88 protein-coding genes and 3 pseudogenes (1 of these 91 running past the window's edge) are annotated in these 115,343 nt (G+C 56.8%); 34 read left to right on the top strand and 57 right to left on the bottom strand.

All coding sequences use genetic code 11. From position 1 onward, the window contains the following. The first annotated feature begins 727 nt into the window (after positions 1 to 727). Positions 728 to 1,273, top strand: coding sequence for a Rha family transcriptional regulator (locus AC1DQM_RS26885; RefSeq protein WP_477747093.1), 546 nt, complete (start codon positions 728 to 730; stop codon positions 1,271 to 1,273). Between the two features lie 102 nt (positions 1,274 to 1,375). Here the strand turns inward: AC1DQM_RS26885 and AC1DQM_RS26890 are convergent, their stop codons facing one another. Further along, positions 1,376 to 2,926 (bottom strand): hypothetical protein, encoded by a 1,551-nt coding sequence (locus tag AC1DQM_RS26890; RefSeq protein ID WP_477747094.1) that lies wholly within the window; start codon positions 2,924 to 2,926, stop codon positions 1,376 to 1,378. A 475-nt stretch (positions 2,927 to 3,401) separates the two neighbouring features. Between AC1DQM_RS26890 and AC1DQM_RS26895 the strand changes: the two genes are divergently transcribed. Then, positions 3,402 to 4,289 carry an FRG domain-containing protein gene (locus tag AC1DQM_RS26895; protein ID WP_477747095.1) on the top strand — a complete coding sequence of 296 codons (888 nt, stop codon included), beginning with the start codon at positions 3,402 to 3,404 and terminating at the stop codon, positions 4,287 to 4,289. Positions 4,290 to 4,617: 328 nt separating this feature from the next. On the opposite strand, the gene AC1DQM_RS26900 is transcribed toward AC1DQM_RS26895, so the two are convergent. Next, positions 4,618 to 5,223, bottom strand: coding sequence for an arylesterase (locus AC1DQM_RS26900; RefSeq protein WP_477747096.1), 606 nt, complete (start codon positions 5,221 to 5,223; stop codon positions 4,618 to 4,620). A gap of 10 nt (positions 5,224 to 5,233) precedes the next feature. Here AC1DQM_RS26900 and AC1DQM_RS26905 point away from each other — a divergent pair, with 10 nt between their 5' ends. Genes AC1DQM_RS26905 through greB form a run of 3 tightly spaced genes read left to right on the top strand, consistent with a single transcriptional unit; the run spans position 5,234 to position 8,978 of the window. Then, positions 5,234 to 5,917, top strand: a complete 684-nt coding sequence (locus AC1DQM_RS26905; protein WP_007939984.1) for an ABC transporter ATP-binding protein — start codon at positions 5,234 to 5,236, stop codon at positions 5,915 to 5,917. Further along, positions 5,917 to 8,421: an ABC transporter permease gene (locus AC1DQM_RS26910; protein WP_230139267.1), complete on the top strand. Its 2,505-nt coding sequence runs from the start codon at positions 5,917 to 5,919 to the stop codon at positions 8,419 to 8,421. Before AC1DQM_RS26905 ends, AC1DQM_RS26910 begins: the two co-directional genes overlap by 1 nt. Before the next feature lie 59 nt (positions 8,422 to 8,480). Further along, positions 8,481 to 8,978, top strand: a complete 498-nt coding sequence (gene greB / locus AC1DQM_RS26915) for a transcription elongation factor GreB (protein ID WP_018929803.1) — start codon at positions 8,481 to 8,483, stop codon at positions 8,976 to 8,978. Between the two features lie 33 nt (positions 8,979 to 9,011). Here the strand turns inward: greB and AC1DQM_RS26920 are convergent, their stop codons facing one another. From AC1DQM_RS26920 to AC1DQM_RS26930, 3 genes are all read right to left on the bottom strand, one after another. Then, positions 9,012 to 9,320, bottom strand: coding sequence for a hypothetical protein (locus AC1DQM_RS26920; protein WP_007939981.1), 309 nt, complete (start codon positions 9,318 to 9,320; stop codon positions 9,012 to 9,014). A 261-nt stretch (positions 9,321 to 9,581) separates the two neighbouring features. Continuing rightward, positions 9,582 to 10,016 carry a DoxX family protein gene (locus AC1DQM_RS26925; protein WP_018929804.1) on the bottom strand — a complete coding sequence of 145 codons (435 nt, stop codon included), beginning with the start codon at positions 10,014 to 10,016 and terminating at the stop codon, positions 9,582 to 9,584. A 103-nt stretch (positions 10,017 to 10,119) separates the two neighbouring features. Further along, complete coding sequence (locus AC1DQM_RS26930; protein ID WP_018929805.1) at positions 10,120 to 11,541, bottom strand: MltF family protein; 1,422 nt, start codon at positions 11,539 to 11,541, stop codon at positions 10,120 to 10,122. A gap of 237 nt (positions 11,542 to 11,778) precedes the next feature. Here AC1DQM_RS26930 and AC1DQM_RS26935 point away from each other — a divergent pair, with 237 nt between their 5' ends. The 3 genes from AC1DQM_RS26935 (at position 11,779) to AC1DQM_RS26945 (ending at position 14,681) form a co-directional block, all read left to right on the top strand. After that, positions 11,779 to 12,588: a TatD family hydrolase gene (locus tag AC1DQM_RS26935; RefSeq protein ID WP_018929806.1), complete on the top strand. Its 810-nt coding sequence runs from the start codon at positions 11,779 to 11,781 to the stop codon at positions 12,586 to 12,588. Between the two features lie 110 nt (positions 12,589 to 12,698). Then, entirely contained in the window at positions 12,699 to 14,180 is a 1,482-nt protein-coding gene (locus AC1DQM_RS26940; protein ID WP_477747097.1) for a methyl-accepting chemotaxis protein, read from the top strand. A gap of 132 nt (positions 14,181 to 14,312) precedes the next feature. Continuing rightward, the gene (locus AC1DQM_RS26945) at positions 14,313 to 14,681 is read left to right on the top strand and encodes a terminase (protein WP_477747098.1); all 369 of its coding nucleotides are present in this window, start codon (positions 14,313 to 14,315) and stop codon (positions 14,679 to 14,681) included. Here the strand turns inward: AC1DQM_RS26945 and AC1DQM_RS26950 are convergent, their stop codons facing one another. From AC1DQM_RS26950 to AC1DQM_RS26960, 3 genes are all read right to left on the bottom strand, one after another. After that, entirely contained in the window at positions 14,682 to 15,479 is a 798-nt protein-coding gene (locus AC1DQM_RS26950; RefSeq protein ID WP_019582555.1) for an acyl-CoA thioesterase, read from the bottom strand. Between the two features lie 144 nt (positions 15,480 to 15,623). Further along, the gene (locus tag AC1DQM_RS26955; protein ID WP_064616708.1) at positions 15,624 to 16,391 is read right to left on the bottom strand and encodes a CHAD domain-containing protein; all 768 of its coding nucleotides are present in this window, start codon (positions 16,389 to 16,391) and stop codon (positions 15,624 to 15,626) included. A 46-nt stretch (positions 16,392 to 16,437) separates the two neighbouring features. After that, the gene (locus tag AC1DQM_RS26960; RefSeq protein ID WP_111454876.1) at positions 16,438 to 16,716 is read right to left on the bottom strand and encodes a hypothetical protein; all 279 of its coding nucleotides are present in this window, start codon (positions 16,714 to 16,716) and stop codon (positions 16,438 to 16,440) included. A 219-nt stretch (positions 16,717 to 16,935) separates the two neighbouring features. Between AC1DQM_RS26960 and AC1DQM_RS26965 the strand changes: the two genes are divergently transcribed. Then, positions 16,936 to 17,985 carry a patatin-like phospholipase family protein gene (locus tag AC1DQM_RS26965; RefSeq protein ID WP_018929812.1) on the top strand — a complete coding sequence of 350 codons (1,050 nt, stop codon included), beginning with the start codon at positions 16,936 to 16,938 and terminating at the stop codon, positions 17,983 to 17,985. A 49-nt stretch (positions 17,986 to 18,034) separates the two neighbouring features. Here the strand turns inward: AC1DQM_RS26965 and AC1DQM_RS26970 are convergent, their stop codons facing one another. The 6 genes from AC1DQM_RS26970 to kdpF form a co-directional block, all read right to left on the bottom strand. Beyond that, positions 18,035 to 18,733, bottom strand: a complete 699-nt coding sequence (locus AC1DQM_RS26970; protein ID WP_086944657.1) for a response regulator — start codon at positions 18,731 to 18,733, stop codon at positions 18,035 to 18,037. 48 nt (positions 18,734 to 18,781) lie between these two features. Next, the gene (locus tag AC1DQM_RS26975; protein ID WP_477747099.1) at positions 18,782 to 21,433 is read right to left on the bottom strand and encodes a DUF4118 domain-containing protein; all 2,652 of its coding nucleotides are present in this window, start codon (positions 21,431 to 21,433) and stop codon (positions 18,782 to 18,784) included. A gap of 153 nt (positions 21,434 to 21,586) precedes the next feature. Further along, a complete protein-coding gene (gene kdpC, locus AC1DQM_RS26980) occupies positions 21,587 to 22,132 on the bottom strand; it encodes a potassium-transporting ATPase subunit KdpC (RefSeq protein WP_064616700.1) in 546 nt (181 codons plus the stop codon). A 240-nt stretch (positions 22,133 to 22,372) separates the two neighbouring features. Then, the gene (gene kdpB / locus AC1DQM_RS26985; protein WP_477747100.1) at positions 22,373 to 24,430 is read right to left on the bottom strand and encodes a potassium-transporting ATPase subunit KdpB; all 2,058 of its coding nucleotides are present in this window, start codon (positions 24,428 to 24,430) and stop codon (positions 22,373 to 22,375) included. A gap of 10 nt (positions 24,431 to 24,440) precedes the next feature. Further along, entirely contained in the window at positions 24,441 to 26,135 is a 1,695-nt protein-coding gene (kdpA, locus tag AC1DQM_RS26990; protein WP_477747101.1) for a potassium-transporting ATPase subunit KdpA, read from the bottom strand. 8 nt (positions 26,136 to 26,143) lie between these two features. Then, positions 26,144 to 26,233, bottom strand: coding sequence for a K(+)-transporting ATPase subunit F (gene kdpF, locus AC1DQM_RS26995; protein ID WP_007899818.1), 90 nt, complete (start codon positions 26,231 to 26,233; stop codon positions 26,144 to 26,146). Between the two features lie 326 nt (positions 26,234 to 26,559). On the opposite strand from kdpF, the gene eat reads away from it, so the two are divergent. Together eat and AC1DQM_RS27005 are read left to right on the top strand one after the other, a co-directional pair. Further along, the gene (gene eat, locus AC1DQM_RS27000) at positions 26,560 to 27,924 is read left to right on the top strand and encodes an ethanolamine permease (protein WP_413694714.1); all 1,365 of its coding nucleotides are present in this window, start codon (positions 26,560 to 26,562) and stop codon (positions 27,922 to 27,924) included. Positions 27,925 to 28,052: 128 nt separating this feature from the next. After that, complete coding sequence (locus tag AC1DQM_RS27005) at positions 28,053 to 28,220, top strand: DUF2897 family protein (RefSeq protein WP_008006000.1); 168 nt, start codon at positions 28,053 to 28,055, stop codon at positions 28,218 to 28,220. A gap of 45 nt (positions 28,221 to 28,265) precedes the next feature. On the opposite strand, the gene AC1DQM_RS27010 is transcribed toward AC1DQM_RS27005, so the two are convergent. From AC1DQM_RS27010 to tnpB, 7 genes and pseudogenes are all read right to left on the bottom strand, one after another. Then, positions 28,266 to 29,117 carry an urea carboxylase-associated family protein gene (locus tag AC1DQM_RS27010; protein WP_064616696.1) on the bottom strand — a complete coding sequence of 284 codons (852 nt, stop codon included), beginning with the start codon at positions 29,115 to 29,117 and terminating at the stop codon, positions 28,266 to 28,268. Positions 29,118 to 29,133: 16 nt separating this feature from the next. Then, positions 29,134 to 29,787, bottom strand: coding sequence for a GntR family transcriptional regulator (locus AC1DQM_RS27015; RefSeq protein ID WP_018929820.1), 654 nt, complete (start codon positions 29,785 to 29,787; stop codon positions 29,134 to 29,136). Between the two features lie 78 nt (positions 29,788 to 29,865). After that, positions 29,866 to 31,140 (bottom strand): beta-ketoacyl-ACP synthase II, encoded by a 1,275-nt coding sequence (gene fabF / locus AC1DQM_RS27020; RefSeq protein ID WP_477747102.1) that lies wholly within the window; start codon positions 31,138 to 31,140, stop codon positions 29,866 to 29,868. Positions 31,141 to 31,171: 31 nt separating this feature from the next. Beyond that, complete coding sequence (locus AC1DQM_RS27025) at positions 31,172 to 31,966, bottom strand: SDR family NAD(P)-dependent oxidoreductase (RefSeq protein ID WP_477747103.1); 795 nt, start codon at positions 31,964 to 31,966, stop codon at positions 31,172 to 31,174. Between the two features lie 193 nt (positions 31,967 to 32,159). Then, positions 32,160 to 32,495, bottom strand: coding sequence for a ComEA family DNA-binding protein (locus AC1DQM_RS27030; RefSeq protein WP_192350957.1), 336 nt, complete (start codon positions 32,493 to 32,495; stop codon positions 32,160 to 32,162). A 231-nt stretch (positions 32,496 to 32,726) separates the two neighbouring features. After that, positions 32,727 to 33,815, bottom strand: a complete 1,089-nt coding sequence (locus tag AC1DQM_RS27035; protein WP_477747104.1) for an acyltransferase family protein — start codon at positions 33,813 to 33,815, stop codon at positions 32,727 to 32,729. Between the two features lie 603 nt (positions 33,816 to 34,418). Then, positions 34,419 to 34,589: pseudogene (gene tnpB / locus AC1DQM_RS27040) on the bottom strand (IS66 family insertion sequence element accessory protein TnpB); the annotation flags it as partial. A 604-nt stretch (positions 34,590 to 35,193) separates the two neighbouring features. Between tnpB and AC1DQM_RS27045 the strand changes: the two are divergent. The 7 genes from AC1DQM_RS27045 to AC1DQM_RS27075 all read left to right on the top strand — a co-directional run bounded on the left by AC1DQM_RS27045 (position 35,194) and on the right by AC1DQM_RS27075 (position 43,433). Beyond that, positions 35,194 to 36,636 (top strand): UbiA family prenyltransferase, encoded by a 1,443-nt coding sequence (locus AC1DQM_RS27045; RefSeq protein WP_477747105.1) that lies wholly within the window; start codon positions 35,194 to 35,196, stop codon positions 36,634 to 36,636. Beyond that, positions 36,633 to 37,946: an FAD-binding oxidoreductase gene (locus AC1DQM_RS27050; RefSeq protein WP_310397275.1), complete on the top strand. Its 1,314-nt coding sequence runs from the start codon at positions 36,633 to 36,635 to the stop codon at positions 37,944 to 37,946. Before AC1DQM_RS27045 ends, AC1DQM_RS27050 begins: the two co-directional genes overlap by 4 nt. Continuing rightward, the gene (locus tag AC1DQM_RS27055) at positions 37,943 to 38,683 is read left to right on the top strand and encodes an SDR family oxidoreductase (RefSeq protein WP_477747106.1); all 741 of its coding nucleotides are present in this window, start codon (positions 37,943 to 37,945) and stop codon (positions 38,681 to 38,683) included. The genes AC1DQM_RS27050 and AC1DQM_RS27055 overlap by 4 nt, the downstream gene beginning before the upstream one ends. A 187-nt stretch (positions 38,684 to 38,870) precedes the next feature. Further along, positions 38,871 to 40,802, top strand: a complete 1,932-nt coding sequence (locus AC1DQM_RS27060) for an ArnT family glycosyltransferase (protein ID WP_477747107.1) — start codon at positions 38,871 to 38,873, stop codon at positions 40,800 to 40,802. Further along, a complete protein-coding gene (locus AC1DQM_RS27065; protein WP_436275210.1) occupies positions 40,799 to 41,749 on the top strand; it encodes an NAD-dependent epimerase/dehydratase family protein in 951 nt (316 codons plus the stop codon). The genes AC1DQM_RS27060 and AC1DQM_RS27065 overlap by 4 nt, the downstream gene beginning before the upstream one ends. A 2-nt stretch (positions 41,750 to 41,751) precedes the next feature. Further along, complete coding sequence (locus tag AC1DQM_RS27070) at positions 41,752 to 43,038, top strand: NAD(P)/FAD-dependent oxidoreductase (protein ID WP_477747108.1); 1,287 nt, start codon at positions 41,752 to 41,754, stop codon at positions 43,036 to 43,038. Continuing rightward, positions 43,035 to 43,433 (top strand): GtrA family protein, encoded by a 399-nt coding sequence (locus tag AC1DQM_RS27075; RefSeq protein WP_111454885.1) that lies wholly within the window; start codon positions 43,035 to 43,037, stop codon positions 43,431 to 43,433. Before AC1DQM_RS27070 ends, AC1DQM_RS27075 begins: the two co-directional genes overlap by 4 nt. Before the next feature lie 168 nt (positions 43,434 to 43,601). On the opposite strand, the pseudogene AC1DQM_RS27080 reads toward AC1DQM_RS27075, so the two are convergent. Together AC1DQM_RS27080 and AC1DQM_RS27085 are read right to left on the bottom strand one after the other, a co-directional pair. Next, positions 43,602 to 43,700: pseudogene (locus AC1DQM_RS27080) on the bottom strand (IS5/IS1182 family transposase); the annotation flags it as partial. A 73-nt stretch (positions 43,701 to 43,773) separates the two neighbouring features. Beyond that, positions 43,774 to 44,011, bottom strand: a pseudogene (locus tag AC1DQM_RS27085) (transposase); the annotation flags it as partial. Positions 44,012 to 44,398: 387 nt separating this feature from the next. Between AC1DQM_RS27085 and AC1DQM_RS27090 the strand changes: the two are divergent. Further along, positions 44,399 to 44,851 carry a hypothetical protein gene (locus AC1DQM_RS27090; RefSeq protein ID WP_477743456.1) on the top strand — a complete coding sequence of 151 codons (453 nt, stop codon included), beginning with the start codon at positions 44,399 to 44,401 and terminating at the stop codon, positions 44,849 to 44,851. Next, complete coding sequence (locus AC1DQM_RS27095) at positions 44,848 to 47,670, top strand: glycosyltransferase (protein ID WP_477747109.1); 2,823 nt, start codon at positions 44,848 to 44,850, stop codon at positions 47,668 to 47,670. Before AC1DQM_RS27090 ends, AC1DQM_RS27095 begins: the two co-directional genes overlap by 4 nt. 362 nt (positions 47,671 to 48,032) lie before the next feature. Here the strand turns inward: AC1DQM_RS27095 and AC1DQM_RS27100 are convergent, their stop codons facing one another. The 4 genes from AC1DQM_RS27100 to AC1DQM_RS27115 form a co-directional block, all read right to left on the bottom strand. Continuing rightward, positions 48,033 to 49,178 carry an acyltransferase family protein gene (locus AC1DQM_RS27100; RefSeq protein ID WP_477745512.1) on the bottom strand — a complete coding sequence of 382 codons (1,146 nt, stop codon included), beginning with the start codon at positions 49,176 to 49,178 and terminating at the stop codon, positions 48,033 to 48,035. A 204-nt stretch (positions 49,179 to 49,382) separates the two neighbouring features. After that, the gene (locus tag AC1DQM_RS27105) at positions 49,383 to 50,510 is read right to left on the bottom strand and encodes a glycosyltransferase (protein ID WP_477747110.1); all 1,128 of its coding nucleotides are present in this window, start codon (positions 50,508 to 50,510) and stop codon (positions 49,383 to 49,385) included. A 1,557-nt stretch (positions 50,511 to 52,067) separates the two neighbouring features. After that, positions 52,068 to 52,361: a ComEA family DNA-binding protein gene (locus AC1DQM_RS27110; RefSeq protein ID WP_477743461.1), complete on the bottom strand. Its 294-nt coding sequence runs from the start codon at positions 52,359 to 52,361 to the stop codon at positions 52,068 to 52,070. Positions 52,362 to 52,405: 44 nt separating this feature from the next. Beyond that, entirely contained in the window at positions 52,406 to 54,400 is a 1,995-nt protein-coding gene (locus AC1DQM_RS27115; protein WP_477747111.1) for a polysaccharide biosynthesis protein, read from the bottom strand. A 670-nt stretch (positions 54,401 to 55,070) separates the two neighbouring features. Between AC1DQM_RS27115 and AC1DQM_RS27120 the strand changes: the two genes are divergently transcribed. The 3 genes from AC1DQM_RS27120 (at position 55,071) to AC1DQM_RS27130 (ending at position 58,311) form a co-directional block, all read left to right on the top strand. Then, the gene (locus AC1DQM_RS27120; RefSeq protein ID WP_064616679.1) at positions 55,071 to 55,871 is read left to right on the top strand and encodes an ABC transporter permease; all 801 of its coding nucleotides are present in this window, start codon (positions 55,071 to 55,073) and stop codon (positions 55,869 to 55,871) included. 13 nt (positions 55,872 to 55,884) lie between these two features. Next, positions 55,885 to 56,628: an ABC transporter ATP-binding protein gene (locus tag AC1DQM_RS27125; RefSeq protein WP_064616677.1), complete on the top strand. Its 744-nt coding sequence runs from the start codon at positions 55,885 to 55,887 to the stop codon at positions 56,626 to 56,628. A 462-nt stretch (positions 56,629 to 57,090) separates the two neighbouring features. Then, complete coding sequence (locus AC1DQM_RS27130; protein ID WP_477747112.1) at positions 57,091 to 58,311, top strand: acyltransferase family protein; 1,221 nt, start codon at positions 57,091 to 57,093, stop codon at positions 58,309 to 58,311. 300 nt (positions 58,312 to 58,611) lie between these two features. Here AC1DQM_RS27130 and AC1DQM_RS27135 read toward each other — a convergent pair whose 3' ends face one another. The 20 genes from AC1DQM_RS27135 to mtnA form a co-directional block, all read right to left on the bottom strand. Then, a complete protein-coding gene (locus tag AC1DQM_RS27135) occupies positions 58,612 to 59,658 on the bottom strand; it encodes an NAD-dependent epimerase/dehydratase family protein (RefSeq protein WP_225609238.1) in 1,047 nt (348 codons plus the stop codon). A gap of 197 nt (positions 59,659 to 59,855) precedes the next feature. Further along, entirely contained in the window at positions 59,856 to 64,805 is a 4,950-nt protein-coding gene (locus AC1DQM_RS27140) for a glycosyltransferase (RefSeq protein WP_477747113.1), read from the bottom strand. A gap of 709 nt (positions 64,806 to 65,514) precedes the next feature. Continuing rightward, positions 65,515 to 67,452: a glycosyltransferase family 2 protein gene (locus AC1DQM_RS27145; protein WP_477747114.1), complete on the bottom strand. Its 1,938-nt coding sequence runs from the start codon at positions 67,450 to 67,452 to the stop codon at positions 65,515 to 65,517. A gap of 136 nt (positions 67,453 to 67,588) precedes the next feature. Further along, entirely contained in the window at positions 67,589 to 68,608 is a 1,020-nt protein-coding gene (locus AC1DQM_RS27150; protein WP_477747115.1) for an MraY family glycosyltransferase, read from the bottom strand. Further along, a complete protein-coding gene (locus AC1DQM_RS27155; RefSeq protein WP_086944630.1) occupies positions 68,605 to 69,567 on the bottom strand; it encodes a UDP-glucose 4-epimerase family protein in 963 nt (320 codons plus the stop codon). Before AC1DQM_RS27155 ends, AC1DQM_RS27150 begins: the two co-directional genes overlap by 4 nt. Next, the gene (locus tag AC1DQM_RS27160) at positions 69,564 to 70,487 is read right to left on the bottom strand and encodes a glycosyltransferase (RefSeq protein ID WP_477747116.1); all 924 of its coding nucleotides are present in this window, start codon (positions 70,485 to 70,487) and stop codon (positions 69,564 to 69,566) included. Before AC1DQM_RS27160 ends, AC1DQM_RS27155 begins: the two co-directional genes overlap by 4 nt. 54 nt (positions 70,488 to 70,541) lie before the next feature. Beyond that, positions 70,542 to 71,432 (bottom strand): glucose-1-phosphate thymidylyltransferase RfbA, encoded by an 891-nt coding sequence (rfbA, locus tag AC1DQM_RS27165; RefSeq protein ID WP_064616662.1) that lies wholly within the window; start codon positions 71,430 to 71,432, stop codon positions 70,542 to 70,544. Continuing rightward, the gene (rfbD, locus tag AC1DQM_RS27170) at positions 71,429 to 72,322 is read right to left on the bottom strand and encodes a dTDP-4-dehydrorhamnose reductase (RefSeq protein WP_477747117.1); all 894 of its coding nucleotides are present in this window, start codon (positions 72,320 to 72,322) and stop codon (positions 71,429 to 71,431) included. The genes rfbA and rfbD overlap by 4 nt, the downstream gene beginning before the upstream one ends. Continuing rightward, positions 72,319 to 73,395, bottom strand: a complete 1,077-nt coding sequence (gene rfbB / locus AC1DQM_RS27175) for a dTDP-glucose 4,6-dehydratase (RefSeq protein ID WP_477747118.1) — start codon at positions 73,393 to 73,395, stop codon at positions 72,319 to 72,321. Before rfbB ends, rfbD begins: the two co-directional genes overlap by 4 nt. A 229-nt stretch (positions 73,396 to 73,624) precedes the next feature. Then, positions 73,625 to 73,864, bottom strand: a complete 240-nt coding sequence (locus tag AC1DQM_RS27180; protein WP_064616656.1) for a LapA family protein — start codon at positions 73,862 to 73,864, stop codon at positions 73,625 to 73,627. Between the two features lie 27 nt (positions 73,865 to 73,891). Beyond that, positions 73,892 to 74,188, bottom strand: a complete 297-nt coding sequence (gene ihfB / locus AC1DQM_RS27185; protein ID WP_003369729.1) for an integration host factor subunit beta — start codon at positions 74,186 to 74,188, stop codon at positions 73,892 to 73,894. A gap of 150 nt (positions 74,189 to 74,338) precedes the next feature. Further along, positions 74,339 to 74,617: a hypothetical protein gene (locus AC1DQM_RS27190; protein ID WP_019650498.1), complete on the bottom strand. Its 279-nt coding sequence runs from the start codon at positions 74,615 to 74,617 to the stop codon at positions 74,339 to 74,341. Positions 74,618 to 74,834: 217 nt separating this feature from the next. Continuing rightward, a complete protein-coding gene (gene rpsA, locus AC1DQM_RS27195) occupies positions 74,835 to 76,526 on the bottom strand; it encodes a 30S ribosomal protein S1 (protein ID WP_018929851.1) in 1,692 nt (563 codons plus the stop codon). 119 nt (positions 76,527 to 76,645) lie between these two features. After that, positions 76,646 to 77,335 carry a (d)CMP kinase gene (gene cmk / locus AC1DQM_RS27200; protein ID WP_007939921.1) on the bottom strand — a complete coding sequence of 230 codons (690 nt, stop codon included), beginning with the start codon at positions 77,333 to 77,335 and terminating at the stop codon, positions 76,646 to 76,648. After that, positions 77,332 to 79,539 (bottom strand): bifunctional prephenate dehydrogenase/3-phosphoshikimate 1-carboxyvinyltransferase, encoded by a 2,208-nt coding sequence (locus AC1DQM_RS27205; RefSeq protein ID WP_018929852.1) that lies wholly within the window; start codon positions 79,537 to 79,539, stop codon positions 77,332 to 77,334. The genes cmk and AC1DQM_RS27205 overlap by 4 nt, the downstream gene beginning before the upstream one ends. A gap of 28 nt (positions 79,540 to 79,567) precedes the next feature. Then, entirely contained in the window at positions 79,568 to 80,680 is a 1,113-nt protein-coding gene (hisC, locus tag AC1DQM_RS27210; RefSeq protein WP_477747119.1) for a histidinol-phosphate transaminase, read from the bottom strand. Between the two features lie 12 nt (positions 80,681 to 80,692). Further along, entirely contained in the window at positions 80,693 to 81,787 is a 1,095-nt protein-coding gene (gene pheA, locus AC1DQM_RS27215; protein ID WP_007899727.1) for a prephenate dehydratase, read from the bottom strand. Next, positions 81,787 to 82,872 (bottom strand): 3-phosphoserine/phosphohydroxythreonine transaminase, encoded by a 1,086-nt coding sequence (gene serC / locus AC1DQM_RS27220; protein ID WP_086944626.1) that lies wholly within the window; start codon positions 82,870 to 82,872, stop codon positions 81,787 to 81,789. Before serC ends, pheA begins: the two co-directional genes overlap by 1 nt. 219 nt (positions 82,873 to 83,091) lie before the next feature. Next, positions 83,092 to 85,761: a DNA gyrase subunit A gene (gene gyrA / locus AC1DQM_RS27225; protein WP_204124572.1), complete on the bottom strand. Its 2,670-nt coding sequence runs from the start codon at positions 85,759 to 85,761 to the stop codon at positions 83,092 to 83,094. A gap of 336 nt (positions 85,762 to 86,097) precedes the next feature. Next, the gene (gene mtnA / locus AC1DQM_RS27230) at positions 86,098 to 87,174 is read right to left on the bottom strand and encodes an S-methyl-5-thioribose-1-phosphate isomerase (protein ID WP_018929856.1); all 1,077 of its coding nucleotides are present in this window, start codon (positions 87,172 to 87,174) and stop codon (positions 86,098 to 86,100) included. A 108-nt stretch (positions 87,175 to 87,282) separates the two neighbouring features. Between mtnA and AC1DQM_RS27235 the strand changes: the two genes are divergently transcribed. From AC1DQM_RS27235 to AC1DQM_RS27255, 5 genes are all read left to right on the top strand, one after another. Further along, the gene (locus tag AC1DQM_RS27235; protein ID WP_477747120.1) at positions 87,283 to 88,617 is read left to right on the top strand and encodes a TRZ/ATZ family hydrolase; all 1,335 of its coding nucleotides are present in this window, start codon (positions 87,283 to 87,285) and stop codon (positions 88,615 to 88,617) included. 57 nt (positions 88,618 to 88,674) lie between these two features. Next, positions 88,675 to 89,373 carry a bifunctional 2-polyprenyl-6-hydroxyphenol methylase/3-demethylubiquinol 3-O-methyltransferase UbiG gene (gene ubiG, locus AC1DQM_RS27240; RefSeq protein WP_018929858.1) on the top strand — a complete coding sequence of 233 codons (699 nt, stop codon included), beginning with the start codon at positions 88,675 to 88,677 and terminating at the stop codon, positions 89,371 to 89,373. A 4-nt stretch (positions 89,374 to 89,377) separates the two neighbouring features. Continuing rightward, positions 89,378 to 90,049, top strand: coding sequence for an N-acetylmuramic acid 6-phosphate phosphatase MupP (gene mupP, locus AC1DQM_RS27245; RefSeq protein ID WP_018929859.1), 672 nt, complete (start codon positions 89,378 to 89,380; stop codon positions 90,047 to 90,049). Positions 90,050 to 90,256: 207 nt separating this feature from the next. Continuing rightward, complete coding sequence (locus tag AC1DQM_RS27250) at positions 90,257 to 90,997, top strand: YciK family oxidoreductase (RefSeq protein ID WP_007939907.1); 741 nt, start codon at positions 90,257 to 90,259, stop codon at positions 90,995 to 90,997. A 374-nt stretch (positions 90,998 to 91,371) separates the two neighbouring features. Then, positions 91,372 to 92,298 carry a GGDEF domain-containing protein gene (locus tag AC1DQM_RS27255; RefSeq protein WP_018929860.1) on the top strand — a complete coding sequence of 309 codons (927 nt, stop codon included), beginning with the start codon at positions 91,372 to 91,374 and terminating at the stop codon, positions 92,296 to 92,298. Between the two features lie 60 nt (positions 92,299 to 92,358). On the opposite strand, the gene AC1DQM_RS27260 is transcribed toward AC1DQM_RS27255, so the two are convergent. Together AC1DQM_RS27260 and AC1DQM_RS27265 are read right to left on the bottom strand one after the other, a co-directional pair. Beyond that, on the bottom strand, positions 92,359 to 93,120 hold the full coding sequence (locus AC1DQM_RS27260) for an iron-containing redox enzyme family protein (protein ID WP_218584820.1): 762 nt from the start codon (positions 93,118 to 93,120) through the stop codon (positions 92,359 to 92,361). A gap of 77 nt (positions 93,121 to 93,197) precedes the next feature. Beyond that, the gene (locus AC1DQM_RS27265; RefSeq protein ID WP_436275193.1) at positions 93,198 to 95,657 is read right to left on the bottom strand and encodes an EAL domain-containing protein; all 2,460 of its coding nucleotides are present in this window, start codon (positions 95,655 to 95,657) and stop codon (positions 93,198 to 93,200) included. Positions 95,658 to 95,875: 218 nt separating this feature from the next. Between AC1DQM_RS27265 and AC1DQM_RS27270 the strand changes: the two genes are divergently transcribed. Continuing rightward, positions 95,876 to 100,069, top strand: coding sequence for a deaminase domain-containing protein (locus AC1DQM_RS27270; protein WP_442115276.1), 4,194 nt, complete (start codon positions 95,876 to 95,878; stop codon positions 100,067 to 100,069). A 13-nt stretch (positions 100,070 to 100,082) separates the two neighbouring features. On the opposite strand, the gene AC1DQM_RS27275 is transcribed toward AC1DQM_RS27270, so the two are convergent. The 5 genes from AC1DQM_RS27275 to AC1DQM_RS27295 all read right to left on the bottom strand — a co-directional run bounded on the left by AC1DQM_RS27275 (position 100,083) and on the right by AC1DQM_RS27295 (position 104,418). Continuing rightward, the gene (locus AC1DQM_RS27275) at positions 100,083 to 101,900 is read right to left on the bottom strand and encodes an ABC transporter ATP-binding protein (protein WP_086944622.1); all 1,818 of its coding nucleotides are present in this window, start codon (positions 101,898 to 101,900) and stop codon (positions 100,083 to 100,085) included. Beyond that, positions 101,893 to 102,495 carry a DsbA family protein gene (locus tag AC1DQM_RS27280; protein WP_172901241.1) on the bottom strand — a complete coding sequence of 201 codons (603 nt, stop codon included), beginning with the start codon at positions 102,493 to 102,495 and terminating at the stop codon, positions 101,893 to 101,895. The genes AC1DQM_RS27275 and AC1DQM_RS27280 overlap by 8 nt, the downstream gene beginning before the upstream one ends. Positions 102,496 to 102,531: 36 nt before the next feature. Continuing rightward, complete coding sequence (gene trhO / locus AC1DQM_RS27285; protein WP_018929865.1) at positions 102,532 to 103,473, bottom strand: oxygen-dependent tRNA uridine(34) hydroxylase TrhO; 942 nt, start codon at positions 103,471 to 103,473, stop codon at positions 102,532 to 102,534. 102 nt (positions 103,474 to 103,575) lie between these two features. Then, positions 103,576 to 103,875 carry a BolA family protein gene (locus AC1DQM_RS27290; protein WP_007939900.1) on the bottom strand — a complete coding sequence of 100 codons (300 nt, stop codon included), beginning with the start codon at positions 103,873 to 103,875 and terminating at the stop codon, positions 103,576 to 103,578. A gap of 12 nt (positions 103,876 to 103,887) precedes the next feature. After that, positions 103,888 to 104,418, bottom strand: a complete 531-nt coding sequence (locus tag AC1DQM_RS27295) for a DUF2059 domain-containing protein (protein WP_018929867.1) — start codon at positions 104,416 to 104,418, stop codon at positions 103,888 to 103,890. A 192-nt stretch (positions 104,419 to 104,610) separates the two neighbouring features. Here AC1DQM_RS27295 and AC1DQM_RS27300 point away from each other — a divergent pair, with 192 nt between their 5' ends. Further along, positions 104,611 to 106,005, top strand: coding sequence for a class II fumarate hydratase (locus AC1DQM_RS27300; RefSeq protein ID WP_018929868.1), 1,395 nt, complete (start codon positions 104,611 to 104,613; stop codon positions 106,003 to 106,005). A gap of 131 nt (positions 106,006 to 106,136) precedes the next feature. On the opposite strand, the gene AC1DQM_RS27305 is transcribed toward AC1DQM_RS27300, so the two are convergent. Next, on the bottom strand, positions 106,137 to 107,096 hold the full coding sequence (locus tag AC1DQM_RS27305) for a DMT family transporter (protein WP_064621206.1): 960 nt from the start codon (positions 107,094 to 107,096) through the stop codon (positions 106,137 to 106,139). A 201-nt stretch (positions 107,097 to 107,297) separates the two neighbouring features. On the opposite strand from AC1DQM_RS27305, the gene AC1DQM_RS27310 reads away from it, so the two are divergent. Next, positions 107,298 to 107,501: a DUF6316 family protein gene (locus AC1DQM_RS27310; protein ID WP_111454902.1), complete on the top strand. Its 204-nt coding sequence runs from the start codon at positions 107,298 to 107,300 to the stop codon at positions 107,499 to 107,501. An 86-nt stretch (positions 107,502 to 107,587) separates the two neighbouring features. Here AC1DQM_RS27310 and AC1DQM_RS27315 read toward each other — a convergent pair whose 3' ends face one another. Both AC1DQM_RS27315 and pap read right to left on the bottom strand, forming a co-directional pair. Next, positions 107,588 to 108,772, bottom strand: a complete 1,185-nt coding sequence (locus AC1DQM_RS27315) for a thiolase family protein (RefSeq protein WP_442115277.1) — start codon at positions 108,770 to 108,772, stop codon at positions 107,588 to 107,590. Positions 108,773 to 108,877: 105 nt separating this feature from the next. Continuing rightward, positions 108,878 to 110,401: a polyphosphate:AMP phosphotransferase gene (gene pap / locus AC1DQM_RS27320; RefSeq protein ID WP_305409819.1), complete on the bottom strand. Its 1,524-nt coding sequence runs from the start codon at positions 110,399 to 110,401 to the stop codon at positions 108,878 to 108,880. Between the two features lie 320 nt (positions 110,402 to 110,721). Between pap and mnmC the strand changes: the two genes are divergently transcribed. From mnmC to ngg, 3 genes are all read left to right on the top strand, one after another. Continuing rightward, on the top strand, positions 110,722 to 112,704 hold the full coding sequence (mnmC, locus tag AC1DQM_RS27325) for a bifunctional tRNA (5-methylaminomethyl-2-thiouridine)(34)-methyltransferase MnmC2/FAD-dependent 5-carboxymethylaminomethyl-2-thiouridine(34) oxidoreductase MnmC1 (RefSeq protein ID WP_442115278.1): 1,983 nt from the start codon (positions 110,722 to 110,724) through the stop codon (positions 112,702 to 112,704). A 122-nt stretch (positions 112,705 to 112,826) separates the two neighbouring features. After that, entirely contained in the window at positions 112,827 to 114,599 is a 1,773-nt protein-coding gene (locus tag AC1DQM_RS27330) for an N-acetylglutaminylglutamine amidotransferase (protein ID WP_111454906.1), read from the top strand. 3 nt (positions 114,600 to 114,602) lie between these two features. Next, positions 114,603 to 115,343: the start of an N-acetylglutaminylglutamine synthetase gene (ngg, locus tag AC1DQM_RS27335; protein ID WP_442115279.1), read on the top strand. Its footprint extends 1,008 nt past the window's final position; the window shows 741 of its 1,749 coding nt (coding positions 1–741); it begins with the start codon at positions 114,603 to 114,605; its stop codon lies beyond the right edge, outside the window.

Consider the following 115,343-nt stretch of genomic DNA (forward strand, 5'->3'; position numbering starts at 1 on the left):
ACTTCAAAGGGGAACCCATGACCGCTCTCCTCGCCTGCCCAGCAAACTCTCAGCTCACCGAAGACGACTGCATCACCTTGTCACTGGTCCTCCCAGCACCTTCACGACCTCAACTGATTGAGCTTCGCCGTGTCATAAGCAATCGAAACACATCCTTTAGCGCTTACGGTTCTGGGGTCGTCACCTTTGACAAAGACGCCTTGCTACATGAGGTCGCCTTGAAGTGCTCCAAGAAGACTGCCAAACGGCTATTCCATCTGGTCGCCCACGGGGTCTGTCTTCAAGCCATCGCTTCGACGCCCTTGACGACTCCTTTGACTGGAACCGAGCCAATCCCACCCAGGCTTAGAGGTGTCCGTCAAGCTGTCGTTTAATTACCCTCACTATTGAGAGACACAGCGAATCCGCAATAAAAAGATTCTTGCCCAGTCGTCCCCGCTACGTCAGCAACACCCGATCGTCGCCACGGTTAGCGTTCCCGACGGTTACTAACATCACCTTCGAGGCTCCGCGAAGAAGTCTCACGCTTTGAGCCCCATAAGGCCGACCTGATGAGAGAACGGCAGGACCTTTATCCGCTTCACCTGTTCGCCCGTCGCTGGGCAATCAATCAACCAATCCAGTCTTTCTGATAGCGCCTTCCATGCCACGCCGGTTCCCTTTGTCGGGGTCTGGATGACCGGCTGTGGGTGCGACCTGAAGGGCGCTACCAAAAGGAAAAAAGACTATGAACATGACCTGCACTGATGCAACCACCTTCGAGAAAATCACCAAGGTCGGAGCGATAACCCCAACGACCCTAAACGGTTTGCCCGGTATGTCGTCCTTGGAGATTGCTGAGATCACCGGAAAGAAGCACCTCCACATCCTTCGAGACATCCGCAAGATGCTCGACGCTCTAAAGATCGATCCAAATCTGGATACATCTCCCAAGTTTGTCGAGACTCTGGCCCCCGACAGCTATGGTCGTCTTCAACCACTGACCATCCTCGACAAGGAACTGACCTTCACCTTGCTGGCCCGCTACAGCTTCGAGCTGTCAAACCTGATCGTCAAACGCTGGCTTGAACTTGAGGGCTTAGGTTTTCAACGCGTGTCCGTCCAGGCCACTGTGGTCCACCTGATCGAATGCGAAAAGGACATCCGGCGCGCTGCTTTGCACAACCTTAAGAAGGCCAGTAAAAGGGTGCCCCGGCGTCCCCTGAGTCCAGCGGAGAAAGAGATCCAGCGTCTATGCCGACTGGCCCGTAAGAACTCCCAAAGAGATCTTTGAACCGATTCATCGGAGCTGAGCCAATACTGAATTCCATATCACCAATTGGCCCGATTCATTTTTGCGACGCCGGAGCTTTCTAAAACGTCCCAGATAGAAGCTTTATTGTCGCAGGGAAATTTCGATGCTTCCTTTCCGCTGTGGCGGGAAAATGCACCGGGCGGTATAGCCGATTTCTGCCCCAAATGCGTTCTTGGCATCGAAGTCTAAGAGTACCTCAACATTCCCCAAAGTCTTCGCAGTCGAAGCACTGGTTCCAGTAAAGCTATGAAAATCGACCGAGCTTGGGATCGCAGCATTTCCTTTGACCATCTGCCGACAAGCAACGATGGCTTTGCCTTCATCCCAAGCCTTCTCATCCTGTGTGCGCACCGCTCCATCGCTCTTTAATTCAGCATCTGTCAGATAGATCCGTTTCTCGTTGGCGCAGTCTATGAAAAACTTGAGCGACCTTAGGGTGCTTTCGTCACTGAGCTGAACGTTCTCAACATAGTCGCACTTGCCGCTATCAATGGCTCGCTCAGCTGCCGTCCTCCGTAGCTTCTCGATTTCTGCAAGCCGACTGCGGTACTTGGTCACTGTTTTCGGGTACTGAGCTGAGGTGTACTTGTCGATTGCATAGGGCCGGATACGATTGACGTAATTCTCCTGACGCTCACGCTCGACCTTCTCTTCCGCGATCTTGGAGTCGTATACCGACTTTTTCGACTCGTACTCGGCTTTTAGCCCAATGAGGTCTTCATCAGAGACAGCGCTGTATTCGTCAAGAATCTTCTTCGCGTCAGCAAACCGTGCCTCATGGATAGCGAGCTTCAACTGGTCAAGGATTTCGGTTCGTTTAACCAAAAATGCATTCTTGCTCTGGGCTTCGATCTCTTTCTGTTTCCGCTCAGTTTCTATACGTTGCTGCTCTGCGATCTGCTCCTGCTCAACTTTCAGTCGTAACTCCTGCTCAGCAATGCGGGCCTGCTCTTTCTCGTGAAGATCCTGCGTGTGCTGAAAAAAAGCGAAGTTAGAAAGCACTGCGATAAGCAGCACCACCCACAGTCCGATATTGAATCGGTCAAGCCATGGGGCCTTTTGCAAGACCTTCTCGTAAGCCAGTGGATTTACCAATGCTCCGGCCATGAGTATCAGGAGGGCAGGAAGCCAGACTTGCTGGATAGCGGCGTAAACCGCTACTGCTGCGAAGGCAATAGACAGTAACCAGCGCACGGGGACCAGCAGCTTCTCCGCTTGACCAGCCGACTGGTGTCCATTCCCTAAATAATCCTCAACTGAGAACTGGCGCGGGACAACATCTTGCGCCAAAAGGTGGTGAATCATGTCGTTAGAGAAATGGTGAAAGTAGCCAAGATCAGTTGGGTTCTCAATGCGAGTCCTGAGGTTCGGACGCACGATCATGGCAATGAATTTCGCGACCTCTTCCTTCCATCTTGAGTCATCGACAACCCCATAGCCTTTGTCCTCCGTGAGGAAGACTTGCTTGTCTTTCAGCTCGACAAAATGATTTCCAACCGCAGCCAGCACGGCATTACCATATTCGAGGCCTTTCTTTCGATTCTTCCAAGCACCCAGTTGTTCGCGCGTCAGCCAGAAAAGAAAAGCACCAAGTGCAAACGTAATGAGGACGAGAAAAGCCTTGGGACTCATACAATCTCCTTTTATAGACCCATGGAATATTTTTGGTGCGTGGGGAAGACCATCATACCAATCTGCGGCTATTGAATCGCCTTGTCACCGGTTCTCATGCCTAAGGTGCGTACCGACCAACGCATCTTCAGCTACCCAAGATGTTCACCAGCCTGAGCTATGGTGAGCGTGCCAACGGCGACGTATGGAAGATCGAAGCGACCCGCAACCCGAACGCCTAAGGCTGGGACATTGAGATCATGACTGTCGTGGAATCTCGGCTAACGGCAAGGTCCATGTGAAGCTGATCGCTGATGGTCTTCAGACCGAGGCTGTGGCCTTCCCGATGATTACTCGCATCACCTTGAGCTGATCATAAAGAGCCCCGTAAGGCCGAACCGAGAGGAATCGGCAGGGGCGACTCAGGAGATGGTGGTAGACAAACCTGAACCCATACCTCGAAGATCCCAGACTTAACATAGTTAGGATGACTGTGATGAGTGTCGATAATTTTGAGGTCAAACCGTTTCAAACTGCTGAGAGCTTTTGGGAAGCTTTGTCGCCGACCAGACCTCTCGTTGAAGGGCCACATCGGTTCATCTTTCGTGGACAGGCTGACGCGACTTGGAAGCTTGTTCCTTCTCTACTCCGCCCATATCAGAATCAATGCGTAAATTCGACTGAGCAGTTCTGCCCTAAAGATCTTTCCTTTTTGGAGCATCGCTGGCTGGAAAAATTTATGGAGCAACTGGACCGCGTAGGTCTGACTATTCCGAATGATAGCGCCGAATTTCGTGACCTCATCGTCAATCCTTCTTCCGCCATAAATCGGCTGAAAAGGAACAAGCCAATCCCAGAAAACAGCCTACTGAATTTGATGGCAAAGGCTCAGCACCACGGCGTGCCTACTCGGCTTCTTGACTGGACCACTCAGAGTTTCACTGCCTGTTACTTCGCTGCAAGTTCAGCCCTTGCGTGCCACAAACACTGGAACGAAACATCTCAGTTAGCAGTTTGGGCGCTGAACGTTGAGCACAGCGGTCTGTACGATGATTTGATCCTCCATACCTCACCGGGATCAACAAGCCCTCACCTTGCGGCACAGGCAGGACTATTTACTGTCCATCCAAACAGCCTGTTCCCCACACAAAGCCTCTCGCCTCAAGGATTGGAAGCTATTTTTTCTAAGCAAACATCCCCCCTGATCAAGCTTACCCTTCCCGTATTTGAGGCGTCCCAGCTTCTTGAATACTGTGAAAGATCGGGCTTCAGCGCTGCAAACATCTACCCCTCTGCCGATGGTGCCGGAAAATCCACGCTTGATTTGATCAACATTGAAAATGCCAAGACAGCGTGGAATACCGATGAAGTAAAAATCCGATAGACATTCAATCTCTATAGGAGAACCCAATGGACACCCTACAGGCTGCCTATGTGGTCTGTGCGGCTGTCCATTTGGTCTTCTGGCTATACGGACGCTTCAAGGGCCCTTAGCGAAAAATACAGAAAATCTCCGAGCCCCCATCTCATTGAGCATCACCGCCAAGGTTCCCCCGTGTGCCCCTCGCGCAGGCGATAAGGACCCCTTGCAGGTGCGCCATAAGGCCCCCAGAGACTGGGACAAAGGTGGGCCAAAGTTGTCACAAACGCGCTGGACAGCTTCAACGACTGCTCCCTACAATCGGGTCTTCCTGATCCTCTCAGGGATTACTTCAAAGCAACGGCTTCAGCATCGGCCACACGTTATCCAGTAGCCGTGACTGAGCTTCAGCAGTAGGGTGAATTCCATCACTCTGAACCATGGAAGGCACGCCACCTATGCCCTCCAGCAAGAAAGGCACCAAGGGAATGTCATTCTCTTTGGCTACTTGAGGGAACACTTCAGCGAAAGCAGTCGTGTAGCGAACACCGTAATTTGGCGGTAAGCGCATACCCAAAAGCAGCACCTTGGCCCCAGCCTTCTTCGACTGCTGAATCATGCCTGCAAGGTTTTGTTGCAATTGTGTTGGCAGCATTCCGCGCAGTCCGTCATTGCCCCCCAACTCGAGGATAACCAGCTCAGGCTTATGCTCTGCAAGCAGCGCCGGCAGGCGCGCCCGGCCTCCCGCACTGGTGTCGCCACTGATGGATGCATTGACCACCTTATCGTCGAAACCTTCGTGCTTGAGCCGTTGCTCGAGCAATGACACCCACCCCAACCGGGTATCCAGGCCGAAACCGGCGCTGATACTATCGCCAACGATCAGGACTGTACCCGCCGCTGCGTTCTGGGCCATGCACATCAAGGCCAGGCCAGCACTCAAAAACCACACACGCATCGGATTCTCCATGGGCGCAAGCATTCTCACCGCGAAGAACCTCAGCAAAGTGGTTCCCAGCGCGGAAGGTGAACTGACTATCCTGCACGAACTCAGCCTGGAACTGAACAAGGGCGATAGCCTGGCCATTGTCGGCGCCTCCGGTTCCGGCAAATCCACCCTCCTCGGCCTGCTTGCCGGCCTCGACCTGCCGAGCAGCGGCGAAGTCACTCTCGCCGGCCAAGGCCTGAGCAATCTCGACGAAGACCAGCGCGCACGCATTCGCGCCGAGCACGTGGGGTTTGTCTTCCAATCCTTTCAACTGCTCGACAGCCTCAACGCCCTGGAAAACGTCATGCTGCCACTGGAACTCGATGGCCGCAAAGACGCCCGTGAGCGCGCCACCGAGCTGTTGCAACGGGTCGGCCTGGGTCAACGCCTGACCCACTCGCCGCGCCAGCTCTCCGGTGGCGAACAGCAGCGTGTGGCGATTGCCCGTGCCTTCGCCGCCGAGCCCGATGTGTTGTTCGCCGATGAGCCCACCGGCAACCTCGACAGCCACACTGGCGAGCGCATCAGCGATTTGCTATTCGAACTCAACAAGGAACGCGGCACCACCCTGGTGCTGGTAACTCATGACGAACGCCTGGCACATCGCTGCCGGCGCCTGATCCGCCTTGAAGCCGGCCTGCTGGTCGCCCCTCTGGAGCCTTGATGGCACGCCTGCCGCTGTTGCGCCTGTTCAGTCTCGCCATTCGCCAACTGCTGCGCGATGCCCGCGCCGGTGAGTTGCGCGTGTTGTTCTTCGCCTTGCTGGTGGCCGTGGCGGCGAGTACCGCCATCGGTTACTTCGGTGCCCGCCTGAACGGTGCCATGATGCTGCGCGCCACCGAGTTTCTCGGCGCTGACTTGTTGCTGGAAGGCAGTTCGCCGGCGCGGCCGGAACAGATCAACAGTGGCATCGAGCTGGGCCTTGAACATGCTCAGGTGGTGGAATTTTCCAGTGTCATTGCCACCGACAACGGTATTCAGCTGTCCAGCATCAAAGCCGCCGATGACGTCTACCCGTTGCGCGGCGAACTGAAAAGCGCCCCCGCGCCGTTCGCGCAAGAAGCACCCGGTGGCGGTCCGAAACCCGGCGAAGCCTGGGTTGAAGCGCGACTGCTGACTGCGCTGGACTTGAAGATCGGCGACAGCATCGATGTCGGCATGAAAACCCTGAAACTGGCGCGGGTGCTGACCTACGAACCGGATCGCGCCGGTAACTTCTACAGCCTGACGCCACGGGTGCTGATCAATCTCAGCGACCTCGAGGCGACCGGCGTGGTGCAACCCGGCAGCCGGGTCAGTTACCGCGAACTCTGGCGCGGCAACGCCCAGGCGCTGGAAACCTATCGTCAATTGATCAAGCCAGGCCTGGCCGCCAACCAGCGCATCCAGGATGCCCGCGATGGCAATCGGCAGATCGGCGGTGCCTTGGGCAAGGCCGAACGTTACTTGAACATGGCCAGCCTGGTAGCGGTGCTGCTGTCCGGCGTGGCGGTGGCGTTGTCGGCGACACGCTTCGCCACCCGCCGATTCGATGCCAGTGCATTGCTGCGCTGTCTGGGCCTGTCCCGCCGGGAAACCATGGTGCTGTTCAGTCTGCAACTGACGGTTCTCGGACTGCTCGCCAGTATCAGCGGCGCCCTGCTTGGGTGGCTGGCGCAGCTCGGGCTGTTTGCGCTGCTGCATGATTTACTGCCGACTGACGTTCCACCGGGAAGCCTGTTGCCGGCCATTGCGGGGATCGGCACCGGGCTGGTCGCGCTGGCCGGTTTCGCCCTGCCGCCGTTGGCCGCTTTGGGGCGAGTCCCACCGCTACGGGTATTGCGCCGGGACTTGCTACCGATTCCCTCCAGCACCTGGATGGTCTATGGCGCGGCGTTGGGCGCCCTCGGCCTGATCATGTGGCGTTTGAGCCTGGACCTGGTGCTGACTTTCGCCCTGCTCGGCGGCGGCGTGATCGCAGCACTGGTGCTTGGCGGTTTGCTCTTGCTGCTGCTCAAGAGCCTGCGCCGGATGCTGGCCCGCGCCTCATTGCCATGGCGTCTGGGGTTGGGCCAACTGTTGCGCCATCCACTGGCGGCGGCGGGTCAATCCCTGGCCTTCGGCTTGATTCTGCTGTCGATGGCGTTGATCGCTTTGCTGCGTGGCGAGCTGCTCGACACCTGGCAAAACCAGTTGCCGAAAAATGCCCCGAACTATTTCGCCCTGAACATTCTGCCAGCGGACAAACAAGCCTTCAGCGATCGGTTGATGGAGCTGTCGGCGCAATCGGCACCGCTGTACCCGGTGGTGCCGGGACGGCTGATCAGCATCAATGGCAAACCGGTGCAGGAAATCGTCAGCAAGGACTCGGCCGGTGACCGGGCCATTCAACGCGACCTGAGCCTGACCTGGGCAGCGGACCTGCCGGCGGGCAACAAGCTCACCGCCGGCAACTGGTGGGATCAGCAACCGGCGGATGAACTACCCGGTGTTTCGGTGGAAGGCAAAGTTGCCGAAAGCCTCAAGCTCAAGCTCGGCGATCACATGGTGTTTAGCGTTGGCGGGGTCAATCGGGAGGCGAAAGTCACCAGCCTGCGGGAGATCAACTGGGACAACTTCCAGCCGAACTTTTTCATGATCTTCCAACCCGGCACCTTGAAGGATTTGCCGGCGACCTACCTGACCAGTTTCTATCTGGCACCCGGTCACGACCAGCAGATCGTCGACCTGTCCCGCAGTTTTCCAGCGGTGACCATCCTGCAAGTCGAAGCGTTGCTGGAGCAGTTACGCAGCATTCTCGCGCAAGTGACCCTGGCAGTGGAGTACGTGCTGTTGTTCGTGTTGGCGGCGGGGATGGCGGTATTGTTCTCCGGCTTGCAGGCCACCCTCGATGAACGTATTCGCCAAGGCGCATTGCTGCGAGCGCTGGGCGCCGAACGGCAGTTGCTGGTCAGGGCGCGGCGGATCGAGTTCGGTTTGCTCGGCGCGGTCAGCGGGCTGTTGGCGGCATTGGGCTCGGAACTGGTGAGCCTGGTGCTCTACCGCTACGCCTTCGATCTGCCCTGGCATCCGCATCCATGGCTGCTGGTCATGCCGCTGATCGGCGCGGCGCTGATCGGCGGTGCCGGTGTGTTCGGCACGCGCCGCGCCTTGAACGCCAGCCCGCTAACAGTCTTGCGCGAGGGTTGATAAACTCAAGTACGCTTGTTTAAAAACCCGATTCAAGAACTCAACCACAAGAAGTCGCCATGAGCCGTTATCGCCCTCCCCGCACCGCCGGCACCGCGCTGATCACCCCCGAAGGTGAAGCGCGGATGCGCGCCGAGTTTCATGAGCTCTGGCATGTGCGCCGACCGCAAGTGACGCAATCGGTCAGCGAGGCGGCGGCCCAGGGCGATCGCTCGGAAAACGCCGAATACACCTACGGCAAAAAGATGCTGCGCGAGATCGATAGCCGTGTGCGCTTTCTCACCAAACGGTTGGAAGCGCTCAAGGTGGTCAGTGAAAAGCCCAGCGATCCGAACAAGGTCTACTTTGGCGCCTGGGTCACGATCGAAGACGAGGACGGCAAAGAGTCGCGCTATCGCATCGTCGGCCCGGATGAGCTGGACTTGAAGCTAGGCCTGATCAGCATCGACTCACCGCTGGCCCGCGCCTTGATCGGCAAGGCACTGGACGCCGAAGTGCGAGTGCAGACACCAACCGGTGAGCAGTGCGTGTATATCGTGGCAATCGACTATTTTTGAGCCACGGTGCTCTAAGCCGTAGAGCCCTGAGCCTCAGCAGCGGGCAATCAGCCCTTGGCGCGCGACGCGGGTCAGTTGCCTGATCACTTCAGGCGCGTCCTCGGCGCTGGGTGCCTGAATCACCGCCAGATCGAAACTGTCAGTCGCGAAGCGCTCCAGCGACTCGCCATCTTCGACAAACTGGATCAGGAATGCTGCCGGACCGCCGGTGCGACGTGGCCAGCCATCGAGGTAACGCAACAGCGTCGGCTGATGTTTACCGCCAAGCAGGATTTTTGGATTGCGCTGGGTGAGATGTGCCGTAATCGGCGCGGGGCGTACAACGGGGTTCAATGCATTCATTGTGTCGTGTCTCTGCCTCAAAAGTCTGCATGGCAGGTGAGAGGCAACACCGAACCAGCGCTTTAGCGGTATTTCGAAGCCTGTTTCAAGCTTCTATCGGCAACTGAATGAGTCACCTGGCGCCCCGCAAGTAGCTGTTTAAATCGGCGCATGAGCAGCATCCTAGAGAAGCTGACCGGACAGTGTCAAGAATCGCCAGCAACAAAAAAAGGCCCGCACAGTGCATCACACTGCGCGGGCCTTTTTGTCGAGTCAGAGCGGTCAGTCGGCGATGGCGCGGTCGACCGAGAGCTTGCCTGCGCCTTCGATCAGCACTGCGAGGCTGCCACCGAGCAAGGCCAGGGCGAATTCATAACCGTTGTTGGCCATGAACAGACCGTTGCTGATGTGCACCGAGAAAATCGCAACCAGCGAGAGGAAGGTCAGCCCCAACGCCGCCGGACGTGCCAGCAGGCCGATGATCAGCGCCAGACCGCCGAAGAATTCAGTACCACCAGCCAGGATTGCCATCAGGTGACCGGGCGCCAATCCAATGCTTTCCATGTACTGCGCGGTGCCGGCAATGCCGTAGCCGCCGAATGCCCCGAAGAGTTTCTGTGAGCCGTGGGCCGCGAAGATGATGCCGACGAAAATCCGCAGAATCGTCAGGCCGTAGCCAGCGCGGGTAGACAGTACCTTGTTGATCAGTGTGCTCATGCTGTGTCATCCATTGTGAGAGTGTGTTGGTTGGTCGCCATATTAATCGGTTTATCTCATGTTAAAAGCGCAAAAAACGCACCATAACAATCAGATTAGTCGATCATTTACGTAAGGCAACTTTCTGCCCCTGAGGCTCCAACGATTCCCGCTCCCGATCGAACGCCAGGTAATACTTGTTCACGCTATTAACATAGCTGACAGCCCCCATTCCCACCTGCTCCATGGCGATGCGCTCAACCTGGAAAAACCACTGATTAGGATTCAGGCCGCGCCGCCGAGCCTCGGCCCGCATGCCCTGGACCCGCTCCGGTCCCATGTTGTAGGCCGCCAGCACGAACGCCATCCGTTCACGCTCGTTGAGTTTGGGGCTGGCAAAGAATTTGCGGCGGATCATCGCCAGGTACTTGGCGCTGGCCTGCACATTGGCATCGAGATTCTGAATGTCACTGACGCCAACCCGTTGGGCGGCCGAAGGTGTTATTTGCATCAGGCCGGTGGGGCCACCGCCATTTCTGGCGGAGGGTTGCAACGCCGATTCCTTGAAGGCCAGCGCTGCCAGGTTCAGCCAGTCCATGTCCTGGGCTTGAGCGTGTTTTTGCAGCACCGGTCGAAGTTTTTCCAGGCGCTGACGATCGGCCTTGGCCAAGGGATAGTGCACTTGATACAGGCGCCGGTAGATCCGCAGGAACGCCGCATCCTGGTCCGACGGTTGTTTGTAGGTGGTCAAGAAACGGTCGATGCTCGCCCGCAGCATCGAGGCGTCGCGGCGTACGAACCAGTATTCCTCGCCCGGCTCACGGATGAGGACCTGTCGATCGAAGCGCAACTTGGGCAGGATCTTGCCCCAGCGCTCGGCGATCGGTTGCTCGACGATGGTCAGATGGAAGATCCCGCCCTGGACCATTTCCAGTACGTCCTCGACGGCCAGGCTTGGGTCGACCCACTCGATCTTCACCGGGGGCAGTTTGTGCAGCGCGAGCTTCTGATTGATCTGGCTGACCGCATCCCCGGCAGCACTACCGGTGGGCAGCGCGAGGGTTTTACCCGAGAGTTGTTCAAGGTGGGTGTAACGCCGTTCGCCTTTGATCCCCACCAGCAGTAACGGCACGTCGCTGGCAATCGGCTCACTGGTGCTGACCGCGTGCCCCGATTGCGGATCAAGCAATTCCCCCGGCGCGACCAGATCGCCCTCCCCGCGCTGCAACGCTCCGAGCAGTTGATCCTTGGCTTTGGGAATGATCTTGAGGGTGATTTCCTGGCCGTCACGGGCGTGGCCATTAAGGTATTGCTCGAAAGCCCGCAGGCGGTGGTATTCAACGCCGATGGCCTGGCCCTGGACTTCGCCGGAGCTGTTGCGGCTCTGGTTGACCAGCACCCGCAGCACACGGCTACTGCGAATCTCCGCCAGGTCGCGGACCTTGGCTGCCGGTACGGCTTGCAACGGCCCGGCCAGACGCGCAACCGCCGGCATCGGCAGCAGCAACGAACAACACAGCAGTAACAAAACCGAGGGACGTGTCATCCACTCTCCGGAAAGAATACTGGCCAACCTCATGAGTGATTTCATGACATCGGGCAACAGAAACAGAGCGCTTGAAGCGCTGATAAAGTGCGAGAGAGTGGCACAGTGATGGCAAGTCTACCAACCCCGACCTGCCTCGCGGCCTCAACAGACAGCTTTAACTCGTTGTAGTTCTTGGTTTTTCTTATAAATCTACAGCTCTGATATGCTTTCCGGCCTTTGGTCCGAGGTAGCACCATGCAACTCATCGATATCGGCGTCAACCTGACCAACCCCAGTTTTGCCGACAAACACCAGGCTGTACTCGACCGTGCCTACGCTGCCGGGGTCTGCCAACTGGTGCTTACCGGGACCAGCGTCGAGGGCAGCGAACAGGCGCTGGAACTGTGCCGGCAACTGGACGAAAGCGCTCAACGACTGTTCGCTACCGCCGGCATTCACCCGCATTCAGCCAGCGACTGGAACGCCGACAGCGCCCAGCGTCTGCGCAGTTTGCTCAAGGAGCCGAACGTAGTGGCCGTGGGTGAATGCGGCCTCGATTTCAATCGTGATTTCTCGCCCCGCCCGCAACAGGAAAAAGTCCTAGAAGAACATCTGGCAATGGCGGTCGAACTGCAACTGCCGGTGTTCCTGCACGAGCGCGACGCCAGTCAACGACTGCTGGAGATCCTGCACGATTACCGCGATCAATTGCCGGCTGCCGTGGTGCACTGCTTCACCGGAGAAAAGAAGGCGCTGTTCAGCTATCTCGATCTGGACTTGCACATCGGCATCACTGGCTGGATCTGCGACGAACGCCGGGGCACGCACCTGCATCCGTTGGTCAAGGAGATTAAACGCGGGCGCTTGATGCTGGAGAGCGACGCGCCGTATCTGCTGCCCCGCAGCTTGCGCCCCAAGCCGAAGAACGGTCGCAACGAGCCGGCGTATCTGACTGAAGTGTTGCGTGAAGTGGCGTTGCATCGCGGGGAAAGCATGGAAGATCTCGCCGCCCACAGCACCGCCAGCGCCCGGGCGTTTTTCGGGTTGCCCTCGATCCCCCAGTAACCACTTGAGAACCGTGGCGGTCATTGACCCATATCAAGATTCGACGCACTGAGTAGCGGCACAATAATGGCACCTTGCCAAAACTGTTTCCGCTATCAGAGAAGACCTCCATGGGTGCCTGGCTTAGCAATATCTCGCTGAAATACAAATTCTGGGCAGTCAACGCCGTCGCCTTTGTCACCACCCTGTTGCTGGTGCTGTACGCCGTGCAGCTCGAACAACAGGCCCGCAGTCACGCCGCGCAAGTATCGGCCCAGGCCCAGGCACGATTGCTCAGTGCCTGGCCTGTCGGGCAGCCGCTGCCCAAGGCCGACAACCTGCTGACCTTCAATCGTGGGCAGGCGCCTTTACTGAACGGGCAACCGCTTCTGGAACTGACCGATACCCTCGGCTGGGTCCAGATCAATGCCATGCCGCTGTTCGGGGAAAATCCGTTGATGGGTGCCGAGGTGTTCGCTCGTCCCGACGGTCAACAGGTCGCGGTCGTTGCCTACAGCCCGAGCCTGAGCCAGGTGTTCGGCGAGCGCTTCACTCACTACGCGGTAGCGGTGTTCATCCTGATGCTGGCGATGCTCGCTGCGTCGCAACTGTTGATCCGCTTCCTGCTCAGCCAGCTCAACACCTTGAAAGACGTGATGCTCCACGTCGAGAAAACCGGTGACCTGTCGGCCCGTGTGCCCCTGGCCTGCAAGGACGAAGTCGGGCAGATGGCCAACGCCTTCAATGCCATGCAGGCCGGCTACCAGCGGGTGGTCAACACTGTCGCCAGCACCGCCCGGCAACTGGACGTCGGCGCCGCGCGACTGGCCGCGAGCATGAATGAAGTGCGTCACGGCATGCTCGGCCAGCAAAGCGAAACCGATCAGGCCGCCACGGCGATCAACGAAATGACCGCCACGGTCCATCACATTGCCCAACATGCCGGCGCCACCCGCGACCTCTCGCAAACCGCCGACACCCTGGCTGGCAGCGGTCAGGAAGTGGTGACTCGGGTGCAAAAATCGATTGGCGGATTGTCCACCGGCGTGCAGCAAACCGCCGAGATGATTCAGCGCCTGGCCGAGGACAGCCAGAAGATCAACGGCGTGGTCAACGTGATTCACAGCATCGCTGAACAAACCAACCTGCTGGCCCTGAACGCGGCCATCGAAGCGGCCCGGGCCGGTGAAATGGGCCGAGGGTTTGCGGTAGTCGCCGATGAAGTGCGCAACCTGGCCAAACGGGTCCAGACGTCCACCGACGAGATCACCACCATGGTTTCAGCGCTGCAGGCCGGGACTCGGGACGCGGTGGATTTCATGCAGGAAAGTTCGTACAAGGCGGACGACTGCATGCAACAGGCCCAGGAAGCCAGTGTGGCCCTGGCTGAAATCACCGGTGCGGTGGCGCAAATGCGTGAAAGCAATACGCAGATCGCGGTGGCGGCCGAGCAGCAGAGTCATGTGGCGGAGGAGATGAATCGGGCCGTGGTGAGCATTCGCGACGTGACCGAGAACACCGTGAAGCAGACCGTGAACTCGGCGATTACCAGCAATGAATTGGCGATGTTGGCCGGGGAATTGAGCAAGGCCATCGGGCAGCTCAAGCTTTAAGGGCCCGCGAAGGCAGTCAACATGAATATCGACCATGACCCCTATCGCGCCGATAGCCAGCCTTGATTCGCCGACGTCTTTCGCCCGACCTATTCTTTGTTCATGAGCCTCAACGAACCAAGGATAAGCATCATGGGTAAACGTCATCCCAACCTTCCCGCCTGGCAATGGCGCCTGTACCCGCACAATCACCAGCACCCGATCAATCTGGTGTTGCACCTGATTGCCGTGCCGCTGTTCATCGTGGCGTTTTTGCTGATGGTCTCGGGGGTGTTCAGCCTGGATCTGGCGAGCTTCGCAATTGGCGTCATCGGCCTGATTGCCGCCCTGGGCCTGCAGCGTCACGGTCATAGCCTGGAGGCGCAAGCCTCCGAGCCGTTCAGTGATCGCAAAGACGCAGTATCACGCTTGCTGGTCGAGCAGTTCCTGACCTTCCCCCGGTTTTTCTTCAGTGGCGGCTGGTGGCGCGCCTGGCGCGAACGCCACCGTCGCCATCGCTGATCAGGCGAAAATCGTGACGGTCTGCCGACTCATGGCGATCAACTGACCGTCTTCGCTCCAAAGATTGGCGGCGGCGTGCCCGTAGCCGTCAGCGGCATGTTCGATGTCCACCAGGTACTTGCACCAGTCCAGCGTACTCAGCGCCAGCAACGGCTGGACGAATTCGATGGTCCAGGTGAGCGTGCTGCCTGCCGCCGGTTTCTTCAGATGCGACAACAAGGACGGCGGCCAGGCGTCGACCAGCGCCAGGATATGGGCTTCGCTGACCGACTCGCCCTCCCCATCCCCGCGCAAGCGTACCCAACCACCCATGTCCCGCGATTTGTTACCGGTAAACGGCATGCCACCGACACTCCAGCGCATGGCCAGGTAACGCATGAATTCCGGGGTCACGCCTTTGATGTACGGCAGTTCCTGACAGTCGTCCCAATGCTTCATCTCAGGAGCCGGGTTGGCCGCGACCACCACTTCGGAGGTTCGCGAAGCGCCGAAGCTGCCCTGGACCAGCGTCACCACCTGCCCCTTCTGCATCGCCCGGCCCAGCACCTGGCTGACGGCTTTGCCTTCGCGCAATACGTCAACTTCAAAACTGACCGGTACATCGGGCTCGACCGGGCCAACAAAGGTGATTGCCAGCGAGCGCACCGGACGATCCGCCGGGACTTTTGCGCGCATGGCTTCGTATTGCAAGGCGGCGATCAGACCACCAAAACTCGCCCGCCCCTGGCCCCACTCAGGTGGAATAGACACTTCCTGCGGCTGGCTGCGAACAGCGTCGAGCAGATCGGAAAAGCGCATGGAAACCTCAGAGACTGGGAAATGGATGGAGCGATCTTAACCAGCCCGCAAGGCCGGCACAGCGCTTATTCCGGCCAAAATTACTGACAGATGAGCCGTGCTCGGCTGGAACCCACATTGGATTCGTGGGGATTCGTGGTGGTTTCAGGATTTGAAACAGGCTCTGCTGAGTTTGTCGAGAACACGGTCGGCGCGCTCTTCGGCTTGGGCCATGGTGGTTTTCCAGACTTCGACACATGGCTGCAAATCAGGCTCTTCCTTGGCGCGGGCCAGCCATTGCCAGCTGTCGTGCCAATCCCCCAAGGCAGCCTGAGCCGACTTCAGCCTGGGCATGGCCGCTTCCGGCAAACGATCCAGTTCGGGATAAGCTTCGATGCCATAACGCGCACGCTTGATCAGCAGGCGCAGACGATGGCGGTCATGGGCGGGATCGTGCAGGGCCTGGTCGAGTTTCTTCCATTGTTTGGCCAGGCGTTTTTCGATGCGCTGGCGCAAGCCCTTGAGCAAACCCTGGCGTTGGGAGGCCCGCAGGAACCGCGGAAAGGCGTCGAGGATCATCAACAACTGGGTCAGCTCCGGGCTCATCGCCACGGCGGGATAAGCCTCAGCCATCCGCGCCATGCGCCGATGCGCGGCCTCGGGTTGATTGTGCTGGAGCAAGTACGCTGCCAGCACTTCACGATCACGCAACGGTGTGGTCAGTTGGCCGACCCGGGACGACGCTGCTTCCAGTTGTTCTACCCCGGGCAAACCGCGCAAGGGTCGCAGCAGACTGCGCAATCTGCGCACGGTGGTGCGCAGATCGTGCAGCGCTTCGGGATCGGTGCGGGCACTCAAGCGAGCCTGACAGGCCAGCAAACGGACTTCCAGGCCCAATACTTGAGCCACCAACCGATCAACCACGGCAGACATCGCGTACTCCCTGAATCGAATTACCCTGAGTACGCTCCATCATGCCTCAACGGCCGGCGCGGGACTCACGAATGTAGAAGCGGGCCTTCTCGGCCTTCCTGGTACAACCTTCGTACGCTTCGAATTGTTGCTGGGTCTTGGCACCGGTCAGCAACGACAGCGCCTTGGAGTAGCTGACAGTCCCGGCGAAACCCTCGGCCTTGGCCAGATCCAGTTCGTGCCAGGCAGCGTCGATCTGGCTACCGCAGCTGTCACGGTAAGCGGTTTTACCGGCACAACCGGCAAGCGCCAACGCAATCAAAGGCACACAAATCCAGGCTTTCATCACTCACACCTCAAAGATAGTAGACAGTCGTGCAGGTAAGACCGCTCTGGCGCGCGAAAAGTGCCTTGGACCCGCAGTGGAAACTATAGCGCTCGCGAGGATACCGACTCGCCTTCGTTGAGTGTCAAAAAACGACGCCAGCTCCCGTCGAACGACCATAGCGATTGAAGCGAGCCCCTCGTTGGGTGCATTGTTGAACCTTGTCAAAGAGGTCGATTCATGAAAAAGCGTGTCGCACTGGTGTTGGGCTCGGGCGGTGCCCGGGGCTACGCCCATATCGGCGTCATTGAAGAGATCGAACGGCGTGGCTACGACATTGCCTGCATCGCCGGTTGCTCCATGGGCGCGGTGGTCGGCGGGATCTATGCCGCCGGCAAACTCGATGATTATCGCGACTGGATCGAGAGCCTGGATTACCTCGACGTGTTGCGTCTGGTGGATGTCAGCTTCCGCCTGGGCGCGATTCGCGGGGAGAAGGTCTTCGGGCAGATCCGCAAGATCGTCGGCGAGATCAATATCGAAGACCTTCGCATCCCCTACACAGCCGTGGCCACGGACCTCACAAACCAGCAGGAAATCTGGTTCCAGGAAGGTTGTCTGCACCAGGCCATGCGTGCGTCGGCGGCGATCCCCAGCCTGTTCACCCCCGTGATGCAGGGCAATCGAATGCTGGTGGACGGCGGCATCCTCAACCCGTTGCCGATCGTGCCGGTGGTGTCGAGCCATTGCGACCTGATCATCGCGGTCAACCTCAACTCCACCAACCAGCGTCACTATCAACTGCCGGTGATCCAGCGCCCGGCGGCATTCAAGACTCGCTTCGACAGCCTGATCAGCTCGCTGGGCTCGAAATTGCCTTTCCGCCGCAAACAGGCAGAGCAATTGCTGCTTCTCGAAAAGGAAGCGCTGATGGCAGAAGCGGCCGAGATCAACCCGTGGATCGAATCCGCCCAGCCCGAAGCCCAGCAACCGGCCGCAGCCCCGGAAAGCGACGGCGCACCGAAATCCGCCACCGGGTCGTTCATCATCGACAACGTCGGGCCAGCGTCTTTGCTGGACCTGATCAACCAGAGTTTCGAGGTGATGCAGACGTCATTGGCGCAGTACAAGATTGCCGGGTATCCACCGGATATCCTGATCAACGTGCCCAAGCGGGTGTGCCGTTTTTTCGAGTTCTACAAGGCGCCGGAGCTGATCGCGCTGGGGCGGGAGATTGCCCGGGATACGCTGGATCGGTATGAGAGTGAGCGCAATGAAGATTGGCGGTAAAGCGTACTGACGATCGTTCCCACCCAGAGCGTGGGAACGATCAACAGAACTAAAGGCTGACTTCACTCAACAACCGATACCCCACCCCCGCCTCGGTGACAATGAACCGCGGCTGAGTCGGATCATCCGCCAGTTTCTGCCGCAAATGCCCGACTACGATCCGCAGATAGTGACTGTCTTCGGTGTGGGTCGGCCCCCAGATATCCTTGAGCAATTGCTGCTGGGTGATCACCCGCCCCGGATGCCGCGCCAATTGCGCCAGCACGGCGTATTCCTTGCGCGTCAGTGCCACTTCGGCGCCGTCCAATAGCACCCGGCGATAAGCCAGGTCGACAGTGAGCGGACCGAAATTGAGCGCTGCTTCCTGGGCCTCACCCGTTGGCGCCTGACGCAGCAAGGCGCGCACCCTGGCGAGAAACTCCTGGATGCCGAACGGCTTGGTCACGTAGTCGTTGGCGCCGCCATCCAGCGCCTGGACTTTCTGCCCTTCACTAGCGCGCACCGAGAGCACCAGTACCGGCACCGTCGACCACTCGCGAAACTCGCGCAATACCTGCTGGCCGTCCATGTCCGGCAGGCCGAGGTCGAGCACCAGCAGGTCGGGTTTGTTCAATGCGGCCTGGGCCAGGCCTTCCGAGCCGGTGCCGGCCTCCAGCACTTTGTAGCCTTGGGAGGCGAGGCTGATGCGCAGGAATTTACGGATCTGCGGTTCGTCGTCAATGACCAAAATGGTCGCGGTCTGGCTCATGAATTCACATCAACACAAAGAGGTGGCAAGAGAGTAGCGCAGGCGGGATCAGGCTTCACTGTCCAATCCCGGCTGAGTCTGCAACGGCAAGTGCAGCGTGATGCAGGTGCCGCGCCCTTCGATGCCGTCGGCGACGCTGATCCGCCCGCCATGGGCACCGACCATACCCTGACAGATCGCCAGCCCCAACCCCGTACCCTGCCCGCCACGATCGCCACGAGCAGCGGTGTAGAACATGTCGAAAACCTTCGCCCGTTCCTCTTCCGGAATCCCCGGCCCCTCATCGCTCACCGAAAAAAACAGCTCGCTGTCAGTGGCGCCGGCGCGTAATTCAAGACGTCCGAGGGGTGGTGAGAAACGCGCGGCGTTTTCCAGCACATTGACCAGTGCTTGCTCGATCAACGCGGCATGCACATAGAGCAGCGGCAGTTCGGCCGGCACTTCGGTCACGACGTGCAACGACGCCAGCACCGCGCGCAGACGATTAAGTGCACTGCCGACGATGTCTGCCGGCGATACCCAGTCCCGCGCCAGCTTCAGGGCGCCGTGACCGAGGCGAGTCATGTCCAGCAGGTTTTGGATGTAGCGATCCAGCCGTTCGGCTTCATCGCGGGTGCCTTCGAGCAGTTCGCGGCGGTCCGCAAGCGGAATCGCCTCGCCCAGCGCCAACAGGCTGTCGATGCTGCCGCGCATGGAGGTCAACGGCGTGCGCAAATCGTGGGACACCGACGCCAGCAGCGCGCTGCGCAACTGTTCGGTTTCGCCATGCAAGCGCGCGGCCTCAAGATCATCGGCCAGTTGCGCCCGGGCCAACGCCTGGGCCAACGGTTGGCTCAGCGCGGTCAGCAAGCGCCGACGCTGGCCACTCAGGGTCTGGCCTTCTTTGGCACACACGCCGAGCAATGCCAGCGGCCCGTCGTCCACCGACAATGGCCACCACCACCAACGTCCGAACGGTAAGGTGCCGGTGCCCGCGCCTGCCGGTTGATCGTGTTGCCAGGCCCAATCGGCGGCGGCGCGCTCGGCCTCGGAAAACTCCAGCGGCCCACCGGTTTCGACTTTCCAGCCGCTCTGGCCATCGCGATTAAGCAGGCACAGTTTCAGGTCGCTCCAGCCGTTGAGATGCTGGGCCGCGGCGCTGACCACGGCCTGACGGTCGGTGGCGGCGGTGAGTTTGCGCGACAGGTCGAGCAGTTCGCTGGTCTCTTCCTGAGTATCGCGCAAGGCTTCCAGTTGCCGCCGTTGCCGCGCTGCAAGGTTACCGGTCAGTGCCGCCATCAACAGGAAGAACAGCAAGGTCAGCACGTCTTCTTCGCGCTGGATGGCAAATGAGAATTTCGGTGGAATGAACAGAAAGTCATAAGTCAGAAACGACAGCGCCGCACAGGCCAGCGCCGGGCCAAGACTGCTGCGCACCGCCACCAGCAACACCGCCGCAAGGAACACCAACGAAATGTTGGGCAGCGGCAAGACGCTCGACACCGCCCAGGCCAGGGCACTGGCGAGCACCGTCGCCACCAGCGCCAAGGCGTAATCGAACCACACCAGCGACTGCACCGAACGCTGACGTGGCTGATGCTGTTCGTGATCGCTGTCGAGCACGTTGATTTCCAGCCCGCGAGCATCGCGCAGCAAGCGCGACGCCAGACCGCCGCCGAACAACCGTCGACGCAAACGCTGGCGTGACTGGCCCACCAGCACCAGGCTGGCGCGACGTTCGGCGGCGTGCTGGATCAGGGTTTTCGCCACCTCACCGGCGCGCAGCAACACCACTTCGCCACCGAGGCGTTCGGCCAGTTGCTGGGCACTTTGCAGGCGCAGGCGCGACTGTTCATCACGCACCCGGCCGTTGTCCACATGCACCAGGCTCCATGGCAGATGCCGCCGCTGGGCGACGCGACTGGCGTGACGCACCAGACGCTCGGCCTGCGCATCGCCATCGACGCCCACCAGCAAGCGACCACGCACCGCTGGCGCCGCTTGCCCCAACTGGCGATACCCCTGCGCCAAATCGTTATCGACCTGAGCGGCGGCGGTTTGCATCGCCAGTTCGCGCAGGGCGGTGAGGTTGGTCTGGGTGAAGAACGCATCGATGGCCGCCCGCGCCTGCTCCGGCACGTAGACTTTGCCGTCGCGCAGACGCTCCAGCAACTCGCGCGGCGGCAGGTCGATCAGCAGCAGTTCGTAGGCTTCTTGCAACACCCAGTCTGGCAGGGTTTCACGCACCTGTACGCCGGTGATACCGCGCACCTGATCGTTGAGGCTTTCCAGATGCTGGACGTTGACCGTGGTGAACACGTCAATGCCGGCAGCCAGCAATTCCTGGATGTCTTGCCAGCGTTTGGTGTGACGGCTGCCGGGGGCATTGGTGTGGGCCAGTTCGTCGACCAGCACCAGTTTCGGTTTGGCGGCGAGCAAGCCATCGAGGTCCATTTCTTCGAGCATTACGCCACGGTACTCCGAGCGCACCAACGGCTGCTGCGGTAAACCGGCGAGGAGTGCTTCGGTTTCGGCGCGGCCATGGGTTTCGACCACCCCGGCCAGGACTTTCACGCCCTGGCGCAGTTGAGTGTGGGCGGCCTGGAGCATGGCGTAGGTCTTGCCGACCCCCGGAGCGGCGCCCAGGAACACCTTGAGCCGGCCGCGGCCATCGCGGGGCAGGTCTGCTAACAGCGCGTCGGCGCGGCCGGAGTCACTCATCTGTCATTGCCTTGTTCACTTTGTTGATCGTTCCCATGCTCTGCGTGGGAATGCAGCCAGGGACGCTCCGCGTCCCAGTCGAAGCGGACGCAGAGCGTCCATAGATGCATTCCCACGCAGAGCGAGGGAACGATCCTTCCAACCTTCCAACCTTTACAACTTTTCCAGCGCCGCATTCAACTCAAACACATTCACCACCGGCGGCCCCACCAACGGCCGCTCGATGTGCGCATCCAGCAGTTGTTCAAGCGTAGACACCGGCAGATTGCGCGCTGCCGCGACACGCGCCAGTTGATAGGTAATCGACTCTGGTGGCAAGTGCGGATCGAGGCCGCTGCCGGAGGTGGTCAGCATGGCCAACGGCACCGGTCCCTGCCCGGCCACCTGCAGCTTATTGGCCTCCTCGATCACCCGAGTGGCCAGCGCCGGATTACTCGGCGAAAGGTTGCTGGCGCTGCTCGACACAGTGGCAAAGGCACCGGCCGATGGCCGTGGGTGGAACCAGGCGTCGCCGACAAAATCCTGGGCAATCAGCGACGAGCCACGGACCTTGCCGTCGGCGTCGCGCACCAGGCTGCCATTGGCCTGGTCCGGGAAGGCAACCTGGGCAACGCCGGTCACCACCAAGGGGTAAGCGACGCCGGTGATCAGGGTCATCAGCACCAGCAGGCTCAGGGCCGGACGTATCAGTGTGGACATTTCAAAATCCTCGATTCGATAAAAAACTCAGGTCTGGATGCTACTGCTCAGGCAATAGTGCTTCTTGTGGTGAGGGGGCTTGCCCCCGTTGGGTTGCGCAGCAGCCCCAATACGGCAACCGCGAGCTGTCTGGCCCAACGAGTTGGCTGGTTTCAGGACTGCTACGCAGTCCAACGGGGGCAAGCCCCCTCACCACAAAAGCTCCCTCGCCACAAAAGCCCCTGCCTCAAACAACAACCGCTAAACCAGATGCAACGCCGTCAACAGCATGTCGATCGCCTTGATGCCCACGAACGGCACCAGAATCCCGCCCAGTCCATAGATCAGCAGATTGCGTCGCAACAACGCCGCCGCACTCGCCGCCTGCACTCGCACACCGCGCAGCGCCAGTGGAATCAGCACCACAATGATCAGGGCGTTGAACACGATCGCCGACAGAATCGCGCTCTGCGGACTGCGCAGGTGCATGACGTTGAGCACACCCAATTGCGGGTAGATCGAGGCGAACAGCGCCGGCAGGATCGCGAAGTATTTGGCCACGTCGTTGGCGATGGAAAAGGTGGTCAGCGCACCACGGGTCACCAACAATTCCTTGCCGATCTGCACCACGTCCAACAGCTTGGTCGGGTCGCTGTCGAGGTCGACCATGTTCGCCGCTTCCCGCGCAGCTTGCGTGCCGTCGTTCATCGCCATGCCCACGTCCGCCTGAGCCAGGGCCGGGGCGTCGTTGGCGCCGTCGCCGCACATGGCAACCAGCCGACCGTCGTTCTGCTCATGGCGAATGCGCGCCAGTTTCTTCTCCGGCGTGGCTTCGGCCAGTACGTCATCCACGCCCGCTTCGGCAGCAATCGCGGCGGCGGTCAGCGGGTTGTCGCCGGTAACCATGACCGTGCGAATCCCCAGCTTGCGCAGTTCGGCGAAACGTTCGCGGATGCCGGGTTTGACCACGTCCTTCAGATGAATCACACCGAGCAATTTGCCGTCGGCGCACACCAGCAGAGGCGTACCACCGCTCTGGGCGATCTTGTCGATTTCCCGGGACAGGGCGGGAGCCAGATCAGCGCGTTTCAGACCGACGAAATTCAGCAGCGAATCCACCGCGCCCTTGCGATAGACCCGGCCCTGATAGTCGACACCGGACAGGCGGGTTTCAGCGCTGAACGGCACGGCGGTCAGTACTTCGGGGGACGGTTCGGGGTGCGAGTGAAGACCGCGCAGGTACTCGACGATGGATTTGCCTTCAGCGGTGTCATCGGCCAGAGAGGCGAACAACGCGCCTTCGGCCAGTTCCTTGGCGCTGACGCCTGGTGCGGCATAAACCGCGCTGCAGCGACGGTTGCCGAAGGTGATGGTGCCGGTCTTGTCCAGCAGCAGGACGTGCACGTCCCCCGCCGCTTCCACGGCGCGACCGGATTTGGCGATCACGTTCAGGCGCACCAGACGGTCCATCCCGGCGATACCGATGGCCGACAGCAAGCCACCAATGGTGGTCGGAATCAGCGTGACCAACAGCGCCACCAGGAACACCAGCGGCAGGTTGCCGTTGGCGAAGTGGGCGAACGGTTGCAGGGTCACCACCACCAGCAGGAAGATCAGGGTCAGGCCGATCAGCAGGATATCCAGCGCGACTTCGTTCGGGGTTTTCTGGCGTTTGGCGCCCTCGACCAGCGCGATCATGCGGTCGAGGGTCGACTCGCCGGGGTTGGCGGTGATGCGCACCAGCAGCCAGTCCGACACCAGTCGAGTGTTGCCGGTGACGGCCGAACGGTCGCCGCCGGACTCGCGAATCACGGGCGCCGATTCACCGGTAATCGCCGCTTCGTTGACCGCCGCGATGCCTTCGATCACCTCGCCGTCACCGGGAATCATCTCCCCCGCTTCGACGCGCACCACATCGCCCTTGCGCAGGCTGACGGCGGGCACTACCTGAAAGCTGCCATTGGCACTTTTGCGCCGGGCGCTCAAGCCAACACTGCCGGCCTTGAGACTGTCGGCGCGGGCCTTGCCGCGACCTTCGGCCAACGCTTCGGCGAAGTTGGCGAACAGTACGGTGAACCACAACCACAACGCGATTTGCGCGGCGACGAAGGTCGGCACGGCGCTGTCGGGAATGAAGCACAACACGGTGGTGAGGATGGCGGTCAGTTCCACCACCAGCATCACCGGCGCACGCTGCAATTGCCGTGGGTCGAGCTTGACGAACGCTTGCACCAGCGCCGGGCGCCAGAGGGCCGAGATCGCAGTTTTCGGTTGTTCCGGCGCTTTGGCGGCGACGGTTTTGGTAACGGGCATATTCATCATTAGATCCTCAGAAGCCCATGCTCAAGTGTTCAGCGATAGGACCCAGCGCCAGTGTCGGCAAGAAGGTCAAACCACCCACCAGCAAAATGGTCACGGTCAGCAAGGTCACGAACAGCGGGCCATGGGTGGGGAAGCTGTTCTGGCCAATCGGCGCGGTTTTCTTCATCGCCAGGCTGCCGGCCAGGGCCAACACCGGAAGGATGTAACCGAAGCGCCCGATCAACATGCCCAGCCCCAGCATCAGGTTGTGGAACGCAGTGTTGGCACCGAAGCCGCCGAAGGCAGAGCCGTTGTTGGCACTGGCCGAGGTGTAGGCGTAAAGCAACTGACTGAAACCATGAGCACCGGGGTTGCTCACCGCCGCCACCGGCCCTGGCAGGCTGGCGGCAATCGCGCCGAGCACCAGCACGCCCACCGGCATCACCAGCAAGGTCACCACCAGCAGCTGAACTTCCCGGGCTTGCAGTTTCTTGCCGAGGTATTCCGGCGTGCGACCGATCATCAGCCCGGCGAGGAACACCGCGATCAACACGTTGAGCAACATGCCGTAGAGCCCGGCACCGACACCGCCGAAGATCACCTCGCCGACCATCATGTTGACCATCGCGACCATGCCACTCAGCGGGCTGAGGCTGTCGTGCATGCCGTTGACCGAACCGTTGGACGCTGCGGTAGTGGTCACCGACCACAGCACGGTGGCGGTGGTGCCGAAACGTGCTTCCTTGCCTTCCAGCGGCGCGGTCTGTTCGACGGCGACGTTGGCCAGGGTCGGATTGGGTTGGTATTCAGCCCACAGCGAAGTCGCGCCGCCGATCAAAAACAGCGCCAGCATGCAGGCGATGATCGCGCGGCTCTGACGCAGGTCTTTGACGTAATGGCCGAAGGTGAACACCAGCGCCACCGGGATCAGAATGATCGAGGCGACTTCGAACAGGTTGCTCCACGCCGTCGGATTCTCGAACGGATGTGCCGAGTTGACGCCGAAGAAGCCACCGCCGTTGGTGCCCAGTTGCTTGATCGCAATCTGGCTGGCGGCCGGGCCGAGCGGGATCACCTGATCGACGCCTTGCATCGTCACGGCATTCACATACTGCGCGAAGGTTTGCGGCACGCCCTGCCACACCAGATACAGCGCCAGCAGCAAGCACAGAGGCAGCAGGCCGTAGAGGGTGGCGCGGGTCATGTCGACCCAGAAGTTGCCCAAGGTCTTGGTCGACTTGCGACCGATGCCGCGACACAGTGCAACCAGAACCGCCAGGCCGGTGGCGGCGCTGACGAAGTTCTGCACGGTGAGACCAACCATCTGGCTCAAGTAGCTCAGGGATGCTTCGCCACTGTAGGACTGCCAATTGGTATTGGTCATGAAGCTGACAGCGGTATTGAACGCCAGCGTCCACTCCTGGCCAGGCAGGTTTTGCGGGTTCAGTGGCAAGTGATCCTGGAACATCAGGATCGCGAACAACAGTAAAAAGCCCGCGAGGTTGAAGGCGAGCAAGGCCAGGGTGTATTTCTGCCAACTCTGTTCGGCCTGCGGATCGACGCCGGCCACCCGATAGCAGCCACGCTCCACCGGGCCGAGAATCGGCGAAAGCCAGGTACGCTGCCCTTCCATCACCTTGTAGTAGAAGCGCCCCAGAAACGGTGCCGGAATCAGCACCACGGCGAAGAAGGCGAGGATCAGCCAATAGTCATAACTGTGCATAGCCGCTCCTAGTTCCGGTCCGCGCGCAACAGCGCAACCAACAGATAAATGAACAGCCCCACTGCCAATAGCAGTGACACTCCGTCCAGAACGCTCATGGAAGTTCTCCGTGTTACGGCGTATTGCCGCGTGTGGAGTGATTGTCGGCAGGGAGGCTGTAAAGGAGCGAGATCGAGGGGTGTGGCGGGACATAAAGAATGTGTAAAGAGTGGGTTTATGCCGGGGTTGCTGTGGTGCCCGGGCTTGCTCGCGAAGGCGGCAGCACTGACGACACTGCCCCCAACTAGCGCACAAAAAGCGGCTAATCCGCCGCGAACATCCCCGATACGACACCTTTTCGCGCTTTACGACTGCCATCACAACACTGGCACGTCCGCTGCACACGCCCTCCCCCGAGCTTTCCAAACCGTTCAGGGGGTAACATATGAACACACAACTCAAACCCACGCTGGGCACGCTGCACCTGTGGGGAATCGCGGTCGGGCTGGTGATTTCCGGTGAGTACTTCGGCTGGAGTTACGGCTGGGGCGTGGCCGGTACGCTGGGCTTTCTGGTGACCTCATTCATGGTCGCCACGATGTACACCTGCTTCATCTTCAGTTTTACCGAGCTAACCACCGCGATTCCCCATGCTGGCGGTCCCTTTGCCTACAGCCGCCGAGCCTTTGGCGAGAAAGGTGGGTTGATTGCCGGGTTGGCGACGCTGATCGAATTCGTCTTCGCGCCACCGGCGATTGCCTTGGCGATCGGCGCCTATCTGAACGTGCAGTTTCCCGCTCTCGACCCGAAACACGCAGCGGTCGGGGCGTACATCGTGTTCATGGGCCTGAACATTCTCGGCGTGAAACTGGCCGCCACCTTCGAACTGGTGGTCTGCGTATTGGCAGTCGCCGAACTGCTGGTGTTCATGGGCGTGGTCGCCCCGGCGTTCAGTTTCAGCAACTTCGCCCTCAACGGCTGGGCCGGCTCTGATGTGTTCGGTGCGCCGGCGATTGCCGGGATGTTCGCGGCGATCCCGTTCGCCATCTGGTTCTTCCTGGCCATCGAAGGCGCGGCCATGGCCGCCGAAGAAGCCAAGGACCCGAAACGCACGATTCCCAAGGCCTACATCAGCGGCATCCTGACCCTGGTGCTGCTGGCGATGGGCGTGATGTTCTTTGCCGGGGGTGTCGGCGACTGGCGCACCCTGTCGAACATCAACGATCCGCTGCCGCAAGCGATGAAAGCCGTGGTTGGCGAAAGCTCCAGCTGGTTGCACATGCTGGTGTGGATCGGCCTGTTCGGCCTGGTGGCGAGTTTCCACGGGATCATCCTCGGCTACTCGCGGCAGTTCTTCGCCCTCGCCCGGGCCGGTTACTTGCCGGCATCGCTGGCCAAACTGTCGCGTTTCCAGACCCCGCACCGGGCAATCATCGCCGGTGGCGTGATCGGCATCGCGGCGATCTACAGTGACGGCTTGATCAACCTCGGCGGCATGACGCTGACGGCGGCAATGATCACCATGGCGGTATTCGGTGCGATCGTGATGTACATCATGAGCATGCTCAGCCTGTTCAAACTGCGCAAAACCGAACCGAACCTGGAACGCACTTTCCGCGCGCCTTGCTACCCGTTGCTGCCATTCATTGCGCTGGTGTTGGCGGTGGTTTGCCTGGTGGCGATGGCCTGGTTCAACACCTTGATCGGGTTGATCTTCCTCGGCTTCATGGCAGTGGGTTTCGTGTACTTCATGCTGACCGCGCAACTGCGTGCCGATGCGCCGGCGGATGCGATGTTGACCGGGCTCTAAACAGCCGCAGTGCTGCTGTCGGATCAGGCATAGAATGGAACCACTGCGAAATTCCATCGCTCAAAAGTGGTATGCACGATCGGTTGGCGAAACCCTTGTCCACCGGTCTGCCCTTAAGGAGAACTCCTATGCCCTGGTATGCCTGGTTGATTCTGATCGTTGCCATCGGCTCGATCGTTGGCGGTTTGATGATGCTGCGTGACACCGCCAACAAGGTCGAATTGACTGAAGAGCAACGTAAGCGCGTCGCCGAACGCAACGCGGAAGCGGATGCCAAGGATGCGCAGGACCGCTGACCGAAATTGTGGTGAGGGGGCAAGCCCCCTCGCCACAAAAACCCTTCACTTTTCCCAAGCCGCCTTGGCAATGTGCAAGCCATGCAATCCCTTGTAAGCCGCACGCTCCGGCTGGCTCCAGCCTTCAAGCAACGAATCCTCCAACCGGTAAATTTCTACTCCCAGCGGGCGACAGACGCTCAACGGATCCTGCGCATCCGGCCCCCACATGGCCAGCGACAGATCGCCACCCGGGCAGGTCGATAGCGCACACAAAAGATCAATCTCGGCAAAGAACTCCAGATAGTCGCCCTTCTGCGCCGGGCAGGCTTTCATGAAATACAGGTCGTCGTGGTTCAGGCCGGTGCACTGGAAAATGTTCAACACGTCATGCACATCGAACTCGGTCAGGCCATGGGGCAATACGGCGCGAGTCAGGTTGGAGTGGCAGTGATGATGGAAGTCTTCGCCGGTAAGCATTTTGTTCACGTAAGGATCGCAGCGCGTTCCCAGCAAATCGTGCAAACGCCCGCCGTGTTCGTCGATGCCATAACCGGCCAGGCTGTCGTCGGTAATGGTCACCAGCGGCCGTAAAAATGGCAGGTTCGACCAGAGCCGGTCATGGGTGCTGACATGGGCGCCCTGCAACTGCCGGGTCCGCGCCGCCCACAAGCGCTCGCGCGGATCGTGGGCATTCCAGACGTTGAAATCCCCGACTTGCGGGCCGACCGGGGTCGTGACCCTGAACACATGCCCGGCCGGCACATTCCAGGCGCGACCGGTGCGGATCGGCACTTCGAACTGCTCGATCAGCGTGCGCCCCTCTTTCTGGTCGCGGATCCGTTCATAGAAGGCTGTGTCCACCTGCAAGGCCGAGCCTTTGCTGACTTGATAGGCCGCCGGATAGTCTTTGTACATGGCACAAAATCCTCGATCAGTGATGGGAAGAAGGGGCAAGCATCTGCAACAGGAGGTGTTCGGAGTCGTCAAGATAACGGCTCATGGCGTCCGCAGCCGCGCGTTTGTCGCCGTCGGCCAGCAACTCATGTATCTGCCGGTCACGCGCCAGCCAGGGCGCCTGAAAACGTGATTCATCGGGAGCGGTGCAAAACACCAGGCGCAGTTGCGCGACAACGTTGGTGAAGAACTCATCGAACAACGGACTGCGCAGCAATCCGACGATGTGTTGATGAAAGGCCAGGCTGTGGGTGCCGACCGCGCGCCAGTCCTCACGCTCCCGGGCCAGTTCTGTGGCCTCCAGGGCTTCGAGCATCCGGTCGGACTGATACTCACGCAATGGCTGGCTGGCGCTGATGGCTTGCAGTTCCAGGGTGCGCCGAACCTTGAACAGATCGCGCACATCATCGACACCCAGCCTGCGCACCATCACGCCCTTGTTGCGGACATAGCGGGTCAGCCCTTCCTGCCCCAGACGGTGCAACGCCTCGCGAATGGTGTTGCGCGAGGCGTTGTAAGCCGACACCAGATCGTTTTCCACCAGCGCCATGCCGGGCAGCAAACGACCGCCGATGATGTCAGCGCGCAATTCCAATGTGATGTGGTCGGCCAGGGACAGTCCGCTGCTCATACTCAACGCCTCGTGATTGTTCAACAATCGTCTGCGAATGAGTAATCACTATTCGTGCCATCACCTGCCTGTCGTGAACTAATCCTCCCAGTATTTGAACAATACGCTGGCGTTCACACCGCCGAATCCGAAACCGTTGGACATCGCGTAGTCGATGTTCATTGGTCGCGCCTGACCGTGGACGATGTCCACGCCTTCGGTGGCCGGATCCGGGTTATCGAAGTTGAGCGTGGGCGGCACCACCTGATCTCGCAGTGCCAACAGGGTAAAGATCGCCTCGACTCCGCCTGCGGCGCCGAGCAGATGCCCGGTGGCGGACTTGGTCGACGTCACCGCGATCTTGTTGTCCGAGCCGAACAACGACTTGATGGCCGCCAGCTCTCCCAAATCGCCAACCGGTGTCGAGGTGGCGTGCGCGTTGAGATGCTGCACCTGTGCCGGCGAAATGCCCGCCTGCGCCAGCGCCAGCGACATCGCCCGACGCGCACCGCTGCCATCCTCCGGCCCCGCAGTCAGATGATAGGCATCGGCGCTGGTGCCGTAACCAACCAGCTCGGCCAATGGTTGAGCCCCGCGTGCCAAGGCATGTTCCAGGGATTCGATCACCAGCAGGCCCGAACCCTCGCCCATCACGAAGCCATCGCGCCCACTGTCGAACGGCCGCGAGGCACGCTCCGGGGTATCGTTGTAGCCGCTGGACAGGGCCCGAGCCGCCGCAAATCCGGCGAGACTGACCCGATCGATCGCCGCTTCCGCGCCGCCACACACCGCAATGTCCGCCTCACCGCAACGAATCAGCCGCGCCGCGTCACCAATCGCCTGAACCCCGGCCGCGCACGCTGTTACCGGAGCCCCCAAAGGCCCCTTGAAACCGTGCTGGATCGACACATGGCCCGCGGCGAGGTTGACCAGAAACGAAGGAATGGTAAACGGCGATAACCGTCGCGGACCACGGCTGTCGGTGGTGCGCACCGCATCGGCAATCGCGCCGAAACCACCCACGCCCGAGCCGATAATAGTGGCCGTGCGCTCCTGGGTATTGGCGTCGAGCGCCTGCCAACCAGCCTGCTCAACTGCCTGACGCGCCGCCTCCATGGCGAACACAATGAAACGGTCCATCTTCTTCTGCTCTTTGGGCGGCGTCGCCCGATCCGGGTCAAAACCCGCCTCGGCATCTTCCGCCAGAGTCGGCACCACGCCACCGACCTTGGCCGGCAGATCGGCAACCACCTCGTCCGGCAACGCCCGCACCCCGGAGCGTCCAGCCAACATACGCGCCCAGACCGCTTCGACGCCGCTCCCCAACGGACACACCAAGCCCATGCCCGTGACCACCACCCGACGATTACTCATAGCGCAAATACCTCAATCGATTCATGGCGCCTCACTTGTAACGCGCCGCTGCCATGCTTCTGGACAGATTCGGCGCCATCGCATGACGCGCCGCCATAAAAGCTTCCCACTCGGAGACATTCGGTAACGAAGGAATGGTGATCAGTTCACCCTGATCCAGACCCGACAGCGCCGCGTCGACCATCTCCCCTGCGTCCATGATCATGTCCTCCGGAATCTGGGACGCATCAATACCTGAGCGCTCCAAAATCTCGGTGCGCGTCACTCCTGGCAATACCGCTTGCACCTGAACCCCGGTGCCTTGCAGCTCAGTATTCAACGACTGAGTCAGGCTCAATACATAAGCCTTGCTCGCGCTGTACGTCGCATTGAACCGCTCAGGAAACAACGCCACCACCGACGCAATATTGATAATCGTCCCACGACCGGCCTTGGTAAAACCGGCTGCCGCCGCAGAAGCCAACCGCGTCACCGTGGTGACGTTCAACTGAATCAAGCGCTCCATCTGATCCATGTCGGCGTTGGCCAACAAACCATCCGCCGCGATACCGGCGTTGTTCAACAATAGGCTGATGCTTGAATCGCTGCGCAGACGCTGCTCAATCTTCAATACATCATCCTTTTGCGTCAGATCCGCCTTGAGCACCTCAACCTGAACACCATGCTCCGCGCGCAATTTGCTCGCGGCAGCCTCCAGCCGTTCCTGATCACGGGCGACCAGCAATAAATCAAAACCACGCGCTGCCAACCGTTGCGCGTAAACCGCACCGATGCCAGAAGATGCGCCGGTGACAAGGGCCGTACCTTGGGCCTGGACAGAATTCATGACAGTGCTCCTGGGTGGATGCTTAAGGGAAGACGAACGCTTCAGCGAACGACGGATTTATTATAGGCATAATTTTATCGCCATATGATAGCCGTAATTTTTTGCATCCCGATAAAAGGTGCCAGATAGCCCTCTGCAGCAATAAGCAAAAAAGGCCGGTCAATGACCGGCCTCCTAGTGTGGATTTATAAGCTTAGTTCACTTCCAGCTTCTCGCGATTCTTGTCCAGAATGGCTTTGCCGATACCCTTCACTTCCAGCAGTTCGTCTACCGACGAAAATGGCCCATTACTCTCACGATAAGCAACAATCGCCTTGGCCTTCGCCTCACCGATCCCGGACAACTCCCGTTGCAGAGTTGGTGCATCAGCCCCATTCAGATCGACCTTGGCGGTTTGAGGCTTGGCGGCAGCGTCCAGCACCAAGGGTGCCTTGGCAGCCTCTGGCGCAGCCGTCGGCGCAGCAATGGCCGCAATAGAGGCGCTGGTGAGCAGGGCAAAAACCAGAGAGTAGAAATAGCCAGTACGCATAAATGAAGCTCCATGACATCGATTGGAAGAAGCAGCTTTTCCGAAGCTGCCTCCCAAACTTAGGCGATGTGATGGAGCTGTCAAAAGTGTGTCCGTTACAGGATGTGAAACAATCGAAAGCGCTCCATGAACCCTTGGGGAGTTCAGGATCGTCAGGCATCTGCACGGCAGACCCTGTAGCGCTTCATAGGTGACCTGCGTGACTGTTACATTATAAATACATACACTTGCTCAAGCCCCTGAATTGAGCTTCTCACCCACAACAGGATTGAACGCCGAATCGGCATCAGCACCATTCGATACAGACCTGACTTTATTTTTTGGCTTGAATTTGAGAACCCTTTTCTCTATCAAATGCCAAGAGGCGTATCCTAAAACCAGCGTAATGACCACTGTAACAACAAGGTAAGTTGAATAGGCCATATCAGGGAATTTTAGCAAAACAAACTGCTGAACCGGAAAAGCATAGATATAAACACCGTAAGAGCAGTCACCCACTTTATTAACCAAGCTCCCCAACCAACTTCTGGAAAGTCCATATGCCAAGACGACATACGGTAACGTAAGCCATAGCAGGGACTTCGAAAACGATAAATACGGCGCCAGAAAAAGGGTAATCATCACCATGACAGCTACGCCGGAGAGACTGAACCACCGTTCGAGCCCCCACTTCGCATAACATGCCCCAATCATGAAATAGATGCCTATCAACGGAATGTTTCTTACATCAGTACCGTGAACCACCAGCAAAGGCGCATCTCGCCAGCACCAAAAAACTACAATCAGCGCAAACAATGCTGCGGTAATTGTGTATACCAGACGACCGCCATTGAATAGAAGCCCAAGTGCCACCACTACCAAATACATGAAAAACTCAATAGGCAAACTCCATAGAGGACCATTGATCACATTGGCAACTCTGGAGTGCTCCAGCACGCCCGGCAAATAAAATACCGGACTTAAAATTATATTCTTCAAGTACATAACAAATGCCAGATCCGAAAAATACTGCTTGACTGTCAACGTCGAAAAAACGGGACCAAGCAGAAACGAAGTTAGCACCACAACAACAATCAGGGCTGGAAATATTCGCAGCGATCGCTTAACTAAAAAGCTAATGACCGAAGGATCAAAACTCCAACTTTTTGAAATCAAATAACCACTAATGATAAAAAATATCGCGATCCCGAGCCCGCCATAGGAATCAATACCAATAAAAATCTCCGGGGTATTACCGTAAATATCGAATGAATGAGCATATAGAACCATCAGCGCGGCAACCAACCGTAACAAGTTCAAGTTATTATCCTTGTGCAGCATGCATTTCCGCCTGATATTAATTACAGATGATAAGAAATTTCTATTCTTGCAGGAGCTCATTGGCCGCGTAGGGCAATAGCCCGGCGCTTCGTCAGGCCTGGGCAAATGTCTTCGCTGGAAGACTGGATCACACGTATTCCCGTGCCATCATTGATGACGCGGTGAGGATGATACAACGCCACTTGGTCTTCTTGCAGCTCAATCAGCCTTTGCACCGTCCAACTGCGAACTGGAGCGCGCTGCTTTTGAAGGCGCTTGTGCTGCTGCTCTGCCATGACGTCGTTGCGATAAAGCGTGTCAGGGAGGTCAGGAGCGTAGGAGTTCCTGAGCCTTGGATCGCTCGTCGCCTGTCGCTTCGGATCCGGCAGGTCTCGGTATTGCGAGCTTCGAGGAGCTCACACTATCGTGGCACAGGTCGCGCCCGGCGCTGCTGAGAGACGCCGTCGTTTATACGTATGCAATCCACGAAGTACACCTACCGCCAGATGTGCTTCCCGTTTACCGTGACAAAGACTTCGAAGCCTTGCTGCCGCGGAACTACACGCCGAAAATTCCAAGATAGCCATAGATCCCAACCTTTAAAATATGGGGTTAATGGAGCGCTTACGATACGTTCAGCTCTTGTACGGTCAGCACGATCACCTCATCCGTGATGTCGGGCGAGGTTTTGAACCATTCAGACTCCAGGCGCTTAAGCCAAAGGCAAAACCCGTTGCGCTCCCAATAAAGGATTTTCACTAGATTACGAGGGCGATTCAGAAAGACGAAAAGTACGGGGTCAAATACCTGTCAAAAATGTGTCCGTTACAGGATGTGAAACAATCAGGGCTCGAGTCGAAGTTGCTGGTAGATTCAGTCAACGATATCGCCATCGGGGGATGTAGCCACTGACGGCTTCGCGTAGGACCTGTCGAGCGCGGGTGTAATCGTCCAACCGCGCCGAGCGTTCGCCTTCCTGTCGTAAACCGGAGTTGCGAGCGAATGCCACTGACCTTGCGCGGCGGGGCGGAAAGATCAAATTCAGCAATTGCGAGAAGCGGATCGGTGCCCGGAATCGACTCCAAGGCGAGCGGAGTGATCTACGGAGAGAACGGTGAAAATGGATGATTCTCGGGGGTTACTGACGCACCTCACTCTTTGTGAGGGAATCCAATCAGGTTGACCAGTGAGGTATGGGCTGCATTACGACTTTGCGATCACCCGGATCACTATGCCCTGTCAGACAATTTAGTAGCCACTTCCCGTGAAACCATGTGCCAGCCGTGGTATTCTTTCGCGTAAATTAGAGCCTGATAGCCTTTTAGTAGCCTTTGCTAAGATCTCCGTTGTTTTCCTGATCTTATTTTGTTTGAGTCGCCAATATTCAGGAAGAGCTCTTGTGACTGTCCAAATTACATCTCCCACTATTCCGCTTATTGTCGATCTCGACGGTACCCTGCTGCGCTCCGATCTGCTGCTGGAAACAGGTATGGCTTTTGTTCGGCATAAGCCATTGAGCCTGTTTAAACCCTTTATTTGGTTGACCAAAGGCAAGGTGGCTTTAAAGGAAGGCCTCGCCCATGCCACCCATATTGACGTCAGTGTCCTGCCTTTCGATCCTGCAGTCATTGAACTAATTGAAGTCGAGCGGCGTACCGGTCGGACCGTAGTGCTGGCGACAGCCAGCCATTACAGCCTGGCCGAACGCATTGCTGAACATCTTCAATTGTTTGACCTGGTGCTAGCCTCTGACAGCAAGCGAAACCTGTCGGCCCATCGTAAACGCGATCTGTTGGTCGAGCACTATAGTGAGCAGGGCTTTGATTACGTGGGTAACTCTCATGACGACGTCCCAGTTTGGGCGGTTGCCCGGAAGGCTTATGTGGTCAATCCGGAATCCGGTGTTGAGCGTGGCGCTCGGGCACAGGGCAATGTCGAACAGGTGATTCACTCCAATCCTTCCAGGGCGAAGGACTGGTTGAAGGCGTTGCGGCTGCACCAGTGGATGAAGAATGCGCTGATTTTCGTGCCTCTAATAGCGGCGCATCAACTGACCAACCCCATGCTCCTATGGCAGGGAGTATTGGCCTTTCTGTTTTTTGGACTATGCGCCTCTAGCGTCTATCTACTTAATGACTTGTTGGATCTCGCCGATGACCGGCATCATCACTCCAAACGACATCGTCCATTTGCCGCTGGACGATTGTCGATCAAGTCCGGGCTACAGCTCTTTCCCGTATTATTGGTTGGCGCTTTTTCCGGGGCTGCATGGCTTCTGCCTTGGGAGTTTTCCGGAACCCTCATTGCATACTACATATTAACTCTCGCCTATTCGCTGTCATTGAAACGACAGATGGCTATCGATGTGATCGCCCTGGCTGCGCTTTATACCCTGCGCATCATAGCTGGCGCGGCAGCATTCGGCTTGGAACTGACATTCTGGATTTTGGCGTTTTCGATGTTCATGTTCCTGAGCCTCGCACTAGTTAAGCGCTACGCGGAACTGCGCGAAGCAAGGCGCAAGGGCGATACCGGGAAAACCCGTGGGCGAGGCTACTATCCCGCCGACCTGGAAATGATTTCCTCGCTGGGCGCGTCTTCCGGTTATCTAGCCGTAATGGTCTTGGCTCTATACATCCATGATCAGGCTACAACCGGGCTTTATGCCCACCCACAGGTGATCTGGCTAGCCTGCCCGCTGCTCTTGTTCTGGATCACTCGAGTGTGGATGCTCACTCATCGCGGGCAAATGCATGATGACCCTGTAGTGTTCGCCATCCGCGACCGCAGCAGTCTGGTCGTTGGCGCTTTGTTTGGGCTGGTGTTCTGGGTAGCAGCATGAGTCGTCCGCTGCACTCTTGGGGATGCTATCCCTATGCCCCGCAGACTGCACACGCTTGTAGCTGGCGTAGCGAAGTCGAGTCTCTGCGCGATGCGGTGGCCGCCACGCACGGGAGCACCCTGCCGTATGGCAACGGACGTAGTTATGGAGACAGCTGCCTAGCCGCGAGCGATCAAGTGTTGCACATGCGAGCTCTTAATCGCTTCATCCAGGTTGATTGGCAGCAGGGAACCGTACAAGCAGAGGCCGGTGTAACCCTCGCCGAGATCCTGGCAATTTCCATCCCGCAGGGCTGGTTCCTGTCAGTCACACCTGGCACCCAGTTTGCCACCCTCGGCGGGGCCATCGCTAACGATGTCCATGGCAAGAACCATCACCTGCGCGGCACCTTTGGCAACCATGTGCGGCGTTTGGGTTTATTGCGCCATAATGAAGGAGTGCTGACCTGCTCTCCTACCGAGCATCCCGAATTTTACACCTCTACTATTGGAGGTTTAGGTCTGACTGGGATTATCGTGTGGGCAGAAATTCAGCTTATCCCCATTCGCACCAGCCAGATCGACAGTACCGTAGTGCGTTTCGGCAATCTGGGCGAATTCTTCAGCCTGTCCGCCGAACTCGATCACCAGCATGAATACAGTGTCGCCTGGATCGACTGCCTGGCAAAAGGCACTCAGACCGGGCGGGGCGTATTCATCGTAGGTGACCACGCACGTTATGGTTCACTGGAAGTGGACGAGCGAGCGAAATTGAGCATGCCGCTGACACCGCCCGTGTCTCTAATCAACAACCTGTCATTGCAAGCTTTCAATAATATGTATTGGAGGGTGCATCCTGCCCAGAGCACACGCAAACGCGGTGACTACGAGCCCTTCTTTTATCCGCTGGATCGCATACTGCATTGGAACCGTATCTACGGGCGCCGAGGTTTCCAGCAATACCAGTGCGTGATACCCGACGCAGTGGCCGAGGTAGTCATGCACGAGTTGCTAGAAGCCATTGCAGACTCTGGCCAAGGCTCGTTTCTCGCCGTGCTCAAACGCTGTGGCAACATCGCCTCGCCAGGCCTGCTGTCCTTCCCTCTCCCCGGCACCTCTCTAGCCTTGGACTTTCCGCAGAAGGCTGACTTGGTGCGGCTGTTTGCAAGGCTGGATGCCATCGTTCGCGAGAGTGGTGGTCGCCTGTATCCGGCCAAGGATGCCCACATGACCGGCGGCGATTTCCGCAAAGCATACCCCGCATGGGAACGACTGGAAGCACTGCGCGATCCCTCTCTGAATTCCCACTTCTGGAAACGAGTTACTGCATGAAACGAATTCTAATTATTGGTGCAACATCGGCCATTGCCGCTGCCTGTGCACGTCTATGGGCCGAACAAGGCAGCGAATTTTTTCTCGTGGCCCGTAACCTCGAAAAACTAGAACAAACCGCAGCCGACCTGAAAGGTCGAGGCGCCAAATCAGTAACACTTCACTGCATGGATGCCACCGACTTTGTAGCACACGGCGCAATGCTCGACAGTTGCCTAGCGACCTTACAGCAAATCGATATTGCGCTCATTGCGCACGGCACATTGCCCAATCAAAAAGTCTGCGAGCAGGACGTCGGCGTAGCGCTCCAGGAATTTGCCAACAATGGTACGTCGGTGATCGCCCTGCTAACGCTGCTGGCCAACCAATTTGAAACCCAGCGTTGTGGCACCTTGGCTGTGATTTCCTCGGTAGCTGGCGACCGCGGTCGTCCGTCCAACTACTTATACGGTACCGCCAAGGCTGCGGTTTCCACCTTTTGCGAAGGTCTACGAGCACGGCTGTACAAAGTCGGTGTACATGTCATCGACATCAGGCCCGGGCTTGTCGATACACCGATGACTCAAGGTCTATCATTACCTGCTGCACTGCTGGCCAAGCCTGAGCAGGTGGCCCAACGCATTGTAAAAGGTACCGACCGAAAAGTTGACGTCCTCTACGCCCCGGGATTCTGGGTATTAATCATGATGATAATTAAGTTAATTCCTGGCGCACTCTTCAAAAAAATGAATATGTGAAATCACTCACTTCCAGACGGGTGGGCAGTGCGAATGTTGTAGTTATGCTACAGGCGCAAATTGTTGCGCAATAACAATGTACCGCGCTTCTGGTCATTGATCATGATGGTCATCCGGAAGTTGCCGCAATTCATATTCAAAAAAAAAATTCTGATATTCAAACTTTTAGACGGGCTGGGGTGGATCCTTGAAGCTATTCAAGTTGGCAGATAATGAGCTGCTGATCGAGCGCAGTATCAAATGCATTGCCGTATTGACGGTGCTTTACGCGACCTATTTGGCGTTTCGCTTTTCGGGGCAGCCATTGCTCGAATTGTTCGGCTTTCGCCAGACCCAAACAGCGCTGACCTCCTTCTGGTTCATCAAGGAGGGTTTCAAGTTCGCCTACGAAACACCCGTCTCCGGCGCCCCCTGGTCAATCCCGTTTGAATTCCCGCTCTATCAGGCGCTGGTGGCGCTGATCAGCAAGTTCACGGGCATCGATCTGGGCAAGGTCGGCAGGATCGTTTCTTTCGTGTTCTTGGTGCTATGCCTGCTGCCGGCTCGCTCCATTTGCCTGTCGTTGAAGCTAGCCCCGCGCAGCTTCTATATTTTCGCCGGTCTGCTGTTCTCCAGCCCTCTTTACCTGTTCTGGGGTCGCACCTTCATGATCGAGACGGTGGCGGTGTTCTTCGCCGTTGCCGCGATTAAGTATTTCCTCGATTTCCTGGCCGCAGGTCGCCACCGGGACGCGATTTATTTCACCACTCTGATTTCGCTTTCGATCCTGCAAAAAGCCACCACCGGCCTGCCGGTGCTGGCGGTAATGGCACTGGTATTCCTGGTCCACGAAATCCAGCGCAATGGGGGCCTGCTCAAGGCCATCAGTGCACGCAACATCACGTTGGGCATTCTGCTGTTCGCACTGCCCATAGTGTTCGGGGTTGCCTGGACCCACTACACTGACGTGCTCAAGAACCAGAATGAATTCGGCAGCGCCCTGACGTCCAGCGCACTCTCGACATGGAACTGGGGTACTTTGCCTCAACGCTTTTCCAAGCTGTTGTATGGCGAGGTCATCTGGTCACGCATCGTCAAGGGCAACCTGTCGGGCGTCTTCGGTATCGCAATCATCCTTTGCGCCCTGTTGATGGCTCGCGACACCAGAACTCGCCTAGTGGTGCTGATGAGCTGCGTCCTGGCATTGTTGCCCCTGTTCCTATTCACCAATCTTCATCTAGTCCATAGCTACTACCAGTCGGCCAGCGTCATTTTCATCATCTTCGCACTGGCTGTGGCGCTGTCCGAAGGCCTCGCTCATCCGCAGTCTCGCCTGTGGATATTGGGGCTGTTCGTAGCCTTGCTGGCCAACAACTACAGCACCTTCGCACAAGGGTACGGCGAAAACCTGCGGCAGAAGATTGACCTGAGCAACTCCAGAGACCTGCTGGTGGCTGACACGCTGAAGCACAACATGAAGGAAGGCGAGGCATTTACCCTGTACGGCAACGACTGGAGTTCGTCGATCGTCTACTACGCACAACACAAGTCATTCACCATTGCCAACAGCTTCAAGGATCTGGACAAGACCATCGAATCCCCCGAGACCTTCCTGGGTGGCGCGCCCCTGGGCGCGGTAGTCGCGTGCCCGCCGGTTGAGAAGCCCAGCCTTGGCCAATTGGTTAACCAGCAACACAAAGACGGTCAGTGGAAGGTCGCCGAAGTATCAGGCTGCTACATCAGCCTGCCACAGACGAACGTGGGCCTGGACCTACCGAAGGCCCCAGCGCAATGCATTGGTAGCCTTGACTTCGCGAACCCGACCACGCAGAAGCTCGCAGGCGCCATTGAAGCCAAGGGCTGGACCGTCGTGGATGCGGCCCGCAACCAGCTGCCGTCACAGGTCTACATCACCCTCACCGATGCCCACCAGAACGTGCGTTACTATGATGCGACCCAGTACGCACGCCCTGATGTAAACGACTTCTTCAAAAAATCCGACCTCGGCAACGCCGGCTTCGGCCGCGTTATAGACACCCGCGACCTCAAGGGCAGCTATGCCGTTGGCGTGGCCCGCGTGGTAGGCAAGGAACTGCAGTTGTGCCAATTTCGCAAAGACATCCAGGTTGACCCGCAATGACCGCTATTAATCTTGATGAACGTATCATCCTGCCCGGCGGTGCCGGGCTGGTCGGACAGAATCTGGTAGCTCGCCTCAAGGCCAAGGGCTACAGCAATATCGTGGTCATCGACAAGCACCGCGAAAACCTGGAGATCCTCAAGCGCGTACAGCCTGACGTGACCACCATTTTTGGTGACCTGTCCATGCCCGGCGAATGGCAACAGGCCTTCGCCGGTGCCAATGTGGTCGTCATGCTGCAGGCACAGATCGGTGGTATTGACTATCAGGAATTCGTCAAAAACAACGTTGATGCCACCCGCCTGATTCTTGAACAGATCAAACTGCACAGCATCGACTATCTGGTGCACATCAGCTCTTCGGTGGTCGAATCGGTGGCCGACGACTTCTACACAAAAAGCAAAATAGACCAGGAAAAGATGGTGCTGGAAAGTGGCATCCCCTGCCCGGTGCTGCGCCCGACGCTCATGTTTGGCTGGTTTGACCGCAAACACCTGGGCTGGCTGTCGCGCTTCATGAAGAAGGTTCCGGTCTTCCCTATTCCTGGTCATGGCCGCTACATGCGCCAGCCGTTGTACGTGGGCGATTTTTGCAATGTCATCATCAGCTGCATACAAAACCGTGTGCGCGACGGCATCTATAACGTATCGGGGCACGAAAAAGTCGACTACATCGATATCATTCGCGAAATCAAGCGTGCCACCGGCGCCAAGGCCGTGATCGCTTGCATTCCCTACGGCCTGTTCTACAGCCTGATCTGGACATGGAGCCTGTTCGACAAGAACCCACCCTTCACCACCCAACAGCTGGCTGCACTCAGCGCCAAGGACGAATTCGAGGTCAATGACTGGCCCGGCACCTTCGGCGTGACCTACACGCCGTTTGCCAAGGCGATACAGGAAACCTTCAACGACCCCACTTACAGCAAAGTGGTTCTGGAGTTTTGACGATGGGACAAAGAGTTGCCGTGCTGGGCGCTGGCCCCATGGGCCTGGCAGTGGCCTACCAGTTGGCCAGGGACGGGCATAAACCGGTGGTATTCGAGGCGGATGACCGTGTGGGCGGAATGACCGCGGCGTTCGATTTCTCGGGCACCACCATCGAGCGCTACTACCACTTCCATTGCATTTCTGACCACGCCTTCCTGAAGGTACTGGACGAGTTGGGCTTGGCCTCGAAAATGCGCTGGGTCGAAACCAAAATGGGCTATTGGTATCAAAACCGCTTGCAACCTTGGGGTAACCCCATTGCTCTGCTCAAGTTCAAGGGCCTAAGTCTGACAGCCAAAGTCCGTTATGGCCTACACGCATTCCTGTCCACCAAGAGAAATGACTGGAAGCCTCTGGACAACGTCGAAGCCACGGGCTGGATCAAGCGCTGGGTCGGGGCCGAGGCCTGGGAAGTGCTATGGAAGCGCCTGTTCGACTACAAGTTTTACCATTACACCGATAACCTGTCTGCTGCCTGGATCTGGAGCCGCATCCGCCGCATCGGCCGCTCGCGCTATAGCCTGTTCCGCGAAAAACTCGGCTACCTGGATGGCGGTTCTGACACCCTGCTGCAAGCGCTGAAGGTCGACATCGAAAAACACGGCGGGATCATTTGCCTGAAGTCGCCGGTCAACCGCGTGATCATCGAACACGGCAAGGTTCAGGGTGTGGTCTGCGGGGAAGAAATCCAGCGCTTCGACAAGGTCATCAGCACCGTGCCCCTGCCCTATGTGCCCTCCCTGATGCCGGACCTGCCACAGGATATTCTCGCGCGCTTCGCAGCCCTCAAGAACGTTGCGGTGGTCTGCGTGATCGCCAAGCTGCGCAAGCCTCTGACCGAGAACTTCTGGCTCAATACCAACGACCCCGAGATGGATATCCCCGGACTTGTCGAATACACCAACCTGCGCCCAATGAACGAACACATTGTCTATGTGCCGTTCTACATGCCTGGTGAACATCCTAAGTTCGCCGAACCGGACCAGGCTTTCCTCGACAAGGTGCGTCGCTACTTAAAGAAGATCAACCCGACGCTGAACGATGAGGACTTCATCGATATCCGCGCCAGCCGCTATCGGCATGCGCAGCCCATTTGCGACCCGGGCTATCTGGACCGGCTGCCGCCGGTTTCGCTGCCAGTGCTAGGCTTGTGGGTAGCCGATACCTCCTACTACTATCCCGAGGATCGCGGTATTTCCGAGAGCATCGATTTCGGTAGAAACATGGCAAGGGATGCAGTTAAGTGAAACAGCTGCTTAATCGACAGTTCCTTGCCTTTCTGGTGACGGGGGGTAGTGCAGCTGCTGTCAACTTCTTCTCGAGGATTCTTTATAACCAATGGCTGAGCTTTTCAGTCTCGATCGGGCTCGCCTACCTGACCGGCATGATCACCGCCTTTGTACTGGCACGAATGTTTGTCTTTACCGAAAGCCAACAGCCCATCCATCACTCGGCAATGTTCTTTGTACTGGTCAACCTGGTTGCGGTCGTACAGACATGGATCATCAGTATTGGCCTGGCATCGTACATCCTGCCTGCAATGGGCATGGAGTCCTTCAAGCATGAAATAGCGCACGCAGTCGGCGTGGCTGTGCCGGTGTTTACCAGCTACTTCGGCCACAAGCGCTGGTCATTTCGCTGAAATCGCACGTAGAGGAGCCCGGACCACACGGCCCGGGCTCCGGGATTGGCCGCCTTGGTCGCCGCCCACAGCACCTTCAACAAAGCATGCGCATAAGCGGGCAATTTCAACGTGAATTGGTCTATGGGGCGTTAGAGGTACCGCTTGACGCCCCACGATATCGCGCAGCTCGCTGATCGAGCACCTGTTCTGCAACAGATGAATGGGCAGCATGGTCTCCAACGGATAGGGTTTGCGACTACCGCCTGCCTTCGGGTAATACGGTTCGTATCAACCTCTTCAGACCGCTTGCAACCCCTGCACTGTGCTGGTGGGCTTTGAAATAGCTGCCATCGATTTAAACCCACTCCATATCAGGATCAGTCACAAGCGCTTGAACCACATTGAGCCGCTTGTTTGTAGACCTTGCTCCAGCCACCGAATGCTTCGGGCAAGTCACTCCAGGGACAGCCTGTGCGCATGCAATACAACATGCTTTCGACCGTTATCCGTAGATCACGCTTGTTGTTGATGGTCTTGTGCAGCAGAATTTCCCGCCACTTCGACCGGTGCTCATCGCTGAGCATCAATCGGGGCATTGCAAGCTCGCACTGTCCGAGAGCTATTACAATGCAATTTTACATTTATAATTCAATTAGTTAGGACGAGAAGAAGATAGGCCTTAGGCTTTCCATGTATCGCAAAAGTCGATGGTGGTATCAACGCTCTAATCCTCCAGTACCGACCCAAAGGCACGCACTTGTCGGTTCGCAACCGGGAGACACGAACGACATTGCCTAGCAATGAACGAGGGGGCCACTAAAAAGCTTCGACTTCAAATGCCCACTCAGGTCATGGGTGAGGTGATGCAAGGCGTCATGCCATGCAGCATAATGCCGCCTACATCCATTCAATGACCGTGTTGCACTCAGTTCCTGCATTCACCCTGTTTACCAGCGCTGAATTTTTCCAAGGACGATAGCCATTTGACTGCCAAGAAAACAACCATGGTTCTGAGCATGCATCGCAGCGGAAACATCGCACTTGCGCGTGCACTCAATACCATGGGCGTTGAGCTTGGTGCCCCCCTCCATCCGATGGATATGGACCATACGGCCAGTTTTTGGAAAGACAGAGACGTCACTGCTGTCAATAACAAGCTGTTAAGCCGGCTAGATTCTGCCTCGGCGCTTGACCTGCCAGCGCCGACCGAAGATGAGATATCGAAATACATCAATGAGTATCCAGACCCTGGCTCCCGTCACGCTCAGCACCTCGAAAGCGTACGGCTCAACAGCCAGACTGAACCAAAAATACTCGCCAATGCCAACCTGGAAAGCATTTCTTTAAAAACGCAGATCAAAGCGCTAAATACCGAGAATGTAGTGGCACACGGCGCCACAACATCCACAGCAACTTACCGTCGAAGACGACCATGATAAATAACGAACAAGTAGATCAAGAACAATCCACCATCATTAAACTTTCCGATGAAAACGCCCGTCTCAAATCTGAACTGGCGGATCTAAGCGCCCAGCACAAAAAACTGGAAATAAATCTGGAAAAATGGAAAGCCTCTGAAGCGGGGCTGAAGCAAGAGTATATTCAAACACTGTCCAACTCGTGGGAGCGCTTATTTAACTCACGACTCTGGCGCCTGATCAGTTTAACGGACATAAAAAAAAGGCTTCCGTCGATAATTCTTCCCAATGGAGAAGCTTTTGACGAAAACTACTACCTCGAAACTTATCCCGATGTTAAAGCGACCGGCATTCCCGCAGTCGTACACTATCTGTGCCACGGCATCCAGGAAGGCCGCCTAGGTGTTCCAAAGCCGATATCGCCGGCTTCTCGCGACTATGCAGGCGAAAAGCAGGTTCTCGCTGGCGGACTGCTCCATGAACCGACAGAGCCATTCAACGCCGACTTCTATCGAGCCATGTATCCAGTTCTCGCCTCGCTCGATGATCCGGAACGGCACTTCCTGGATCACGGGCGGGCCGAAGGCCTGCTTGGCCGTATTCCGCTTATCGCTTTGAGTCGACCCATCGAGTCGCTGCCTATAGATAAGCCCACCATTCTGCTGGTCAGTCATGAAGCTTCGAGAACCGGCGCCCCAATTCTTAGCCTGAATATCGTCCAGCAACTTACCTCGCAATTCAATGTAGTGACACTGCTGCTTCGTGGCGGCCCGTTGGAAGAGTCTTTTATCGAGGCTGGAGCGATAGTTGCCGGCCCTGTGGATTTTTACCACAAAGAGACTTTCGCCAATTGGGTATTAGGCAAGTTCCTTGATACCTACTCATTTCAATTTGCGATTGTGAACAGTATGGAATCCCATATAGTACTCAAACCCTTGGCTGATCGCTATATTCCGACAATCAGCTTGATCCACGAGTTCGCTGTATATATTCGCCCCCGCACGCGAATCCAAAATGCATTGCTATGGGCAAGTCAAACCGTTTTCTCTGCCGACATTACACTCGACAGTGCAACACAGATACTGCCAGAACTGACTTCGTGTCAACTTCCTGTGTTGGCGCAAGGCAAAAGCATTATCCCTGGTGAGGTACATGGTCCAGCTCATATCGAAGCAGAGAAGGCGATGCTGCAAAAAATTATGCGCCCTGGCGGACCTGAAGATGACACGATCGTTATATTAGGTGCCGGCTGGGTACAAATCCGCAAAGGTGTAGACTTGTTTATTGAGTGCGCGACCCGCGTAATCAATTCACCTATAGGTCATAAGTGCCGTTTTGTCTGGATCGGTAATAATTACAATCCAGAGAAAGATAATCATTACTCTGTTTACCTTCAAGATCAGATCCAGCGCGCCGGAATCTCGGAGCAATTCAAGATTATTTCCGAAACAGCCGCCATTGAGTATGTCTACGCCCTGAGCGACATGATGCTGTTGACCTCCCGTTTGGACCCATTGCCCAACGTTGCCATTGACGCAATGGTCCTGGGCCTGCCGGTTCTATGTTTCGACAAGACAACGGGTATTGCAGAAATTCTTAAGCGCAACGGCCTCCAGGAAGAGTGCGTCGCGCCTTATCTAGACCCCCACAGCATGGCCAACAAACTCGTTCGACTGGCCTCGTCGCAAGAAGCTCGGGACAAGGTCGGAGAGCAGGTCCGATCTCTGGCTGCACGCGAATTCAATATGTCTCGTTATGTCGAACAATTACTCGCCCTTACAGAGGGTAATGCAGCCCTGTCCCGTCAGGAGCAGGTTGACGCAGCCACGATACAACAGGCCGAGGTTGTTGATTTAGACTACTACCCACCGGCAGGTGTCCAGCTATCAGGGGCTACTGAAGCTATTCGCCGATACGTACGCTCGTGGACGCGCGGCGTGTTGCGACGCAAGTTATTCCCGGGCTTTGATCCCCTCGTTTACCAGGATATGAATGCCTCGGCGGTCGGAGCTCAGGATCCATTGGCGCACTTTCTAAGTGCCGGCCGCCCCGAGGGGCCATGGAACTCGCAGAACCTTTCCTGGAAAGATCACTCTTCCACATCCACCGATAGAAAATCGCTGATATTTATCAGCCTGCGCTCTGCCGACTCTATCGAGCAAATCGTCAAGCTTCTCGTGAAAAAGTCAGCCCAGATTGATGTTGTCATTCTTGTTCCGGACGAACTGGCCGCTCTTACCATCAAGCAATGTCTTCAGAAAGAGCGATATTCAGTACTGAGCATACTGGTGAGTGAAGATCAGCCATTACTTGCGATCCTCAAACACCTGGCGAGCGTTCCTTACCTGGATTACCCAGCGATCGCGCATATCAACCTGAGCACCGACCCGATCGACATCGATTTCAGCGACTGGGAAACCTATCAGCAGTACCTGATCGAAAACATGATAGGCGGCAAGTACGATGCATTGGGAGTCATCGCGAGTCACCTGAGCAGCGATTCATCCGATACCGCTTTGGGGCTGGTTTTCCCGGAAGACCCTAACATTCATGACGCTACCGCAGACTCGGTCATCATCTCAAGCCTTTGTCAGTCTCTTGGATTCGACGCGCCCGCCTCACACCACCTTCCGTACCCAGTGAATGGATCATTCTGGGGAGCACCAACAATTTTGAGCAGGTTGCTCGCCGATGCTGACTGTTGGAAGTCGACGTTAAAGAGCCTAAAGCTTACTGCCGCGGAGCAGGAACGGATCCTTGCCCGTCTGTTGGCTGAAGCCTGCCGCAACCATGGCAAACACATCGTCACCACCGTAGTTCCGGGCATTACCTATTAACACACGTGCAGGGAACCGCTAAAAACAAAGTAAACGCTCCATAAATCCCACCTTCCAAGAAGCAGGGTTTATGGAGCGGCTGCTCTCCGAGGAGCGGGCACTGGGAAGGCTGAACCGCCCCGGACTTCCTTGATCCCCCCAAGCTCGTTGCGTAATACTTTTCAAGTTCTACCGATGACATCTGATTGTTGTGCACTTACTGGCAATGTTTAACTTGCTTATGGCGGTGTTTAGGGCAGGAACAAAAGCGCAGAAAACTACCCACCACTCAGGAGAATCTGCAGCAACTGCCGCTGAGTGACGGGCGCACTTTTCTCCAGGCAAAAAAAACCCGCCGGAGCGGGCTTTGGGGAATTATTTGATCAGGTTAACGCGGTTGAACTTCGACTTTCTTGCTTGCGGCCCAGCTTAGAAAACATATTCTTTAGTTGGGCTTGAGCTGGCAACTCAACAAATCGCCAGATGCCATATGCAAATACAAAGGTAGCAACCACAAGCAAAGGAAATATCGCATCCTTTGGCAGAGACTCAAACATATTTTTGTGCGACATGTAGAACCTGAAAACAATCTGGTGAATCAGATACATAGCAAAGCTTATTTCACCAAGAACCACAAACAATCGTTGCTTTAGAATTTTTGATATCAAGCCTCTGTTTATGGCAAAACACACCACCACCAAACCAAAAAACAGGCTTATAGCAAAGTGCGTCCAGAACTCACCTGACGCATTATTCCCAGGTCCAACGAGCGAATATGAAGCCGCTACAATGCCCTGCGTCAAAAACACAACACTAGCTACGCACAAAACCTCAAGGGCGGTGCACAGAGCAAATCCGAACCCCCTCCACCCTTTAATGTAGTCAAACACCTTAAATAGCAGCATCCCCATGAAAAACTCTTGAACCCTGAATAGCGGACTAATATATGCCAGACCGTACCCTGAAAATTCTGTCCATTTATCCGGAGAATAATAGTCACGACCGCTCAAATCAAAAATAAAAGCAGACACCCCACCCAGCAAAAGCAAAACCGCTAGTTTGAAGTACCAATTTTTATTCAGACCTGACAACAGGAACGGAAATACCGCATAGAAAAATAGCTCCGCAGAGATACTCCAAGAGACCATATTGAATGAAAAATAGTACGCAGGAACAGGAACAGTAGATTGAAGAAGAAACACATTAAGCAATGCAACAAGCCAGCCATCCTTGGCACCAAACACCCACACATATGAAGGAAGAAAGGCTACAACCAAGAGCAATGTAAAAATATGCGAAGGCCATACTTTTGAAAACCTAGAAGTATAAAACCTATAAAGACCAACAGACTCCATTCTCCCAGAATATACATAACTAAGTATAAACCCTGATAACACGAAGAAAAAACTGACACCAAAAACAAGCGGCACCCCACTCATGAATTCGCTAGAAAAAACTGAGCCCCTTGCGTGATGCAATAAGATTGCGAAGGCTGCAAAAAAACGGAGCGAAGTCAGACTGTCAATCATGCCCTTATTGTCCATGAAGGCTAATATCCTGGCGATAGCTTATGGGGGCCGGAATGATACCTTAGCTTCACTTGCTCCGTAAGGGTTTAAAGGTATTCAGGGAGCGCACACAAACGCCGGCTCGCTCCGGCGCCTTGTTTGGCGCGGGTCGAGCAAACCATCCATCCGCAGCCGCTGACGCAACTGCGGAGAAGCACGTAGATATTACACAGATCTCAGCTTGCGAATTACCTTGCCTGCAAAACCACGCAACCCGCCTGATGCTACAGGTTGGACGGTAAAAGGTTCAGATTCAGATGCAGATGCAGGTGCAGGTGCAGGTGCAGGTGCAGGTGCAGGTGCAGGTGCAGGTGCGACTGCGGTAGGGCTGAAAAAATCCTCCTTACCGGTGAGCGAGATGAAATCAAGATAATTGAAGCCGTGAATCGATTCGATATGCTCCTGCTCTTTGGGGCAGGTCATTAACTGGTACAGCAACTCGATACCAAACAGTCGAGTACCAGGGCAATTACCTGTGTTGATGGCAACCATTGCAAGCAGGTACTTACTGTTAGCCCCTTGAGCCGTCACCCATTGCTCAGACTCCGGAAAGGCCTCAAGAATATCGGCGAGTGGCAAGTCGACATAATGCTGCTTCTGCAGGTGCCACTCCAGCTTCAACCGGGTTCGTCTGTCCGGCCGATCACCACTGGCATTGGACTGATCGGAGAAAATCCGATGCAAGGTCAATTTTTCCTGAACCACATGGATGTCGCTTACCTTCAATAGGCGCGTCCACAGTTCCGCATCATCGATCTGGGCATGTGCACACTTATACAAACCGCTCTGCTCGTAAGCGTTTCGTCTGACCAATGCACTAGGATGGCACAGACGATTTTCATTGAAGAAGAGACCCCGCAGCCAGGCTGCTCGGGATTTATTTGGCTGATTGAACCAATCGATCGTTAACGGGCGGTTGTTTTCATCAATACATTGCACATGGGAAAACACTGCGCCTATTTGCGGACTCGCCTCAAGTATAGCGACCTGCTTCTCCAGTTTATCCAGCGCCCAGGCATCGTCCGAGTGATGGATGGCAATGTACTCGCCAGTTGACTGGGTTTCGATAGCACGGTTGATGTTGTAAATATAACGACGCGTCCGATCATTCCGAATCTTGATGATTCTTGGGTCATTGTAGGTCTGGATCAGCTCCCAAGAAGCATCTGTCGATACATCATCAACGATGATCAGCTCCCAATCACTGAAGGACTGATTGACAACAGTATCGATCGCCTGCCTGATGTATTTATCATGATTGAAAGATGTAAGCACAATCGACACTTTTGCCACTTTACTCTCCTTTGCGCTACTTCATGAACCGCACAATTCTGCGCAAGTACTAATTCCGCTTTCAAAAAACTATACACTGAATCCCCCCGGATTTTCCAGACGCTCCCAGGCTCATCACGTAATGCTTTTCGAACTCTACCGATACCAACAGATTATTGAAATCATGAAGGCGTTGCGGGTTACAGATCATCTCGATGCGATCGAACAGATCTGCTGCGCGGGAGCGATCCAAGGCCCCCACCTGCCATCACTACCCCCCCCCTGATTGTCATACCCCTTAGCGATGCTCCATCGGTTAGAACGTGAGCCCGCAGAACCACTGCGAGTAGCGGGTCCAAGCACTGAAAGCGCAACTCCGTGGTGTGGACAAGGAGTGAGATGGGCGCAGTGCAATAATAGAGTGCTGGTCGATCTCGAGAATAAAAGGAAAAGACAGATCCATGTCGAAGAATGTTCATATGCCTGACACCCGGACTGAACGGGTGTTCGGGCTGGATGTCTTGTGCGCGATCGCTGTACTGTCCGTGCTTGTCGGACACTCGCTCACCCATGGCACGTCGCCGGACAGGCTGCTCGCCTACATTGCCCCCAAGCAGTCACCGGCGTCGAGATTTTCTATGTATTGAGCGGTTTCCTGATTGGCCATATCTTGTTACGTTCGGGGTCGCCGATCTCAAGCAAATCTGGTCGTCCTTCCTGTTCATGCTGAATTTTGCATGGCCGACGCTCCCTTTTTTTCTCGTGGAGCCTCGCGGTCGAGGAATGGTTTTATCTCCTGCTGCCAGTCACATTCGTGGTGCTGCGCACGCTGCTGAAGACCGACTGTCGCGCGATAGTTCGTCTGTGTGCCGCTTGCCTGCCGGAACGCGTTCGGACTCCACTTGTCCGACTGGGCAGGGTTCGATATATAGCGCGGCCCTTCGTCGTGCGCCGCCTCCATTCGCTGTTCATTGGCGTGCTGTGTGCTTATGTCCGGCTGAATCATCCGTCGGCATTCACGCGAACGGCTCGATATTAGCCTGTCGCATTTGTGACCTTCCTCATCCTGAGCGGCTTGCTGTCGGTCAATTCTGCAGTTATCTCCGGATATTCAGTCGCGCGTGCTGTCTATTTCCCTCAGCTGTCGCTCAGTATTGCGTGCCCGCGCCATTCTCTACTACGCGTTCGCGAACCTGACCTACGTATTTGTCAAGCGGCCTTACATGCGGTTGCGCGACGTAAAGCTTGGGCACACCGACGTGCGCAGTGGCAACGTCGCGATATCAGAGGCGGTGGAGTTGCGGACGACAAAAGTCGCCAAGCGTCGGCCGGTGTGGGGCAACCGGGCTGAGTTCGCTCATGAAAGACTTCTTACCCTGCAGCGAGGTTCGCAGCCAGCCGAGACACCCTTGCCCCTGGCTAACACGCCCCCTGCCCGGCCTGAAGAGGTCTTTCACCTCCAAGTCACCAATGAGGCCACCACAGCCAGGCTGGTTGCGCTAACGCGCAACACGCTATGCTTGGCGCACAAATAAAAAAGCCGGTCAATGACCGGCCTCTGGCACTCGCGCCCACGAATCAGTTCACCTCAAGCTTGTCGCGATTCTTGCCCAGAATCACCTTGCCAATGGCCTTGACCTCCAACAACTCATCTACCGACGCAAATGGCCCATTACTCTCGCGATACGCAACAATTGCCCTGGCCTTGGCCTCGCCGACTCCTGAGAGTTCACGCTGCAAGGTAGTCGCGCCCGCCCCGCTCAGATCAACTTTTACAGACTCCACCGAGGGTGTAGTTTGCACCATCGGCGCGGTAACGTTATCAGGGTTGACCACAGGTGCAGCAATGGCTGCAATAGAAGCACTGGTCATGGGACAATTCTGTCAAAAATGTGTCCGTTACAGAGTTGTAACAATCAAGGTTCGAGGCGACGCTGCTGGTAAATCAAGTCCACGATTTCACCGTCCGGCGCGTAACCACTGACAGTGTCACGCAGAAGTTCGCGAACCCGCGAATAATCATCCCGCTCAACGGCAGACAGCAACTCCATCAAGTTGCGCTTGAGCACTTCCCAAGGCAAATGATCCTCTTTGGCGCTCATGATCATCGGATGCCGGGTAGCAGACACGTTGTCGCCGATCAGCAACTCTTCGTAAAGCTTTTCCCCGGGACGCAGTCCAGTGAACTCGATGGCAATATCGCCTTGCGGATTTTTCTCCGAGCGAATGCTCAAGCCAGACAGGTGAATCATCTTCTCCGCCAACTCAATGATCTTGACCGGCTCGCCCATGTCCAGCACAAACACATCACCCCCCTGCCCCATTGAGCCGGCCTGAATTACCAGCTGTGCCGCCTCGGGAATGGTCATGAAGTAACGGGTAATCTTCGGATGGGTAACCGTCAAAGGCCCACCCGACTTGATCTGGCTGTGAAAAAGCGGAATAACCGATCCCGATGAGCCCAGCACATTACCGAACCGCACCATGGTGAAACGGGTCTTGTTGACCCGGGACACATTGGACTTGTCCCCGAACAACACCGGTGCCAACTCACGACTGAGGGCCTGCAAGGTCAACTCGGCCAGCCGTTTGGTGCTACCCATGACATTGGTCGGGCGTACAGCCTTATCGGTCGAGATCAGCACAAAGTTTGCAACACCAGCCTCCAATGCAGCCTGAGCGGTATTGAGCGTCCCGATCACATTGTTGAGCACGCCTTCGGCAATATTGTGCTCAACCATCGGCACGTGCTTATAGGCCGCCGCGTGATAAACCGTGTCCACGCTCCAGGTCTTCATTACATCCAAAAGTTTATGTGGATGACGAATCGACCCCAGTATCGGCAACAATCGGACAGACAACGACTCACGAGCAATGCGATGCTCGAGCTCAGACAAAATACTGTAGAGATTGAATTCGCTATGATCGAACAACAGCAGCGTGGTTGGCCCCAGGGAGAAAATCTGACGGCAGAGTTCGGAACCGATCGAACCGCCCGCCCCCGTCACCAAAACCGTCTTGCCCTTGACGCATCGAGCCAACAAATCAGGCTGCGCCGGCACCGAATCCCGCCCCAACAGGTCAGCAATGTCGACTTCCTGAATGTCATCCACCTTGACCCGACCACTGGCCAGATCAGTGAAATTCGGAACACTGCGCACATGAAGCGGGAAGTCCTCCAGAAAATTGAGAATCTCCCTACGCCGCGCACGAGTCGAAGACGGCAACGCCAGAAGGATTTCCTGAGCACCAGTCACGTCGATCATCTGCTGAATATGCTTGGGCTTAAAGACCTGCAACCCAGCAATCGAACGATCCGCGATAGAGGAGTCGTCATCGATAAACGCCACAGGACGCATCACGCGCCCCATGCGCAACGCTGCAACCAACTGGTTGCCCGCGACGCCAGCACCGTAAATGGCGACCTTGGTCAAACCATCGTCTCGATTGACAAACGGTACATGCTGCGCAGCGGTGAACCAATCGCCCATGAAATACTGACGCATGCACAGACGCAGGCCGCCAATGATTACCAGGCTTAGCCACCAATAATTGAAGATGATGGAGCGCGGCACCACGACTTCGTGATTGCTGTACCAGTAGACGACCACGGCGAGGATCAGCGAGGACAGACTGACTGCCTTGACAATGGCAATCAGCGCGTCATTGCCGAAGTAGCGCATGACGGCGCGGTACATGCCAAAGCGTACGAAAAGGGGAATGGCAATAATCGAGGCACTGACGAACAGCCAGAAATGCGACTTTAGCGGATTGTACATGTCGTCGATGCCGAGGCGGACGATAAAGGCCAGCCACAAAGCGACCCACACCAAAACCACATCGGTGGCGACCTGTATCAGTCTTTTTTGCCTACGAGGCAAACCCAGCAAAACTCTCCGTACTTTATCCATTCAAACTTTCGAGCACGCAGCCCCCCTCCTTTTTACGCGGTCGTTGGTCAGCATTGTAACCTCAATGAGGACGAGATCGCCCAATACTTGCACATGGCAGGGTCCAGGAAGGAGCATTTAACTGAAAGCGCCGCTATAATTCACCCCTCTGACCGGCCTGCCCGACAGACAGCGCACGGAGGCGAAACTCGCTTGAAAACCACGAAACGTTGCTGCCGCGAAACTGCTCGTCGGCAACCATTGGCTAATCGCTCCGCCCGCTTCCGAGCAGGCGATTTATTGGAGCCTGACGATCAGACGCCGTGACTTAAACCCAAAATGCGTTTCTGGGGTGAGGGAAATTTCTTGGGAGTTCACCTCTGACCGTGGGATGATAGAAAAAGTGCGAATCATCTGACAGAGACTTTATTTATGATCGCTAGCACACCTAGCCCGCTCGACACAAGCGCTTATTTTTTAACGAATAGCCCAAGCTTGGCATGATAGCGAGCGCGCGCCATACGAAATAGCTGCAGACTTTATGCTCCCTCCTTGCAACAGAGGGAGGCACTCTACGTGGAGCACATCCCGCGATCGCAAAAAACTGGAAACCAGACGGGATGGAAAAAGTGACACTCCCCCCTCCTACAAGATTACAATCATTGACTGTTTTGACAACCCGGTGTTTCGAATGCTAAACAACTCAATTACCGCCGCCATGGCAGATATAGCGACAGCTGTAAAGCGCTATTCTCTGGTAGGCATGCTCGGATGGCAGGATGTACGTCAACGGTATAGGCGCTCTGCTGTCGGACCGTTTTGGCTAACCATCAGCATGGGCGTTATGATTGGTACCATTGGCCTCGTATTTGGCCAAATATTTAACTCCCCCATGAAAGACTTTCTGCCATTTCTTGCAGCAGGCATGATTCTCTGGAGTTTTATTTCTACCTGCGTGTTAGAGGGCTGCACCAGCCTCATCGCCGCAGAAAGTATTATCAAACAACTCCCCATCCCATTATTCGTGCATATTCTACGCACAATATGGCGCAATACTTTGATCCTCGCGCACAACATCGTCATTTTCCCGCTTGTACTGCTGGCTGTTCAGAAGCCATTGGGTCTTGGAGCGCTGTTGAGTGTCCCGGGCTTTGCACTGCTTGTTCTCAATCTGGCATGGATCTGCTTGATATTGAGCCTTTTATGCGCTCGATATCGCGATCTCCCGCAGATCATTGCGAGCGCCTTGCAAATTGCCTTTTACTTGACGCCAATCATGTGGCTTCCAAGCCTGCTACCAGGACGAGCCGGCACTTATTTACTGGATTTGAACCCCATCTATCACCTCATACAAATCGTCAGGGCCCCCTTGCTCGGACAGGATGTGAGCACTGTTAGCTGGTGCGTGGCCGGGGGCATGGCTCTGTTTGGCTGGTGCATAGCGATCATCATCTATGGCCTCTATAAACGTCGCATTGCTTATTGGCTCTAAGAAGAAAACTATTATGGCTTGTATTGAATTTCATAACGCATGCGTTGATTTCCCTATCTACAACGCAAGTTCTCGCTCTCTGAAAAAGCAACTGATTCAAGTCGCTACAGGCGGCAAACTCAGTGCCAACGACCAAGGTCGAGTGATCGTCAGAGCACTGGAGGACCTTACTTTCTCCCTCAATGACGGAGACCGGGTTGGATTGCTCGGTCATAACGGCGCTGGCAAAAGCACATTACTCAGACTGCTGAGCGGTGTATACGCCCCCTCCGCTGGCACCGCCAGTATCAGCGGCGAAGTCGCTTCCCTCATTGATATTTCATTAGGGATAGACCCGGAGGCATCCGGCAGGGAAAACATCTTCATGCGCGGCATCCTGCTTGGGATGACAAAAAGCGATATTGCAGAAAAACTCGACGAAATCATTGAGTTTTCAGAACTGGGTGACTTCATTGACCTGCCGGTACGCACGTACTCTTCCGGCATGCACTTGCGCCTGGCCTTTGCGGTATCGACGACCATCAGACCTGAAATATTGATCATGGACGAATGGCTGTCCGTAGGGGACGAAGGCTTCAAGCACAAAGCAGAAGCCCGGATGAACGAACTGGTCCAAGCCACCAGCATTTTGGTGATAGCCAGCCACTCCCGTGACCTGGTGCTGCATACATGCAATCGGGTCATTTGGCTGGAGCACGGCAAAATAAAAATGGACTCGGATCCCGAAACAGTTACCCGAGCTTATTTTGGACACTAATATTTTCGTTCGCGCCTGCAACCCTCAATAAGCTAATAAACCGGTGAACTCATAAAAAACCACTTTATCAAGTTAGGATGAACATTGGTTTTTTATGAAAGTAGCCGCTTAGCCATTGCAGCGTAGAAGCCAAAGCAACAACACCTCTTGCCAGCTACACCTCATGATGTAACCCGACGCAACAGCCGAAAATGTTTATCTGCATCCAATCCCCCCCAAAAAAACTATCGATAGCCTCGCAACTCCGATTGAACGGGTCATTATGGTGACGTTATTCACCTACCTGCGCTGACGTGCTCGTCAACAAATTCGGCGACCGTGTGAAAACTCCCCCAGCGCGGAGAGAGACGACGCCACCGCTGGGCAACTCCCCCAAAGCTATTGGCCAAGGCTAGCCAAAACAAATAAATATGCCTATTATCCCGCACTCATAGATCAAACGATAAATGTTCAAGGCCTGACATGTCAGCAAAACTGGAAACTGGAAGCAATAGACTATTCCCCCTAGAAGCCTATAGGGGAATAGCTGCATTTATTGTGCTTGTTCACCATTTTTTTTTAGGGTTTTCCCCATATACAACTGGATTATTAGGGGACGCACGAAACAAAGACAGTTTAATAGGGCAGCCATATTTTGCTCTTTTTAACGGCACAGCAGCTGTCGGCTTTTTCTTCACCCTTTCCGGGTTTGTTTTATGCTGGTCCTATTTTAATCATGAAAACCCACAAAAACTGCTTCTGGCATTCCTTAAAAGATTTCCGAGACTAGCCGCCACAGTAACGATTACCACTGTCGCAAGTTACTGCTTATTCAAGCTTGGTTTTTACTATTTCCACGACGCTTCACAACTTAGCTTGAGCCCATGGCTTGCGACATTTGCTTACGGATGGACGCCAGGGTTTGAACCGAGCTTCTGGGGAGCTCTAACACAAGGAATGACAACTTTTTTCACAGGAGTAGCTAGCTACAATACAAACCTTTGGACTATGAAACCCGAATTTTACGGCAGCATGATTGTCTTTATGCTTGCATGCTTTATTTCAGTAATACTCGAATACCGCTACCTTACTTATGCCTTCATAATCATTTCAATATCAGCACTGTTCTATAACGACTTCATATTCCCCTTTGTTGCCGGTACATTTCTTTCTGTTTATCTGACCAAAAACAAAAATGAAATCCCCTTCCTCGCTTCCATAGCATTAATTATTTTCGGGCTATACTTGCTCGGATACATGATCCCGGAAAAATCATACGCTTGGGCTTCAGTCATCCCAGATATTATGAAAGCTCACACCCAAACCTTGCTCCACACACTTGGTTCTGCCTGCATAATATTCGCAACCATGAGCAATCAAAAGGTTTTTAAAAACCTGAACGGGAAATTTTTAAGGGGTATTGGAAAAATCAGTTTTCCACTCTATCTTGTCCATACCCTTGTGATCTGCTCACTATCAAGCTACGTATATATAAAACTTGCAAATCACGGAATCAGCAACACACAAAGCTTAATTATCGTATTTATTGTCACCGCCACCACTTCAATAGCACTAGCAGTACCACTCTCTCGCTTTGATGACTGGTGGGTTAAGCAGGTCAATTCAATCACACGAAAACTATTGAAAGAAAAACAATTAGTCCATCGACTCGACCCACAAGATGCACCTGCCGACCACCGATAAATCAGCTACAGGTGCGTAAATGGCCTTTCACGGATGAAAGGAAATACAGAAACAAGAACGCCGATTTGATTGATGATGTTCGCGGGTGCAAACATATCTAACAAATCGGCGTTCTTATACGTAATATTCTGGAAGGGCATTTCTTTCGTCACAACCCGGCCGAATGGCAACCCTTTACAGATCGATTTGACGCCTTATGCCCCCCCGCTTTTGAAGCCTTCCCAGAGATCGTAACCACCCCATAAGCTCACCTTCCAAGAAGCGGGCTTATGGAGTGTTTACATCGTTAAATCAACGTGCTTATTCCGGATTATCCAATAACCAAGCAGCAAAGCGCTCCAACCCCTCATCGAAACTCACGAAAGGGGCCCACCCCAAAGACTGTTTGGCGCGCTCGATATCCAGGACACTGACAGGCACATCAAATCCTCGACCCGACAAGTACTCACGACTGGCATTTCGCCCCGTGACCCTCTCGATCGCGTCAAGAACCTCATTGAGACTATGTCCGCGCCCTGAACCGATATTGAACACATGCTCTTCACCGGATTGCGCTGACGATGCCAACAACGCTTTCACCACATCAGAGACATGAATGTAGTCACGTACAACCGTGCCATCGCCCCAAATCTCAACCGTCTCGCCACGCAGGACTTTGCCAAGGAATACGGCTACCGCGCCTTGGCTAGCATAGGTGCGCTGCCCCTCACCAAAGGGGTTTGCAAGACGTAGAACAGTATAATCAAGGCCGTATAAGCGATGGAAAAGCGCCAAATACTTCTCGATCGCCAACTTGGCAATTCCATAGGAACAGGCCGGGTCAGTAGCATGGGTTTCTGGAATAGGTACTTGCGTAGGGTCTCCATACACCGTGCCGCCGGAGGAAATAAAAACAATCTTCCTCAGCCCGGACTTCACCGCGAGGTTTAGCAGGCGGATGGTCGCAACGACATTGCTCTCCACATCGAAGACGGGATCCGCATTTGAAGACTTGGGGAGGGTCGTAGACACCAGGTGATAGCAAACATCGCAACCTTCCAATGCCTTGGCGACTTCGGCCTCGCTGGTGAAGTCTCCTTCGCAAAGCTCGAAATTAGGATGATTGAAGTGGGATTCACCCAACGGCGCCACATTGGGACGATCGAAACAGCGCACAAAATGGCCCTGATCGAGCAATGCGTCTATTAAGTGGGTGCCTATGAAACCACGCCCCCCCAAAACCAGGGACCGCTTAACGGGATTAGGGGAAGTGTTCTCGGAATTATTCAACGTTGCCCTCCAGCGCTTGATATGGTTGAAACTGCCGCCTTGTGCAGCAGCAGACAAGGCGGGCGTGACCTGCCCCATCCTTGGCAACCATTGCAACGACCTACACTTTATTGTTTAACGGAACACACTGTGACGGCTAATGATACGTCAAGAGAGGCGGCTTACCAAATTGCCGGAGACGCCCGTCTTGCTCTCAGCGCAGGCCTGGTAATCAGCCGGACCTGCCCTGTGAGCCCTCCCCTTAACGCTAGCTGTCCTGCTTACAGCAACTCCGGCTACAGGTCTTGGACAGTCAGGCCAGCGCCTTCGGCCTTCGCCGACTCCGCCCTGCGCTGCTGAATGTCACGCTCGAACAAACGAAGATATTGAGAGGCAACGGCGTCAATTCGATATCGACTGGAAACGTCTTTCACCAGGCCGACGGCTTCCTTGTATTTCCGTTCATCTGTCGCGAACTCTGCAATCACGCGGGCCGCACTCTCGATTGGGACGACCCAATCTTCCAACCCGATAATCTCCCCGGCAACGCCACTCTCTATCGTCAACATGTTTTTGATGTCGCCTACGTCTGTGGCAATGTATGGCTTGCCGGCGAACAGACAATCGACAATGGTCAGAGGGAAACTCTCTGACCTGAAGGTCGATAACATGATGCCCATGTCCGCGGCAGCATAATGGCCTACGGAGTTATCACTAAAGCCAGCCAGGTAAACGAAGTCCGGCGCACCTGCTTGACAGTATTCATCGTACACCAGGCCATTACCGACCAATATAATACGGATGTCCCGACCGGAAAGTGATCGCGCAAGTTCTACCGCCTGGATAGCTTCGCCCCAGCCTTTATCGGGAATTGCCCGACTGACACAACACAATACAAAAGCATCTTCCGGTATACCCATCTGCACGCGCGAGATTGGAACGATTTCCGGCGGCTGCAACCCGTTAGGAACCTTGACGAAACGGGGAGAAGACTTGTCGTACAGTGAGATGTCCGAGAAAGGAACAAGATTTTTCTCAGCGGTGTAGACCCATGTACTGACACCTTTGTCAGCAATGCGCAACTGTTCATCAGTCACTCCATTGCCATGTTCAATCATCCCGTGCAGAGCAGCCACATGGGCGCCAAGCTCGGAAAAAACATCCGGGACATCGACCGGATACTTCTGAACGTACCACTGGTGGCTATTAAGTGCTTCAATTCCGAAATCATGAATGATCTCTTTCACTGATTCGATATTCGACGTCTCGATCACCGGCACGTCGTTTCTCAGCATCTTGCGAACACCATCTTCGCGTTTTGGTATCCCGGCGCTAAACAAGGAGACGGAAATACCTTGGCGTTTAAACTCGTTTGCCAGTCGAATCGGGAGAATTTCGGCACCGCCCGGATAGAAGCCGATGGTGGAAACCATCACGTTCGGCAGTCGGTCAGCCCTTGCACGAACAATCGAATCATGGTCGTACCAACGTAGAAACTCTTCTGCGGAGCCCCCGACATAGTGGTCATACAGCTTCTTGCTGGATTCCTCACAAGCCTCAAGCACCGACATCGGAACATTGTAGAGGGACTGGACCGTTCTGTTCGCCACCCCGAGCTCGCGATAAAAGACCTCTTTGCGATAAGTGGTGTTAGCAGTACTTGCATAATGTCGACGGAAATAGTTTGTACCCTCAGTGGAGTAAGCAATCTTTCCGCCACGCATGATGTGCAAATAGAAGACCCAGTCACCGGCAACCTTCATTGATAACCACGACTGATCATCCAACAGTGGCATATCAACGGGACGCTTGAAAAGCACGCCACTGGCATTAGGTATTGTGTTTTTAATACCCAACGCCGAGCGCACTTCGTTATGCGCTGTGCTTACATAGGAACCCGCCCATTTATTCGCACACTCCAGATCACTTACATAGTTAAGGAACTGGTCCGGCATCACAACTTCGTCGGTCGTTACGAACTCACATTTCGAGTACGCAAGCATGACCGCTTCATCATCAAAACAACTAACAAGCGCCTCCAGGAAACGCTCATCACAGTAATCATCGCTTTCAGCGACCCATACCAGATCACCTTTGGCCGCCTTGATCCCCTTAGCCCACTGATGAAAAACGCCACCCGAATTCGTCTCATTGAACAACAAGCGCGTTATATCAGGGTACTTTTCCGCATAACCAGTTAACACCGAACGGCTATCATCAGTCGAACAGTCATCCATCAGGATAACTTCTATATTCTTGTAAGTCTGCCCATAAATACTATCCAGCCGACGAGCAAGGTAGCTCTCGTGATTATAGTTTGGAACAATTACCGAAACTTTTGGCATAACGATACTGGAATCAATATCCAGCAAAGCGCGTGTTGTTTCGTTCAACCGACCAAAACCGGTGATACTGTCTGGCTCAAGGAAAAGTCCTTCCTGCCAATTGTTCCAGGCATTCACGAACAGTAGACGGCGATCCTCGGGGAGCGCCTTTCTCGCACCCCTGATCGCCGCGTCAAGCCAACGTCCATAGTCACGAATGTGAAAGCGCGAATACACAAGAGGAGAATATTGCTTAAGCGCAGTTTCATCACGCCCCAATGAAATAGCGTGGAAAACCGGAGTAGTACGAAGATGTGTTTTCTGCGCTCGTACGATCCCTTGCGAAGCAACAAGGTTATACGGAACGGTATCTATTCCATTCTTGTTTTGCGGTGTAAATACGCCAGTTTCGCCCGGTACAGGATCTGCAGAAAGATCAAGCACGGCGTCACACAAACCATCCAGGTCCTGCGCCAACTCTTCCGAACCCGCAAAACCAAACTGAGCAATCAGGTACACGCCGTCACACAGTTCATTCAATCGCTCACGTAGCTTGCGAATTGAATCAACGATGTCTTCGTCGTACTCATTGAGCTTAACTACGATAACGGGACGCTCATCAACCCGCACACATCGCTTATCAGCTAGAACTGCAACAACAGGCGTAATCAAGTTGTTCGCCAGGCCTTCCAGATGCAAATCTATTTGAACGCAGAAATTAAAGTCGATTTCTGTGTGGGCAAGAAAAATGTCCAGAGGCTGTGGCGACGCTTGCACAACCGAATCCGCGCTCAGTTTAAAGCAAAAGCCAAAAAAGCCATGGCTCTTGGCACTGAGTACCTGCTGGGTGAGCACACGCCCATCCAACGGATCATACAACCCAAGCATCTTGTCAGGACGTGGTCGCTGCGAATTGCCTTTGGCAGCGAATCTGGCACTACGCAACGCCTCCCAGTCAGGCGATACATAGAACGCGAGCAACTTGATGTCGCTGTTAACCTCACCAAAACGGATGTCGTTTTCGTGATTAATGAGTGCATCCGGTACCGCTATTCTATGCTCCGCCGCGCCAGTGACAATGTAATGCCAAAGCGGGTTGAGACCAATGTGTTGAATGTCTTTGTAAAGTGCGAGATAGGCGCGCGTATCAAAGTCCATGGAAGGATTTTTACCTTCGCGCCAGCCCTGTTCGCAGTAGTGCCTGAGCGGATCGACCGAGACCTCTGGCACATCGCTGTACATCGCAAGGTAGTACTTCTCGTCGAACAATCCTGACTTTTTGACGGCTTCGATCTGTGCCTCGAGCACGGCCTTGAGAACCGGTATCGGTGTATATTCACCATACGGATTGAAAACCGCATTGCGCCCGACGGGTCGACGCTTGACCGCCGTCATTTCGCAAATACGAACTGGCAATCTGATTGGGCGACCTTCGAGCTGTCCGCATTGAATGTAGTGAAGCAGCGGATGAACCTGAGCCTCGGCAACATCAGGGTTGGCCAACAGATAATCCGAAGGACTGAAAGCGGCGCAAGGATTGCGATTTTCTATCCAGCCCTTGAGCATGTAGTGCTTGAGTGGATCAGTGCCTTTTGCACGCACTTCTGCATTATTGGCCAGGTAATAATCCGGATCAAACAACCCGCTTTCCTGAATCTCACGAAGAGTATTTTCGTTATAAAGCTCTCGACGACGCCTTAACGAGTCGACAACTTTACTCCATGTCAGCGTTCTGACGTTATGGACGGACTCTCGCACAAACCCTGAAACCATGCGCACAGACGACATTAAACGCCAGGAATGCGAAGAGAGTAATGCCTGGAGTTCCTGCTGCGTCTTGAGCAGATCAGCCTTCAGACTGACATTCTCTTTTTCGTAATCAACCAAAACGGCTTTGAGATCGACTAACTGCCTATTGAGCACACCCACAGATTGCTCAAGACTGGCGATATGCCGGTCACGCTTAACCAAAGAACCCATGAGCTCTTTTAACTGCGATTCACGTTCGAACAGAGTCGGATTCAATGACGCAATTCGCTGATTCAAATCCTCGATCTGCTGGGTCAAGTCCTGAATCTGAAGGGAGCGCGCACCTATTTGTTGACGACTTTCCCGAATCAGCCTGGCCGCGTCAAACGCAAGATCCAACTGCTCTACCGAAAACGCTTCTGTACGTTCTGGTACTTGCCTATCATATTCGAAGACATCAAAATCTTCGGCATACAACTCTTTAATCAAACTCGCACTTCGTTCCGTTATAAAAGCAGGAAGGAAGGGAATGACATTTTCACTTTGCGAAGGCTCTGCGAAAGGATCGGCGGCCTGCTCACCGAAGTGCTCCGATAATGCTTTATGGAGTTCAGAGGAGTTTTCAATTTTGACCAACAAGGAATAATTGATCAAATCCGGACGCAATAGCGTCGCTTGAGGCGCCCAAAAATCTTTTTCAGGTGAAGATGCGCTATTACTTGCGAGATACTCCAGAAACGCCTCAAAAGCCGAAGCAACATCCGCTACGCTTTTTACCGGCTGCTGTAATAACTCAAACTTTGGATACGATGCGACCTGCTCCGGATCTTGTAACAGTATTTTCGACTGCCATGCAGAGAAGATGCGCTTATAAGGATTTCGTACGGCGGCAAATCGAAAATACGTATCAGCAAGAAGAGGTTCCAAAAGGTCGTCTATTTCCAGCCCGCTGACATGGGGCGCAACCTTGTGAATCTCGTGAACAACTTGATCAGAATTGCTTCCCGCAGCCTCACCGACGCCGCGCAAGGCCTGCGAGCAACCTTCCAGTGACGCAAACCACCACTTCAGGGAAGTACTCGCAACTTTGGGGGTACTAACGTATAAAACCTTGTACTTCTCGGAACGGAAACTGTTCCACTTGAGATAGTCGAAGACTTTTTGTTTGTCCACTGATGACAAATCACTAATATTTAGCATATGCGTCAAAAAATCCTATGGGCATGCTGACTCTCAGCAACGCACTTCCAAACGAGTAAATTATCTGCACTAATACGAACACCCTGTAAGACGGCTACAACCATAGCCCTACATAAAAGGGTAACACTTGCAAATGACCACTCCCTGGTTCCACGACGACTTTACGTCGACGACGTTAGCCCCCTTGGGCCGAGTGAACCTCAAACGCGGTCACTGACCCGGAGCAAACAAGCGCGAAACCATCCAAAACTGATTTATAACATTTTTTGGTCTTAACATTCAAAATAGCTCAGAAATACCGGGTTCCTTACCTATGGTCTAGCTGCAGCCCCCAACAAAAAAGCCCCCCCCTACCGCCAAGAGCGAAAAACACGTCAACCCCAGGCAGACTGAATCGTTGACGGGACAGAGGATGGGCAGCTCGAAACCATCCCGGCCCAGACCTGCCCCCCTCCCGAAACAGCCAGATTTGATTACTTTAAAGGGCTGCCGCCGTCCATCTGAAAAAAAGCCAGAATATTGAGGAGCAAAAAACCAATAAAGAGTCAACAAATCGTATACAAAACCAACCACTTCGACTAACGAGCCAGAGCTACATCAGTAGAAAAATACAAAAAAAGAGTCACTCACTCGGAATGACTCAATTCAAACACTCGATACCACAAACCGCTAAAGCACGAACTCAGGTATAACTCTTACACGTTTTCAGCGCGTGATTCTTGGCAATATAATATGCGTCATGCAACTGCATATGCCGCTCTACCCGTACAGTGGGGTCACCTGGAGTTCTAAACAAAGACGTGGTTTTTGGCACATAAACAAACTTATTGCCATAACCATACCGCAACCAAAGATTCCAGTCTTCAAGACTGCTCATATCGGTTTGAAATCCGCCTCGTTGCAAGAAGAGATCCTTTTGAAAAAGGAGAGACTGGATAGCTATATAGTTGTGATCCAGCAGAACCTCATAGTCATATTCTTGTTTGAGAATCGGAGGTACCGCATGGCTAACCTCAAAATATTGCCCTTCCACGCCACTGGCAACAGTACCGACTTCCAGCGCCAATGAGTAGGCCGCTACCGCGTCAGCATTTTTCGCCAACGCACCAACAAGCACCTCGACATGATCCGCGAAAAGCAAATCATCATCATCGAGAAACATGCAATATTTTCCGGCAGCCTTTTCCAAACCATAATTACCGGTCACCGAACGACCGACTTTATCGAGGGAGTAGTAACTAACACTCATTCCCTCCGGAAATTCAAAATCAGACACAACCGAGCTCATCGTAGAACCGCCATCCTCAACGACTATCAACTCGATATTCGGGTACGTCTGATTACACACAGACATCATGGACTGTCTGAGAAACTCTCCTCGATTCTTGTAAGTTCGAGTAACCACAGTAACAAGAGGGTAATCAGCCAATGATTCGCCCACCTCCCAGAACGCCCCATCCCTGATCATTTCATAATCAAAGCCCCTGAAAGGGAAATAGCAGTTTTCACTCGGTCCCTTGCCCCGCATAAAATACCGAGCCTTCTTGAATATCACACCGAAGTTTCTGAACACATCGCGACGGGCGCCAGCATAGGGTTCTGGACGGAGCAAAAGCAGGCACTGCAAGATAAAGCCACCCACTCTATCGCTCAAATTCCCATAGCGCAGCCTGATATAAGCATTGGCCAGCGTGCTGCCGGTATACTGAATCGGTTTTATATGATGCTCATGCTCATAGGTATAATGATAGACGACGGCGGACGGGCAATACTTGAGTTGGTATCCATAGGACCTGAAGCGATAGGAAAGCTCGACGTCTTCGCCATACATGAAGATCTCGCGCTCGTATCCACCGACTTCAACGTAAGCCGACCTTCTTACAAGTACGCAAGCATGGGACGACCAGTTGGTTTCCAACGTTACCGGATCATAATATTTAGGGTGTTCATAAGGTGCCTGCCTCAACTCCCAGGATGCAACCTCAGCCTTGGCATCAGCCAAAGCAGCAGCCACCACTTTGGTTATAGAGTCTTTGGCAAAAACGATATCCACATTACTAACAAGAAAATATTCAGAGCGTCCTTTACGGATTGCCTTTTCATGCCCGGCACCAAACCCGACATTGTCGCCTTCCATAATGTCGAAACCAGCCACATCCTGACCAAGCAATGTCTGCCAACGCTGCAATGCTTCGAGGGTGCAGTCCGAAGACCCGTTATCAACAAAGAACATATTCAATTTGCTGAGCGGGTAATTTTGCGCTCTTAACGATTCAAAAAAACCATCAATCCACTTGCCACTATTGAACGTCACCACCGACACATCAATAACTGGTTGCGCCTGAGCGATCGACGAGCTCTGGAACCGTGAGAAACGACGATTCAATATAGCCTGGATAGCCTTGGTATTATTCCGCGAATTAATCACTAACATTATGTTTTCGCGCAAACGCTTGAAAAACAAATGTATACGAACACGAATCCACACAAGGAAAGGAAACTTTTGGTAAAAGGGCCGAATAAACGCTTTAGACTTAGCCAAAAAAGAGCGCAGCCCTCGTGAAAAACGCGTTATGACTTGCCAGATTTTTGAAGCAACCATACTGAATAAACCACTCATCAAATCGAACTCCCTAACCAATGCAACTTAGCGACCTGCAAATATCACAACATCAGCGGCAGGTACATCCCTAGATGCTCTATAAGAGAGGCGACCATGCAAACCCGTGTTGATATGTGTTTTTGACGCTTTTTAATTACACTACTTGCTCCGACTCTCCTGCTTTGTAGGTACGTGCGATAAACAGCAGTGGCGCATAAGCTACGACCATACCAAAAAATCCGGAAATCCAGCCACTTGCTACAGCGATCGATAACGGCATGAGCCATACAAAATTGATAGTGATCGATGCCAGCGTTACTGTTTTATGGCTACGGTGCTTGCGAGAGGCATATTGGTAACCATGACTGCGATGGGCTTCATATACCTTTTCACCTCGTAAAAGCCTGCGCATCAGGGTCCACGTCGCATCAACAATGAAAACGCCAAGCATGATCAACCAGCTCCAGAGCAGCTCGGGCGACTTGGAGGCTGCCTCAATCGACATCCCTGCTAATACAATCCCCAAAAAACCGCTGCCTGCGTCTCCCATGAAAATTTTCGCCGGCGGATAGTTCCAACAGAGAAAGCCCGCGACCGCAGCTACCAGAGCCAGAGGCCCCCAGGCCAGTTCGAGGTTTGCGCTAAACCAATAGACCAGCAACATTCCGAGGCAGACGCTGATCGCTTCAGCACTGGCCAGGCCGTCAATGCCATCCATGAAGTTGTAAAGATTCAGCATCCAGACCAAATACAGCACAAACAAAATATTCCCAATCCACCCTGGATCAAGGGTGACTCCAAAGAGCGTGACGCCAGGAGAGCCTCCCAGCCAATATAACGCCCATATCGAGGCTGCAAAATGGCCTAATAGGCGCCACCTTGCGGCGATATGCCCGTGATCATCGGCAAAACCGATAAGCGCGACCAACAAGCCGCCCCCCAGTAAACCGACGAGCGTCGCCAGGCTCATCAAATCAAGCCCCCGAAGGATCAGAAGCGCCAGCAGAAAGGAGACAACGATAGCTACACCTCCACCCCGAGGAGTAGGCACAGAGTGAGAGCTGCGCTCGTTTGGTGTATCCATCAAGCTATTGGCCAAAGCATAACGACGTAAAATAAACGTCAGCCCCCAGGAAACAACGAATACTGCTAGTAGCAGCCACAAAAAAGTCATTTCGTCTGCGCGTCCAGATAGTGACCTGCGGTTTGGCGCATGGCTTCATCCATGTTGATGGGGGGGGTCCACCCCAATAATTCACGATTTTTGCTGATGTCGACCTGCAATGACCCGCAGATCCGTTGAGCAACGGATTGCTTTCTCAATGCCGAAGCTGCCATTACCAGCAACCACTTTGGCAGTGGCAAGAGCCAGGCCTTCGTCCCGAGCGCATTGCCCAGGCGACGTAGTATTTCAGTTGTGGACAAGTCCTGGCCATCACTGACCAGAAAGGTTTGGTTCGCTGCGGCAGGATGATCGATACAGGTGATTACAAGGTCCACCAGGTTTCCGATCGCCACAAGGCTACGCTGGTTCCGGACCGCTCCCAACGGTAACGGAATACCTTTGTTCAGCCAGCGCAGCATACTCAGAAAATTGGCTTTAACACCCGCCCCATAGATCAATGGCGGGCGAATAATCACCACTTCCATTCCGGTTTCATGAGCAAGTTTTCTCAGGCCTTGTTCAGCCTCGTGCTTGGACACGCCATAAGGATCCGCCGGGGCCGGTGTATCATCAGCCTTGAACGGCTTGCCTGGCTGGGTGCTTTCGCCATTGACCTTGATCGAACTGATGAAGATGAAGCGTTTGACTCCCGATTCAGCGGCGCGCTTTGCCAACCGAAGAGTGCCCTCCACATTGACCTTGCGAAACTCGGCCAAGGCATCAGAAGCGATTTCGTTCATCACATGAACTCTGGCCGCCGCGTGGACGACCGCACTTACTTCCTTCAACTCAGGCAAGGCTTCAGGATCATTCAGATCAAAGGGTACAACCGGGCATAAACCCTGTAACCGGGTGAGACTGCGAGCGGCCGCGATCGGAGCGAACTGTTTGTCCACCAACATCCTGAAAACCAGCGCCTCACCCACGAAACCGCCTGCCCCCGTGACCAATACCTTTGGGGCTGTCATTGAGCTTTGTTTCCCATCAATGCGGTGAACCAACAGATAAAAAAGAAAAAAATCTTGTCCCGCACCCGGCGCCTGCATTGCCAGGCACTGAAGGACAGTTTCATCAGTTCCGTACGCCGTAATTGCAACAAGACGCCTTTAAAGGGCTTCGCCCCCTGCCCCACCAGATCTGCAATCAGGTGAACCTGACCGAACCACCAACCGTCATGAATGGTTTTGTAACGAGCGATCAACGGACTCAGGCCTGTGTTGGCACCCACCTGATTACGCTCGTGCTGCCGGTAATCCATGCTGGGTAACGGGTCGATATACCAACGGTAACCATGACTGCGCGCAAAGGCGTAGAAATACCAGTCATGCAAAGTTACACCTTGCAGTTGCTGCCAGTTGGCGAGCATCGAGCCTTTCAAGGCTTCTATCAGGCTTTTTCTAAAGACATAGGTGCAGCCAGGCCCGGCTGCCTCGAACAAAAAATCCCAGGCGACCTGAGGTTGCGCCTTGTCCAGCAGCAGGGTTCTGCCATTTGGCCAGAACGCTGTCACGTTACTGGAGTAGGCATCTACTCCTCGTGCCTGCAACGCCTGGGTTGCTCTGTGCAGCTTATCGGGATACCAGATGTCGTCCTGGTCGGCAAAGGCGACGAAGTCGTAGCCATCGAAGTCAACGTCCCGGATCAGCCGAAAGAAGTTGCGCGATGCTCCGCCGAAGCGATTGGCATCCGGAAGCACTACAACTGCTGGATGCTCAGCCGCATAAGCTCTACACCACGCCTCGGTGCCGTCAGTAGAGGGGTCGATGCTAATGTGCAGGGTAACGTCGACCGATAACTGGCCGAGAATCGAGACCAATTGCTCCTCAACCCACTGCATTCCGTTGTACGCAGCCAGCAAAACTGCAACCTTGGGATGTTTTACTGGCATGCTATTCCTGCTTGCTCGGATTAAACGCTAGGTTTGAAAGTAAACCCTCTCGACTCAGAGGGAATCCAAATCCAGCAGTTTTTGCAGGTACTGACCATAGCCAGTCTTCTTCAGCCTATCGGCCTGAGCGCCCAACTGTTCAGCGGTAATCCAACCGTTGTTGTAGGCGATCTCCTCCAGGCAGGCCACTTTCAAGCCTTGACGCTGCTCGATCGTGTGCACGAAGTGACTGGCCTCGAGCAACGAGTCGTGAGTCCCCGTGTCCAGCCAGGCAAAACCGCGTCCGAGCATTTCTACATTGAGGGTGTTTTGCTCGAGGTAGGCGCGGTTAACGTCGGTGATTTCCAACTCGCCACGCTCGGATGGCTTGATGTTCTTGGCGATCTCGACAACCTGGTTGTCGTAGAAGTACAGGCCAGTCACCGCGTAGCTGGATTTTGGCTTCAGCGGCTTCTCTTCGATGCTCAAGGCACGGCCGGCAGCGTCGAACTCGACGACACCAAAACGCTCTGGATCCGACACGTGATAGCCGAATACAGTCGCGCCGCGTTCTTGAGTGCTAGCCGAACGCAGGTTGTCCGAGAAGTGTTGACCGTAAAAGATGTTGTCGCCCAGGATCAGGCAGCAAGGATCCTTGCCAATGAATTCTTCGCCGATGATGAAAGCCTGAGCCAGACCATCCGGGCTAGGTTGCTCGGCATAAGTCAGCTTGATGCCGTACAGGCTGCCGTCACCCAACAACTTCTGGAAACATGGCAGGTCTTCAGGCGTGGAGATAATCAGGACTTCGCGCATACCGGCGAGCATCAGCACCGACAGCGGATAGAAGATCATCGGCTTGTCGTAGATCGGCAGCATTTGCTTGGATACGCCGAGGGTCAGCGGGTGCAGACGAGTGCCCGAGCCGCCAGCGAGGATGATGCCTTTACGATTTGTCGTGGTCATTTATTCAGGACTTCCATAAGCATTCGGGTGACACCACTTTGCCAATCCGGCAAGTGTAGAGAAAAATTTTCGCGCAGCTTCTGAGTGTTCAACCGGGAATTCAGAGGGCGGCGTGCCGGTGTTGGATAAGCGGTCGTGTCGATCGGATTGATTGCCGTGGCAGCAAGTTCTTCACCGCTGGCCTTGGCAAAACCAATCACATGGCTGGCATAGCCGTGCCAGGACACTTCGCCAGCGGCCGCCAGATGATACAGGCCCGCCAGCTCAGGACGCTGCAAGACTTGCTGAATAGCCAGCGCCGTCACGTCGGCGATCAGGTCTGCGCCGGTAGGGGCGCCGATCTGGTCGGCGATGACGCTCAGGGTTTCGCGATCCTTGGCCAGGCGCAACATAGTCTTGGCGAAGTTGTTGCCGCGAGCGCCATAGACCCAACTGGTCCGGAAGATCAGGTGCTTGCAGCCGGAGGCGATAATCGCCTGCTCGCCGGCAAGTTTGCTGGCACCGTAGTGATTCACCGGCGCGACAGCATCTGTCTCTTGCCATGGCGTCAGGCCTTCACCGCTGAACACGTAATCGGTCGAGTAGTGAATCAGCCACGCCCCTAGAGATGCCGCCTCTTCAGCCATGACCTGACTCGCCTGACCGTTCACGCGGTCGGCCAACTCTGTCTCGGACTCAGCTTTATCGACCGCCGTGTAGGCCGCTGCGTTGACGATGACGTCTGGTTTGACCTGACGAATCGTCGTGCGCAACGCATCGAGATCAGACAGGTCACCGCTCAAACCATCAACCGGGTGACGATCCAATGCGATCAGTTCACCAAGAGGCGCCAGGGAGCGTTGCAGCTCCCAGCCCACTTGACCGTTTTTTCCCAACAGGAGGATTTTCATGCCTTGTCCGAACGGTCCGTGTAGTTCTGGTCGATCCATTGCTGGTAGCTGCCGCTCTTCACGTGAGCGACCCACTCAGCGTTGTTCAGATACCACTCGACGGTTTTGCGGATGCCGGTTTCAAAAGTCTCTTCCGGCGTCCAACCCAGCTCACGCTGGATCTTGCTGGCGTCGATTGCGTAACGCTGGTCGTGGCCCGGGCGATCCTGAACGTAGGTGATCAGGCTGGCGTGTGGACGATGAGCGGAGTCTGGACGCAGCTCGTCGAGCAGTGCACAAAGGGTATGCACCACTTCGATGTTTTGTTTCTCGTTATGGCCGCCGATGTTGTAGGTCTCGCCGATAACACCTTCGGTCACGACTTTGTAGAGTGCGCGGGCGTGGTCTTCGACGTAGAGCCAGTCACGGACCTGATTGCCTTTGCCGTAGACCGGCAGCGGCTTGCCTTCCAGCGCGTTGAGAATGATCAGCGGGATCAACTTCTCAGGGAAGTGGCAAGGACCGTAATTGTTCGAGCAGTTGGTGACCAGGGTCGGCAAGCCATAAGTACGGCTCCAGGCGCGAACCAGGTGATCGGAACTGGCCTTGCTCGCGGAGTAAGGCGAACTTGGCTGATATGGCGTTGTTTCAGTGAAGAGGTCTTCCGGACCTTCAAGGTCTCCGTAAACTTCGTCAGTCGAAATGTGGTGGAAGCGGAAGCTGGCTTTACGCGTGTCATCCAGCGCCGCCCAGTAGTGGCGCGCAGCTTCAAGCAGGGTGTAAGTGCCAATAATGTTGGTCTGGATGAATTCGGACGGGCCGGAGATCGAGCGATCAACGTGGGACTCTGCGGCCAGGTGCATGATGGCATCCGGTTGGTGTTCACGCAGGACACGGTCAATTTGATCGCGGTCACAGATATCGACGCGCTCGAACGCATAGCGCGGGTCTTCGCTGACTTCGGCCAAGGACTCAAGATTGCCGGCATAAGTCAGCTTATCGACGTTAACGACAGCGTCAGTGGTGTTGGAGATGATATGACGGATGACCGCCGAGCCAATAAACCCGGCGCCGCCGGTAACTAGAATTTTCACGCGAAACCATACCCTTGAGTTGCTGACAGGGCCGCCAACCGAGCACTGTCGAATCCATGAATGCAAAAGCCATCAAATTCGCTGAGGCTTCTGACAGAGTCAGTCTGAACCGATGTGGGAATATGCCACTATCGAACAAGCGCAGCATTTTACAGCTAAATGAAGGTTTTACTAATGGATATAGACAAGCTGTGATGCAAATCCGATGCTCACCATGGGTTTGTCGCAATCAGACAAGGCGCTTGCGTGAGGCTCTGGACGTACGCCCCAGAAACCAGCCGAGCACCGGCCCTATCACCATACCGATCAGCAACGTAATCACCATGATCAACGACACTGGCAACTGCGGGCTCGCCCAGCCCAGGAACAGCAGTGACATGGCCTGCTGATTCTCAAGAACGAACGCCAGGATCGCCAGAACAAGCAACAGGACAAATACAGCGAGGAGTACGCGCTTGAAGTTACGCATCAGCGGCTCCCTGGAGTGCAACAGCCGTCAAAGCCCTTCCTCCTCATCCTCATTCACACGATCACGCAGTTCTTTGCCTGGCTTGAAATGTGGAACGAACTTGCCGTCAAGGCTGACGGACTGACCGGTTTTTGGATTACGCCCCACGCGCGGCGCGCGATAGTGCAGTGAAAAGCTGCCAAAACCACGGATCTCGATTCGATCACCAGTGGCCAGACATTGGGACATTTGCTCAAGCATGGTCTTGATGGCCAGCTCCACATCTTTAGATGAGAGTAGCCCTTGATGGGTGACAATTCGTTCGATCAACTCCGACTTCGTCATATTTTTCCCTTCTTTTTCAAGCAGCTAGATCAGCGCTTCAAAGGTTTTAGCATGCCCCGAGTAATTTGAACAGCCCGAGTGTTGACATATCGTCCCCAGCAGCGAGATGCCCGATTTCAAGGCACCGGAACTCTGATCGAACCCACACACTCACCTGCAGATAACCAGCATGGTGCGTGTCAGATAGCCCGCGGGATTGAAACCGAAAGGGAATATATCTTCCTCCTTGGCGTCATCAGACCTTACGATGACTTTATAACCTGCCCCTTTACACTCCTTGGCCGCTCGCTTGTGACACCTCTCCCATCCTGAGCCCAATCCCGAACAATCGACCTCTATACCACTGACGCCGCGCACCACATGAGTCTTGGCGCTGGTGGTACAACCTGCCAATGTCATTACTGCTATCACGACAATGAGCTTATTCATTCACTTCCTTATGCCGGATACGCAACCCGGCGGTCGTTCACTTCAGACTAAGCCTAGCCTTGAATAGACGATTGACCTACTTGAAGAAACAGACAACCCAATCAAATCATTGGTTTCATGAATGAAACACTGCAATCCCCACACACCCTGAATTCACCAAATCGCAGACACAAAAAAGGGCGACCGAAGTCGCCCTTTTTCTATGGTCTGACAGAACTCAGTTCTGTTTTTCCATTTGTGCACGCAACAGGTCGCCCAGAGTGGTAGGACCAGCAGCGATGTCAGCAGCAGGCTTGTCTTTCAAGCTCTGGATTGCTTCTTTCTCTTCAGCATCATCTTTCGACTTGATGGAGAGCTGGATTACGCGGCTCTTGCGATCAACGCTGATGATCTTGGCTTCTACTTCCTGGCCTTCTTTCAGAACGTTACGCGCGTCTTCAACGCGGTCACGGCTGATTTCGGAGGCTTTCAGAGTCGCTTCGATATCGTCGGCCAGAGTGATGATGGCGCCTTTAGCGTCAACTTCTTTCACGATGCCCTTAACGATGGCGCCTTTGTCGTTCTCTTGAACGTACTCGGAGAACGGATCGCTTTCCAGTTGCTTGATACCCAGGGAGATGCGCTCGCGCTCTGGGTCAACCGACAGGATAACGGTGTCCAGCTCGTCGCCTTTCTTGAAGCGGCGTACGGCTTCTTCGCCCACTTCGTTCCAGGAGATGTCGGACAGGTGAACCAGACCGTCGATGCCGCCGTCCAGACCAATGAAGATACCGAAATCGGTGATCGACTTGATGGTACCGGAGATTTTATCGCCCTTGTTGAACTGACCAGAGAAATCTTCCCATGGGTTAGATTTGCACTGCTTGATGCCGAGGGAGATACGACGACGCTCTTCGTCGATGTCCAGAACCATAACTTCCACTTCGTCGCCGACTTGTACGACTTTCGAAGGGTGGATGTTCTTGTTGGTCCAGTCCATTTCGGAAACGTGCACCAGACCTTCAACGCCTTCTTCCAGCTCAGCGAAGCAGCCGTAGTCGGTCAGGTTGGTTACACGAGCGGTAACGCGAGTGCTTTCTGGGTAACGGGCTTTGATAGCAACCCATGGATCTTCGCCCAGTTGCTTGAGGCCCAGGGAAACACGATTGCGCTCGCGATCGTACTTCAGAACCTTGACATCGATCTCGTCGCCAACGTTGACGATTTCGGAAGGATGCTTGATACGCTTCCAAGCCATGTCGGTAATGTGCAGCAGGCCATCGACGCCACCCAGATCGACGAATGCGCCGTAATCGGTGAGGTTCTTGACGATACCTTTGACTTGTTGGCCTTCCTGCAGGGATTCCAGCAGAGCTTCACGCTCGGCGGAGTTCTCGGCTTCGAGGACGCTGCGACGGGAAACGACAACGTTGTTGCGTTTCTGGTCGAGCTTGATGACCTTGAATTCCAGCTCTTTGCCTTCCAGGTGCGTGGTGTCGCGCACTGGACGGACGTCAACCAGAGAACCTGGCAGGAACGCACGGATGCCGTTAACGTCGACAGTGAAGCCGCCTTTAACCTTACCGTTGATAACGCCCTTGACCACTTCTTCGGCTGCGAAGGCTGCTTCCAGAACAATCCAGCATTCAGCGCGCTTGGCTTTTTCACGGGACAGCTTGGTTTCACCAAAGCCGTCTTCAACCGAGTCCAGAGCAACGTGAACTTCGTCACCGACGTTGATGTTCAGTTCGCCAGCGTCGTTGTAGAACTGCTCAAGCGGGATGAGTGCTTCAGACTTCAGGCCAGCGTGAACGGTTACCCAGCGAGCTTGGTAATCGATATCAACGATAACACCGGTGATGATGGAGCCTGCCTGAAGGTTCAGGGTTTTTAGGCTTTCTTCAAAGAGTTCCGCAAAGCTTTCGCTCATTTTAATTCCTGTTGATAAGGGCGAAGAATACGCCCATCTCCACATCCCAGACGATGTGGGTTAGTTTCATTTAAAAGAAGCTCCGCAGGACTATGACTGGTCCCCTGCGGCCCTCTTGGTCACCCGGCGATATCGCGAATGGCGATCTCGCTCATGATGCGTTCCAGCACCTGGTCGATGGATAATTCCGTGGAATCCAGCTGTATGGCGTCAGCCGCCGGTTTGAGCGGGGCTACCGCTCGCTGGGTGTCACGCTCATCGCGCGCACGTATCTCATCTAGCAGACTCGACAGACTAACACCATCGACTTTGCCCTTCAACTGCAAGTAACGTCGGCGCGCACGCTCTTCGGCACTGGCAGTGAGGAAAATCTTCAAGGGCGCGTCGGGAAATACCACCGTACCCATGTCGCGACCATCGGCCACCAGACCCGGCGCCTCCTGAAAAGCCCGCTGACGCTGCAGCAACGCCTCGCGAACCGCAGGCAACGCGGCGACCTGCGAGGCACCCGAGCCGACACTCTCGGTACGGATCACATCGCTGACTTCATCACCTTCCAGAATAATGCGCTGCAACTGACCGTCGGTCGCTGCGATGAACTGCACATCCAGATGAGCGGCGAGCTTCTTGAGCAATTCCTCATTGGTCAGGTCGACGCCATGATTATGCGCGGCGAAAGCCAGCAATCGATAAAGTGCACCGGAATCCAGCAGGTTCCAGCCCAGGCGCTTGGCCAGAATCCCGGCGACAGTACCCTTGCCAGAGCCGCTTGGCCCATCAATAGTGATGACCGGTGCAATGCTGATCACGACTGAGCCTCTTGTGCAACACGGATACCGACCTGCGCGCACAGCGCGAGGAAGTTCGGGAACGAGGTCGCGACGTTGGCGCAATCATGGATGCGGATCGGCGCAGTGGCGCGCAGTGAAGCCACGCTGAAGGCCATGGCAATCCGGTGGTCGCCGTGACCGTGCACTTCGCCGCCGCCGATCTGGCCGCCGTCGATGATGAGGCCGTCCGGAGTGGGCTCGCACTTGACGCCCAGCGCCAGCAGACCGTCCGCCATGACCTGGATCCGGTCCGATTCCTTCACGCGCAGCTCTTCGGCACCACGCAGCACAGTGCGACCTTCGGCACATGCAGCCGCCACGAACAGCACCGGAAACTCGTCGATAGCCAGTGGCACCAGCGCTTCGGGAATCTCGATACCTTTGAGTTTAGCTGCCCGTACGCGCAGGTCGGCTACCGGCTCGCCACCGACTTCACGCTGGTTTTCCAGAGTGATGTCAGCGCCCATCAGACGCAGGATGTCGATTACGCCGGTACGGGTCGGGTTGATGCCGACGTGTTCGAGCACCAGCTCCGAACCTTCGGCAATCGACGCCGCCACCAGGAAGAACGCCGACGACGAGATATCGCCCGGCACCTCAATGTGGGTCGCGGTCAGCTTGTGGCCGGACTCGACCGAGGCGGTCGCCCCGTTAACGGTCACCGGGTAGCCGAAGCCGCGCAACATGCGCTCGGTGTGGTCGCGAGTCGGTGCCGGCTCGGTGACCGTGGTCTTGCCTTCGGCATACAGACCCGCCAGCAGCAGGCAGGATTTAACCTGGGCACTGGCCATCGGCATGGTGTAAGTCAGGCCCTTGAGCTTGTTGCCGCCACGAATGGTCATCGGTGGACGACCGTCAGCGGCGGTCTCGATCACAGCGCCCATTTCACGTAGCGGATTGGCCACGCGATTCATCGGACGCTTGGACAACGAAGCGTCGCCGGTCAGGGTACTGTCGAAGTTCTGCGCAGCCAGCAGGCCAGACAGCAGACGCATCGAAGTGCCGGAGTTACCCAGATAGATCGGCCCCGGTGCAGGCTTGAGGCCATGCAGGCCGACGCCGTGAATGGTCACACGACCATGGTGCGGACCTTCGATGACGACACCCATGTCGCGGAAAGCTTGCAGGGTCGCCAGGGCGTCTTCGCCCTCGAGGAAACCTTCCACTTCAGTGACGCCTTCGGCCAGGGAACCGAGCATGATCGAGCGGTGGGAAATCGATTTGTCGCCCGGTACACGAATCCGCCCAGTCAGGCGGCCACCAGGTTGTGCCAGGAAAATCAGATCGTTGGAATTCATAGCGTCCACATAGGCCCGGCGGGCCAGGATTTTACTGAAATGCTCGCGGGCAACCCGGGCGCGAGTGAACACGCCCAACAATTGGTGCCCATCCCCTGCATCGACCGCGTCGCGCAAGGCGTCGAGGTCGCTGCGAAATGTATCGAGTGTGCGCAGGACAGCTTCGCGGTTGGCGAGGAAGATGTCGTGCCACATGACCGGGTCGCTACCGGCGATTCTTGTGAAATCGCGGAAACCGCCCGCAGCGTAACGGAAGATCTCAAGATTTTCATTGCGTTTGGCCAATGAATCGACCAAACCGAACGCCAGCAAGTGCGGCAAATGGCTGGTCGCCGCCAACACTTCGTCATGACGCTCGACTTGCATGTGCTCGACGTCGGCGCCCAATTCGCGCCACAACCGGTCGACCACCGCCAGCGCGGCCGGATCGGTCTGATCCAGCGGCGTCAGAATCACTTTATGGCGACGGAACAGGTCAGCATTGGAGGCTTCCACCCCGCTCTGCTCGGAACCGGCAATCGGATGCCCTGGCACGAAACGCGCCGGCATGCCGCCAAACGCTTCGGTCGCCGCGCGCACCACATTGCCCTTGGCACTGCCGACGTCAGTAAGGATCGCCTGTCCCAGATCCATGCCCGCCAACAACGCGAGCAGTTTCTCCATGGCCAGGATCGGCACCGCCAACTGAATCACGTCCGCGCCCTGACAAGCCGCCACCAGGTCTTCTTCGCAGCGATCCACCACACCCAACTCGACCGCCAGCTTGCGCGACTGCGGGTCGAGATCGACCCCGACCACTTCGCGGCACAGACCGCTTTCACGCAGGCCTTTGGCAAACGAACCGCCGATCAACCCCAGACCGACCACCACCAGGCGACCGATCATAGGTTCAGCAGATTGCAGTGCAGTGACATCAACCACGAGCCATAACCTTGGTCAGCGCCTCGAGGAAGCGGCTGTTTTCCGCTGGCAAACCGATGGTGATGCGCAGGTGATTCGGCATGCCGTAGTTGGCCACCGGACGCACGATCACGCCTTCGCGCAGCAACCCCTGGAAAACCGGGGCAGCAATGCGACCCAGATCGACACAGATGAAGTTGCCTCTGGATGGAATCCAGCTCAGCCCCAACTCACGGAAACCCGCCTCAAGCTGCTGCATGCCGGATTGGTTCAGGCGACGGCTTTCAGCCAGGTACTCGACGTCTTGCAGCGCGGCACAAGCGGCGGCCAGCGCGAGGCTGTTGACGTTGAACGGCTGACGCACGCGATTGAGCACATCGGCGACGATGGCCGAGGACAAACCGTAGCCGACCCGCAGCGACGCCAGACCATAGGCCTTCGAGAAGGTGCGCGAGACCAGCAGGTTCGGATAGGCCGCCAGATAGTCCAGGCCATCCGGCAAGTCGCTGCCTTCGGCGTACTCGATGTAGGCCTCGTCCAGCACCACCAGCACATGGGCCGGAACGTCCTGCAGGAATTCATCCAGCGCCTCGGCATCGAACCAGGTCCCGGTCGGGTTGTTCGGGTTGGCGATGAACACCACGCGGGTATCGGCATCGATCGCGGCCAGCATCGCCGGCAGATCATGACCCCAGTCTTTGGCCGGGATCACTTTTGCCTGGGCACCAACGGCCTGGGTCGCGATCGGATAGACCGCAAACGCATGCTCGCTGAACACCGCGTTCAGGCCCGGCGCCAGATAGGCACGCGCCACCAGCTCCAGAATATCGTTGGAGCCGTTGCCCAGCGTCACTTGGTTCAGCTCGACGCGACACTGATCGGCCAACAGGGTTTTGAGCGCAAAACCATTGCCGTCCGGATAGCGGGTCAGCTCGGCCAGCGCTTCGCGAATCGCCGCCAGCGCCTTGGGACTGGCGCCCAACGGGTTTTCGTTGCTCGCCAGCTTGACGATGCTGGCCGGATCGAGGTTCAGCTCACGGGCCAGTTCGTCCACAGGCTTGCCCGGAACGTAAGGCGAAAGTTGTTGCACGCCCGGCTGTGCCAGAGCGAGGAAGTTGCCACTCATTTGCTACCGCCCTTAGAGAACTGCTTTCGGGTAGGAACCCAGCACCTTGAGTGCCACCGCTTCCTGACTGATCTTTTCCAGCACACCTTTGACCAGCGGGTCGCGGTGATGGCCGACGAAGTCGATGAAGAACACGTAGGTCCATTTACCGCTGCGCGACGGACGGGTCTCGATCCGTGTCAGATCGATGCCATTGTCGTGGAACGGCACCAGCAACTCGTGGAGAGCGCCGGGTTTGTTGCTCATGGAAACGATGATCGAGGTCTTGTCGTCACCGGTCGGCGGCACTTCCTGGCTGCCGATCATCAGGAATCGCGTGGAGTTGTCCGGGCGATCCTCGATTTTCTCAGCCAGACGGGTCAACCCGTAGAGGCCGGCAGCCATGTCGCCGGCAATCGCTGCCGAGTTCCACTCACCCTTGACCCGTTTGGCCGCTTCGGCGTTGCTGGACACCGCCACGCGCTCGACATTCGGGTAATGGGCGTCCAGCCACTTGCGGCACTGGGCCAGGGACTGGGCGTGGGAATAGATGCGGCTGATGCTGTCGGTCTTGGTGTTTTCGCCAACCAACAGGTGATGGTGAATACGCAGCTCGACTTCGCCACAGATCACCATGTCGTGTTCGAGGAAGCTGTCGAGAGTGTGGTTGACCGCGCCTTCGGTGGAGTTTTCCACCGGGACCACGCCAAAGTTCACCGCACCGGCCGCCACTTCACGGAACACTTCGTCGATCGCCGCCATTGGCTTGCTGATCACCGCGTGACCGAAGTGCTTCATGGCCGCAGCCTGAGTGAAGGTACCTTCAGGGCCGAGGTAAGCCACTTTCAGCGGCTGCTCGAGGGCCAGGCACGAGGACATGATTTCGCGGAACAGCCGCGCCATCTCTTCGTTGCCCAGCGGCCCCTGGTTACGCTCCATCACGCGCTTGAGCACCTGAGCTTCACGCTCAGGACGATAGAACACCGGCACTTCGCCTTCGGCCAGCGAGGCCATCTTTACTCGCGCAACTTCCTGGGCGCAGCGTGCGCGCTCACTGATCAGCTCCAGGACCTTTTCGTCCAGAGCATCAATGCGCAGGCGCAGTGCCTTGAGTTCTTGCTCAGACATTAGCCGTGTTCCTTCTCGAACTCTGCCATGTACGAAACCAGTGCGTTGACTGCAACGATATCGACGGCGTTATAGATGGAGGCACGCATGCCGCCCACGGAACGGTGACCTTTGAGGTTCAACAGGCCACGTTCGTCGGCACCGGCCAGGAACGGCTTGTCGAGACGATCGTCGGCCAGACGGAACGGCACGTTCATCCACGAGCGGTCCGACTTGTTGATCGGGTTGCTGTACAAGCCGCTGGCGTCGATGAAGTCGTACAGCGTGCGCTGCTTCACTTCATTGAGCTTGCCGATGGCTTCGACGCCGCCCTGCTCTTTCAGCCATTCGAACACCAGGCCGGACAAGTACCAGGCCAGTGTTGGCGGTGTGTTGTACATCGAGCCGTTGTCGGCCGCGACCTTGTAGTTGAGCATGGTCGGGCAGATGGAACGGGCGTTACCCAGCAGGTCTTCGCGAACGATGTTGACGACGATGCCGCTCGGGCCGATGTTTTTCTGGGCGCCGGCGTAGATCATGCCGAAACGCGAGACATCCACCGGGCGCGAAAGAATGTCCGAGGACATGTCGGCGACCAGCGGCACATCACCGGTTTCCGGGATCCACTGGAATTCCAGGCCGCCGATGGTTTCGTTCGGCGCGTAGTGAACGTAGGCCGCATCTTTCGACAGGTTCCATTCGTTCTGACCAGGCACAGCGAAATAGTCGTAAGGCTTGGCGGTTGCGGCAACGTTGACGTGGCCGTAGCGCGAGGCTTCTTCGATCGCCTTCTGAGACCAGATACCGGTGTCGATATAGTCGGCGGTGCCGCTTTCCGGCAACAGGTTCAGCGGAATCTGAGCAAATTGCTGGCTCGCGCCACCTTGCAGAAACAGCACTTTATAGTTCGAGGGGATATTCAGCAGATCACGCAGATCCTGCTCGGCCTTGGTGGCAATGGACACGAACTCATCGCTGCGATGGCTCATTTCCATGACCGACAGGCCCTTGCCGTGCCAATCAAGGAGTTCAGCCTGGGCGCGCTTCAGGACAGCTTCGGGAAGCGCCGCAGGACCGGCACAGAAGTTATAGGCTCTCTTGCTCACATCCAATCTCGCTCTGATTTGGTGGTATCACGCAATAAATCTGTAGGAGCTGTCGAGCAGAGCGAGGCTGCGATCTTTTAGTGCTGAGCGAAAGCAAGAGCCAGATCAAGAGATCGCAGCCTCGCTTCGCTCGACAGCTCCTACATTAAAAACAATTCCGCAGTTCCCTGAGGACAAACAACAAGGGGGCGAATCTTCATCCGCCCCCTGCTTGCCCGCTTACTCCTGCGGCTCTTCGTCGGCGGCGGCGTCGAGTTGCTGGTCGTCGGCAACATCGTCGATCACGACCTCACCCTCGAACACTGCATCCTCTTCACCTGCAAGCCCTTCGCCTTCAAGCTCTTCGCCTTCGACTTCCGACGGCTCCTGAACTCGCTCCAGGCCCACCAGCGTTTCATCGTTGGCCAGCTTGATCAGGGTCACGCCCTGGGTGTTACGGCCCAGGCTGGACACTTCGTCGACGCGGGTACGAACCAAAGTACCCTGGTCGGAAATCAGCATGATTTCCTCGCCGTCGAGCACCTGGACCGCGCCGACCAGACGGCCGTTACGCTCGTTGCTGACCATGGCGATAACGCCTTGACCGCCACGTTTGTACTCAGGGAACTCGGTGATCGCGGTGCGCTTGCCGAAACCACGCGCCGAAGCGGTGAGGATCTGGCTGCCTTCTTCCGGGATCAGCATGGAAATCAGCTTCTGGCCTTCCGGCAGACGCATGCCGCGGACACCGCGAGCGGTACGGCCCATGGCGCGAACGTCGGTTTCCTTGAAGCGAGTCACCTTGCCGCCGTCGGAGAACAGCATGACTTCGCGATCGCCATCGGTAATGGCCGCAGAGATCAGTACGTCGCCTTCATCCAGCTCCAGCGCGATCAGACCGACGCTGCGTTGACGGCTGAAGGATTCCAGCGGGGTCTTCTTCACGGTGCCTTTGGCAGTGGCCATGAAGATGAAGTGACCTTCGGTGTATTCCTCGACCGGCAGCATGGTGGTGATGTATTCATCACTGTCCAGCGGCAGCAGGTTGACCAGCGGACGACCACGGGCCGCGCGGGAGGCTTCCGGGATTTCGTAGGTTTTCAGCCAGTACACTTTGCCTTTGCTGGAGAACAGCAGCAGCGTGGTGTGGCTGTTGGCGACCAGCAGGTGAGCAATGTAGTCCTCATCCTTCACGCCGGTAGCCGATTTACCTTTACCGCCACGACGCTGAGCCTGGTACGCAGCCAAAGGCTGGGTCTTGGCGTAGCCACCGTGGGAAATGGTCACGACGCGCTCTTCTTCCGGGATCATGTCGCCCAGGGTCAGGTCGAGACGGGCATCGAGAATCTCGGTGCGACGCACATCGCCGTACTCGGCACGGATCACTTCCAACTCTTCGCGGATCACTTCCATCAGGCGCGTGGCGCTGTTGAGGATGCGGATCAGCTCGCCGATCTGATTGAGGATCTCTTGATACTCGGCCAGCAGCTTTTCGTGCTCCAGACCAGTCAAACGGTGCAGACGCAGCTCCAGAATGGCTTGCGCCTGCTCTGGCGACAGGAAGTACTTGCCGTCGCGCAGACCGTATTGCGGATCGAGGTTTTCCGGACGGCACGAATCGGCGCCGGCACGTTCGACCATCGCGACCACCGCAGAGGACTCCCAAGGCGTGCTGATCAGCGCTTCCTTGGCTTCCGACGGGGTCGGCGAAGCCTTGATCAGGGCGATGACCGGGTCGATGTTCGACAGGGCAACCGCTTGACCTTCCAGGATGTGGCCACGTTCGCGCGCTTTACGCAGCTCGAACACGGTACGACGGGTCACGACTTCGCGACGGTGACGAACGAAGGCTTCCAGCAGATCCTTGAGGTTGAGTATCCGCGGACGGCCGTCGATCAGCGCGACGATGTTGATGCCGAACACGCTTTGCAGTTGAGTCTGGGCGTAGAGGTTGTTGAGGATCACCTCAGGCACTTCACCGCGACGCAGCTCGATCACGACGCGCATACCGTCCTTGTCGGACTCGTCGCGCAGCTCGGTGATGCCTTCGAGCTTCTTCTCTTTGACCAGCTCGGCGATCTTCTCGATCAGACGGGCCTTGTTCAGCTGGTAAGGGAGTTCGGTGATGACGATCTGCTGACGGCCACCGACCTTGTCGATGTCTTCGATGATCGAGCGGGCACGCATGTAAATGCGCCCGCGACCGGTGCGGTAGGCTTCGATGATGCCGGCGCGACCGTTGATGATCGCGGCGGTCGGGAAGTCCGGACCGGGGATGTATTGCATCAGCTCATCGACAGTCAGCTCCGGATTGTCGATGAGTGCCAGGCAACCGTCGATGACTTCACCGAGGTTGTGCGGCGGAATGTTGGTCGCCATGCCCACGGCAATACCGCTGGAGCCGTTGACCAGCAGGTTGGGGATCTTGGTCGGCATGACCGCGGGGATCATTTCGGTGCCGTCGTAGTTCGGCACCCAGTCCACGGTTTCTTTATGCAGGTCGGCCAGCAGCTCGTGCGCCAGCTTGGTCATGCGTACTTCGGTGTATCGCATGGCCGCGGCGTTGTCGCCGTCCACCGAACCGAAGTTGCCCTGACCGTCCACCAGCAGGTAACGCAGCGAGAATGGCTGCGCCATCCGAACGATGGTGTCGTACACCGCGGTATCACCGTGCGGGTGATACTTACCGATCACGTCACCGACAACACGGGCAGATTTCTTGTACGGCTTGTTGAAGTCGTTGCCCAGCTCGCTCATCGCGAACAGCACACGCCGGTGCACGGGCTTCAAGCCATCGCGCGCATCCGGCAGTGCCCGCCCGACAATAACGCTCATCGCGTAGTCGAGGTAGGACTGCTTCAGCTCGTCTTCGATATTGACCGGGAGGATTTCTTTGGCCAGTTCGCCCATGAGAAGCCTGATTCCTTTTTCTGGTGAAACTTCGTCACATCCATATGGGACGAACGAAGCTCGCCGGTACAGACTGAGTGCCATGCACCGACTTACGACAAATCAACGAGTTATGCCATGGATCTGCGCAGTAAAGGCAGCCACATCAGGCTACCCTGGAAACCGCCGGATGTTATCACAAGAGCCGCCACGCACCTATCCCCCAGATGCGCATGGAGCATAGTTAGTTGACCGGTGACAGGCTTGAAGGAGACGAGAGGGGCTTAGAGGCGTGATCAACCGGCATTCAACCGTATTTTTCACTTGTAAACACCGATTTCGTGCAGCCTGAATGATTTAATGCAGACGCTTGCGGCACATCAATTGAGCCATTTTCGCGGTGTCCGGACGCTCGACGATGCCTTTTTCGGTGACGATCGCATCGATCAGGTCGGCCGGGGTCACGTCGAAAACCGGGTTGAACGCTTCCACATCTGCCCCCACCCGCTTGCCGCCAACTTCCAGCAACTCGCGGCCATCACGCTCTTCGATAGGAATCTCGTCGCCACTGGCCAGATTCATGTCGATGGTCGAACTCGGCGCCACCACCATGAAGCGCACGCCGTGGTGCATGGCGTTGACCGCCAACTGGTAGGTACCGATCTTGTTCGCCACATCGCCATTGGCGGTAATCCGGTCGGCGCCGACGATCACCCAGGTCACACCCTTGGTTTTCATGATGTGCGCGGCAGCGGAATCGACATTGAGGGTCACCGGAATACCCTCATTGGCCAATTCCCACGCAGTCAATCGCGAACCTTGCAGCCATGGCCGGGTTTCGTCGGCGTAGACGCGCTCGACCATGCCTTCGATGAACGCCCCGCGAATCACCCCCAGCGCCGTGCCGAAACCACCGGTGGCCAGTGCACCGGTGTTGCAATGCGTGAGGATCGCCTGGGCGTTGCCTTGATGTTTGCGGATCAGGTCGACACCCAACTGGGCCATGGTCAGGTTGGCTTCGCGATCACTTTCGTGGATGGCGATGGCTTCGGCTTCCAGCACCGACAGCGGATCGGCGTGCTCCCTCAGGCGCTCAAGCCGCTCACGCATGCGACCCAAGGCCCAGAACAGATTGACCGCGGTCGGACGGGAGTCGGCCAGCAGCGCGAAATCCTCTTCCAGCGCCGCTTGCCAGTCGCCACCTTCGGCAAAACGGGTACGGGCCGCCAGCACCACGCCATAGGCCGCACTGATGCCAATAGCCGGCGCACCGCGCACCACCATCGAGCGAATGGCTTCGGCCACACCCGCAGCGCTGGTGTAGGCGATCCAGGTTTCCTCGAACGGCAAAATACGCTGATCCAGCAAGTACAGTGCGCCATCACGCCAATCGATGGCCTTCACCTTCTCCGCAGCCAACAGTCGATCGCGCATCCCACACCCCGCACTCATGAACAAAAGCCGCCGATTATAGCGATCCCCCCGCGAAGACGCTCGGGTATACTTCGCCATCCTTTACAAAAGCACTGGAACCGACTCTCGATGCCGACCCCCACCGCTGCGCTCGACCTATTATTGCTGCCGACCTGGCTGGTACCCGTCGAACCGGCTGGCGTGGTCCTTAAAGAGCATGCCCTGGGTATCCGCGACGGTCGTATCGTGTTTATCGGCCCACGCGCAGCAGCCTTGAAGCTTAACGCAACCGAAGTGCGCGAATTGCCGGGCATGCTGCTCAGCCCGGGCCTGATCAATGCCCACGGGCATGCAGCAATGACGCTGTTCCGTGGCCTGGCCGACGATCTGCCGCTGATGACCTGGTTGGAAAACCACATCTGGCCGGCCGAAGCCGAATGGGTCGACGAGGCGTTCGTACGCGACGGCACGGACCTGGCCATCGCCGAGCAGATCAAAGGTGGCATCACCTGCTTCTCTGACATGTATTTCTTCCCGAAGGTCGCCAGCGAACGCGTACATAACAGCGGCATTCGCGCCCAAATCGCCATTCCGATCCTCGATTTCCCGATTCCAGGCGCCAGCACGGCGGATGAAGCCATTCGTCAGGGCGTCGAATTATTCGGCGATCTCAAGCATCACGAACGGATCAAAGTCACCTTCGGCCCCCATGCCCCGTACACCGTGGGCGACGAAAACCTGGAAAAAATCCGGGTGATCGCCGAAGAGCTGGACGCCTCGATTCACATGCATGTCCACGAAACCGCCTTCGAAGTGCAGCAGTCGGTGGAGCAGCGCGGCGAACGCCCGCTGGCCCGCCTCGGCCGCCTGGGCCTGCTCGGGCCGCGCTTCCAGGCCGTTCACATGACCCAGATCAGCGATGAAGACCTGGCGCTGCTGGTAGAAAGTAACACCAATGTGATTCATTGCCCGGAGTCGAACCTGAAGCTGGCCAGTGGCTTCTGCCCGGTCGAGCGCTTGTGGCAGGCTGGGGTGAATGTGGCAGTCGGCACCGATGGCGCGGCCAGCAATAATGACCTGGACCTGCTTGGTGAAACCCGCACCGCCGCATTGCTGGCCAAGGCTGTCGCCGGCTCGGCCACCGCGCTGGACGCCCATCGCGCCCTGCGCATGGCCACGCTCAATGGCGCCCGCGCGCTGGGAATCGAAGCGCAAACCGGTTCGCTGGAAGTCGGCAAAGCGGCAGACATCGTCGCATTCGACCTGTCGGGCCTGGCGCAGCAACCGGTCTACGACCCGGTTTCGCAACTTATATATGCCACTGGCCGCGACTGCGTGAAACACCTTTGGGTCGCCGGCAAGCAACTGCTCGACGACCGCCGCCTGACCCGCCTGGATGAAGCGCAACTGTGCGCCACCGCCAAGGCCTGGGGCAGGCGCATCAGCGGCCACACCGAATCGTAAGCACCCTGGACCAACACCGGGGCAACAGAATTTTTCAAGTTTTAGAGGACTGACACCATGAGCAACGTCGACCACGCCGAAATCGCCAAATTCGAAGCCCTGGCCCATCGCTGGTGGGACCGCGAAAGCGAGTTCAAACCGCTGCACGACATCAACCCCCTGCGGGTCAACTGGATCGACGAGCGCGTCAATCTGGCCGGCAAGAAAGTCCTCGACGTCGGTTGCGGCGGCGGCATCCTCAGCGAAGCCATGGCCCAGCGCGGCGCCACCGTGATGGGCATCGACATGGGCGAAGCGCCGCTGGCGGTCGCGCAATTGCATCAACTGGAATCCGGCGTAAACGTCGAGTACCGGCAAATCACCGCCGAAGCCCTGGCCGAAGAAATGCCTGAGCAGTTCGACGTCGTCACCTGCCTGGAAATGCTTGAACACGTTCCGGATCCGTCCTCGGTGATCCGCGCCTGCTTCCGCATGGTCAAGCCTGGCGGCCAGGTGTTCTTCTCCACCATCAACCGCAATCCGAAGGCCTATCTGTTCGCCATCGTCGGCGCCGAATACATCATGAAGCTGCTGCCGCGTGGCACTCACGACTTCAAGAAATTCATCCGCCCTTCCGAGCTCGGTGCCTGGAGTCGCATGGCCGGCCTGACCGTCAAGGACATCATCGGCCTGACCTACAACCCGCTGACCAAGCACTACAAACTGGCATCCGATGTCGACGTCAACTACATGATCCAGACCCTGCGCGAGGAGTAAGCCGATGCGTATCAGAGCAGTTCTTTTCGACATGGACGGCACCCTGCTCGACACCGCGCCGGACTTCATCGCCATCTGCCAGGCGATGCGTGCCGAGCGTGGTTTGCCGCCGATGAACGACAAGCACATCCGTGACGAAATCTCCGGCGGCGCCAGGGCGATGGTTGCAGTGACTTTCTCGATGGACCCGGAATCGCCGGGCTTCGAGGAGCTGCGCCTGGAGTTTCTGGAGCGCTATGTCAAAGGTTGCGCGGTGCACAGCAAGCTCTTCGATGGCATGGGCGAATTGCTGGCCGACATCGAGAAGGCCAACCTGATCTGGGGCGTGGTCACCAACAAGCCGCTGCGCTTCGCCGAGCCGATCATGCAGCAATTGGGGCTGGCCGAGCGTTCGGCGCTGCTGATCTGCCCGGATCATGTGAAGAACAGCAAACCGGACCCGGAGCCGTTGATCCTGGCGTGCAAGATGCTCGACCTCGATCCCGCCAGCGTGCTGTTCGTCGGCGACGACCTGCGCGATATCGAATCCGGCCGCGATGCCGGCACCAGAACAGCCGCCGTGACCTACGGCTACATTCATCCGGAGGATAACCCACGGCATTGGGGCGCGGATGTGGTGGTCGATCATCCAATGGAGTTGCGCCTGGTGCTGGATAGCGCTTTGTGCAGTTGCTGATCTGACTGGCAACAGGAAGCATTTGTGGCGAGGGGGCTTGCCCCCGTTCGGCTGCGAAGCAGTCGTAAATCCAGAGAACACGGTCTGGCTGAAGGTAGCGAATGGAGGGCCGCTTCGCGACCCAACGGGGGCAAGCCCCCTCGCCACAATAAGCGCTCTTGCCACAGATGCGATGCATGCCTACGTTGAATTGTTGTGAGGTTTTTTATGTTTGATTATTCCGCCCGTCCTGAATTGCTCAAGGACCGGGTCATCCTGGTCACCGGCGCTGGCCGAGGCATCGGTGCTGCCGCCGCGAAAACCTACGCCGCACATGGCGCCACCGTGTTGCTGCTGGGCAAGACCGAAGCCAATCTGACTCAGGTCTACGACGAAATCGAAGCGGCCGGGCATCCACAACCGGTGGTGATCCCGTTCAACCTGGAAACCGCCCTGCCCCACCAATACGATGAACTGGCGGCCATGATCGAAACCGAATTCGGCCACCTCGACGGCTTGCTTCACAACGCGTCGATCATCGGCCCACGCACACCGATCGAGCAGTTGTCCGGCGAGAACTTCATGCGCGTCATGCAGGTCAACGTCAACGCCATGTTCATGCTCACCAGCACCCTGCTGCCGCTGCTCAAGCTATCGCAGGACGCCTCGGTGGTGTTCACCTCCAGCAGCGTCGGTCGCAAGGGTCGTGCGTATTGGGGCGCTTACGGTGTGTCCAAGTTCGCCACCGAAGGCCTGATGCAAACCCTGGCCGACGAAGTAGACACCGTCGCCCCCGTGCGCTCCAACAGCATCAACCCCGGCGCCACCCGCACCAGCATGCGCGCTCAGGCCTACCCTGGGGAAAATCCGCTGAACAACCCGACACCCGAGGAGATCATGCCGGTCTACCTTTACTTGATGGGGCCGGACAGTACCGGCATCAACGGTCAGGCGTTCGACGCTCAGTAATGCCCGTGCGTCGCTTTTGTGCCGCGACGACTTCCCGTCGCGGCACGCAAAGCCCGTGATAACTGTTGCTGTTTCAAGTCAAATAAATGCCAATACCCCCGACACCATCCTTCGCAACCTCCCCAACCTTGTTGATTTAGAACGCTTTTTAACCGACTGAACCGAATGGCACGACTTTCGCTCTAATTTTGCTCAGACACGCCGTGTGAAAGCAGACGGGGCAGAGCTCGAGCCGAGAGGTTACTAATCTTCGGCAAAGCGGACTAAACTCGTGCCAAATGTCCTACGGGACTGATGGACCAGTATGACGCGCAGCCCAAAGCCGCTCTCACCCAGCCTGTAAGACAGTCTTACTGTTTAGGGGCTCACGCCATATGAAATCGCCTTCCCAGACCAACGCAATTGACTTCGACAGCGCCAAATTGCAACGCCTGGGCTTTGGTCAGCAGCCTCCCCTTCTGGAGCGGCCCGTCAGTCTTGCGCAATTGCGTCAGGAGCTGGGCCTGCAACTGCAAACCAGTCTTGAGCCGCAACGCATTCTCGGACTTTTCTTCCGTGAAATTCAGCGCCTTGTACCGCTGGATGCCTTGAATTATGAGCATCAGCCCAGCGACTTGCGCCTGCAGTTCGGCCAGCGAGGTCATCATTCGATCAGCTACAGCCTCAGTCATGAAGGCGAGCAATTGGGTGAACTGGTGTTCCGTCGCAATCAGCGTTTCAGCGATGAAGAGCAAGGCCATCTGGAATCGCTGTTATCAGCGCTTCTCTACCCGATGCGCAATGCCCTGCTCTACCGTGCCGCCACCCAAAGCGCCTTGCGCGACCCGCTGACCGACACCGGCAATCGCATCGCGATGGATCAGACGCTGCAACGGGAAATCGAGATGTCGCGCCGACACTCACAGCCCCTGTCGCTGCTGATGCTGGACATCGATCACTTCAAACAGATCAACGACACCTACGGGCACAGCGCCGGCGATGAAGTGCTCAAGGCCGTCGCGGCCTCGATCAAAAGCCAGTTGCGTAACGTGGACATGGTGTTCCGGTTTGGAGGCGAAGAATTCATGATCCTGCTGTCCAACACCAGCCGGGAAGCCGCGGCCATGGTCGGCGAACGACTGCGGTTCGCTGCGCAGGCCCAGGACTATGTGGCCGAAGGCAAGACCATCGAACTGACGGTCAGCCTGGGTTGCTCGACCCTGCTGCCCGGCGAGTCTGCCGAGAGCCTGTTGCGACGAGCCGACAGTGCGCTGTATGTGGCCAAGCGCGAGGGGCGTAACCGGTTGGCGATGGCGGGGTAGATATTTTCGAAGAGATCGCAGCCTACGGCAGCTCCTACAAGCTGCCGTAGGCTGCGTCTTTTAGCTCTCGGCCAACGCCATCCGCTCACGGACTACCGGGGCTTTTGCCGCCAGTTCCAACTGCATGCATCGCTCCAGGAACAGGTACATGTAGTCGTAACTTTTGCAGACTGCCTGACGCAATTCCATTTGCAGGGATTTGCTCGGGTTCAGCCCCGCCAGGGTGCAGATGATTTCCAGCGCTTCCCAAGGATGGGCATCGTCGTACTGGGCGTGCATCTTCAACCACTTCATGGCCCGCTTGCGATCTTCCTCGGGGAACGATGCCGCATAGACACCACTGGAACAGACCAGCGCCGACCACTCCCCGGTAGCACCCTCGATGGCATAGTTGGTGGCGGCGATAGCCACGATCAACGAGTCCGACGAACTGGTGTGCCAGCACCAGTGACTCAAGGCGTGAAGTTCAGGGGCAACCTGTTGCGCCTGCAGATCTTCCAGGCTGATACCGTGAGCACGGCTCCAGTGCACCCAGTAATCGGCATGGTTCAGTTCGACGCGAATATTGCGCATCAGCCAGCGACGCGCCATGTCTTCGCCAGGGTGGCGTGCAAAACGGGTCTTGGCCAGGTTCTGTGCCATGTATAAGGCGAACTGTTCGACCACCGGCCAGCCACCAATGAGGTACTGACGCATGGTCTTTGCGCTGAGCTTGTTATCGCGCATCCGCTGGTACAGTTCATGTTCGACGACGCGGCGCTTGCTCTCACTGCAATCCTGAATCAATTGCTGAGCCCAGGCGGGGTAACTTGCAGCTTCCATGAGGGGTCCGGTTCTGTTGAATGTGTCGATCACTGTCGCGCTCCTTTTGATTGTGATTTCAAGATCGACAGGAGCTTTCAACGGAATGTGCCGGGCGCCTTGAATAACAAAGGCCGGGGTCTGGCAGGACGACTTTGTAAACTGTCGCAGGTAAACAGATGCGGGCGTTCAATCAGATACCCTTGAGCGTAATCCACCCCGATCTCCAGCAATGCCTGCTCGATCTGAGGTGTTTCAACGAACTCGGCAATCGTGCGCTTACCCATGACATGCCCGATGTGATTGATCACTTCGACCATGGCGCGGTTAATCGGGTCGTCCAGCATATCCTTTACGAAACTCCCGTCGATCTTCAGGAAGTCTACAGGTAAATGTTTCAGGTAAGCGAATGAGGACATACCGGCACAGAAGTCATCTAATGAGAAGTGGCAACCTAAGCCTTTGAGTTCATTAATAAATCTAATTGCGCTAGGCAAATTGGAAATCGCGCTGGTTTCTGTAATTTCAAAACAAATCATTTCAGGCGGAATTGAATATGCAACAAACTGTTCACGAAGGAAGTCCAGAAACGCCTCATCTCCGATAGTAATACCTGACAGATTTATCGCACACATGGCCAGCGGCTCTTCGCCCTCTTGGGCGATGGCCTGGGCAATGACCTTGAAAACGTTCTCCACCACCCAGCGGTCAAGCGACGTCATCAAACCATAACGCTCGGCGGCCGGAATGAAACTGTCCGGCAGAATCATGCGCCCGGCTTCGTCATGCAGGCGCAGCAGGATTTCGATATGTCCGCCGTCCCGCTCGCCAAGACCCAGAGGCGCGATTTCCTGGGAGTACAGGCAAAAGCGGTCCTCCTCCAACGCCATGTGCAGGCGCTGCACCCAAGCCATCTCGCCATAGCGCAGGGACAGTTCCGAATCGTCGGCGTGATAGACCTGAACCCGGTTGCGGCCCTTTTCCTTGGCCATGTAACAGGCCATATCAGCGGCTCGCAGCGAGGCCTCGAGGGTGGCCGGACTCTGAGTGACGTGCACCAGACCAATGCTCACCGTGGTCACGAACGGTCGGCCTTTCCAGACAAAATGCAGGTTCTGCACAGTCTGGCGCAGGACTTCGGCAATTTTCTCAGCCGCTTCCGGCGCACAGTTTTCCAACAGAATGCCGAACTCGTCACCCCCCAATCGGGCCAGGGTGTCGCCTTCGCGCAATCCTGATTGCAGCAACGCACAAATATGCCGCAACAACTCATCGCCGGCAGCATGACCGCAGGTGTCGTTGACCAGTTTGAATTGATCCAGATCGAGGAACATCAAGGCGTGACGCCCCGCTTGTCGCATCAGGCTATGCAGGGCCTGTTCCAGGCGATATTCGAATTCGCGGCGGTTGGTCAGCCCGGTCAAGGCGTCATGGGTCGCCTGCCAGGACAGATTGGCGATGTACTGCCGCTCCTGGGTCATGTCATGCAGCACCAGCACGGTGCCACTGACCTTGCCCGCGTTACGGATCGGCGCACCGACCAGGGTGACCGAAACCGTGCTGCCATCCAGTCGCTGGATCAGTTTGGAATGTTCGCTGCCGCCGCTGAGCTGGCCGCTCAAAATGTGTTCGATCAAGGTAAAACCGTCGGCCTGAGCGTTCTCGTCCAGCAGATTGAACAGCGCCGCCAATGGCAACCCCGTCGCCTGTTCGGCCTTCCAGTGAGTCAAGGCCTCGGCGGCCGGGTTCATGTAGGCAATCGCGCCCTCGACGTCGGTGGTGATCACCCCGTCGCCAATCGATTGCAGGGTGATCTGCGCCCGGTCTTTCTCCAACTGCAAGGCATCGGCGAAGGCATGCCGCTGTTCGAGCAGTTTGTGGGTACGCAGCAACGCCAGCACGATCAGGCCCAGCGCGGTGGCGAGGTTCGTCGCCAGCAGCAGCCGGAGAATCATGCGCGAGCCCTCGCCCAAGGCATCGCTGAACGCTTTGGCAGGGGGCGTCACACCATCGTTGATGGCCAAAATCTGCACCTTCCAGCGCTTGATGTCGGCATCGGTGGCCTGGTTATCGACGATACCCTGATGCATTTCCCGCGCGACGTCATCGAGCCGCACCAGGTACGCGTCACCGATCGTCCAGAGCTCGATGGCTTTTTCCAGGTAACTGAAATGCCGGAAATTGAGGTACAGCCAAATCAGGCTGGGGACGTCGTCCGGGTGATTGCCGCCCTTGAGAATCGCGAGCCGCGCGGCCTCGATATTCGGTGGCTGATGATCCAGCGCCATACGCAACTCATGGCCGCCCTGAGGCACGGCAATCGCGTTCTGGTATTTGAGAAAAATCGTCTCGTCGCGACTGTCGGCGTAGAGATTGAGGTAATAGATGGCGTCTTTCTGGCCCTTGGACCACAGGCTCTCACCGCCGACGTAGCCACGAACCGCTGAAAGAACGTAAAGACTGACGCCGCCCAACAGTGCCTGAAACAACACAACGGCAATAAATGGCCAGACGATGCCCAACAGCCGTGGCGTTCCGAGAGTCCGCGCTTGATTCATGAGGTCCCTTGTTTTAGCACCGCCAGATCATCATCCAACGTGATCGCTACAGCTAGACTAGGGTGCGTTCTCGAAACCGGCAAGCAGAGGATCGACCTCAACGCCGTACACGTGCGCCCCATATAGATATATACCGCCAAGGCCAGTTTGGAGATCTGTTTACTGGGCACTTCGGGCTCCCCCTATCCGTTACGGGATCCCTTTCAAAGGAGTGCAACATGACAGAGACGTCTTCACCTTCACCCGATCAACCGGCGCTGTCACCGGCAGACGAAGAATTTCGCGCCAGACAGGCTCTGGGACTCGACGACGGCCCGGATATCGAAAACTTCGGCCTGCGCACCACCGCCCAGGATCGACGAGGGTTCAAGCTTATTCAACGCGGGGCCCCCAACCTCGCGCAACACATGACCATCGACACTTACAAGGCAAAACGCATCGATGTTCAAATCACCAACATCGTGAAGGCTTTCCTGAATGGCAAGCGTTCGTTAATCGGTCATCTCGGCGCCTCTGTACTGGCTTCCACCTCCATGGATCAACTGCGAGCAACGCCGTCAGTATTCCTCCAGCGAATACTGAACACAGTCGAAGCGAAAGAGCTGGGGGACAGGCTGCTCAAGATGCTCAGGTGGTATGGCGCAGGCCCTGGCGAACAAACTTCGGCGTCCGTGCGCCATCAGCTCGTATGCAAAGCCATATGCCTTTACTTGCAAGCCCCGTCAGCGGATGAGCCGCAGGAAGTCGCCGGATTCCGCTGGCAAGACACGGCTCACTGGGGCAAAAGCTACCAGGCCCTGCGCAGCGATTTTGAACAGCACTTGCTGCGCACCAACCGGGTGACCGATGCAAAAGAGGCGGCCTTTCTCGCGCGGGTGTTCGAGACCCGCCTCTCAAAGGACTTCGCTGTGCGCGATATCCCGTCCGACCTTCCTTACAAAAGTTCGGTGGTGTGGGTGAACTTCATGCACGGCGTGCTGCTGGCAGATGAACTCGGCCTTGATCGATTGCAAGCGCTGTCCTTTCAACAACTCGTCGACTTGCCCCTGAGCCGGAGCGCCGACGCCTCGCCCGAACAACTTGAGCAGATAACTCGACTGAGGATGGGGCCGGCACTGGAATGGGCGGTCTGCTGCGGCATCGTTCAATCGCGAACAAAATCCGATTACGATGAGGACGATATGAAACGGGCGATGGCGGCGCTGGAAAGCCACAGCAAGAGCCTGAACAACGCCATTATGGCACTGGACTTGCCACCCCCTGAAAGATTGAAGATGGCCAAACGGGTAAAGGATGATCTGTTTGGCGAGGCCATGTTCGAATCGGACGGGCTCAAGTTGCTGCGCGATGATCCACCGAGCGGCGGCCCCAAAGACACGCCCTCATTGAAGCTGCCAGGCTATGCATTCCTGGATGTCTATGCCGACGGCCAATTCGATGACAAGAGAAAATGGTTTGTAACCCGGTCCGACGGAAAAACACGAACCCGTCACTGGATCAAGATCGACGACAAGCGAATCCTGCGTCATGAGGAACTCTTTCGCAAGGATCATGAGGGGATCGAAAGGCGTGTGATTACCAGATACGGAGGCAAGACGTTGCCCGATATCAACACGCAGTTTGAAACAGACTTCACAAACTACCTCTCGAAAATCAGGACGGCCTATCAGCCCCTGATCGCCAGTTTGCTGACCTCACTGCCACTGACCGACCGCCAGGCCCTTGAACGGGGTGACGTCCGCTTGCTGAGCCTGCACCTGGACGAAAAACTCATCAAGGCAAGGGGAGACATCCGGCCAAGAAAAGGTTTCGTTCTACAGGTGACCCACAATCATGAAATTACCTATTACGAACTGATCCCGAATGCTGGCGTCATTCGTCGTCGACCCCACCTGAGAGTTTCAACAGTCAACGGGGTTCGCACCACGTTTCCATTGCACGCCTCGATCCCCGGACAAACATATACTGCTGAAATCAGCACTACGCTGCTTCTCGATTGGGCCGCTCACTTAAATGGCACGCAGCCTGCTGACAGAGCGTACTGCGTGGCGATCCTCGGCGTGGTAGGCGACGTGCCCACAGTTGTATCGCCAATCGCAGCCGTTAGCGATAGCGAAGTAACAGCGCTGGCATCCTCCCGTTTGAATGCAGTGGCCCACTACATTGCAACGAACTTCCTGTTCGTCGACGAACAGCTGTTGCGTACCCAGTCTCGCGGCGTGACGGCATTCGACACCATCAGGACCAGAAGCGAACAAAGGATCAGTACGACCCTGGAAATAGCCAAAGGGCTTGTACCCTTCTGGGGCAGTATCGAGGACATTTTGTCGGGCAAAATTGAGCAGATACTCATAGGCGTAGCCGGAGTCGTGCTGGACCTGGCTTCATTCCTCACCCCAGTCGGGAAATTCATGTCAGGTTCGGTGCGGCTGATCAGGGCGGGCGCCAAAGCCTCGCAAATGACCGTCAAAGCAAGTCTGCCTTCCTTTTCAACATTGACCCGAAAACTCCTGACCGCTTCCCTGAGCAACCTCAATCCGCTGGATGGGGTCCCGACACTACTCAAGACACTGGGAAGCGGTGCGTGGAAAGGACTGCATACGGCGGGACGCATTGGTGTTAGCGGGTTCAAGAAACTGACAGGACACGCCGACAGCTACCGACTGGTGCACAACCTGCCCCAGACAACCGATCCGGGGCGCTGGAAGCCGCTGGCAAGCGGTGATCGACTGGCAACGGTCAACGGTGTCGATGATGTACTTGTGCGCAATACCAGCCCATCGGACCTGACCCGATTCCACCCCGTTGATCCAGTGACATCCTTGCCCTACGGCCCCCGCCTGCACAATCACAGCAAAAACCTCGTACAGGGCCGGTCAACCTTCAAAACGTTATCTCCTACCGAATCCCACGTCCTGGTAGAACTTCCGAAAGACGCCCATGTCCGTGAAGTACTTGAGGTCGATGGTCGAACCACACTGTTCGTTGATGACATTCCCTATCGACTGGACGGCAACCAACTGCGCCGTGCCGACTTGATTGATGATCAGGCAATGTTCAGATCCTTGCCTTGCCGGGTACGTCGCGCCCCTGGTCCCGAGCTGTGTCAAACAAGCTACGTCACTCGCGACCCGGCTCCTACCCCTGCTATCGCTACTTTCGATGAAACCAAAGGCTGGGCCCCCTGGTTCGGAGACGCCATTTACACCCCCGCAACAGGCAGGGCACCGATGCAAGTGTCCTCAATAGCTGCCAATTCATCCCTCAAGGCCGTACTGGAGTTTCAGAAAGGGATGTATGGGCGGGTCATGGTCAGCGTTCCCGTATCCGGGCAAAAACTCGTCGATAAATTTCGCGTGGGCGCAACTATCGTAGAGTCAATCGACGGTTCAAAACATTACGTGTTCACGCGGCTGAGCGCGGGAGACTTTTACGTTACCTCGCGCGCAAAGGGCCAAAGCGTTAAAGACCTCCTGACCTTCAGAAAAGCCGACACCCTTCCTGACGAACTGAGGAAAGAGTTAATGGTGGTGTACACCGGCTCACTGAACTCCAATAACATGGTAAGAATCCATGGCCAGGAAGCGGTGGAGCGCGCATTGAGAGCCATGGATGAAATTGCCATTTCGATCGGTAGCCATGCCAATCCGCCCGATACGCTCAGATTGCTCAAGGTCGATACCAGCCCAGCAGAAGCGGCCCTGTTCGATCACTCCACAAGAATGATCATCAGGAACTCCACCGATGGCGCCGCGACCTGGTCCTTGTCCAAGGCTACGCCGGACAGCGTGCGGGATACGACTGCGGAGGTTTTCAACACACTGTTTCAGAAAACCGTCATAACCTTGGAGTCGTCGGTTCAGGGCGGACCCAAGGCATTAAAAATCGATGACACAATGCGGCAACTACAAGAACTTATCAGGCAAAAAACCGGTCGGCCTTTGCACAACCCCAGGAACATTGCGTTCGTCGAAATCAAGACCAAGGCAGGGGTGCGTGAAGTGTATGTCAGCGTATCCGGTAGCAAGCGTGACACCGGCTTTTTGCCGTTGTTTGCCAAAAACAGAAATATGGATGAAGTAAAAGTCGGCAGTACGAGTTACTTCAATATAGATAATGGAATGCGCTTCCCGGAGACGGCACTTAGCGTAACTTCCCAAGGCAAGCTACAGGCGATCCCCCACACCATCGACAATATTGAGACGTACACGCCTGCGCTCACATCTCGCCCCACTTCGCTGGACACCGAAAGCAAGCTCATCAGCGTCATACGAACCAAATACCCTGACCCTAAAGATCTTGATTCCATCACGATAGCCACCACTATGGCGCCTTGCGACTCATGCGCCGTCGTCATGAAGCAATTTGGTTATGACGGTAGCCCTGGTGCACTGCAAGTGACCTGGAAATGACTTCGCGACTTTATCAGTGCTGCTGCAAATGCCCATACAGCTTGGCGTACAAACCACCATCGGCAATCAACTGCTGATGGTCGCCATCCTCGGCAACCTGCCCGCCATCGAACACCAGCACCCGATCGGCCTGCTTCACGGCCGACAATCGATGCGCAATGATCAACGTGGTGCGGTGGCTCAAGAACCGCGCCAGCGCCTGGTGCAGGTTGTACTCAGTGGCCGCGTCCAGCGCGGACGTGGCTTCGTCGAGGATCACCACTTTGGGCTCGGCCAACACCATTCGGGCAATCGCCAGGCGTTGACGCTGCCCGCCGGATAAACGCACGCCGGATCGCCCGACGATACTGTCCAGGCCATTGGGCAGTTCACGCACCGTGTGTTGCAACTGAGCAATTTCCAGTGCCTGCCAGCAGGCCTCGTCACTGCGTTCGCGGCCCATGGTCAGGTTGGCGCGCACGGTGTCGTTGAACAGGGCGGGATGTTGCAGGACCACGGCGACATTTTCGCGCACGGTTTCCAGGCCGATCTCTTGCTGAGTCGAACCACCGAAACGGATGGTCCCGGCCAGCGGCGTGTACAAGCCCAGCAGCAACTGCACCAGAGTACTTTTGCCTCCACCGCTGGCGCCGACAATCGCGACTTTTTCACCGGGGGCAATCGACAGATTCATTTGGTTCAGCACCAACTCGTCGCCGTAGCCGAAACTCAGTCCCTGAACTTCGATGCCCACCGTGTCGCGCCCCTGAAACGGGTCGACGCTGCCGGTGTATTGCGGCTCGTCGGCACGGGCCAGCAACTCGTTGATCCGCGACAGCGCACCGCCGGCGGCGTAAAAGGCGTACTGCAGATTGAGCAGCTGTTCCACCGGACCGATCATGAACCACAGGTAACTGAACACCGCCAGCATCTGGCCTATGGACAGGTCGGAAAACAGCACGGTGAGCATGGCCGCGGCGCGGAAAATATCGATGCCGAACTGGAACAGCAAACCGCTGGCCCGATTCGATGCATCGGTTTTCCACTGCGAGCTCACCGCGTAATCGCGCACTTCCCGCGCTCGCTGCCCCAACCGTCCGAGGAAAAAACCCTGACGATTACCGGCACGCACTTCCTGGATGGCGTCCAGGGTTTCGGTCAAGGCTTGGGTGAAGCGTGAGGTGCTGTCGTTCTCGAGCTTCTTCAGATGTTTGACCCGCTTGCCCAACTGCACCGTGGCGTAGATCACCAGCGGGTTGAACAGCAGAATCAGCAGCGCGAGTTTCCAGTGCATCCACATCAGGATCGATGCGGTGCCCACCAGTGTCAGCATCGCCACGAGGAAACGACTGAGGGTTTCGCCGACGAATTTGTCCAGCGTGTCCAGGTCGGTGACCAGATGCGTGGTCACCGTGCCACTGCCCAGGCTTTCGTATTCGCCCAGCGAGATGCGCTTGAGCCGGTCGATCAACCGCACCCGAATCCGATACACGATGTCCTTGGCCAGCGCCGCAAACAATTTCGCCTGCACCACGTTGAACAACAACGCGGCGCAACGCAGCGCCAGGGTCACCAGCAGCATCAGACCGATATAACCCGCGGCTTTCTGCCAGACGTCGGGCAGTGCGTGGTTCATGACTTTCAGTGCAACGTCACCGTGGCCCAGCAGCACTTCGTCCACCAGCAACGGCAACAGCAACGGGATCGGCACGCTGCACAGCGTTGCCAATACCGCAACGCCGTTGGCGATCCACAGGGATTTTTTATGGTGTAGGGCCAGGCGGCGGACTTCCGCCCAGCTCAGCCGATCGACACGTTTGGGAGCTGCTGCATCATCGGGCAGATCATGCACAGGCAGCGCGCTCCAGCCAGCGGCCGAGCAACGGTGACAACTCGCTCAAGGGCTGATAGCCATTGGTCAGCAGCGCCAATTGACCATTGCGCTCTGCCAGCAAGGTCGGAAAACCGGCAATACCCAGGTCCTGGACCCAAGTGAAATCGGCGGCGGTCGCAGCGTGCTGATCGGCACGATCGAAGGCTGCGGCAAATTCGATGCGTGGCAAACCGGCCTGCTCCGCCAGTTCCACCAACACGCTGGCACGGGTAACGTCGCGACCTTCAGCATAGAACGCATGCTGGATCAGCCCGAGCAGTGTCCAGGCGCAATCCGGCGCCAGGCTGCGCGCAGTCACCAGCGCCCGACAGGCAGGCTCGGTGTCGTAGACAAACCCGTCGGGCAACGCGCCTTCAAACTTGAACGGCTGGCCGGTGGCCTCGTGAACCGCCTGCCAGTGCTCAAGGATATAGCGCCGGGTGGTCGGCTCCAGCGCCGCGCCACTGCCGGTGCGCAAACCACCCACCACCAGATGCAACTCCACACCCGCCGCCTGCGCCTGCTCAACCAGCGCTTTGGCCACCGGAGCGAAGCCCCAGCACCAGGAACACATCGGATCCATCACATAGAGCAGGCGTGCAGACATGGTTCAAGCCTCGGAAGCGGATTGCTTGTAGTTGTAACCGATCGGGTGCGGCATGTTGCGCGCCTTGGCCAGTTCGATCTGCTTCTGCCGGTCGATGGCACTGCGACGGGTTTTCTCGCTCAGCTTATCCCAGCAGTGCGGGCAACTGATGCCGGCCACATAGTGCTCGGATGCGCGGTCTTCAACGCTGACGGGCGTACGACAGGCATGACATTGATCGTAGTCGCCTTCGCTGAGATCGTGACGAACGGTCACGCGGTTATCGAACACGAAGCAGTCGCCCTGCCATTTGGTTTCTTCCTGCGGCACCTCTTCGAGGTACTTCAGGATGCCGCCCTTGAGGTGATAGACCTCGTCGAAACCCTGACTGAGCATGTAGCTCGACGCCTTCTCGCAGCGAATGCCGCCGGTGCAGAACATCGCGACTTTCTTGTGCACGGCCGGGTCGAAGTTGGCTTTGATGTAGTCGGGGAATTCGCGAAAACTGGTGGTCTTCGGATCGATGGCGCCTTCGAAGGTGCCGATCGAGACTTCGTAGTCATTACGGGTGTCGATCAACAGCACTTCCGGATCGCTGATCAGCGCGTTCCAGTTCTGCGGATCCACATAGGTGCCGACCTTTTTGTTCGGGTCCACGCCCTCAACGCCCAGGGTGACGATTTCTTTCTTGAGTTTGACTTTGGTGCGGTAGAACGGCTGTTCGTCGCAGTACGACTCTTTGTGGTCGATGTCGTCCATGCGCGGGTCGTTCTTGAGCCAGGCCATCAGCCCGTCGATGCCTTCGCGGCTGCCGGACACGGTGCCGTTGATGCCTTCTTCGGCGATCAGCAGCGTGCCTTTGATGCCGTTGTCGATCATCGCTTGCAGCAGTGGCTCACGCAGATCAACGTAATTTTCCAGGGTGACGAACTTATACAGTGCCGCCACGACAATCTGTTGTGTCATGGGTGATTCTCCAGGTGGCTACCCTCGTAAGGGGTGAACCGGATGCGAAAAAAAACGCGCCGGGTAAGCGGCGCGTTGCGGATTCTAGCAAAAAACCAAGGGTTAATGCTTGCTGCCGCCAGCACAGGTCGGCGAGGCCGGAGCCGCATCGATCTGCGCCCATTCCTCCGGCGTGTAGGTATGCAGCGCCAACGCATGGAACTCGCCCATCAGTTCGCCCAAAGTGCCGTACACCTTCTGGTGACGCTTGACGCGATTGAGCCCTTCGAACTGCCGGCTGACCACCACCGCCTTGAAGTGGGTCTGCAACCCACGGCTGTGCATATGGCTTTCATCCAGCACTTGCAGGTGCTCGGGCTGTAGCAGCCCCAGCGTCGATTCGATGCGTTGTTGCATGGTCATACCCGGCTCCGCTTAAGGCTTTTTCTTGGCTGCAGGAGCAGCGGCGCCGGCTTTAGGATCCAGCTCGTTAGTCATGTCTGCCAGCAGTTTGTTGACCACAGGCACCGCGCTTTCCAGCTTGGCTTGAGTCATCTGGGCCGATTGCTGAGTCAGCTGCGGCATTTTTTCCAGGACTTTCTTGCCCAGTGGCGACTGGTAGAACGCCACCAGATCCTTGAGCTCGGATTCGCTGAAGTTGGTGGTGTAGAGCTTGACCATGTCCGGCTTCAGCTTGTTCCAGCCAATGGCTGCGTCCAGCGCTGCGTTGGCCTTGGCCTGATAAGTTTCCAGAACGGCTTTCTTCGACTCAGGGGCTTTGGTCTGTTCAAAGCGCTGAGCGAACATTTGCTGCACTTGCATGTACACCGGAGTGCCCAGTTTGTCAGCGTGCGCCAGGGTCAGGAAAGCTTCGGCACTGGCGTTGTGGCTGGCGGTATCGGCAAAAACCTGGCCGCTGGCGCAAACCAGTGCAACCGCGGTACAGATGGCACGAAGACGAGTCATCGAGTTTCCTTTTCTAGCAGGCGAGGTATAACCCCAAGGGCGCCCATTCTGCGCCTAAAAAAGTGTGTCGCTCAACCCCAAGCCTTGTCGCGACTGATTTAGAGGGGTTGAACGGTCAAATTCCAGACTGATGGAACCACAACCGGCGATCACAGCCTAAACTGCGCTATCAGACCTACAGGAGTGTGCATGATGAGCCGTATCGAAACCGACAGCCTGGGCCAGGTGGAAGTCCCGGATGACGCTTACTGGGGCGCTCAGACGCAACGCTCGCTGATTAATTTCGCCATTGGCAACGAACGCATGCCGCTGGCTGTGTTGCATGCCCTGGCCCTGATCAAGAAAGCCGCGGCACGCGTCAACGATCGTAATGGCGACCTGCCCGCCGACATCGCCCGCCTGATCGAACAAGCGGCCGACGAAGTGCTCGACGGCCAACATGACGACCAGTTCCCGCTGGTGGTCTGGCAGACCGGCAGCGGCACCCAGAGCAACATGAACGTCAACGAAGTGATCGCCGGTCGCGCCAACGAACTGGCCGGCAACCCGCGCGGTGGCAAGAGCCCGGTGCACCCCAACGATCACGTCAACCGCTCCCAGAGTTCCAACGACTGCTTCCCCACGGCCATGCACATCGCGACGGTTCAGGCGGTGCAACAGCATTTGCTGCCGGCGATCGCTGAGTTGTCCGGCGGCTTGGCGGAGCTGTCCGCGCGGCACATGAAACTGGTCAAGACCGGTCGTACCCACATGATGGACGCCACGCCGATTACCTTCGGTCAGGAACTCTCGGCGTTCATCGCACAACTGGATTACGCCGAGCGGGCGATCCGCAGCGCGTTGCCGGCGGTCTGTGAACTGGCCCAGGGCGGCACCGCGGTCGGCACCGGGTTGAACTCACCCCACGGTTTTGGCGAGGCGATCGCCGCCGAACTGGCCGCCCTCTCCGGCCTGCCGTTCGTCACCGCGCCGAACAAATTCGCCGCACTGGCCGGTCATGAGCCACTGACCACGCTGTCCGGCGCCCTGAAAACCCTCGCCGTGACCCTGATGAAAATCGCCAACGACCTGCGCGTGCTGGGCTCCGGACCGCGAGCCGGGTTTGCCGAGGTGAAACTGCCGGCCAACGAGCCAGGCAGCTCGATCATGCCCGGCAAGGTCAACCCGACCCAGTGCGAAGCGTTGTCGATGCTGGCCTGTCAGGTGTTGGGCAACGACGTCGCCATCGGTTTTGCCGCCAGTCAGGGGCATCTGCAATTGAACGTGTTCAAACCGGTGATCATCCACAACCTGCTGCAATCGATCCGCTTGCTGGGCGACGGCTGCAGCAACTTCCAGCAGCATTGCATCGCCGGCCTGGAACCGGATGCCGAGAAAATGGCCGAGCATCTGGAACGAGGCTTGATGCTGGTGACGGCGCTGAACCCGCACATCGGCTACGACAAATCAGCCGAGATTGCCAAGAAGGCCTACAGCGAGGGGCTGACACTGCGTGAGGCGGCGTTGAAGTTGGGGTATCTGACCAATGAAGAGTTCGATGCGTGGGTGAGGCCGGAGAATATGCTGGAGGCAGGGGCCAAGGGCTGAGTTCTCTAGCGCCCGACAGTCAGTCATCGCGGGCAAGCCACGCTCCCACAGGTTTTGTGTCAATCACAACACCCGTGAGCGACCCAAAACCTGTGGGAGCGTGGCTTGCCCGCGATGAACGATAACGCGGTCTAACTGGCTGCCATCCGCACCCGCCGTGCCCTGAGCCCGGCGATCAACGATGGCCCCAACGCCACCAGCGCCGACCCGAGCACCACCAGCACCGCCCCGCCATAACCCAGACCGTTGATCGTTTCGGCATGCACAAAATCAGGCCATAACCAGGCCGCCACGGCCACCGCGGCAAAGGTCACCAGCGGCGTGATCGCCAGCGTCGCGCTGACCCGCGACGCTTCCCAATGGGCCAGGGCTTCGGCGAAGGCGCCATACGCGATCAGGGTGTTCAAGCAGCACGCCAGCAGCAACCAGCCTTGCAGCGGGCTCAGTTGCAGCGCTTCCAGCGGATGCACCCACGGCGTCAGCAACAGCGCGCAGAACAGGTAAATCACCATCATCACCTGCAACGAGTTCCACACCGTGAGCAACTGCTTCTGGCCCAAGGCATAGAAGGTCCAGACCGTCGACGCCAACAGCACCATCAGCACACCCGCGGTGTAATCGGTCAGGGAGGTGAGCAACTCGCCCAGGCGCTGATTGAAGAACAGTGCAAAGCCGATCAGCAGCACCAGCAGGCCAATCCCCTGCCCCACGCTGAAACGCTCCTTGAACACGAACAGACTGGCGATCAGCAACATGATCGGGCCCATCTGCACCACCAGTTGTGCGGTGCCGGCGCTGAGCAGGTTCAGGCCCATCAGGTACAGCACGTAGTTGCCGACCAGTCCGAGTACCGCCATCAACACCAACCAGCCACCGCGCGGGCCGAGGACTTTGCGACTCGGCAAGCGTCTGGTCGCCGCCAGATATATGAACAGGCACCCGCCGGACACCATCAGGCGAAACCAGGTCACCGTCACTGGGTCCATCACCAACAGCACTTGCTTGAGTTTGATCGGCAGGATTCCCCACAACAACGCGGTCAGCAAGGCCAGGAATAAACCGTACACCCAGCGACCCGATGAAATATGCATGCTGCCCCCGAAGCCCATTGGCAAGAATGCTCATTCTAGGCTCAGACCAGAGCGCGACACAGGGACAGTTGCCCTCGGGCCGCGAATGAAACTGTGCAGGTCGCACCATGACATTGACGGGATGCCGTCGATCAGCTCGCCAGGCGTTGCAAAGGGTTCATGCATAAGCTCATTGAAACCGCCCTCTGCAGGAGATCGCCCATGTACGGCATGCGCGCCCAGGACACCGCCCCCGCCACGCACTTTCGCTGTGAGCGGTTGTGTCGTGTCAATGGGGAGCTGTATTTCACCACCCGGGAACAGACCCTGGAGGGGCCGTTCGATAATCCGGCGACGGCCGAGAAGGAGATCCAGGCTTATATCGAGCGGATGCAGGTTTTGAGCATGAACATGTCATCGAGATGACAACACCCGCGAGCATAACTGCTCTCGCGGGGTGTAAGCGCAACATACAAGGAGCGAGGCTTGCCCGCGAAGGCGACCTTACGGAATTACCGCACCGCCTCAAACAACCCCGTAGCCCCCATCCCACCGCCCACGCACATGGTGACGATGCCGTAGCGCAAGTTGCGTCGCTGCAACTCGCGCACGATGTGCCCCACCTGACGCGAACCGGTCATGCCGAACGGGTGGCCGATGGAAATCGAGCCGCCATTGACGTTGTATTTGTCGTTGTCGATTTCCAGCCGATCGCGGCTGTACAGGCATTGCGAGGCGAACGCTTCATTGAGCTCCCACAAATCAATGTCGGCAATCTGCAACCCCTTGGCCTTGAGCAACTTCGGCACCGAGAACACCGGGCCGATGCCCATCTCGTCCGGCGGGCACCCGGCCACGGTGAAACCGCGAAAGAAGGCTTTGGGCTTGAGCCCCAGCGCCAGGGCTTTTTCCAGGCTCATCACCAGGGTCATCGAAGCACCGTCGGACAGCTGCGAAGAGTTGCCGGCCGTTACTGAGCCGTCTTCGGCAAACACCGGTTTCAATCCCGCCAGGCTTTGCAGGGTGGTGTCGGGGCGGTTGCAGTCATCGTGATCGACAATGCCGTCGAGGATCTGCACCTGGCCGGTGGCCTTGTCTTCAACGCGATACTTCACCGCCATCGGCACGATTTCATCGTTGAACAACCCGGCGGCCTGCGCCAGAGCGGTACGTTGCTGGCTTTGCAGGGCGTACAGATCCTGCTCTTCACGACTGACGCTGTAACGACGCGCGACGATCTCGGCCGTCTGGCCCATGGGGAAATAGATACCTGGCACCTGCTCTTTCAGCAGCGGGTTGATCAGGTGGTCGGTGTTGACGCTTTTCATGGTCAGGCTGATCGACTCGACACCGCCGGCGACGATGATGTCGCTGCAACCGGAAGCGATCTGATTGGCGGCAATCGCGATGGCCTGCAAGCCCGACGAACAGAAGCGGTTAAGGGTCATGCCACCCGTGCCGATGCCCAGGTGCGACAGCACCGCGACGTTGCGACCGATATTGTAACCCTGGGCACCTTCGTTGGAACCGGCGCCGACGATGCAATCCTCGACGCTGGACGGGTCGACGTCATTGCGCGTGAGCAGCGCGTTGACACAGTGGGCCGCCATGTCATCGGGACGGGTCATGTTGAACTTGCCGCGAAAGGATTTGGCCAGGCCGGTCCGCACGCTGTCGACGATCACCACTTCACGCATGGCATACACCTCATTGTTGTTGTCAGTCGGGAGTTGGATCGAGCATAAGTCCCACTCATGACTGACCGCGACAATCATTCACCCCGCGTATGCGTAACCATCGGCTCAGCGCTTGCGCTTTTGCAGTTTCTTCTCCCGTTTGTCGGACTTTTCGAATGCTGTTTCCAGCGCCTCATTGAGGGTGCGCAATACCTTGACCCGCGCCCAGCGCTTGTCGTTGGCTTCCACCAGGGTCCAGGGCGATACCTCGGTGCTGGTGCGGTCGACCATATCGCCGACCGCGGCGCGGTAATCGTCCCACTTGTCGCGGTTACGCCAGTCGTCTTCAGTGATCTTGAAACGCTTGAAGGGGATCTCTTCGCGCTCCTGGAAGCGCTCCATCTGAGTCTGTTTGTCGATGGTCAGCCAGAACTTGACCACGATCACCCCGGCATCGTCGAGCTGCTCTTCGAAGTCGTTGATCTCGCTGTAGGCACGCAACCAGTCCGCCTCGCTGCAAAAACCCTCGATGCGCTCCACCAGCACCCGGCCATACCAGGAACGATCGAACACAGTGAATTTTCCCCGCGCCGGAATATGCCGCCAGAACCGCCAGAGATACGGCTGCGCCCGTTCTTCTTCGGTAGGCGCGGCGATCGGCACGATGTTGTACTGACGTGGGTCGAGTGCCGCGGCCACCCGACGGATCGCCCCGCCCTTGCCTGCCGCGTCGTTGCCCTCGAACACCGCGATCAACGCGTGACGACGCATGCGTTTGTCGCGCATCAGCCCGGAAAACCGTGCCTGCTCGGTAATCAGTTGCTCTTCGTAATCGTCCTTGTCCAGGTTCAGGGTCAGGTCCAGGCTGTCGAGCAGATTCACGTGATCGACGCTGGGAGACAAGGGCGCGGCACTGACTTTGTGCGGGTGAATCCTGGGTCTCTTGAGTGCGCTCTGCAGGCCCTCGAGCAGAATCTTGCCGACCGCCAGGCTGCGATAACGCGCATCCAGGCCGGCAATCACATGCCACGGCGCATAGTCGCGGCTGGTACGGCGCAGCACCCGTTCGCCGTACTTCACGAACTTGTCGTAGGTCGCGGATTGTTGCCAGTCCAGCGGGCTGATGCGCCAGCTGTGCAGCGGATCGTCGTTCAGCGCCTTGAGCCGCGCTTTCATTTGTTTCTTGGAGAGGTGAAACCAGAACTTGAAGATCAGCGCGCCTTCGTCGCACAACATCTTCTCCAGCCGTTCGGCGCCGTTGATGGCTTGATCGAGTCGCGGATCCTTGAACAAACCATGAACCCGCCCTTGCAGCATCTGGCTGTACCAGTTACCGAAGAAAATCCCCATGCGCCCCTTGGCCGGGAGCATCCGCCAATAGCGCCAGGCGGGTGGTCGAGCCAGCTCTTCGTCGGTTTGCTGGTCGAAGGTGCGGACCTCGATCAGGCGCGGGTCCATCCATTCGTTGAGCAACTTGACCGTCTCGCCCTTGCCGGCCCCTTCGATGCCGTTGATCAAAATGATCACTGGAAAACGGTGTTGCTGCCGAAGTTCGAACTGCGCTTCGAGCAAGGCTTCACGCAGGGCCGGCACTTCGGCTTCATAGGTTTCTTTGTCAATGGCATGACCGATTTCGGCGGATTCGAACATGGAGACGCTCCTTCCAGGATTGAGCAAGACTAGCGGATTGACGTCTCATGCGCAGGACAAATCCATCTTTGAGACTGATACGAACCCTGTGGTGAGGGAGCTTGCTCCCGCTGGACGGCGAAGCCGTCCCGATACCAAAAAACTTGTACTCCGGGGGTACATAGACAACCAACTTGCGGCTGCTTCGCACCCGAGCGGGAGCAAGCTCCCTCGCCACAAAACGACGATTCTCCCTGCCCCCCGAATGTGGCACTTGCCACGGATCAAGCACCACCGTGGCGATCGGCTAGAATGGCGGTCTTGCCGTTGCCGAGCCTGCCATGAAACCTGTATTGCCCCACGCCCAGCTCGACTGGGACGACCAAGGTCGCCCGCGTTCGCGGGTGTTCGATGATGTGTACTTTTCCGACCAGTCGGGCCTTGAAGAAACCCGTTACGTGTTTCTGGAGCAAAACGATTTGCGCGACCGCTTCGCCGCATTGCCGGCGGGTGGGCGACTGGTGATTGGCGAAACAGGTTTCGGCACCGGACTGAATTTTCTCTGTGCCTGGCAGTTGTTCGAACAGCACGCAGTGGCCGGTGCGCGGCTGCATTTTGTCAGTGTCGAAAAGTACCCGCTGAGCACCGCCGATCTGCAACGGGCCCTGGCGTTATGGCCGGATCTCAAGCCGTTCGCCGATCAATTGCTGGCGCAATACGTGGCGATTCATCAAGGTTTCCAGCGCCTGGTGCTGGGCAATGGCCGCGTCACATTGACCCTGCTGATTGGCGATGCACTGGAGCAGTTGCCACAACTGGACGCGCAGATCGACGCCTGGTTCCTCGACGGTTTCGCCCCGGCGAAAAACCCCGACATGTGGACCGCCGAGCTGTTTGCCGAACTGGCCCGTCTGGCGGCACCCGGCTCGACCATCAGCACCTTCACCAGCACCGGTTGGGTGCGCCGACTGCTGAATGCGGCGGGCTTCAAGATGAAGCGAACGCCAGGCATCGGCCACAAGTGGGAGATCCTGCGGGGCACCTTTCTTGGCTGGCCTGAGGAGGTGGCGAAAGCGACCATGACAAAACCCTGGTTCGCTCGCCCTCAACCGCTGGCCGGCGAACGCCGCGCCCTGGTGATCGGTGCCGGGCTGGCCGGTTGCGCCAGCGCCGCCAGTCTCGCCGCGCGGGGTTGGCAAGTGAGCCTGTTGGAGCGCCACGAAGCACTGGCGCAGGAAGCCTCGGGCAACCCTCAGGGTGTGCTGTACCTCAAGCTTTCGGCCCACGGCACCGCGCTGTCGCAATTGATCGTCAGCGGTTTTGGTTACACCCGGCGCCTGCTGGAACAGTTGCAGCGCGGCGTCGACTGGGACGATTGCGGGGTCTTGCAACTGGCCTTCAATGCCAAGGAAGCCGAACGTCAGGCGCAATTGGCCACGGCCTTTCCGCCAGACCTGGTACACCTGCTCGATCAACCGCAAGCACAGGCCCGGGCCGGTATCGAACTGGAGCACGGCGGCCTGTTCTTCCCCGAAGGCGGCTGGGTTCATCCGCCCGCGTTGTGTCAGTGGCAGGCGTCTTCAATGAACATTCAGTGGCTGCCCCATCGCGAGGTGCTGGAACTGCGCAAGGTCGATGATCAATGGCAGGCCTGGGACGGCGAGACGCTGCTGGCCAGCGCGCCCGTGGTGATTCTCGCCGGTGCCGCCGAGATCAAACGCTTCCCCCAGAGCGCCGAGCTGCCCCTCAAACGCATTCGCGGCCAGATCACCCGACTGGCGCAAACCCCTGAAAGCCAGAGCCTGGCGACCGTTGTCTGCGCCGAAGGCTATGTGGCGCCTGCTCGTCTGGGCGAACACACCCTCGGCGCCAGCTTCGATTTCAAGAGTGATGATCTGACCCCGACCGTCGCCGAGCACCTCGGCAACCTGGCGTTGCTCGAAGAAATCTCCACCGACCTGGTCACCCGCCTGCATGTTCAAGACCTGGACACGCAGCAGCTTGAAGGGCGCGCGGCGTTCCGCTGCACCAGTCCCGATTACCTGCCGATCGTCGGACCGTTGGCCGATCAGACCAGCTTCGCCAATGCCTATGCCGCGCTGAGCAAAGATGCCCGGCAAGTGCCCGACGTGCCCTGCCCGTGGCTTGATGGGTTTTACGTCAACAGCGGTCATGGCTCTCGCGGTTTGATCACCGCGCCATTGTCCGGAGAGCTGCTGGCGGCATGGCTTGAAAACGAGCCTTTGCCCTTGCCCAAAGCCGTGGCCGAGGCCTGCCATCCCAACCGTTTTGCCTTGCGCCAGTTGATTCGCGGAAAAGTCTGACACACCGACTTATAACTTATCGGTCTAAAACTCCAGGGATTCAGCCGGGTCAGTTTCCGGGTACCCGCCGTTTTTGGCGGGTATCGATTGACCCTCCCCAACGGAAAAACCGGTAAGGACTTATGTGCGGATTAGCTGGAGAATTACGTTTCGACCATCAACCTGCGGACCTCGCAGCCATTGAACGAATCACCCATCACCTGGCCCCTCGCGGCCCTGATGCGTGGGGTTTCCACAGCCAAGGCCCGATTGCCCTGGGCCATCGGCGCCTGAAAATCATGGACCTGTCGGACGGCTCGGCGCAGCCGATGATCGATAACCAACTGGGCCTGTCCCTGGCCTTCAACGGCGCTATCTACAACTTCCCGGAACTGCGCACCGAGCTGGAAAGCCTCGGTTATGCCTTCTACTCCGGTGGCGACACCGAAGTGCTGCTCAAGGGCTATCACGCCTGGGGTGAAGCGCTGTTGCCCAAGCTCAACGGCATGTTCGCCTTCGCCATTTGGGAACGTGACGCCCAGCGTCTGTTCATCGCCCGCGACCGTCTCGGTGTGAAGCCGCTGTACCTGTCGCGCACCGGCCAGCGCCTGCGCTTTGCCTCGGCATTGCCGGCATTGCTCAAGGGCGGCGACATCAACCCGATCCTCGATCCGGTGGCGCTCAATCATTACCTGAACTTCCACGCGGTGGTCCCGGCCCCTCGCACCTTGCTGGCGGGCATCGAAAAACTGCCCCCGGCCAGCTGGATGCGTATCGAAGCCGACGGCACCACCGAGCAGAAAACCTGGTGGACCCTGCCCTACGGCCCACATGCCGACGAACTGAATCTGACCCTCGAAGACTGGCGCGATCGCGTGCTCGACAGCACCCGTGAAGCGGTGGCGATCCGTCAACGGGCGGCGGTGGATGTCGGTGTGCTGCTGTCCGGTGGTGTCGATTCGAGTCTGTTGGTGGGGCTGTTACGCGAAGTCGGGGTCGAAGACTTGTCGACCTTTTCCATCGGTTTCCAGGACGCCGGTGGCGAGCGCGGTGATGAATTTCAGTATTCGGACCTGATCGCCAAACACTACGGCACCCGGCATCACCAACTGCGTATCGACGAACAAGAGATCATCGAGCAACTGCCGGCAGCGTTCCGCGCCATGAGCGAGCCGATGGTCAGCCATGACTGCATTGCCTTCTACCTGCTGTCCCGGGAAGTGGCCAAGCATTGCAAAGTGGTGCAGAGCGGCCAGGGCGCGGACGAGTTGTTCGCCGGGTATCACTGGTATCCGCAGGTGGACGGCGCGAGCGATCCGTATGCGGCATATCGCGATGCGTTTTTCGACCGCAGCTATGCCGACTATGCCGCCACAGTGCAACCGAAATGGCTGACAGCCAACGATGCCGCCGGCGACTTCGTGAAGGAACATTTCGCACAGCCCGGTGCCGACGCAGCGGTGGACAAAGCCCTACGCCTGGACAGCACCGTGATGCTGGTGGACGACCCGGTCAAACGGGTCGACAACATGACCATGGCCTGGGGCCTGGAAGCGCGCACGCCGTTTCTCGACTATCGCCTGGTGGAATTGTCAGCGCGGGTGCCGGGCAAATTCAAACTGCCGGATGGCGGCAAGCAAGTCCTGAAAGAGGCGGCGCGGCGGGTGATTCCGAGCGAAGTGATCGATCGCAAAAAAGGCTACTTCCCGGTGCCAGGTCTCAAGCATTTACAGGGCGACACACTGAACTGGGTGCGTGAACTGCTGCTCGATCCGAGTCAGGATCGCGGCCTGTTCAACCCCGCCATGCTCGACCGCCTGCTGACCGATCCGCAAGGCCAGTTGACCCCGTTGCGCGGCTCCAAGCTGTGGCAATTGGCGGCCCTGAACCTGTGGCTCAGTGAACAAGGAATCTGATCGATGAAACCCCACGCCACGGCTTACAGCCAACGCCTGTTGCGCGGTCAGGCGCCCTCCTACGAACGCTTGCAGGCACGCCTGGCCGAAGACGGCAGTGCATTGAGCGACGTGCCCATCGCCGTGCATTGCGGTTGGGGCCGGTTGTTGATCGGCCATACCTTTCCCGATGCGGCGAGCCTCGCCCAAGAGTTGCTCAATGAGCAACCCGGTGAGCGGGACATCGCCTTGTACGTCGCCGCCCCCCAGCAAGTGCTGGGGCTGGAACCGGCGCAACTGTTTCTCGACCCGTCCGATACTTTGCGCCTGTGGTTCAGCGATTACCGTCAGGCCACCCGGGTGTTTCGCGGTTTTCGCATTCGTCGGGCGCAAAGCGAGGCGGACTGGCAGGCAATCAATCAGCTGTATCAGGCCCGCGGCATGCTGCCGATCGATGCAGGTTTGCTGACGCCCCATCATCAGGGCGGCCCGGTGTACTGGCTGGCCGAAGACGAGGACAGCGGCGCGATTATCGGCAGCGTCATGGGCCTCAATCACCACAAGGCATTCAACGATCCGGAAAACGGCAGCAGCCTGTGGTGCCTGGCGGTGGATCCGCAATGTTCCCGCCCAGGCGTCGGTGAAGTGCTGGTGCGGCACTTGATCGAACACTTCATGAGCCGTGGGCTGAGTTACCTGGACCTGTCGGTGCTGCACAACAACCGTCAGGCGAAGAGTCTTTACGCCAAACTCGGTTTTCGCAAC

It is taken from the genome of Pseudomonas sp. 01L34 (genome assembly GCF_056400265.1).

What these genes read in the sequence shown, in the direction of transcription:
- AC1DQM_RS27300 (WP_018929868.1), top strand. Translation starts at nt 104,611, where the DNA reads ATGAGCCGTATCGAAACCGACAGCCTGGGCCAGGTGGAAGTCCCGGAT.
- ubiG (WP_018929858.1), top strand. Translation starts at nt 88,675, where the DNA reads ATGAGCAACGTCGACCACGCCGAAATCGCCAAATTCGAAGCCCTGGCC.
- AC1DQM_RS27280 (WP_172901241.1), bottom strand. Translation starts at nt 102,495, where the DNA reads ATGTGTTCCTGGTGCTGGGGCTTCGCTCCGGTGGCCAAAGCGCTGGTT.
- AC1DQM_RS27015 (WP_018929820.1), bottom strand. Translation starts at nt 29,787, where the DNA reads ATGAGCAGCGGACTGTCCCTGGCCGACCACATCACATTGGAATTGCGC.
- AC1DQM_RS27270 (WP_442115276.1), top strand. Translation starts at nt 95,876, where the DNA reads ATGACAGAGACGTCTTCACCTTCACCCGATCAACCGGCGCTGTCACCG.
- AC1DQM_RS27050 (WP_310397275.1), top strand. Translation starts at nt 36,633, where the DNA reads ATGAGTCGTCCGCTGCACTCTTGGGGATGCTATCCCTATGCCCCGCAG.
- AC1DQM_RS27115 (WP_477747111.1), bottom strand. Translation starts at nt 54,400, where the DNA reads ATGGATAAAGTACGGAGAGTTTTGCTGGGTTTGCCTCGTAGGCAAAAA.
- AC1DQM_RS27330 (WP_111454906.1), top strand. Translation starts at nt 112,827, where the DNA reads ATGTGCGGATTAGCTGGAGAATTACGTTTCGACCATCAACCTGCGGAC.
- fabF (WP_477747102.1), bottom strand. Translation starts at nt 31,140, where the DNA reads ATGAGTAATCGTCGGGTGGTGGTCACGGGCATGGGCTTGGTGTGTCCG.
- rfbA (WP_064616662.1), bottom strand. Translation starts at nt 71,432, where the DNA reads ATGACCACGACAAATCGTAAAGGCATCATCCTCGCTGGCGGCTCGGGC.
- AC1DQM_RS27065 (WP_436275210.1), top strand. Translation starts at nt 40,799, where the DNA reads ATGACCGCTATTAATCTTGATGAACGTATCATCCTGCCCGGCGGTGCC.
- AC1DQM_RS27255 (WP_018929860.1), top strand. Translation starts at nt 91,372, where the DNA reads ATGAAATCGCCTTCCCAGACCAACGCAATTGACTTCGACAGCGCCAAA.
- AC1DQM_RS26955 (WP_064616708.1), bottom strand. Translation starts at nt 16,391, where the DNA reads ATGTCTGCCGTGGTTGATCGGTTGGTGGCTCAAGTATTGGGCCTGGAA.
- AC1DQM_RS26930 (WP_018929805.1), bottom strand. Translation starts at nt 11,541, where the DNA reads ATGACACGTCCCTCGGTTTTGTTACTGCTGTGTTGTTCGTTGCTGCTG.
- AC1DQM_RS27260 (WP_218584820.1), bottom strand. Translation starts at nt 93,120, where the DNA reads ATGGAAGCTGCAAGTTACCCCGCCTGGGCTCAGCAATTGATTCAGGAT.
- AC1DQM_RS27150 (WP_477747115.1), bottom strand. Translation starts at nt 68,608, where the DNA reads ATGACTTTTTTGTGGCTGCTACTAGCAGTATTCGTTGTTTCCTGGGGG.
- mnmC (WP_442115278.1), top strand. Translation starts at nt 110,722, where the DNA reads ATGAAACCTGTATTGCCCCACGCCCAGCTCGACTGGGACGACCAAGGT.
- AC1DQM_RS26885 (WP_477747093.1), top strand. Translation starts at nt 728, where the DNA reads ATGAACATGACCTGCACTGATGCAACCACCTTCGAGAAAATCACCAAG.
- AC1DQM_RS26970 (WP_086944657.1), bottom strand. Translation starts at nt 18,733, where the DNA reads ATGAGCCAGACCGCGACCATTTTGGTCATTGACGACGAACCGCAGATC.
- AC1DQM_RS27290 (WP_007939900.1), bottom strand. Translation starts at nt 103,875, where the DNA reads ATGACCATGCAACAACGCATCGAATCGACGCTGGGGCTGCTACAGCCC.
- hisC (WP_477747119.1), bottom strand. Translation starts at nt 80,680, where the DNA reads ATGAGTGGCAACTTCCTCGCTCTGGCACAGCCGGGCGTGCAACAACTT.
- AC1DQM_RS27030 (WP_192350957.1), bottom strand. Translation starts at nt 32,495, where the DNA reads ATGCGTACTGGCTATTTCTACTCTCTGGTTTTTGCCCTGCTCACCAGC.
- pheA (WP_007899727.1), bottom strand. Translation starts at nt 81,787, where the DNA reads ATGTCTGAGCAAGAACTCAAGGCACTGCGCCTGCGCATTGATGCTCTG.
- AC1DQM_RS26975 (WP_477747099.1), bottom strand. Translation starts at nt 21,433, where the DNA reads ATGAGTGACTCCGGCCGCGCCGACGCGCTGTTAGCAGACCTGCCCCGC.
- AC1DQM_RS27180 (WP_064616656.1), bottom strand. Translation starts at nt 73,864, where the DNA reads ATGCGTAACTTCAAGCGCGTACTCCTCGCTGTATTTGTCCTGTTGCTT.
- pap (WP_305409819.1), bottom strand. Translation starts at nt 110,401, where the DNA reads ATGTTCGAATCCGCCGAAATCGGTCATGCCATTGACAAAGAAACCTAT.
- AC1DQM_RS27100 (WP_477745512.1), bottom strand. Translation starts at nt 49,178, where the DNA reads ATGATTGACAGTCTGACTTCGCTCCGTTTTTTTGCAGCCTTCGCAATC.
- AC1DQM_RS27155 (WP_086944630.1), bottom strand. Translation starts at nt 69,567, where the DNA reads ATGACAGCCCCAAAGGTATTGGTCACGGGGGCAGGCGGTTTCGTGGGT.
- AC1DQM_RS26900 (WP_477747096.1), bottom strand. Translation starts at nt 5,223, where the DNA reads ATGCGTGTGTGGTTTTTGAGTGCTGGCCTGGCCTTGATGTGCATGGCC.
- AC1DQM_RS27145 (WP_477747114.1), bottom strand. Translation starts at nt 67,452, where the DNA reads ATGAGTGGTTTATTCAGTATGGTTGCTTCAAAAATCTGGCAAGTCATA.
- AC1DQM_RS27235 (WP_477747120.1), top strand. Translation starts at nt 87,283, where the DNA reads ATGCCGACCCCCACCGCTGCGCTCGACCTATTATTGCTGCCGACCTGG.
- kdpF (WP_007899818.1), bottom strand. Translation starts at nt 26,233, where the DNA reads ATGAGCGTTCTGGACGGAGTGTCACTGCTATTGGCAGTGGGGCTGTTC.
- AC1DQM_RS26960 (WP_111454876.1), bottom strand. Translation starts at nt 16,716, where the DNA reads ATGAAAGCCTGGATTTGTGTGCCTTTGATTGCGTTGGCGCTTGCCGGT.
- AC1DQM_RS26890 (WP_477747094.1), bottom strand. Translation starts at nt 2,926, where the DNA reads ATGAGTCCCAAGGCTTTTCTCGTCCTCATTACGTTTGCACTTGGTGCT.
- AC1DQM_RS27125 (WP_064616677.1), top strand. Translation starts at nt 55,885, where the DNA reads ATGGCTTGTATTGAATTTCATAACGCATGCGTTGATTTCCCTATCTAC.
- kdpB (WP_477747100.1), bottom strand. Translation starts at nt 24,430, where the DNA reads ATGAATATGCCCGTTACCAAAACCGTCGCCGCCAAAGCGCCGGAACAA.
- AC1DQM_RS26925 (WP_018929804.1), bottom strand. Translation starts at nt 10,016, where the DNA reads ATGAGCACACTGATCAACAAGGTACTGTCTACCCGCGCTGGCTACGGC.
- greB (WP_018929803.1), top strand. Translation starts at nt 8,481, where the DNA reads ATGAGCCGTTATCGCCCTCCCCGCACCGCCGGCACCGCGCTGATCACC.
- AC1DQM_RS27265 (WP_436275193.1), bottom strand. Translation starts at nt 95,657, where the DNA reads ATGAATCAAGCGCGGACTCTCGGAACGCCACGGCTGTTGGGCATCGTC.
- AC1DQM_RS26910 (WP_230139267.1), top strand. Translation starts at nt 5,917, where the DNA reads ATGGCACGCCTGCCGCTGTTGCGCCTGTTCAGTCTCGCCATTCGCCAA.
- AC1DQM_RS26905 (WP_007939984.1), top strand. Translation starts at nt 5,234, where the DNA reads ATGGGCGCAAGCATTCTCACCGCGAAGAACCTCAGCAAAGTGGTTCCC.
- rfbD (WP_477747117.1), bottom strand. Translation starts at nt 72,322, where the DNA reads ATGAAAATCCTCCTGTTGGGAAAAAACGGTCAAGTGGGCTGGGAGCTG.
- AC1DQM_RS27010 (WP_064616696.1), bottom strand. Translation starts at nt 29,117, where the DNA reads ATGTACAAAGACTATCCGGCGGCCTATCAAGTCAGCAAAGGCTCGGCC.
- kdpA (WP_477747101.1), bottom strand. Translation starts at nt 26,135, where the DNA reads ATGCACAGTTATGACTATTGGCTGATCCTCGCCTTCTTCGCCGTGGTG.
- AC1DQM_RS27055 (WP_477747106.1), top strand. Translation starts at nt 37,943, where the DNA reads ATGAAACGAATTCTAATTATTGGTGCAACATCGGCCATTGCCGCTGCC.
- AC1DQM_RS26935 (WP_018929806.1), top strand. Translation starts at nt 11,779, where the DNA reads ATGCAACTCATCGATATCGGCGTCAACCTGACCAACCCCAGTTTTGCC.
- AC1DQM_RS27305 (WP_064621206.1), bottom strand. Translation starts at nt 107,096, where the DNA reads ATGCATATTTCATCGGGTCGCTGGGTGTACGGTTTATTCCTGGCCTTG.
- gyrA (WP_204124572.1), bottom strand. Translation starts at nt 85,761, where the DNA reads ATGGGCGAACTGGCCAAAGAAATCCTCCCGGTCAATATCGAAGACGAG.
- AC1DQM_RS27295 (WP_018929867.1), bottom strand. Translation starts at nt 104,418, where the DNA reads ATGACTCGTCTTCGTGCCATCTGTACCGCGGTTGCACTGGTTTGCGCC.
- AC1DQM_RS27190 (WP_019650498.1), bottom strand. Translation starts at nt 74,617, where the DNA reads ATGAATAAGCTCATTGTCGTGATAGCAGTAATGACATTGGCAGGTTGT.
- eat (WP_413694714.1), top strand. Translation starts at nt 26,560, where the DNA reads ATGAACACACAACTCAAACCCACGCTGGGCACGCTGCACCTGTGGGGA.
- AC1DQM_RS27130 (WP_477747112.1), top strand. Translation starts at nt 57,091, where the DNA reads ATGTCAGCAAAACTGGAAACTGGAAGCAATAGACTATTCCCCCTAGAA.
- ihfB (WP_003369729.1), bottom strand. Translation starts at nt 74,188, where the DNA reads ATGACGAAGTCGGAGTTGATCGAACGAATTGTCACCCATCAAGGGCTA.
- AC1DQM_RS27160 (WP_477747116.1), bottom strand. Translation starts at nt 70,487, where the DNA reads ATGCCAGTAAAACATCCCAAGGTTGCAGTTTTGCTGGCTGCGTACAAC.
- AC1DQM_RS27135 (WP_225609238.1), bottom strand. Translation starts at nt 59,658, where the DNA reads ATGGGGCAGGTCACGCCCGCCTTGTCTGCTGCTGCACAAGGCGGCAGT.
- AC1DQM_RS26950 (WP_019582555.1), bottom strand. Translation starts at nt 15,479, where the DNA reads ATGCGCTTTTCCGATCTGCTCGACGCTGTTCGCAGCCAGCCGCAGGAA.
- AC1DQM_RS27310 (WP_111454902.1), top strand. Translation starts at nt 107,298, where the DNA reads ATGTACGGCATGCGCGCCCAGGACACCGCCCCCGCCACGCACTTTCGC.
- AC1DQM_RS27035 (WP_477747104.1), bottom strand. Translation starts at nt 33,815, where the DNA reads ATGCTGCACAAGGATAATAACTTGAACTTGTTACGGTTGGTTGCCGCG.
- AC1DQM_RS26945 (WP_477747098.1), top strand. Translation starts at nt 14,313, where the DNA reads ATGGGTAAACGTCATCCCAACCTTCCCGCCTGGCAATGGCGCCTGTAC.
- kdpC (WP_064616700.1), bottom strand. Translation starts at nt 22,132, where the DNA reads ATGTCCACACTGATACGTCCGGCCCTGAGCCTGCTGGTGCTGATGACC.
- AC1DQM_RS27005 (WP_008006000.1), top strand. Translation starts at nt 28,053, where the DNA reads ATGCCCTGGTATGCCTGGTTGATTCTGATCGTTGCCATCGGCTCGATC.
- mtnA (WP_018929856.1), bottom strand. Translation starts at nt 87,174, where the DNA reads ATGCGCGATCGACTGTTGGCTGCGGAGAAGGTGAAGGCCATCGATTGG.
- AC1DQM_RS26895 (WP_477747095.1), top strand. Translation starts at nt 3,402, where the DNA reads ATGAGTGTCGATAATTTTGAGGTCAAACCGTTTCAAACTGCTGAGAGC.
- AC1DQM_RS27205 (WP_018929852.1), bottom strand. Translation starts at nt 79,539, where the DNA reads ATGATCGGTCGCCTGGTGGTGGTCGGTCTGGGGTTGATCGGCGGTTCG.
- mupP (WP_018929859.1), top strand. Translation starts at nt 89,378, where the DNA reads ATGCGTATCAGAGCAGTTCTTTTCGACATGGACGGCACCCTGCTCGAC.
- trhO (WP_018929865.1), bottom strand. Translation starts at nt 103,473, where the DNA reads ATGACACAACAGATTGTCGTGGCGGCACTGTATAAGTTCGTCACCCTG.
- AC1DQM_RS27025 (WP_477747103.1), bottom strand. Translation starts at nt 31,966, where the DNA reads ATGAATTCTGTCCAGGCCCAAGGTACGGCCCTTGTCACCGGCGCATCT.
- rpsA (WP_018929851.1), bottom strand. Translation starts at nt 76,526, where the DNA reads ATGAGCGAAAGCTTTGCGGAACTCTTTGAAGAAAGCCTAAAAACCCTG.
- AC1DQM_RS27110 (WP_477743461.1), bottom strand. Translation starts at nt 52,361, where the DNA reads ATGACCAGTGCTTCTATTGCAGCCATTGCTGCACCTGTGGTCAACCCT.
- AC1DQM_RS27095 (WP_477747109.1), top strand. Translation starts at nt 44,848, where the DNA reads ATGATAAATAACGAACAAGTAGATCAAGAACAATCCACCATCATTAAA.
- AC1DQM_RS27070 (WP_477747108.1), top strand. Translation starts at nt 41,752, where the DNA reads ATGGGACAAAGAGTTGCCGTGCTGGGCGCTGGCCCCATGGGCCTGGCA.
- AC1DQM_RS26940 (WP_477747097.1), top strand. Translation starts at nt 12,699, where the DNA reads ATGGGTGCCTGGCTTAGCAATATCTCGCTGAAATACAAATTCTGGGCA.
- AC1DQM_RS26965 (WP_018929812.1), top strand. Translation starts at nt 16,936, where the DNA reads ATGAAAAAGCGTGTCGCACTGGTGTTGGGCTCGGGCGGTGCCCGGGGC.
- AC1DQM_RS26920 (WP_007939981.1), bottom strand. Translation starts at nt 9,320, where the DNA reads ATGAATGCATTGAACCCCGTTGTACGCCCCGCGCCGATTACGGCACAT.
- AC1DQM_RS27120 (WP_064616679.1), top strand. Translation starts at nt 55,071, where the DNA reads ATGCTAAACAACTCAATTACCGCCGCCATGGCAGATATAGCGACAGCT.
- AC1DQM_RS27250 (WP_007939907.1), top strand. Translation starts at nt 90,257, where the DNA reads ATGTTTGATTATTCCGCCCGTCCTGAATTGCTCAAGGACCGGGTCATC.
- AC1DQM_RS27315 (WP_442115277.1), bottom strand. Translation starts at nt 108,772, where the DNA reads ATGCGTGAAGTGGTGATCGTCGACAGCGTGCGGACCGGCCTGGCCAAA.